Source organism: Streptomyces pacificus (assembly GCF_011766325.1).
GTDB lineage: Bacteria > Actinomycetota > Actinomycetes > Streptomycetales > Streptomycetaceae > Streptomyces > Streptomyces pacificus.
In genome coordinates this window covers 170,468-284,650 of the sequence record NZ_BLLG01000005.1, presented here as the reverse complement: position 1 = coordinate 284,650, position 114,183 = coordinate 170,468, and the positions used below count along the sequence as shown (strand labels likewise).

99 protein-coding genes and 2 pseudogenes (1 of these 101 running past the window's edge) are annotated in these 114,183 nt (G+C 72.7%); 51 read left to right on the top strand and 50 right to left on the bottom strand.

Annotated elements, in window-relative coordinates; genetic code table 11:
• Positions 1-41: 41 nt before the first annotated feature.
• Both SCWH03_RS11010 and SCWH03_RS11005 read right to left on the bottom strand, forming a co-directional pair.
• Positions 42-1,787, bottom strand: coding sequence for a M23 family metallopeptidase (locus SCWH03_RS11010; protein WP_173263990.1), 1,746 nt, complete (start codon positions 1,785-1,787; stop codon positions 42-44).
• 208 nt (positions 1,788-1,995) lie between these two features.
• Positions 1,996-2,874, bottom strand: coding sequence for an esterase/lipase family protein (locus SCWH03_RS11005; protein ID WP_173263989.1), 879 nt, complete (start codon positions 2,872-2,874; stop codon positions 1,996-1,998).
• Positions 2,875-3,314: 440 nt separating this feature from the next.
• On the opposite strand from SCWH03_RS11005, the gene icmB reads away from it, so the two are divergent.
• The 3 genes from icmB to sucD all read left to right on the top strand — a co-directional run bounded on the left by icmB (position 3,315) and on the right by sucD (position 6,215).
• Positions 3,315-3,722: a coenzyme B12-dependent isobutyryl CoA mutase small subunit gene (gene icmB, locus SCWH03_RS11000; RefSeq protein ID WP_173264184.1), complete on the top strand. Its 408-nt coding sequence runs from the start codon at positions 3,315-3,317 to the stop codon at positions 3,720-3,722.
• Positions 3,723-4,134: 412 nt separating this feature from the next.
• On the top strand, positions 4,135-5,310 hold the full coding sequence (sucC, locus tag SCWH03_RS10995; RefSeq protein ID WP_173263988.1) for an ADP-forming succinate--CoA ligase subunit beta: 1,176 nt from the start codon (positions 4,135-4,137) through the stop codon (positions 5,308-5,310).
• Positions 5,311-5,330: 20 nt separating this feature from the next.
• Positions 5,331-6,215: a succinate--CoA ligase subunit alpha gene (gene sucD / locus SCWH03_RS10990; RefSeq protein ID WP_173263987.1), complete on the top strand. Its 885-nt coding sequence runs from the start codon at positions 5,331-5,333 to the stop codon at positions 6,213-6,215.
• 143 nt (positions 6,216-6,358) lie between these two features.
• Here sucD and SCWH03_RS10985 read toward each other — a convergent pair whose 3' ends face one another.
• Positions 6,359-8,308: a sigma factor-like helix-turn-helix DNA-binding protein gene (locus SCWH03_RS10985; RefSeq protein WP_173263986.1), complete on the bottom strand. Its 1,950-nt coding sequence runs from the start codon at positions 8,306-8,308 to the stop codon at positions 6,359-6,361.
• Positions 8,309-8,424: 116 nt separating this feature from the next.
• Between SCWH03_RS10985 and SCWH03_RS10980 the strand changes: the two genes are divergently transcribed.
• Complete coding sequence (locus SCWH03_RS10980; protein WP_173263985.1) at positions 8,425-10,812, top strand: cell division protein PerM; 2,388 nt, start codon at positions 8,425-8,427, stop codon at positions 10,810-10,812.
• Positions 10,813-11,021: 209 nt separating this feature from the next.
• Here the strand turns inward: SCWH03_RS10980 and SCWH03_RS10975 are convergent, their stop codons facing one another.
• Entirely contained in the window at positions 11,022-11,858 is an 837-nt protein-coding gene (locus SCWH03_RS10975; protein ID WP_173263984.1) for a hypothetical protein, read from the bottom strand.
• 227 nt (positions 11,859-12,085) lie between these two features.
• On the opposite strand from SCWH03_RS10975, the gene purN reads away from it, so the two are divergent.
• Both purN and purH read left to right on the top strand, forming a co-directional pair.
• The gene (gene purN, locus SCWH03_RS10970) at positions 12,086-12,703 is read left to right on the top strand and encodes a phosphoribosylglycinamide formyltransferase (protein ID WP_173263983.1); all 618 of its coding nucleotides are present in this window, start codon (positions 12,086-12,088) and stop codon (positions 12,701-12,703) included.
• The gene (gene purH / locus SCWH03_RS10965) at positions 12,690-14,270 is read left to right on the top strand and encodes a bifunctional phosphoribosylaminoimidazolecarboxamide formyltransferase/IMP cyclohydrolase (protein WP_173263982.1); all 1,581 of its coding nucleotides are present in this window, start codon (positions 12,690-12,692) and stop codon (positions 14,268-14,270) included. Before purN ends, purH begins: the two co-directional genes overlap by 14 nt.
• 313 nt (positions 14,271-14,583) lie before the next feature.
• Here purH and SCWH03_RS10960 read toward each other — a convergent pair whose 3' ends face one another.
• Positions 14,584-15,156, bottom strand: coding sequence for a hypothetical protein (locus SCWH03_RS10960; RefSeq protein WP_173263981.1), 573 nt, complete (start codon positions 15,154-15,156; stop codon positions 14,584-14,586).
• 426 nt (positions 15,157-15,582) lie between these two features.
• On the opposite strand from SCWH03_RS10960, the gene SCWH03_RS10955 reads away from it, so the two are divergent.
• The 9 genes from SCWH03_RS10955 to SCWH03_RS10915 all read left to right on the top strand — a co-directional run bounded on the left by SCWH03_RS10955 (position 15,583) and on the right by SCWH03_RS10915 (position 28,614).
• Positions 15,583-16,440, top strand: coding sequence for a bifunctional methylenetetrahydrofolate dehydrogenase/methenyltetrahydrofolate cyclohydrolase (locus SCWH03_RS10955; RefSeq protein ID WP_173263980.1), 858 nt, complete (start codon positions 15,583-15,585; stop codon positions 16,438-16,440).
• A gap of 5 nt (positions 16,441-16,445) precedes the next feature.
• A complete protein-coding gene (locus tag SCWH03_RS10950) occupies positions 16,446-17,372 on the top strand; it encodes a DUF3017 domain-containing protein (RefSeq protein WP_173263979.1) in 927 nt (308 codons plus the stop codon).
• A gap of 771 nt (positions 17,373-18,143) precedes the next feature.
• Positions 18,144-19,178, top strand: coding sequence for an XRE family transcriptional regulator (locus tag SCWH03_RS10945; RefSeq protein WP_173263978.1), 1,035 nt, complete (start codon positions 18,144-18,146; stop codon positions 19,176-19,178).
• Positions 19,179-19,538: 360 nt separating this feature from the next.
• Positions 19,539-20,528, top strand: coding sequence for a malate dehydrogenase (locus SCWH03_RS10940; protein WP_173263977.1), 990 nt, complete (start codon positions 19,539-19,541; stop codon positions 20,526-20,528).
• A 603-nt stretch (positions 20,529-21,131) separates the two neighbouring features.
• A complete protein-coding gene (locus SCWH03_RS10935; protein WP_173263976.1) occupies positions 21,132-22,613 on the top strand; it encodes an aldehyde dehydrogenase family protein in 1,482 nt (493 codons plus the stop codon).
• 27 nt (positions 22,614-22,640) lie between these two features.
• Positions 22,641-24,200 carry a GMC family oxidoreductase gene (locus SCWH03_RS10930; protein WP_173263975.1) on the top strand — a complete coding sequence of 520 codons (1,560 nt, stop codon included), beginning with the start codon at positions 22,641-22,643 and terminating at the stop codon, positions 24,198-24,200.
• Positions 24,197-25,423 (top strand): quaternary amine ABC transporter ATP-binding protein, encoded by a 1,227-nt coding sequence (locus SCWH03_RS10925; RefSeq protein WP_254076683.1) that lies wholly within the window; start codon positions 24,197-24,199, stop codon positions 25,421-25,423. Before SCWH03_RS10930 ends, SCWH03_RS10925 begins: the two co-directional genes overlap by 4 nt.
• 67 nt (positions 25,424-25,490) lie before the next feature.
• Positions 25,491-27,485: an ABC transporter permease gene (locus SCWH03_RS10920; protein WP_173263974.1), complete on the top strand. Its 1,995-nt coding sequence runs from the start codon at positions 25,491-25,493 to the stop codon at positions 27,483-27,485.
• Positions 27,486-27,651: 166 nt separating this feature from the next.
• Positions 27,652-28,614 (top strand): ABC transporter substrate-binding protein, encoded by a 963-nt coding sequence (locus tag SCWH03_RS10915; protein WP_173263973.1) that lies wholly within the window; start codon positions 27,652-27,654, stop codon positions 28,612-28,614.
• Between the two features lie 547 nt (positions 28,615-29,161).
• Here the strand turns inward: SCWH03_RS10915 and SCWH03_RS10910 are convergent.
• A complete protein-coding gene (locus SCWH03_RS10910) occupies positions 29,162-29,662 on the bottom strand; it encodes a carboxymuconolactone decarboxylase family protein (protein WP_173263972.1) in 501 nt (166 codons plus the stop codon).
• Between the two features lie 47 nt (positions 29,663-29,709).
• Between SCWH03_RS10910 and SCWH03_RS29605 the strand changes: the two genes are divergently transcribed.
• The 4 genes from SCWH03_RS29605 to SCWH03_RS10895 all read left to right on the top strand — a co-directional run bounded on the left by SCWH03_RS29605 (position 29,710) and on the right by SCWH03_RS10895 (position 33,093).
• Complete coding sequence (locus SCWH03_RS29605) at positions 29,710-29,832, top strand: hypothetical protein (RefSeq protein WP_272491053.1); 123 nt, start codon at positions 29,710-29,712, stop codon at positions 29,830-29,832.
• A 177-nt stretch (positions 29,833-30,009) separates the two neighbouring features.
• Entirely contained in the window at positions 30,010-31,116 is a 1,107-nt protein-coding gene (locus tag SCWH03_RS10905; RefSeq protein WP_173263971.1) for a helix-turn-helix domain-containing protein, read from the top strand.
• Positions 31,117-31,572: 456 nt separating this feature from the next.
• Positions 31,573-31,872, top strand: coding sequence for a hypothetical protein (locus SCWH03_RS10900; protein ID WP_173263970.1), 300 nt, complete (start codon positions 31,573-31,575; stop codon positions 31,870-31,872).
• Positions 31,873-31,884: 12 nt separating this feature from the next.
• Positions 31,885-33,093: a glutathionylspermidine synthase family protein gene (locus SCWH03_RS10895; RefSeq protein ID WP_173263969.1), complete on the top strand. Its 1,209-nt coding sequence runs from the start codon at positions 31,885-31,887 to the stop codon at positions 33,091-33,093.
• Between the two features lie 389 nt (positions 33,094-33,482).
• On the opposite strand, the gene rocD is transcribed toward SCWH03_RS10895, so the two are convergent.
• Complete coding sequence (rocD, locus tag SCWH03_RS10890) at positions 33,483-34,691, bottom strand: ornithine--oxo-acid transaminase (RefSeq protein WP_173263968.1); 1,209 nt, start codon at positions 34,689-34,691, stop codon at positions 33,483-33,485.
• A gap of 590 nt (positions 34,692-35,281) precedes the next feature.
• Between rocD and trpS the strand changes: the two genes are divergently transcribed.
• Entirely contained in the window at positions 35,282-36,295 is a 1,014-nt protein-coding gene (gene trpS / locus SCWH03_RS10885; RefSeq protein ID WP_173263967.1) for a tryptophan--tRNA ligase, read from the top strand.
• A gap of 108 nt (positions 36,296-36,403) precedes the next feature.
• Positions 36,404-36,988, top strand: coding sequence for a 2'-5' RNA ligase family protein (locus SCWH03_RS10880; protein WP_173263966.1), 585 nt, complete (start codon positions 36,404-36,406; stop codon positions 36,986-36,988).
• Positions 36,989-37,189: 201 nt separating this feature from the next.
• Here the strand turns inward: SCWH03_RS10880 and dprE2 are convergent, their stop codons facing one another.
• Entirely contained in the window at positions 37,190-37,945 is a 756-nt protein-coding gene (gene dprE2, locus SCWH03_RS10875; protein WP_173263965.1) for a decaprenylphospho-beta-D-erythro-pentofuranosid-2-ulose 2-reductase, read from the bottom strand.
• Between the two features lie 146 nt (positions 37,946-38,091).
• Positions 38,092-39,516 (bottom strand): decaprenylphosphoryl-beta-D-ribose oxidase, encoded by a 1,425-nt coding sequence (gene dprE1 / locus SCWH03_RS10870; protein WP_254076682.1) that lies wholly within the window; start codon positions 39,514-39,516, stop codon positions 38,092-38,094.
• Positions 39,517-39,953: 437 nt separating this feature from the next.
• Between dprE1 and SCWH03_RS10865 the strand changes: the two genes are divergently transcribed.
• On the top strand, positions 39,954-40,874 hold the full coding sequence (locus tag SCWH03_RS10865; protein ID WP_173263964.1) for a YihY/virulence factor BrkB family protein: 921 nt from the start codon (positions 39,954-39,956) through the stop codon (positions 40,872-40,874).
• Here SCWH03_RS10865 and SCWH03_RS10860 read toward each other — a convergent pair.
• Positions 40,822-42,120, bottom strand: coding sequence for a D-alanyl-D-alanine carboxypeptidase family protein (locus SCWH03_RS10860; protein ID WP_371872651.1), 1,299 nt, complete (start codon positions 42,118-42,120; stop codon positions 40,822-40,824). The two genes, SCWH03_RS10865 and SCWH03_RS10860, sit on opposite strands and share 53 nt — an antisense overlap.
• A gap of 508 nt (positions 42,121-42,628) precedes the next feature.
• On the opposite strand from SCWH03_RS10860, the gene SCWH03_RS28580 reads away from it, so the two are divergent.
• Together SCWH03_RS28580 and SCWH03_RS10850 are read left to right on the top strand one after the other, a co-directional pair.
• On the top strand, positions 42,629-42,874 hold the full coding sequence (locus tag SCWH03_RS28580) for an SCO4848 family membrane protein (protein WP_311137368.1): 246 nt from the start codon (positions 42,629-42,631) through the stop codon (positions 42,872-42,874).
• A 13-nt stretch (positions 42,875-42,887) separates the two neighbouring features.
• Positions 42,888-44,450, top strand: coding sequence for a metallophosphoesterase (locus SCWH03_RS10850; protein WP_173263963.1), 1,563 nt, complete (start codon positions 42,888-42,890; stop codon positions 44,448-44,450).
• A gap of 254 nt (positions 44,451-44,704) precedes the next feature.
• On the opposite strand, the gene SCWH03_RS10845 is transcribed toward SCWH03_RS10850, so the two are convergent.
• The 9 genes from SCWH03_RS10845 to SCWH03_RS10805 all read right to left on the bottom strand — a co-directional run bounded on the left by SCWH03_RS10845 (position 44,705) and on the right by SCWH03_RS10805 (position 53,331).
• Entirely contained in the window at positions 44,705-45,571 is an 867-nt protein-coding gene (locus tag SCWH03_RS10845; protein ID WP_254076681.1) for a TetR family transcriptional regulator, read from the bottom strand.
• An 11-nt stretch (positions 45,572-45,582) separates the two neighbouring features.
• On the bottom strand, positions 45,583-45,981 hold the full coding sequence (locus tag SCWH03_RS10840) for a thiol-disulfide oxidoreductase DCC family protein (RefSeq protein WP_173263962.1): 399 nt from the start codon (positions 45,979-45,981) through the stop codon (positions 45,583-45,585).
• A gap of 5 nt (positions 45,982-45,986) precedes the next feature.
• Positions 45,987-46,421, bottom strand: a complete 435-nt coding sequence (locus SCWH03_RS10835) for a hypothetical protein (RefSeq protein ID WP_173263961.1) — start codon at positions 46,419-46,421, stop codon at positions 45,987-45,989.
• A 1,288-nt stretch (positions 46,422-47,709) separates the two neighbouring features.
• A complete protein-coding gene (locus tag SCWH03_RS10830) occupies positions 47,710-48,933 on the bottom strand; it encodes a cytochrome P450 family protein (RefSeq protein WP_173263960.1) in 1,224 nt (407 codons plus the stop codon).
• The gene (locus SCWH03_RS10825) at positions 48,930-50,165 is read right to left on the bottom strand and encodes a cytochrome P450 (RefSeq protein WP_173263959.1); all 1,236 of its coding nucleotides are present in this window, start codon (positions 50,163-50,165) and stop codon (positions 48,930-48,932) included. The genes SCWH03_RS10830 and SCWH03_RS10825 overlap by 4 nt, the downstream gene beginning before the upstream one ends.
• A complete protein-coding gene (locus SCWH03_RS10820; protein ID WP_173263958.1) occupies positions 50,162-50,788 on the bottom strand; it encodes a GTP-binding protein in 627 nt (208 codons plus the stop codon). Before SCWH03_RS10820 ends, SCWH03_RS10825 begins: the two co-directional genes overlap by 4 nt.
• Entirely contained in the window at positions 50,769-51,125 is a 357-nt protein-coding gene (locus tag SCWH03_RS10815; RefSeq protein ID WP_173263957.1) for a DUF742 domain-containing protein, read from the bottom strand. Before SCWH03_RS10815 ends, SCWH03_RS10820 begins: the two co-directional genes overlap by 20 nt.
• Positions 51,122-51,553, bottom strand: a complete 432-nt coding sequence (locus SCWH03_RS10810; protein WP_173263956.1) for a roadblock/LC7 domain-containing protein — start codon at positions 51,551-51,553, stop codon at positions 51,122-51,124. Before SCWH03_RS10810 ends, SCWH03_RS10815 begins: the two co-directional genes overlap by 4 nt.
• Entirely contained in the window at positions 51,550-53,331 is a 1,782-nt protein-coding gene (locus SCWH03_RS10805) for an ATP-binding protein (protein WP_173263955.1), read from the bottom strand. The genes SCWH03_RS10810 and SCWH03_RS10805 overlap by 4 nt, the downstream gene beginning before the upstream one ends.
• A gap of 369 nt (positions 53,332-53,700) precedes the next feature.
• Between SCWH03_RS10805 and SCWH03_RS10800 the strand changes: the two genes are divergently transcribed.
• Complete coding sequence (locus SCWH03_RS10800; protein WP_173263954.1) at positions 53,701-54,159, top strand: MarR family winged helix-turn-helix transcriptional regulator; 459 nt, start codon at positions 53,701-53,703, stop codon at positions 54,157-54,159.
• A gap of 148 nt (positions 54,160-54,307) precedes the next feature.
• On the opposite strand, the gene SCWH03_RS10795 is transcribed toward SCWH03_RS10800, so the two are convergent.
• Positions 54,308-55,714 (bottom strand): aldehyde dehydrogenase family protein, encoded by a 1,407-nt coding sequence (locus SCWH03_RS10795; RefSeq protein WP_173263953.1) that lies wholly within the window; start codon positions 55,712-55,714, stop codon positions 54,308-54,310.
• Between the two features lie 58 nt (positions 55,715-55,772).
• Here SCWH03_RS10795 and SCWH03_RS10790 point away from each other — a divergent pair, with 58 nt between their 5' ends.
• Positions 55,773-56,528 (top strand): TetR/AcrR family transcriptional regulator, encoded by a 756-nt coding sequence (locus SCWH03_RS10790; protein ID WP_173263952.1) that lies wholly within the window; start codon positions 55,773-55,775, stop codon positions 56,526-56,528.
• A 140-nt stretch (positions 56,529-56,668) separates the two neighbouring features.
• Here SCWH03_RS10790 and SCWH03_RS10785 read toward each other — a convergent pair whose 3' ends face one another.
• From SCWH03_RS10785 to SCWH03_RS28950, 6 genes are all read right to left on the bottom strand, one after another.
• The gene (locus SCWH03_RS10785; RefSeq protein WP_173264180.1) at positions 56,669-57,172 is read right to left on the bottom strand and encodes a hypothetical protein; all 504 of its coding nucleotides are present in this window, start codon (positions 57,170-57,172) and stop codon (positions 56,669-56,671) included.
• A 147-nt stretch (positions 57,173-57,319) separates the two neighbouring features.
• A complete protein-coding gene (locus tag SCWH03_RS10780; RefSeq protein WP_173263951.1) occupies positions 57,320-58,081 on the bottom strand; it encodes a succinate dehydrogenase iron-sulfur subunit in 762 nt (253 codons plus the stop codon).
• A complete protein-coding gene (gene sdhA / locus SCWH03_RS10775) occupies positions 58,081-59,835 on the bottom strand; it encodes a succinate dehydrogenase flavoprotein subunit (protein ID WP_173263950.1) in 1,755 nt (584 codons plus the stop codon). Before sdhA ends, SCWH03_RS10780 begins: the two co-directional genes overlap by 1 nt.
• Before the next feature lie 23 nt (positions 59,836-59,858).
• Positions 59,859-60,332: a succinate dehydrogenase hydrophobic membrane anchor subunit gene (locus SCWH03_RS10770; RefSeq protein ID WP_173263949.1), complete on the bottom strand. Its 474-nt coding sequence runs from the start codon at positions 60,330-60,332 to the stop codon at positions 59,859-59,861.
• A gap of 8 nt (positions 60,333-60,340) precedes the next feature.
• Complete coding sequence (gene sdhC / locus SCWH03_RS10765; RefSeq protein WP_173263948.1) at positions 60,341-60,721, bottom strand: succinate dehydrogenase, cytochrome b556 subunit; 381 nt, start codon at positions 60,719-60,721, stop codon at positions 60,341-60,343.
• Positions 60,722-60,894: 173 nt separating this feature from the next.
• Positions 60,895-61,671 carry a 2-oxo-4-hydroxy-4-carboxy-5-ureidoimidazoline decarboxylase gene (locus SCWH03_RS28950; RefSeq protein ID WP_371872650.1) on the bottom strand — a complete coding sequence of 259 codons (777 nt, stop codon included), beginning with the start codon at positions 61,669-61,671 and terminating at the stop codon, positions 60,895-60,897.
• 270 nt (positions 61,672-61,941) lie between these two features.
• Between SCWH03_RS28950 and SCWH03_RS10755 the strand changes: the two genes are divergently transcribed.
• On the top strand, positions 61,942-63,573 hold the full coding sequence (locus SCWH03_RS10755) for a beta-N-acetylhexosaminidase (RefSeq protein WP_173264178.1): 1,632 nt from the start codon (positions 61,942-61,944) through the stop codon (positions 63,571-63,573).
• Positions 63,574-63,960: 387 nt separating this feature from the next.
• Here SCWH03_RS10755 and SCWH03_RS10750 read toward each other — a convergent pair whose 3' ends face one another.
• Complete coding sequence (locus SCWH03_RS10750; protein WP_254076680.1) at positions 63,961-65,718, bottom strand: N-acetylmuramoyl-L-alanine amidase; 1,758 nt, start codon at positions 65,716-65,718, stop codon at positions 63,961-63,963.
• A 346-nt stretch (positions 65,719-66,064) separates the two neighbouring features.
• Between SCWH03_RS10750 and SCWH03_RS10745 the strand changes: the two genes are divergently transcribed.
• Both SCWH03_RS10745 and SCWH03_RS10740 read left to right on the top strand, forming a co-directional pair.
• Positions 66,065-66,544, top strand: a complete 480-nt coding sequence (locus SCWH03_RS10745) for a hypothetical protein (RefSeq protein WP_173263947.1) — start codon at positions 66,065-66,067, stop codon at positions 66,542-66,544.
• A complete protein-coding gene (locus SCWH03_RS10740; protein ID WP_173263946.1) occupies positions 66,544-69,633 on the top strand; it encodes an ATP-binding protein in 3,090 nt (1,029 codons plus the stop codon). The genes SCWH03_RS10745 and SCWH03_RS10740 overlap by 1 nt, the downstream gene beginning before the upstream one ends.
• 223 nt (positions 69,634-69,856) lie before the next feature.
• Here the strand turns inward: SCWH03_RS10740 and SCWH03_RS28945 are convergent, their stop codons facing one another.
• From SCWH03_RS28945 to SCWH03_RS10715, 7 genes and pseudogenes are all read right to left on the bottom strand, one after another.
• Entirely contained in the window at positions 69,857-70,111 is a 255-nt protein-coding gene (locus SCWH03_RS28945) for a hypothetical protein (RefSeq protein ID WP_254076679.1), read from the bottom strand.
• Positions 70,111-70,323 (bottom strand): hypothetical protein, encoded by a 213-nt coding sequence (locus SCWH03_RS28940; protein ID WP_254076678.1) that lies wholly within the window; start codon positions 70,321-70,323, stop codon positions 70,111-70,113. The genes SCWH03_RS28945 and SCWH03_RS28940 overlap by 1 nt, the downstream gene beginning before the upstream one ends.
• 143 nt (positions 70,324-70,466) lie before the next feature.
• Positions 70,467-70,919: pseudogene (locus SCWH03_RS29850) on the bottom strand (porphobilinogen synthase); the annotation flags it as partial.
• A gap of 257 nt (positions 70,920-71,176) precedes the next feature.
• The gene (locus tag SCWH03_RS10730; protein ID WP_308788863.1) at positions 71,177-72,211 is read right to left on the bottom strand and encodes a methyltransferase domain-containing protein; all 1,035 of its coding nucleotides are present in this window, start codon (positions 72,209-72,211) and stop codon (positions 71,177-71,179) included.
• Positions 72,212-72,364: 153 nt separating this feature from the next.
• Positions 72,365-72,511, bottom strand: coding sequence for a hypothetical protein (locus SCWH03_RS10725; RefSeq protein WP_173263944.1), 147 nt, complete (start codon positions 72,509-72,511; stop codon positions 72,365-72,367).
• A 424-nt stretch (positions 72,512-72,935) separates the two neighbouring features.
• Entirely contained in the window at positions 72,936-73,154 is a 219-nt protein-coding gene (locus SCWH03_RS10720; RefSeq protein WP_173263943.1) for a hypothetical protein, read from the bottom strand.
• A complete protein-coding gene (locus SCWH03_RS10715; protein WP_254076676.1) occupies positions 73,151-73,372 on the bottom strand; it encodes a hypothetical protein in 222 nt (73 codons plus the stop codon). Before SCWH03_RS10715 ends, SCWH03_RS10720 begins: the two co-directional genes overlap by 4 nt.
• A gap of 140 nt (positions 73,373-73,512) precedes the next feature.
• Between SCWH03_RS10715 and SCWH03_RS10710 the strand changes: the two genes are divergently transcribed.
• Positions 73,513-74,691, top strand: a complete 1,179-nt coding sequence (locus tag SCWH03_RS10710) for a helix-turn-helix domain-containing protein (protein ID WP_173263942.1) — start codon at positions 73,513-73,515, stop codon at positions 74,689-74,691.
• 53 nt (positions 74,692-74,744) lie between these two features.
• On the opposite strand, the gene SCWH03_RS10705 is transcribed toward SCWH03_RS10710, so the two are convergent.
• A complete protein-coding gene (locus SCWH03_RS10705) occupies positions 74,745-74,915 on the bottom strand; it encodes a hypothetical protein (protein WP_216854738.1) in 171 nt (56 codons plus the stop codon).
• Positions 74,916-75,718: 803 nt separating this feature from the next.
• Between SCWH03_RS10705 and SCWH03_RS10700 the strand changes: the two genes are divergently transcribed.
• Positions 75,719-76,402 carry an RNA polymerase sigma factor gene (locus SCWH03_RS10700; RefSeq protein ID WP_173264174.1) on the top strand — a complete coding sequence of 228 codons (684 nt, stop codon included), beginning with the start codon at positions 75,719-75,721 and terminating at the stop codon, positions 76,400-76,402.
• Entirely contained in the window at positions 76,402-77,442 is a 1,041-nt protein-coding gene (locus SCWH03_RS10695; protein WP_173263941.1) for a hypothetical protein, read from the top strand. The genes SCWH03_RS10700 and SCWH03_RS10695 overlap by 1 nt, the downstream gene beginning before the upstream one ends.
• 552 nt (positions 77,443-77,994) lie before the next feature.
• On the opposite strand, the gene SCWH03_RS10690 is transcribed toward SCWH03_RS10695, so the two are convergent.
• Positions 77,995-78,921, bottom strand: coding sequence for a L,D-transpeptidase family protein (locus SCWH03_RS10690; RefSeq protein WP_173263940.1), 927 nt, complete (start codon positions 78,919-78,921; stop codon positions 77,995-77,997).
• A 182-nt stretch (positions 78,922-79,103) separates the two neighbouring features.
• On the opposite strand from SCWH03_RS10690, the gene SCWH03_RS10685 reads away from it, so the two are divergent.
• Together SCWH03_RS10685 and leuE are read left to right on the top strand one after the other, a co-directional pair.
• Entirely contained in the window at positions 79,104-80,684 is a 1,581-nt protein-coding gene (locus SCWH03_RS10685; protein ID WP_173263939.1) for an acyl-CoA mutase large subunit family protein, read from the top strand.
• A gap of 82 nt (positions 80,685-80,766) precedes the next feature.
• Positions 80,767-81,426: a leucine efflux protein LeuE gene (gene leuE, locus SCWH03_RS10680; protein WP_173263938.1), complete on the top strand. Its 660-nt coding sequence runs from the start codon at positions 80,767-80,769 to the stop codon at positions 81,424-81,426.
• Positions 81,427-81,620: 194 nt separating this feature from the next.
• Here the strand turns inward: leuE and SCWH03_RS10675 are convergent, their stop codons facing one another.
• Positions 81,621-82,052 carry an ATP-binding protein gene (locus SCWH03_RS10675; RefSeq protein WP_173263937.1) on the bottom strand — a complete coding sequence of 144 codons (432 nt, stop codon included), beginning with the start codon at positions 82,050-82,052 and terminating at the stop codon, positions 81,621-81,623.
• On the bottom strand, positions 82,040-82,255 hold the full coding sequence (locus SCWH03_RS10670; RefSeq protein WP_173263936.1) for a hypothetical protein: 216 nt from the start codon (positions 82,253-82,255) through the stop codon (positions 82,040-82,042). The genes SCWH03_RS10675 and SCWH03_RS10670 overlap by 13 nt, the downstream gene beginning before the upstream one ends.
• 135 nt (positions 82,256-82,390) lie before the next feature.
• Here SCWH03_RS10670 and SCWH03_RS10665 point away from each other — a divergent pair, with 135 nt between their 5' ends.
• The 12 genes and pseudogenes from SCWH03_RS10665 to SCWH03_RS10610 all read left to right on the top strand — a co-directional run bounded on the left by SCWH03_RS10665 (position 82,391) and on the right by SCWH03_RS10610 (position 96,029).
• Positions 82,391-83,284, top strand: coding sequence for a helix-turn-helix domain-containing protein (locus SCWH03_RS10665; protein WP_173263935.1), 894 nt, complete (start codon positions 82,391-82,393; stop codon positions 83,282-83,284).
• Positions 83,247-83,513 carry a DUF397 domain-containing protein gene (locus tag SCWH03_RS10660; protein ID WP_173263934.1) on the top strand — a complete coding sequence of 89 codons (267 nt, stop codon included), beginning with the start codon at positions 83,247-83,249 and terminating at the stop codon, positions 83,511-83,513. Before SCWH03_RS10665 ends, SCWH03_RS10660 begins: the two co-directional genes overlap by 38 nt.
• 83 nt (positions 83,514-83,596) lie before the next feature.
• The gene (locus SCWH03_RS10655; RefSeq protein WP_173263933.1) at positions 83,597-83,866 is read left to right on the top strand and encodes a hypothetical protein; all 270 of its coding nucleotides are present in this window, start codon (positions 83,597-83,599) and stop codon (positions 83,864-83,866) included.
• Between the two features lie 553 nt (positions 83,867-84,419).
• Positions 84,420-86,075 carry a serine/threonine-protein kinase gene (locus SCWH03_RS10650; RefSeq protein ID WP_173263932.1) on the top strand — a complete coding sequence of 552 codons (1,656 nt, stop codon included), beginning with the start codon at positions 84,420-84,422 and terminating at the stop codon, positions 86,073-86,075.
• A gap of 597 nt (positions 86,076-86,672) precedes the next feature.
• Positions 86,673-87,911 (top strand): amidohydrolase, encoded by a 1,239-nt coding sequence (locus tag SCWH03_RS10645; protein ID WP_173264173.1) that lies wholly within the window; start codon positions 86,673-86,675, stop codon positions 87,909-87,911.
• Between the two features lie 147 nt (positions 87,912-88,058).
• On the top strand, positions 88,059-89,105 hold the full coding sequence (locus SCWH03_RS10640) for a BMP family lipoprotein (RefSeq protein WP_173263931.1): 1,047 nt from the start codon (positions 88,059-88,061) through the stop codon (positions 89,103-89,105).
• Positions 89,106-89,329: 224 nt separating this feature from the next.
• Positions 89,330-90,898 (top strand): ABC transporter ATP-binding protein, encoded by a 1,569-nt coding sequence (locus SCWH03_RS10635; RefSeq protein WP_173264172.1) that lies wholly within the window; start codon positions 89,330-89,332, stop codon positions 90,896-90,898.
• A complete protein-coding gene (locus tag SCWH03_RS10630; protein ID WP_173263930.1) occupies positions 90,895-92,004 on the top strand; it encodes an ABC transporter permease in 1,110 nt (369 codons plus the stop codon). The genes SCWH03_RS10635 and SCWH03_RS10630 overlap by 4 nt, the downstream gene beginning before the upstream one ends.
• Positions 92,005-92,125: 121 nt before the next feature.
• A complete protein-coding gene (locus SCWH03_RS10625; protein ID WP_173263929.1) occupies positions 92,126-93,397 on the top strand; it encodes an ABC transporter permease in 1,272 nt (423 codons plus the stop codon).
• A pseudogene (locus SCWH03_RS10620) lies at positions 93,394-93,843 on the top strand (cytidine deaminase); the annotation flags it as partial. The gene SCWH03_RS10625 and the pseudogene SCWH03_RS10620, both read left to right, overlap by 4 nt.
• A 279-nt stretch (positions 93,844-94,122) precedes the next feature.
• On the top strand, positions 94,123-95,400 hold the full coding sequence (locus SCWH03_RS10615) for a thymidine phosphorylase (protein ID WP_173263928.1): 1,278 nt from the start codon (positions 94,123-94,125) through the stop codon (positions 95,398-95,400).
• Positions 95,401-95,708: 308 nt separating this feature from the next.
• Positions 95,709-96,029: an STAS domain-containing protein gene (locus SCWH03_RS10610; protein WP_173263927.1), complete on the top strand. Its 321-nt coding sequence runs from the start codon at positions 95,709-95,711 to the stop codon at positions 96,027-96,029.
• A gap of 72 nt (positions 96,030-96,101) precedes the next feature.
• On the opposite strand, the gene SCWH03_RS10605 is transcribed toward SCWH03_RS10610, so the two are convergent.
• Together SCWH03_RS10605 and SCWH03_RS10600 are read right to left on the bottom strand one after the other, a co-directional pair.
• Positions 96,102-97,115 carry a sigma-70 family RNA polymerase sigma factor gene (locus SCWH03_RS10605; protein WP_173263926.1) on the bottom strand — a complete coding sequence of 338 codons (1,014 nt, stop codon included), beginning with the start codon at positions 97,113-97,115 and terminating at the stop codon, positions 96,102-96,104.
• Between the two features lie 372 nt (positions 97,116-97,487).
• Positions 97,488-98,858 (bottom strand): MFS transporter, encoded by a 1,371-nt coding sequence (locus SCWH03_RS10600; RefSeq protein WP_254076675.1) that lies wholly within the window; start codon positions 98,856-98,858, stop codon positions 97,488-97,490.
• 62 nt (positions 98,859-98,920) lie between these two features.
• Between SCWH03_RS10600 and SCWH03_RS10595 the strand changes: the two genes are divergently transcribed.
• Positions 98,921-99,874, top strand: a complete 954-nt coding sequence (locus SCWH03_RS10595) for a LysR family transcriptional regulator (RefSeq protein WP_173263925.1) — start codon at positions 98,921-98,923, stop codon at positions 99,872-99,874.
• Positions 99,875-100,134: 260 nt separating this feature from the next.
• Here the strand turns inward: SCWH03_RS10595 and SCWH03_RS10590 are convergent, their stop codons facing one another.
• Positions 100,135-100,815, bottom strand: a complete 681-nt coding sequence (locus SCWH03_RS10590) for an alpha/beta fold hydrolase (protein WP_173264169.1) — start codon at positions 100,813-100,815, stop codon at positions 100,135-100,137.
• A 295-nt stretch (positions 100,816-101,110) separates the two neighbouring features.
• On the opposite strand from SCWH03_RS10590, the gene SCWH03_RS10585 reads away from it, so the two are divergent.
• Entirely contained in the window at positions 101,111-102,298 is a 1,188-nt protein-coding gene (locus tag SCWH03_RS10585) for an adenosine deaminase (protein ID WP_173263924.1), read from the top strand.
• Between the two features lie 132 nt (positions 102,299-102,430).
• Positions 102,431-102,739 (top strand): hypothetical protein, encoded by a 309-nt coding sequence (locus SCWH03_RS10580; protein WP_173263923.1) that lies wholly within the window; start codon positions 102,431-102,433, stop codon positions 102,737-102,739.
• A gap of 365 nt (positions 102,740-103,104) precedes the next feature.
• Here SCWH03_RS10580 and SCWH03_RS10575 read toward each other — a convergent pair whose 3' ends face one another.
• The 5 genes from SCWH03_RS10575 to afsQ1 all read right to left on the bottom strand — a co-directional run bounded on the left by SCWH03_RS10575 (position 103,105) and on the right by afsQ1 (position 107,188).
• Positions 103,105-103,335, bottom strand: a complete 231-nt coding sequence (locus SCWH03_RS10575; protein WP_173263922.1) for a PspC domain-containing protein — start codon at positions 103,333-103,335, stop codon at positions 103,105-103,107.
• Between the two features lie 91 nt (positions 103,336-103,426).
• Positions 103,427-103,996 (bottom strand): VanZ family protein, encoded by a 570-nt coding sequence (locus SCWH03_RS10570; RefSeq protein WP_173263921.1) that lies wholly within the window; start codon positions 103,994-103,996, stop codon positions 103,427-103,429.
• A 236-nt stretch (positions 103,997-104,232) separates the two neighbouring features.
• Positions 104,233-104,946, bottom strand: a complete 714-nt coding sequence (locus SCWH03_RS10565; protein WP_173263920.1) for a hypothetical protein — start codon at positions 104,944-104,946, stop codon at positions 104,233-104,235.
• On the bottom strand, positions 104,943-106,514 hold the full coding sequence (locus SCWH03_RS10560) for an ATP-binding protein (RefSeq protein WP_254076673.1): 1,572 nt from the start codon (positions 106,512-106,514) through the stop codon (positions 104,943-104,945). The genes SCWH03_RS10565 and SCWH03_RS10560 overlap by 4 nt, the downstream gene beginning before the upstream one ends.
• On the bottom strand, positions 106,511-107,188 hold the full coding sequence (gene afsQ1, locus SCWH03_RS10555; protein WP_173263919.1) for a two-component system response regulator AfsQ1: 678 nt from the start codon (positions 107,186-107,188) through the stop codon (positions 106,511-106,513). Before afsQ1 ends, SCWH03_RS10560 begins: the two co-directional genes overlap by 4 nt.
• 180 nt (positions 107,189-107,368) lie before the next feature.
• Between afsQ1 and SCWH03_RS10550 the strand changes: the two genes are divergently transcribed.
• Positions 107,369-108,148 (top strand): SigE family RNA polymerase sigma factor, encoded by a 780-nt coding sequence (locus SCWH03_RS10550; RefSeq protein ID WP_173263918.1) that lies wholly within the window; start codon positions 107,369-107,371, stop codon positions 108,146-108,148.
• 524 nt (positions 108,149-108,672) lie between these two features.
• Here SCWH03_RS10550 and SCWH03_RS10545 read toward each other — a convergent pair.
• On the bottom strand, positions 108,673-110,478 hold the full coding sequence (locus SCWH03_RS10545) for an SDR family NAD(P)-dependent oxidoreductase (protein WP_173263917.1): 1,806 nt from the start codon (positions 110,476-110,478) through the stop codon (positions 108,673-108,675).
• A gap of 397 nt (positions 110,479-110,875) precedes the next feature.
• Entirely contained in the window at positions 110,876-111,583 is a 708-nt protein-coding gene (locus SCWH03_RS10540) for a uridine kinase (protein WP_173263916.1), read from the bottom strand.
• A gap of 51 nt (positions 111,584-111,634) precedes the next feature.
• On the opposite strand from SCWH03_RS10540, the gene SCWH03_RS10535 reads away from it, so the two are divergent.
• Positions 111,635-111,997, top strand: coding sequence for a hypothetical protein (locus tag SCWH03_RS10535; RefSeq protein ID WP_173263915.1), 363 nt, complete (start codon positions 111,635-111,637; stop codon positions 111,995-111,997).
• A gap of 239 nt (positions 111,998-112,236) precedes the next feature.
• On the opposite strand, the gene SCWH03_RS10530 is transcribed toward SCWH03_RS10535, so the two are convergent.
• Both SCWH03_RS10530 and SCWH03_RS10525 read right to left on the bottom strand, forming a co-directional pair.
• Complete coding sequence (locus SCWH03_RS10530) at positions 112,237-113,181, bottom strand: aldehyde dehydrogenase family protein (protein ID WP_173263914.1); 945 nt, start codon at positions 113,179-113,181, stop codon at positions 112,237-112,239.
• A protein-coding gene (locus tag SCWH03_RS10525; RefSeq protein WP_173263913.1) for an aldehyde dehydrogenase family protein crosses the window boundary here: on the bottom strand, positions 113,174-114,183 show its 3' portion. 439 nt of this gene lie beyond the right edge of the window; 1,010 of the gene's 1,449 nt are visible here — the last part of the coding sequence; its start codon lies off the right edge, out of view; it ends in the stop codon at positions 113,174-113,176. The genes SCWH03_RS10530 and SCWH03_RS10525 overlap by 8 nt, the downstream gene beginning before the upstream one ends.

Here is a 114,183-nt window from a genome sequence, read left to right as displayed (position 1 = left end):
CGGGCCGGGCAGGGAGGCGGGGCCGCGCCGCTGCCGGGGGGTCAGGTGGGGCTGAGGGCGTGGCTGCGCAGCCACGCCAGCGGGTCGATCGCCACCCCGCCGCCGGGTCGCACCTCGAAGTGAAGGTGCGGGCCGGTGGAGTTGCCCGAGTTGCCCGAATAGGCGATCACCTCGCCCGCCTTGACCTGGCCGGAACGGATCTTGGTGCTGCTCAGATGGCAGTACCAGGTCTCCGTGCCGTCGGCGGCGGTGACGATGGCCATGTTGCCGTAGGCGCTGTTCCACTGCGTCCGCACGGTGCCGTCGGTCGCGGCCATCACCGGTGTTCCGTACGACACCGGGAAGTCGATCCCGGTGTGCATGGACATCCAGTTGACTCCTGCCTGGCCGAAGTAGGCGCTGAGGCCGTGCTGGGCGACGGGGAGGGCGAACTTCGGCCGCAGTTTCTCGCGGAGGGCGGCTTCCTCCTCGCGCTTCTTGCGTTCCGCCTCCTGGCGCGCCTTGAGGTCGATGCGCTCCTGGGTCCGGCTCGCGCGGTCGCCGAAGTCGCGGGCGTCTGCGCTGAGTGCGGCGAGCTGGGTGTCGAGCGCGTTGTTGGCGACGACGGGCTGCACGGACGGCTGGTCGGCGGCCGTGACCGCGGTGTTGCCGTCCCCCGGCCGATCGCCTTCGGTGAGCCCGCCGACCGAGGCGGCCGCGACACCGGCCACGCCCATCACGCAGACGGACGGCACGGCGACGGTCAGGAGCGCCGAACGCTTGGCGGGGGTGCGGCGGCGGCCCCGGGCGCCACCCGTCCTGCGCGCGGGGCGGGCCGGGTCGGCGGAGGCGAGGGTGACGGCCGGTGCCGAGACGGTGGCGGCGTCGGCGATCAACTCGGCCCCGGAGCCATGGCGGGGGAACCGGTCCGCGCCCTCCGCGTCTGCCGCCGGCGGTTCCGGCTCGTGCTGCTGCCCGGGGTACTGCGGGTGTTCCCCGGCGGTTCCGGTCGTGCTTGCTGTTCCGGTCCCGGTCCAGCTCTCGGACCATGTCGTGGACCAGATCGCGGTTCCGGTCTCGGTCCGGGTCCCGTCTGCTGTTCCGGTCGTGCCTGCGGTCGTGCCTGCGGTCTCGGTCCAGGTCCCGGTGCCCGGCCCGGCTTCCGCTTCCCAGGCGGTCCCGCTGCCGGGCCGCGTCTCCTGCGACGCGTCGAACCCGGTCGCGGGGGAGAACTGTCCGGGGATGAACGCCCCGGCTCGATCGTGCGCATCCTCGTACGCCGCGTACCCGGGGAGTTCGGCCCCCGGTGGCTGCCCCGCGTGGCCGCCGTACGGGAGGTCGGTGGCGGTGGCGGTGGCATCGGCGGGGTTCCACGGGGCGGCGTCGTGGGCACCGGTCTCGTACGACGTCGCCGATGCCTGTCCGGTCGCCGTCCACCGGCCGCCCGTGTCGCAGGGCTGCGCCCCCGTCTCGAACGGCTCCGCCGTGAACTGCCCCGTGCCGCTCCCGGCGTTGGCGTCCCACTGGCCGCCGGCGCCGTCCAGGGCGCTGTCGTACTGCGCGGTGGTGCGGTATTGCGCGGTGTCGAAATGCGGTGCGCCGTACTGCCGGCCGTACGCATGCCGGGGGTCGCCGTAGGCGTCGTGGCCGGCGGGGGAACCGGCGGGCCACTGCCCCGCGTCGTACCGGTCGGCGTGGGCGGGGTGACCGCCCTCGTGGCCGCCGGGCGTGGTGCCGAAGAAAGGGTCGGTGCCGAAGCTGCCGGTGGCGTACGCGTCGTACCCGGCGTGGGGGTGCTGGTCGTTCACCAACTTCTCTCTCGCCTCGACAGCAGGACCAGACGTGAGGTCACCCTGCGCGGGTTCCCCCGAGGCAATGCAGTGGCGCGACTGTACCCGGCGGTATGCGACGCCGACAATCTTCGGCAGGTTTTGCGAGAGAGGGAAACGGGCATTCGGCGGTGTTTCGGCGGACTGCAGGACGAGCCTTGGCCTTACGTTCGACTGCCGTTCGACCTCATGCCGCCGGCAGGGAACCGACGCCGCCGTCCGACTCGGCCCCCGCGCCGGGGACATCGAGTGCCTCGCGGATGCCTGCCGCGACCGCCGGGTGGACCGGGAGCGCCAAGTGCCCGATGCCGCTGACCCGGACGTTCCGCACCATCAGGTCGGGATGCTCGAGCCGGGCGGTCTCCAGGGGCACCATGATCTGGTCCAGATCGCTCCAGAAGCTGACGAACCTGGTGCGGCAGCCGGGGGCGGGCAGTGCGAGTTCCTCGATCACGGCGGAGCCCGGGCGCATCTGGCGCACGAGGGGATGCGCGCCGGCGAGCGGGGCGACGCTGGTGCCCCTGTGGGGCGTGCCGAGCATGACCAGCGTCCGTACGCGCCCGTCACCCCCCAGCCGCTGGACGTAGTACCGCGCGACCAGTCCGCCGAGGCTGTGGCCCACGATGTCGACGCGCCCCCGGCCGGTGCGGGCGCATGTCTCCTCGACATGGCGGCCCAGCAGCTCGGCTGCGGCCCGGATGTCGCAGGTCAGCGGTGAGTAGTTGAGCGACTCCACAGGGCGGCCGTCCTGGTGGGCCAGGAACCGGCGGAGCAGGACGAACACGGACCGGTTGTCCGCGAAGCCGTGGAGCAGGACGGCCGGCGGGTGTCCCGGTGATCGCGTCCGGGGTGCCGAAGGCGCCGGGGCCCCGTGCCCGGCCGGCAGGTCGCGGTCCGCCGGGTCCGGGGGCGGCGGACCGGAGGGGGCGGGTCCGCAGGCCCGGCGCTCCGGGATCAGGCCCGACGGGTACACGATCATGTGTGCGGCGAGGGCGGCCAGCTCGAGGGCGGTGGCGCGCAGCAGGGCCACCGGCACATTCATCCGCAGCGGCGGCAGGAAACCCATGGTTGACCTCCCGACCGGCGCACGGGGGGCGGCTCCGTCCCCCGTGCGCCCTCATGGGGCTGCCCGCGGTCGGGACCGCAGGGCCGCGCGGCGGGCGGCACGGTGATCACGGCGACCGAACAGCGGATTCACCGCGCGGTCCCGGCCGCTGCCCGGGGCATCTCAGCGGGTACGGCGCGTGCGTATGCGTCCCTCAGGTGATGTCCCCCTCGCCCGGCCCCGCGAAACGGCTGCTTGCGGGATGCTGTAGATCTGTGGATAACGTTCGTTCACCTTCCGGGCCGGTGCCGGCCCGGGGCGCGGTACGGGATCCGGCGCACGGCGGCGCACCGCGCGTCGACCGGCACGCCCGGGCGCCCGTGAGGGCGCAGTGCCCATGGCGGCAACTGCGGTACGTCGGTACGTCGGTACGTATGTACGTCGGTATGTGGGAGGCAGTGATGGGTGTGACCGGTCCGATCCGCGTGGTGGTGGCCAAGCCGGGTCTCGACGGCCACGATCGCGGCGCGAAGGTGATCGCACGAGCCCTGCGGGACGCCGGTATGGAGGTCGTCTACACCGGGCTGCACCAGACCCCCGAGCAGATCGTCGACACCGCGATCCAGGAGGACGCCGATGCGATCGGCCTCTCCATCCTCTCCGGCGCGCACAACACCCTCTTCGCGAAGGTGATCGAGCTGCTGAAGGAGCGCGACGCGGAGGACATCAAGGTCTTCGGCGGCGGGATCATCCCCGAGGCGGACATCCCGCCGCTGAAGGAGAGGGGTGTGGCGGAGATCTTCACCCCGGGGGCGACGACGGCGTCGATCGTCGACTGGGTCAACGCGAACGTCCGCCGGCCCGCGTAGGGCCGCCGGCCGATGTGGGGCGGCGCAGGGGGCCGGACGGTGGGCCGGGGCGGGCGCGGCCGTACGGGTGCCGCATGCCGGACGGTCGCGGATCCCGGGCGCCGCAGCGTGCCCGGTGCGGGCCGGTCTGCGGGGGCCGGTCTGCGGGGGCCGTGCCGGCGCGTGGCCGTCCGCTGACCCTGCGTTCCGCGGTGCGCGCGATCTGTGACGGGTATCACCGCCCGGTTGTGATCCGCGATTTAGGGACGCACGGCCCACGGGGATAACCTGCGAGACGGACATGCCGCGTGCCCGGACACCGTGTACGCCTCCCCAGTGACCGCGCAGTCACGCTGCCCTCCGCGGCACGCCCATGCAGACAACGAACCGCGGATCACTACTGCGACGATGAGAAGCAAAGGGACGGACGCGCGTGGACCTGTTCGAGTACCAGGCGAGGGACCTCTTCGCCAAGCACGGTGTACCGGTGCTGGCCGGTGAAGTCATCGACACGCCTGAGGCGGCGCGCGAGGCGACCGAGCGACTGGGCGGCCGGTCGGTTGTCAAGGCGCAGGTGAAGGTCGGGGGCCGGGGCAAGGCCGGCGGTGTCAAGCTGGCCGCCACGCCGGACGAGGCCGTCGCCCGCGCGACGGACATCCTCGGCATGGACATCAAGGGCCACACGGTCCACAAGGTGATGATCGCCGAGACGGCTCCCGAGATCGCCGAGGAGTACTACGTCTCCTATCTGCTCGACCGCACCAACCGCACCTTCCTGGCCATGGCCTCGGTCGCGGGCGGCATGGACATCGAGGAGGTCGCCGCGACGACCCCCGAGAAGCTCGCCAGGATCCCCGTCGACGCCAACGACGGCGTCACCGCCGCGAAGGCCCGTGAGATCGTCGAGGCCGCGCGGTTCCCGGCCGAGGTGGCCGAGCAGGTCGCCGAGATCCTGGTGACCCTGTGGAAGACGTTCGTCGCCGAGGACGCCCTCCTCGTCGAGGTCAACCCGCTCGCCAAGGTCGCCGACGGCCGCGTCATCGCGCTGGACGGCAAGGTGTCGCTGGACGCCAACGCCGAGTTCCGCCAGCCGGAGCACGAGGCGCTCGAGGACAAGGCCTCGGCCAACCCGCTCGAGGCCGCGGCCAAGGCCAAGGGCCTCAACTACGTCAAGCTCGACGGCGAGGTCGGCATCATCGGCAACGGCGCGGGCCTGGTCATGTCGACTCTCGATGTCGTCGCCTACGCCGGCGAGAAGCACAGCGGCGTCAAGCCCGCCAACTTCCTCGACATCGGCGGCGGTGCCTCCGCCGAGGTCATGGCCAACGGCCTGGAGATCATCCTCGGCGACCCGGACGTCAGGTCCGTCTTCGTGAATGTCTTCGGCGGCATCACCGCGTGCGACGCGGTCGCCAACGGCATCGTGCAGGCCCTGGAACTCCTCGAGGGCAAGGGCGAGGCCGTGACGAAGCCGCTGGTCGTGCGCCTCGACGGCAACAACGCGGAGCTGGGTCGCCAGATCCTCGCGGACCGCAACCACCCGCTCGTCGAGCGGGTGGACACCATGGACGGCGCGGCCGACAAGGCCGCCGAGCTGGCTGCGAAGTAAGGGACGAGGGACACCACACCATGGCTATCTTCCTCACCAAGGAATCCAAGGTCATCGTCCAGGGCATGACGGGCTCCGAGGGCCAGAAGCACACCAGGCGCATGCTGGCCTCGGGCACGAACGTCGTCGGCGGCGTGAACCCGCGCAAGGCCGGTACCACCGTCGACTTCGACGGCGCCGAGATCCCCGTCTTCGGTTCGGTCAAGGAGGCCGTCGAGAAGACCGGCGCCGACGTCACCGTCATCTTCGTGCCGGAGAAGTTCACCAAGGACGCGGTCATCGAGGCGATCGACGCCGAGATCGGCCTCGCCGTCGTGATCACCGAGGGCGTCGCGGTCCACGACACCGCGAAGTTCTGGGCGTACGCGGGGGCCAAGGGCAACAAGACCCGCATCATCGGCCCGAACTGCCCCGGCCTCATCACGCCCGGGCAGTCCAACGCCGGCATCATCCCGGCCGACATCACCAAGCCCGGCCGCATCGGTCTCGTGTCCAAGTCCGGCACGCTGACCTACCAGATGATGTACGAGCTCCGCGACATCGGCTTCAGCTCCTGCGTGGGCATCGGCGGCGACCCGATCATCGGCACCACCCACATCGACGCCTTGGCGGCCTTCGAGGCCGACCCGGACACCGACCTGATCGTGATGATCGGCGAGATCGGCGGCGACGCCGAGGAGCGTGCGGCCGACTTCATCAAGGCCAACGTCACCAAGCCGGTCGTCGGCTACGTCGCGGGCTTCACCGCCCCCGAGGGCAAGACCATGGGCCATGCAGGCGCCATCGTCTCCGGCTCTTCCGGCACCGCTCAGGCCAAGAAGGAGGCCCTCGAGGCCGCGGGCGTGAAGGTCGGCAAGACCCCGACCGAGACCGCCGGGCTGGCGCGGGAGATCCTGCTCGGCTGACCCCCGGGCGCGGCCGCGACGGCCGCCCCTGCGGTAAGGCATGCCGCTGGGCCTGCACCCCGGAAGTCCGGGGTGCAGGCCCAGCGGCATGCCGCGGTCCCCGGGGTCCGGGGACCGGGGACCGGGCGTCCGGAAGCTCAGGTTCAGCGGGCCGACGGGACCAGGCGCGCCGGGCCGGCGGCGGGGTGGGAGCGGAGCTGGACGCGGAGGCGGTGGTCCTCCTTGGAGTACGGCTCCGGTCCGTACTTCGGCGGCACCCCGCCGACCTGCTCACCGGGCGCCTGCGGCGGCTCGTAGTGGCCCTCGGTGACGGCCATGGTCACGGCTGCGGCGGCGAGGATCAGCACGGTGAGCCCGATCGCGGCACGTGTCCACAGCTCGGCCCGGCGCTCGCTGCCGCCGCGCACGGAGGGTGCCGGGGAGAGTCCGGGCGCTGCCAGGTTCTCCACCAGATCGCTCAGCTCGTGCTGGAGTGCCCCGGGTTCGGCCAGCTCGGGGATCTGCTCGGCCACGGCGGCGCGGGCGTTCAGCAGCCGGTTCGCCGCGGCCGGTGTGCTCGCCTCCGTCTCTGCGGCCGTCTCGGGGAGGTCGAGGCCCAGACCGTCGTACAGCAGCAGGGTGCGGCGGTAGGCGGGCGGCAGCCCGAGCAGGGCCTCGCGGAGCGTGCGCCCGCCGGGGTAGGCGACCGTGGCCGGACGGGCCGACGCGACCGGGTCCGGGTGGCGGTGGGCGCGGCGCAGCCGGTGCCAGGGCGACATGGCGTACTCGTAGGCCGCCGCGCGCGCCCAGCCCCCGGGATCCCGGTCCACGGCCACCTCGGGCCAGCGCTCCCAGGCCAGCTGGAAGGCCTGCTCCACGGCCTCCCGCGCGAGGGCCTCCCGCCCGGTGAGCAGCAGGGTCTGGCGGGCGAGGCCGGGGGCGGTGCGGGCGTACAGCTCGTCGAACGCCTGCTCCGCGCTGAGCGCGGCCCCGTCCTCGTCCCGGGCGGGTGGCCGGGAGGACTCCGAGGGGCGGGTGGTGTGTGAGGGCCGGGTGGGGCACGGAGTGCCGGGGGGCTGCGCGGTACGGGCGGTTTCGGACGTCTGCGAGGGGCGACCGGCTGCCTCCCGTCTCTCCTGGTCCGCGCGCCGAGGGTGCGCCGACTCCTCGCGCCGGTCTCCGCGCATGTCTTCGCGCATGTCTTCGCGCAGGTCTCCGCCGTGGTTTCCGCGCTGGTCTTCTCGGGGGGCCTCCTGCCGCGGCTCGACGCGGTCTCCGCGCTCCGTCTGCGGCTCAGGGCGCCGGCTCGCGTGCTGCTCGTCGGCTGCCCGGGCGAGGGCCGTCCCGGGGTACGGACGCGGAGCTTCCCCAGGGCCCGCCGGCACGGGGTCCCCGGGTCGGTGGGCGACCGCCTTCCGGTAGCCGGCCGGGGCGACCTCGGCGCTGCGTTCGGCAGGTCCCCCCGCGGTCGCGGGGTCCGCTCCGGGGCCGTGGGCGGGGGGCTTCCCTGCCGGGCTCTCGGCGGGGGGAGCGGGGGTGGTGTCAGTCTCGGCGGTGGCAGTTTCGGCGGTGGCAGTTTCGACCGTGTCAGTTGTGGCGGTGGGAGTCCCGGTGGCGGCCTTCCCGGCCCGTCCGGCCCGTCCGGCCCGGTCGGCTCGCCCGGCGGGCCGAGCGGCGCCCGGCCCGCCCTCCGGTGGGGACGCAGGGGTTCCCGTCGGCTTCCCGGCCGCGCGTGCGGTCCGGCCGGTCCGTTCGTCTGCGCGTGCGGCCCGGTCGGCTCGTCCGGCTCCGTCCGCGGTCCGGTCGGCCGGTTCGCCCCCGTCCGTGTGCCCGGGCCGGTGGGCGGGGACCCCGCCGTGGTCCTCGGCCGTGGGCTCCCGGGACGACAACTCGGCCCGGTACGTGGCGAGCAGCTTCGCGTACGCCCTGCGCTTGCGGCCGCGAGGGCCGCCGCGGCCCGTCTCCCAGGCCCTGACCGTCGCCTCGGTGACGCCCAGAACCTCCGCCAGCTGGGCCTCGGACAGCGCCCTGGCCTCGCGCAGCCTGCGGCGTTCCCTCGGCGACGGCAACGGAGGAACGGCCGCTTCGGTGCTGTCCGCGGTGCTCTTCGTCATGAAGACCTCCCCGGGAGGGCATAAGGCGCCAAAAAGTACATAAGCGTATTTTTAGCGACACAGCGAGCAATCTGCTGTTCCCCGGATACAGCGCGTGTCGTTGGCAGCATGGCCGGGTGACCCAGACGACCGATCGCGGCCCCGTCTCCGTGGCCGTGCAGGGTGGCCGTCCCGCGGCCGCGTTGGTGACGGGCCTGATCCGCGGGGCGATCGCCGCGGGTCTGGGGCTCGGTGCGCTCGCCGCGCTCATGACGGTGATGTGGATCAGCTCCCCCTACCCGGACAGCGGCCCGGAGGGAGCCCTCCACGCGGCCGCCGCCATCTGGCTCCTCGCCCACGGGACGGAGCTGATCAGAGCCGAGACCCTGTCCGAGGTGCCCGCGCCCGTGGGGGTGGTGCCACTGCTGCTCGCGGCGGTGCCGGCCTTTCTGGTGTACCGGGCGGCGCGCGATTGCGTGGAGACGGCGGAAGGCTGGCGGCAGCCCTCGGCGGGCACCGCGCTCACCGGCGTGAGCTGCGGGTATCTGCTCGTGGCTGTCGGTGCGGTGCTCTACTCCAGGGGCGGTGAACTCGCCGCGGAACCCCTCAGCGCGCTGCTGCACGTACCCCCGCTGGTGGTGCTCATGGCCCTGGCTGGGGTGTGGACGGCGCGCGGGCGCCCCTTCGGGCCGCTGCCCGTCTGGATCCCCGGCGCCGTGCGGATCGCGGTGGCCCGCTCCCGGGTGATCGTGGCGTTCCGAGCCGGGGGGCTCGCGGTCGCGGTGCTGCTCGGCGGCGGAGCGCTGATCGCCGCCGTCTCGCTGGTGGGGCACGCCGACACGGCTCAGGAGGCGTTCGCGCGGCTTGCGCACGACTGGCAGGGCAGGTGCGCACTGCTGCTGCTTCTGCTGGCCCTGGTGCCGAACGCGGCGGTCTGGGCGGCCTCGTACGGACTGGGCCCGGGGTTCGTGCTCGGTGCCGGCGCGACGGCGACCCCGCTGGGGATCGCGGGGACTCCCGTGCTGCCCCCCTTCCCGCTGCTCGCCGCGGTACCGCTCGACCGTGCGGGAGCGCCGCTGGGCCTGGCCGCGGTGGTGCTGCCGGTCGCGGCGGGGCTGACGCTCGGCTGGTGCACCGCCCCGCGGGCGGGGTCCCCGGAGCGGTGTGCACGGATTGTGGGGGCCCGTGACGCGAGTGCCCCGGAGACCGGGGCGGCAGCGACCGCCGGGATGACGACGGGGATGCCTTCGGGGCAGGCTTCGGGGACGGCTGCCGGGAGGACTGCCGGTGCGGCGCCGGTGCGGCGCCGTGCCACCGTGCTCACCGCACTGCTGGCGGCGGTCGTGTGCGGTGTGCTCATGTCCGCTCTGGCCGCTGCGTCCGGCGGGGCGCTCGGCACCGGAGCCCTGGCCGCCTTCGGTCCCGTCTGGTGGCTCACGGGGCCGGCGGCGATCCTCTGGACGGGCGCGCTGGGGGTACCGGTGGCCCTGGCCCTCCATGCCTGGCGCCTCCGCGACGCCGACCGCCCGCTGAGGGTCCCCCGCTGGGAGGCCATCAAGCAGGCGTCGGGCGGTCTGATGGCGGCGATCCCGTTTCCGCCGCCTGGGCTGCCGCCCTCTGCGGTGCCGTCCCCCGGGGGGCCCGGCCCGGTCGTGTCCTCCCCGGTCGTGCCCGCCTCGTCGGCGGACCCGGCCCGTGCGGACCGCGTCGGTCCGTCCACTTCCGAGGCATCTGGGGGAGCAGGTTCCCCGTCCGGAGCGGAGCCGGGTCTGCCGGGGGCGGGCCTCCTCCCCGGAACCGACGCCCTGCGCGATATCTCCGGTTCGGCCGGTTCGGATGGTTCGGCCCGTTCGGCCGCTGCGACGGGACGCGTCCCCATCGGCTCCAGCGCCTCGGTGCTGCCCGCCCACCCGACCGGTGCGCTCCGCCCGACCGCCCCTGCGTCGTCCGCGGGCATGACCGCGGACGACGCAGGGGCGGGAACAGGCGCAGGCACGGGCACGGGCCCCGTTCCCCGGCTCGGGATGCCCGACGGAGGCTCCGGAACCACCGGAGGTGCCTGCGGTGAGGGTCCGCCCGTCCCCACGATGCCCGGCCGGGTTCCGGCGGCGCCGGGCCTGCTGCCCGCCGGGCCGGGAGCAGAGGCGGCGCCCTACCCCGGCCGCCCGGGAATCACGCCGGAGGTCCCGGACGAAACCGCGCGCGGTGTACCCGGACCGGTATCCCCATCGGATCCCGTACCGGACCCGGATCCCGCACCAGACCCCGCACGGGACCCGGTGCGGGATCGCGGGGCGGACCCCGGTGCGGGCGGGTTGGCCGGAGCGGCACCTGTCCCCGATGGGGTCCCGGTCGCCGTCTGGTCGCCTGCGTCAGGCCCGGTCGGCCCGGTCGGCCCGGTCGGTGGGAGCGGGCTCGGCAGCTGGCCGGGCGCCTCCGGCGGGCGGAGGGGGCCCGGCCGTCTCGCACCTCCCGCGCAGTCACCTCCCGAGGGCGCGTCCGCGGAGGGCGGCGCCGCCCCGTGACAGGGGCGGCGCCGGCCGGGCGGCCGCGACGTCCGCGGACGCCGTGCGGGCGTCCGTCCCGCGCGCCGGTGCGGCTGCCGGTCGTGCGGGCACTGCTGCCGTCCCTGCGGGGGTGGTGGCCGCCCGCGCCGACGGTGCCGTTCCGTTGCGCGTGATCACGCTCGCGCCGACGAGGCTGCCGTCTTCACCGGGGTGATCGCCGCCGGCGGCTATTCCTTGACGCCGATGACCCCGCGCAGCGGCTCGGGCAGCAGGTTGTTGCAGGACACCTGGCCGGCGTTGGTCAGAGAGTCGGACACGCAGGTGTAGAAGTCGCGGTACACCAGCTGCACGGTGAACGTCATCGCCACGATGGTGAGGGCGATCACGGCCATCACCAGTCCGCTGACCGCGGCGGTCACCTGCGGCCGTCCGGCCGGCTGCCCCGGGGCCCCCGGTGCCGGAGCGGCCTTGGGCGCCGAGGTCCCCTGTTCCGGGCGGCGGGACTTGCCGCGCAGGGAGCTACCGCCCCAGTAGATCGCCAGGGCCCCGAGGAGCAGGGCGATCTCGGGGAAGTCGAACAGGGCGAAGAAGAACGCCCACATGCCGCCGAGCAGTGCGTAACGGGCGCGGCGCTGGAGCGGGTCCGTAGGGTCCCAGCGCAGGCCGGTGCCCTGGCCGGGGCCCTTGTCGGGGCCTTTCTGCCCGCTGCCGCCGCTGCCGCCGCTGCCCCCCTCGTTGCCTCCCCGGCCGCCGAAGCCGCCCGGGGAGCGACCGGGCTGGCGGCTGCTCCATCGGCCGCCCCGGGAGGTGGGCCCCCGCCCCTCCTCGCGCTCGCCGCCGTCACCCGCACCGCGCCCGTCCCGGCCCGGCGAGGAGTCGTCCCCCGCCCCGTGCCGCGGCTGCCACGGCTGGTCCGGCGAGCCCTCCGGCGGCGGTGCGAACGGGTTGCTCTCGTCCTTGGGCGATTTCGTGGGCCCCGCGGACTGGCGTTCCCGCGGCAGCAGAAAGCCCCGCTCGGCGGAGAGCGGGGGGCGGAGTGCCGTGCGGCGGCGACGGTCCGGCATGGTGGTGAACGTCTTCCCCTCTGGTACCTCGGTACGCGGGTACTCCGTCTGGGGACGGGCCCTGCCCCCAGACGCTACCTCCCGGCCAGGCCCCCGTCCCGCGGGGGCCGTGCGGTGTGCCGGTATCGTTGCCGACGGTCGACGGCTTCGTAGAGTTCCCCCATCGCCGGACTCGTTTTATTCGTACGACCATACAAACAGGAACCGCAATGCGAAAAGAGTCCCCCGTGGCTGCCGCCCGCCTCGTCGTCCTGGTCTCCGGATCCGGCACCAACCTCCAGGCGCTGCTCGACGCCATCGGCGGCGATCCCGAAGGGTTCGGTGCCCGGATCGTCGCCGTGGGTGCGGACCGGGACGGTATCGCCGGTCTCGAGCGGGCCAGGGCCGCCGGGATCCCCACCTTCGTGTGCAGGGTCAAGGACCACCCGACCCGCGAGGAGTGGGACAGCGCGCTGACCGGGGCCACGGCGGAGTACGAGCCCGACCTCGTCGTCTCGGCCGGCTTTATGAAGATCGTCGGCAAGGACTTCCTCGCCCGCTTCGGCGGCCGGTTCGTGAACACCCACCCCGCCCTGCTGCCCAGCTTTCCCGGTGCCCACGGTGTGCGCGACGCGCTCGCCTACGGGGTGAAGGTCACCGGCTGCACCGTCCACTTCGTCGACGACGGCGTCGACACGGGCCCGATCATCGCCCAGGGCGTGGTCGAGGTGCGCGGTGAGGACGGCGAATCCGCTCTGCATGAGCGCATCAAGGAAGTCGAGCGCAGGTTGCTCGTCGAGGTCGTGGGGCGTCTGGCCCGCAACGGCTACCGCATTGAGGGACGAAAGGTTCATGTCGGTGAATAAGCCCATCCGTCGCGCGTTGATCAGTGTCTACGACAAGACGGGGCTGGAGGAGCTCGCCCGCGGACTCCACGAGGCGGGCGTCGCACTCGTCTCCACTGGTTCCACCGCGGGGAGGATCGCCGCGGCCGGCGTCCCGGTGACCGGGGTCGAGGAGCTGACCGGCTTCCCCGAGTGCCTGGACGGCCGGGTCAAGACGCTGCACCCGCGGGTGCACGCCGGGATCCTCGCCGACCTCCGCCTCGACGCGCACCGCCAGCAGCTCGCCGAGCTGGGCGTGGAGCCGTTCGACCTGGTGGTCGTGAACCTGTACCCGTTCCGGGAGACCGCGGCCTCGGGGGCGAGCCCCGACGAGTGCGTCGAGCAGATCGACATCGGCGGCCCGTCGATGGTCCGCGCCGCCGCCAAGAACCACCCCTCGGTGGCCGTGGTCACCAGCCCTGCGCGCTACGCCGACGTGCTCACCGCCGTCACCTCGGGCGGCTTCGACCTCGCCGCGCGCAAGCGCCTGGCCGCGGAGGCGTTCCAGCACACGGCAGCGTACGACGTGGCCGTCGCGTCCTGGTTCGCCTCCTCGTACGCCCCGGACGACGCGGCATCCGGCAGCGGCCCGGTCACGGGCGCGTTCCCCGACTTCCTGGGAGCGGTCCACCACCGCTCGAAGGTCCTGCGCTACGGCGAGAACCCGCACCAGGACGCCGCTCTCTACGTGACCGAGCGGGGGGGCGGACTCGCCCAGGCCGAACAGCTGCACGGCAAGGAGATGTCGTTCAACAACTACACGGACACGGAGGCCGCCCGGCGTGCCGCGTACGACCACGGCGAACCGTGCGTGGCCGTCGTCAAGCACGCCAACCCGTGCGGTATCGCGGTGGGCGCCGATGTCGCCGAGGCGCACCGCAAGGCCCACGCCTGCGATCCGCTGTCGGCGTTCGGCGGGGTGATCGCGGTCAACCGCCCGGTGTCGGTGGCGATGGCGGAGCAGGTCGCCGAGATCTTCACCGAGGTCATCGTGGCCCCGGACTACGAGGACGGTGCCGTCGAGGTGCTGGCCCGCAAGAAGAACATCCGGGTGCTGCGCTGCCCCGACGCCCCGGCACAGCGGTGGGAGGTCAAGCCGATCGACGGAGGAGCGCTGCTCCAGGCCGCCGACCGCCTCCAGGCCGACGGCGACGACCCGGCCCACTGGACCCTCGCCGCCGGTGAGCCGCTCCCGGCGGACGAACTCGGCGAACTCGCCTTCGCCTGGCGGGCCTGCCGGGCCGTCAAGTCCAACGCGATCCTCCTCGCCAAGGGCGGTGCGAGTGTGGGTGTCGGCATGGGCCAGGTCAACCGGGTCGACTCCGCGAGGCTCGCCGTCGAGCGTGCGGGCGAAGACCGGGCGGCCGGGGCCTACGCGGCGTCCGACGCGTTCTTCCCGTTCCCCGACGGTCTGGAGATCCTGACCGCCGCCGGTGTCAAGGCCGTGGTCCAGCCCGGTGGTTCGGTCCGCGACGAGCAGGTCGTGGAGGCGGCGCGCACGGCCGGTGTGACGATGTACTTCACGGGCACGCGCCACTTCTTCCACTGACCGCCGACTGAGCCCCCGCCGGGCTGCCACGGAGCCGCCACCGGGCTTTCGCCGAGCTGCCACTGCGGCTCGCCGCGGGAGCGCACTGCCCCGCGGGCTGCCGTGGGCACGTCATGTCCGGGGCTGCCATGGGCACGCAGTGCCTTCGTCTGCCACCGCGTCGGCCGCAAAGCCTGCCGCAGGCATGACAGGCCGAAGGCCGCAACCCCGCCGCCGAGCGGGTGTTGCGGCCTTCGTACGTGCGGCCCGGCGTCCTGACCGGTCCTGGCCGGTCCTGCCGGCTTTCCGGTGCGGCCCTGCCGGGCGGAGGAGGTCAGTAGCGCGGGCGGTTGAACCATGCGGAGGCGCTGCTGTTGACCATCGAGGCGAGGATGACGCCCCCGATGGCCAGGCCGATCACGCCGCCGACCGCGGAACTCGCCTCGCCGTCGGCGAAGTTGACGAGGCTGCCCAGAATGGACAGCGACGCGTACACGATCGTCGCCACCCGCACGGCGTTGCCGCCCTTGCTGAACCGGAGGCCCAGGACGATCGCCCAGACGGCGAAGGCCAGCAGGAAGAGGACGATGATGAACCCGAGACCGGCGAGCAGATCGCCCTCCGCGTCCGCTGCGCCCCGCATGTCCTGGGCCACGGCGATCCCTATGGCGAACAGGATGCCCATGAGCATCTGCAGGCCGCCGACGACGAAGAGCAGCACCCGGGCGGCCTTCATCAGACCGGGCATGGAGATCGGCCCGCCGGCGTAGCCGGGCCCGTAGGGCTGCACGGGCGGGGCCTGGGGGTAGCCGTAACCGGGCTGGGGCGGCTGCTGGCCCTGGGGGTAGCCGTAGCCCGGCTGCCCCTGCTGCTGGCCGTAGGGGTTGTTCGGTTCGCCGAAGCTCATGGCGGGTTTCCTCCGTCGGGGTTCTGCGGGGACGACGCGGGCCTGACCGGAGGAACGTCACAGCCAACCAAGCAGCCTGCCCCCCCGACGCTGCCGCGACACTGCGCGCTTCATCGTGGTATCGCCGTCGGCTTCTTGTCCAGTCGATATGCGCAGGCGTTGTGCGAGTGCAACCTGGTGAACCGCTGGGCGAGCCGTGCGGTGGCGTGCTCGGGAGGCCCCCGGGACGGCCGTTGCGCACGCCGGACGGAACGGCGCCCGTGCCGTGGACGCCGGCCCGCACCGTGCCGTCGCGCCCCGGGTCACGGCGCGGCCGAGGCCGGGCCACCGCACCGACGCGGGCCGCGACCGCAGGCGGTCGGCACCCGGCCGCGTCGAGCGAACCTGATTGGAACCGGGGCGGGGTCATCCGCGAGGATGGGGGGCATGACCGCCCAGATTCTCGATGGCAGGGCCACCGCGGCCGAGATCAAGTCCGAACTGGCCGCCCGCGTGGCGGCGCTCAAGGCCGGGGGGATCAGGCCCGGCCTCGGGACCGTCCTGGTCGGCGACGACGTCGGCAGCCGGAAGTACGTGGCCGGCAAGCACCGGGACTGCGCGGAGGTGGGCATCGGCTCGCTCCAGCGCGAGCTGCCGGAGACCGCCACGCAGGAGGAGATCGAGGCGGTCGTACGCGAACTGAACGAGAACCCGGAGTGCACCGGCTACATCGTGCAGCTGCCGCTGCCGAAGGGCATCGACGAGAACCGGGTGCTGGAGCTGATCGACCCGGCGAAGGACGCGGACGGCCTGCACCCGGTGAACCTGGGCCGCCTCGTGCTGAACGAGCCCGCGCCGCTGCCGTGCACACCGAACGGGGTGATCCGGTTGCTTCGCCGGTACGAGGTGGAGCTGAACGGCGCCCATGTGGTCGTGGTGGGACGGGGCACCACCATCGGGCGCTCCCTGCCGCTGATGCTGACGCGCCGTTCGGAGAACTCCACGGTCACCCAGTGCCACACCGGCACGCGTGACCTATCCTCTCATCTGCGCCAGGCCGACATCATCGTGGCCGCGGCCGGTTCCGGGCATCTGGTCCGGCCCGAGGACGTCAGGCCGGGCGCCGCCGTGCTGGACGTCGGTGTCAGCCGCGACGGCAACGGCAAGATCGTCGGCGATGTCCACCCGGATGTCGCGCAGGTCGCCGGCTGGCTCTCGCCGAACCCGGGCGGTGTCGGCCCGATGACCCGCGCCATGCTCCTCGTCAACGTCGTCGAGGCGGCCGAGCAGGCCGCCGCGGCCTGAGACCCATGGACACCCCCTCTTCCGACAAGCGGCCCGACGCCGCGGCCGACCGCCGGGCGGCCCGGGCGGACGGCTCGCCCCACGACCCGGTGGACGCGCCGGCGGGTGACCCGGACACGGTCGGCAGCGCCCGGCCGGCGAGTGGCGCCGGTGCCCCGGTCGGCCTGGTGGACGACCGCCCGGCCGGCCGTACGGCCGGCCGGCCGATACGGGCCGGCAGCGCCCGGTCCGGGGTGCCGGGCGAAGCCGCGGCCCGCAACGGCGGGGCCCGCAACGGCGGGGCCCGCAACGGCGAGGCCCGCAACGGCGAGGCCCGTAACGGCGGGGGGACCGTTCCGGGTGACGGGGGCGGACCCGGCCGCTCCGCGCGCGCCGGGGACCGTGCCGGAGCGGGTGCCCCGGCGGACGGCGGGGATCGGACGGCCACGGCCGGCGGCGCGGCGGACGCGGGCGCCGCCGGCGCGCCGGAGCCGCCCAACGGTTCCCCGCAGGGGCCCGAGGACGACCCGGCAGGGGCGCACGAGTGGGCCGCCGGCAGGTCGCGGCGCCCGCCCACCGTCACCCGGGACACCGCGCGCCCCGAGGGCGGCGGGCGCGCGGCGCCCGGTGACGCGCCGGCTCCCGCACGCCAGTGGCCGCTGCTGACGGTGCTCGGGCTCGCGGCGCTCGGTCTGCTGGTCGTCGGTGCGGACCCGTTCGACCAGGCGTTCAGGGTCGGCACGATACTCGTCGGCGCGGCCTTGCTCACCGGGGCGGCACTGCGCAGGACGCTGCCGTCCGTCGGCATGCTGGCGGTGCGTTCCTGCTTCACCGACATGATCACCTACGGTGTGCTCGGCACCGTCATCGTGCTGCTCGCCCTGATGGTCCAACCGCGGCCGTGGTGGGAGATCCCGTTCCTCGAGGAAGCGGTGCGTTTCACCGTGCGCTAGGGGCTGGCCGCACCCGGGCCCCTCGGTGGTGGAGGGTTCCCACGTCTTCCCGTGCCTGCGGGGACGTCCCCTGCCGTGACGGCATCCCGGCATCCGGGCATTCGGGTATCAGGGCGCCCGGGGGCACCGCGACCCACGCATGAGGGGAGGGCTCCGTGCGCCGTCCGCCCGCGCGGGGCCTCTGCGCACGGCGCCTGCTCCGGCCCCTGACCGGTTCTTCCGCACCGCCCGTTCCCGCGGGTCGCCCGTCCCTGCGGGTCGCCCGTTCCTGCGGGGCGTCCGTCCCCGCGTGCCGGGCCGCTTTTCCCGGCCGGGCCGTTCGCCCCCGCCGGGCCGTTCCTCCGCGTGGGCCGCCTGGGGGCCGGGAGTGCCGGGTGCCGCGCGTCTGGGATGCCGGTGGCCCGTTGTGCGCGCGGGTGACGGCGGCCGTCCCCTCCCCCGAGGAGGACGGACACCGCTGCCTGGTTCAGGGTCATGCACGTGCCAAACAGTCACAAGAGAATTTCGGGGGCTGTGCCACGGAAGTGACGGTTCCGCCATGGTGTGATCGCCGGGCGGCGGATGCGAGACTGAGGGCCGGCTTTCGGAACGGCGGCGCACACCGGGGTACGGCATCGTCCCGAACGCTCCCGTGCGCCCCGTTGCCAGGAACTGTCATCCTGGCTTCGCGCATCCCTCCGGGTAGTCCGCAGGACGCCGGCCCGTGGGCATGGCGGCGGCACCGCGGCGCGGGGCACATCAGGCACGTATTCGGGGGACAAGGGGGAGGCAATGCCTCGTTGGAAGACGCTACCGGAAGAACTCGATCCGCAGGTCAGGGAGTTCGCGAGCCAGCTGCGCAGGCTCGTCGACCGCAGCGGGCTGAGCATCGCCGCGCTCTCGGACCGCACCGGCTACAGCAAGACGTCGTGGGAGCGCTTTCTCAACGGACGGCTGCTCGCGCCCAAGGGCGCGATCGTCGCCCTCGCCGAGGTCACCGGGACCAACCCGATCCACCTCACCACCATGTGGGAACTGGCCGAGCGTGCGTGGAGCCGCGCGGAGATGCGCCACGACATGACGATGGAGGCCATACGGATATCCCAGGCGCGGGCTGCTCTGGGCGAGCCCGGACCGAGCGGGCCTGGTGCGCCGTCCGGTCGCGGTGCCGCCGGGCTGACCACCGCCGCACCCGGCGGTGGGGGCCACCGCGACCGGCTTCGGGTGCCTGCCCAGCCGAGCAGCGGGTCGGGACGGGCCGGGCACCGGTCGGGTTCCCCGCGTACCGATGCCCCCGCGTCGTCCGGCGGCCCTGGCCGGGGCCGGGGCCGGCGCGGGCCGACGGTGTTCCTGGCGGGGCTCGTCGGTGCGCTGCTGGTGATCGCGGCCGCGGTGCTGCTGACCGATCTCGGCGGGACCGGTGACGAACCGGGGGCCGATGTGGCCAAGTCCCCCTCCGCGTCGCCCACGACCAGCGCGCCGGTGCTACCCGTGGGGGTGAAGTGCTTCGGCGCCGACTGCACGGGGCAGGACCCGGAGAGCATGGGGTGCGGTGGGCAGTTCGCCACGACCGCCTCCCGGGCGACCGTCGGCACCGCCGTCGTCGAGGTGCGATACAGCAGTACCTGCGGGGCCGCATGGGCGCGGATCACCCAGGCGGCACCGGGCGACAAGGTGCGGATCAGCGCCGGGGACGAGAACGGGGACGGGCTCGTCAACGCGGACAAGGACGCCTACACCCCGATGGTCGCGGTGGCCGCCGAGTCCGAGGCGAAGGCGTGCGCCACGCTGGCGGCGGGGGACGAAGGGTGCACGAGGGAGCAGTAACGTGCTCCAGTGAGCCGCACCACAGGGATCGGAGGGTTCCGGGGGGCCCGGGTCGGATAGCCTGACCGCTGGATATCTCTTCACGTCGAGAGATCGATCACCCCGATCGCCGCGGTCACCCCGATCGCCGCGGTCACCGCGGTCACCGCGGTCACCGCGGTCACCGCGTTCTGTGCCGGCCAACGGCTGCCACAGGTGCCGACGCCGACCCGTGCCGGCCGGTGAGCACCGGTGCCGGCCGATGGGCGTGGGCGCCGATCGCGCGCATCGCGCCGATCGCGATGGTGCCGATCACTACGGTGGAGATGTCCAGCACCAGGGGCAGGGACCCCCACCGCCAGCTGTCTTACGGAGATCGCCATGACCCGCACTCCCGTGAATGTCACCGTCACCGGCGCCGCCGGCCAGATCGGTTACGCGCTGCTCTTCCGCATCGCCTCGGGCCAACTGCTCGGCGCTGACGTGCCGGTCAGGCTGCGCCTCCTCGAGATCCCGCAGGGACTGAAGGCCGCCGAGGGCACCGCGATGGAGCTCGACGACTGCGCCTTCCCGCTGCTCCGGGGCATCGACATCACCGACGACCCGGACACCGGCTTCGACGGCGCCAACGTGGCACTGCTGGTCGGCGCCCGCCCGCGCACCAAGGGCATGGAACGCGGTGATCTGCTGGAGGCCAACGGCGGTATCTTCAAGCCGCAGGGCAAGGCCATCAACGACCACGCGGCGGACGACATCAAGGTCCTCGTCGTGGGCAACCCCGCCAACACCAACGCGCTCATCGCGCAGGCCGCCGCCCCGGACGTACCGGGTGAGCGCTTCACCGCGATGACCCGCCTCGACCACAACCGGGCGCTGTCGCAGCTGGCCGCCAGGACCGGCGTCCCGGTCTCCGAGATCAGGCGCCTCACCATCTGGGGCAACCACTCCGCGACCCAGTACCCGGACGTCTTCCATGCGGAGATCGCGGGCAAGAACGCCGCGGAGGTCGTCGACGACCGGACCTGGCTCGCCGACACCTTCATCCCGACCGTCGCCAAGCGCGGTGCCGCGATCATCGAGGCCCGGGGCGCCTCCTCGGCCGCGTCCGCCGCGAACGCGGCCATCGACCACGTGCACACCTGGGTCAACGGCACCGCCGAGGGCGACTGGACCTCCATGGGCATCCCGTCGGACGGCTCCTACGGCGTCGCGGAGGGCCTGATCTCCTCCTTCCCGGTCACCTGCAAGGACGGCGTGTACAAGATCGTCCAGGGCCTGGACATCAACGAGTTCTCCCGCACCCGCATCGACGCGTCGGTGAAGGAGCTGGAGGAGGAGCGCGAGGCGGTCCGCGCTCTCGGCCTCATCTGACGTCCGGCACCCGGTAGGCGCCTGTGGGGCGCCGCGCGCACGCGCGGCGCCCCACAGGCGCTTCCGTACGCTCGCTCGGCGGCCGGGCGGGACGGGCACGGCCGGGCAGGGGGACCGCAGTGCGCGGACGTCCCCCTCCGGTCGGCGGGCTCGGCACCGGATGCCGGCACATGACAGTCCCCGGTGATCCGGACGGTTTCCTGCGCGCCGGTCGTCGCCGGTCGCGCTGGTCCTCGCCCGTCTCGCCGGGGGCCTAGCCAGAGCCGAGGGGGTCACGCCCTTCGGCAAGACGTCTCTTCCGATGGGGTGCGGCTCTCTGCGGTTTTCTGGTGTAAAAACCAGTTTCCTCCCGATAGGGCAGAAGTCAAGGGCGGCCGGCGGTGGCCCGCGGTCCGCCGTGCGCGGTCCCGGCCCGGCGCCCCTTCGGACGGGATGTGCTCACACTCCGTGACGGGGTGCCCCGCGATCCCCGCTCTCCCCGCGGAGTGACACGCGTTACTTCCGGCCACCCGTCGCGCATGCTTTCCGATCCCCGGGGCAGGCGACCCGCTCGCCAGTCCTTACTGGTGAGAGACATAACGGGAACGGAAGGCCAAACGCGACGTGTCGGCACAACTGACCATCCACGTGGCCGGGGAGTGGCGCAAAGCCGCCTCCGGCGCCACGCGCGAGATCCTCGACCCCGCTCACGCCGCGCCCTTCGCCGTCGTGGCGGAAGGCGGGGCCGAGGACACCGACGCCGCGGTCGCCGCGGCCCGCGAGGCGTTCGACGGCGGTGACTGGCCCCGCACGCCGGTGGCCGAGCGGGCGGCGCTGCTGCGCCGCGTCGCCGGGCTGCTGGAGCGGGACCGGGAGGAGCTCGGGCGCCTGGAGAGCCGCGACGCCGGCAAGACCGTGGAGGAGGGCCGTGTCGACGTCGACTGCGTCGCCGACGCCTTCCGCTACTTCGCCGACCTCGTCGTCAACGAGACCGGCCGCGTCGTGGACGCCGGCTCGCCGGACATCCACAGCGTGGTGGTGCACGAGCCGGTGGGCGTGTGCGGCCTGATCACCCCGTGGAACTACCCGCTGCTGCAGGCGAGCTGGAAGATCGCCCCGGCCCTGGCGGCCGGGAACACCTTCGTCGTCAAGCCGAGCGAGATCACCCCGCTCAGCACCGTCGCGCTGATCCGCCTCCTGTCGGAGGCCGGGCTCCCGGACGGCGTCGCCAACCTCGTCACCGGCCCCGGAGACCCGGTCGGGGCCCGCCTGGCGGACCACCCCGACGTCGACCTGGTCTCCTTCACCGGCGGGCTCGCCAGCGGCACCAAGGTCATGCGGGCCGCCGCCGACAGCGTCAAGAAGGTCGCCCTGGAACTCGGCGGCAAGAACCCCAACGTGGTGTTCGCCGACGCCTGCACCGACGACGGGAGCTTCGACACCGCCGTCGACCAGGCCCTGAACGCCGCGTTCATCCACAGCGGCCAGGTCTGCTCCGCCGGCTCCCGCCTCATCGTCGAGGAGTCCCTGGCGGAGCGCTTCGTCGCCGAACTCGCCCGCCGGGCCGAGCTGATCCGGCTCGGCCCCGGCACGGACGACGGCGTCGAGTGCGGACCGCTGGTCTCCGCGCAGCAGCTGGCGAAGACCGAGGAGTACGTGGCCTCGGCGCTCGCCGAGGGCGCGGTGCTGCGCGCCGGCGGCAAGCGGCCCGACGGGCCGGGCTACTTCTACCGGCCGACCGTCCTCGACCGGTGCGACCGCACCATGCGCGTGGTGCGCGAGGAGGTCTTCGGGCCGGTCCTCACCGTCGAGACCTTCCGCACCGAGGACGAGGCCGTCGCCCTCGCCAACGACACCGAGTACGGGCTCGCGGGCGGCGTCTGGAGCGGCGAGCCCGGGCGGGCCCGGCGGGTCGCGGCACGGCTGCGCCACGGCACCGTCTGGATCAACGACTTCCACCCGTACCTGCCTCAGGCGGAGTGGGGCGGCTTCGGCAAGTCCGGCATCGGCCGGGAGCTCGGCCCCGCCGGGCTCGCCGAGTACCGCGAGACCAAGCACATCTACCAGAACCTCGCCCCGCGCCCCGTGCGCTGGTTCGCGGGCTGACCACGGGGAGCAGGAGCAACCACCACCATGACCGAGCATGAGCACGAGCACGAGCACGAGTACGACTACGACTACGTCATCGTCGGCGGCGGCACCGCGGGATCGGTGATCGCCTCCCGGCTGACGGAGGACCCGGATGTCACCGTGGCCGTCATCGAGGGCGGCCCGAGCGACGTGGACCGCGAGGACGTCCTCACCCTGCGCCGCTGGATGGGCCTCCTCGGCGGGGAACTCGACTACGACTACCCCACCACCGAGCAGCCGCGCGGCAACTCCCACATCCGGCACAGCCGCGCCCGGGTACTGGGCGGCTGCTCCTCGCACAACACCCTGATCGCCTTCAAGCCGCTGCCGTCCGACTGGGACGAATGGGCCGAGGCGGGCGCCGACGGCTGGGACGCCGCCGCGATGGACCCGTACTTCGGCAAGCTGCTGAACAACGTTGTCCCGGTCGACGAGGCGGACCGCAACGCCATCGCCCGGGACTTCGTGGACGCCGCCCAGGCGGCCCTCGGCGTGCCGCGGGTCGAGGGCTTCAACAGGAAGCCCTTCCACGAGGGCGCCGGCTTCTTCGACCTCGCCTACCACCCCGAGGACAACAAGCGCTCCTCGGCGTCGGTGGCCTACCTCCACCCCGTGATGGACGCACGGGCCAACCTCACCCTGCTGCTGGAGACCTGGGCGTACCGGCTGGAACTGGACGGGACCCGGGCCCGCGGGGTGCACGTGCGCACCAAGGACGGGGCGGAGCGGCTGCTCAGGGCGCGCCGCGAGGTGGTCGTCTGCGCCGGGGCCGTGGACACCCCGCGGCTGCTGATGCACTCCGGCATCGGACCCAGGGGCGATCTGGAGGCCCTCGGTATCCCCGTGGTCCACGATCTCCCGGGCGTCGGCGAGAACCTGCTCGACCACCCCGAGTCGGTGATCGTCTGGGAGACCCACGGGCCGATCCCGGAGAACTCGGCGATGGACTCGGACGCCGGTCTGTTCGTGCGCCGCGACGACACCGAGCGCGGCCCCGACCTGATGTTCCACTTCTACCAGGTCCCGTTCACGGACAATCCGGAGCGGCTCGGCTACGAACGGCCCGCGCACGGCGTGTCGATGACGCCCAACATCCCCAAGCCGCGCAGCCGCGGCCGCCTCTACCTGACCAGCGCCGACCCCGAGGTCAAGCCCGCACTGGACTTCCGCTACTTCACCGACGAGGACGACTACGACGGCCGGACCCTCGTCGACGGCATCCGGATCGCCCGGGAGATCGCGCGGTCGGAACCGCTCGCCGGATGGCTGAAGCGGGAGGTCTGCCCGGGGCCGGAGGTCACGAGCGACGAGGAGCTGAGCGAGTACGCGCGCAAGGTCGCCCACACCGTGTACCACCCGGCCGGAACCTGCCGTATGGGTTCCCCGGCCGACGAACTGGCCGTGGTCGAACCCGACCTGAGGATCAGGGGACTCGAGGGGATCCGGATCGCCGACGCCTCCGTCTTCCCGACCATGACGGCCGTCAACCCGATGATCGGGGTGCTGATGGTCGGCGAGAAGTGCGCGGACCTGCTCAGGCCGACAGGAGACGAGGCGCGATGAACGGCGATACCAGACAGACGACCGGCGCCGGTACGGCCGGCGCCGGTACGGCCGGGGCCGCCACCGAGGCCGATGCCAAGGCGGGCACCGGGGCCGATGCCAAGGCGGGCACCGGGGCCGGCACCCGAGCCGGCACCGAGGCCGCCGCCCCGGTCGGCGACGACGGCACCGGGCATCCGGAGCCGCCCGTGTTCGCGGTGCGCGGCCTGTGGAAGGTGTTCGGCCCCAAGGCCGACCGCGTGCCCGCCTCGGCCGAACTCACCGCGCTGAGCCCCGCCGAGCTGCGCGAGCGCACCGGCTGCACGGCCGCCGTGCGGGACGTCGGCTTCGACGTCCGCAAGGGCGAGGTCTTCGTCGTCATGGGCCTCTCCGGTTCCGGCAAGTCCACCCTCGTGCGCACGCTGACCCGGCTGATCGAACCCACCTCCGGCTCCATCGCCATCGACGGCGAGGACGTCCTCTCGATGGACAAGGCCCGGCTGCGGGAGCTGCGCCGGCACCGCGCCGCCATGGTCTTCCAGCACTTCGGTCTGCTGCCGCACCGCACCGTCCTCGACAACGTCGCCTACGGCCTGGAGATCCAGGGCGTGGGCAGGGCCGAGCGGCGCGCCAGGGCCGCCGAGGTCGTCGCCAAGGTGGGCCTCGCCGGTCTGGAGGAGCGCCGCCCCGGCCAGCTCTCCGGCGGTCAGCAGCAGCGCGTCGGCCTCGCCCGGGCCCTCGCCGTCGACCCCGAGGTGCTGCTCTTCGACGAGCCGTTCAGCGCGCTCGACCCCCTGATCCGCCGCGATATGCAGGAGGAGGTGATCCGGCTGCACCGCGAGGAGGGCCGCACGATGGTCTTCATCACCCACGACCTGAACGAGGCGCTGCGCCTCGGCGACCGGATCGCCCTGATGCGGGACGGGCGCATCGTCCAGCTCGGCACCCCCGAGGAGATCGTCGGCTCGCCCGCTGACGACTACGTCCGGGACTTCGTCCGCGATGTGCCGCGCGAGCAGGTCATGACCGTCCGCACGGCGATGCGCCCGGCGAACGGCGCGACCGAGGCCGAGCAGGGCCCCGCGGTCGCCCCCGGCGCGACGGTCTCCGAGGCGATCGAGGCGGTGGCCCGCTCCGGAGGCCCGGTCCGCGTCGTCGAGGGCGGACGCTGCCTGGGCGTCGTGGACGACGCGGCGCTGCTCGCGGTCGTGGCGGGCGTCCCCGCCCAGGAGGTGGCGGCATGAGACGGACCCTCACCGCGGGGGCCCGCCCCGCGCGCGAACCTGCCGCCGGCACCGGCAGGTGGGGCCGATGAGCGCGACCGCCACCACCGTCCCCAAGCCCAAGCCCAAGCCCAAGCCCAAGCCCAAGACCGCGGCCGGCGAGGCCCGGATGCGGCACTCCGGCGGCGGCCCGCGCGAGGCCCTGCGCCGCCGCCGCGGGCTGCTCGCGGGCGGCGGGGCACTCGCCGCCCTCCTCGTGCTCGGTGCCGTACTGCTCGGCGGCGGCACCTGGCCCGCCGGGCTGACCGCCGACATATCGGCGCCGCTCGACGCGGCCAACGACTGGGTCGTCGACAACCGCGACTCCCACCCCCTGTTCCTGTACTTCCTGCTCCACCTCTCCAACACCGCCACGGACGCCGTCGACTCCGTCTACCAGGTACTCGACGCCCTCGGCTGGCTCGGTGTCGTGGCCGCCGCCGTGCTCGTCGCCTGGCGCGCCGCCGGCCTGGGACGGCGCGGGCTGCGCGTCGCGCTGACCGCACTCGGCGCGTTCGCCGTCTGCGGGCTGCTCGGGATGTGGGACGCCACGCTGCTCACCATCGCGCTGATGGTGGTGTCCGTGGCGGCCGCGGCCCTGCTCGGCACGCTGATCGGTCTCGCCGCCGGCCTCTCCGACCGGGTGGACCGGGCGCTGCGCCCGGTGCTCGACACCATGCAGGTGATGCCGGCCTTCGCCTATCTGCTGCCGTTCGTGCTGGTCTTCGGCACCGGTACCCCGGCCGCGCTGTTCTGCACCGTCATCTACGCCGCCCCGCCGATGGCCCGGCTCACCGCGCTCGGGCTGCGCGGCGCGGACCCGGCGGCGCTGGAGGCCGCGGTGTCGCTCGGCGCGAACGGCCGGCAGCGCCTGTGGACCGCGCGGCTCCCGCTCGCCCGCAGGCAGATGCTCCTCGGACTCAACCAGACGATCATGATGGCGCTGTCCATGGTGGTCATCGCCGCGCTCGTCGGCGCCGGCGGCCTCGGCGAGGAGGTGTACTCCGCGCTGGCCACCACGGACGTCGGCAAGGCGTTCGCCGCCGGCCTGCCGATCGTGCTCATCGCGGTCTGGCTGGACCGTACGACGGCGGCCGCCGGCGACGCCATCGGCACGTCCGCCCCCGCCCGGAGCTGGCTGCACGGCGGCCGCGCCTGGGCGCTGGTGGCGGCCGCGGTCGCCGCCGCCGCGGCCGTGCGCACCACCGGCTGGCCCGACGCCTGGACGTACGACATCTCCGCACCGGTCAACCGGGCACAGGAGTGGATCACCACCAACCTGACCTTCACCGAGGACTGGGCGCGCGAGTTCACCCTGTGGCTCCTCAACCCGCTGCGGGACGCGCTGCTCTGGCTGCCCTGGTGGTCCGTGCTGCTGCTGGTCGCCGCCGCGGCCCGGCTCGTCGGCAACTGGCTCTCCGCGGTCACCGCGACCGCGGCGATGGCCGCGATCGGTGTACTCGGCGTGTGGACCAAGTCCCTGAACACGCTCTCCCAGGTGCTCGCCGCGCTGGTGGTCACCCTGGTCCTCGGCTTCCTCGCGGGTGTGCTGTGCGCACGCGCCGGACGCCTCGAACGATGGGTGCGGCCGCTGCTGGACGCCATGCAGACGATGCCCCAGTTCGTGTACCTCATCCCGGTCGTCGCGCTCTTCGGCGCCACCCGGACCTCGGCGATCGTCGCGGCCGTCGTCTACGCGCTGCCCGCCGTGGTCCGCATCACCACCCAGGGCCTGCGCGACGTCGACCCGGCGGCCGTGGAGGCGTCCCGCTCGCTCGGCGCCTCCTCGCGCCAGCAGCTCTTCGGCGTCCAACTGCCGCTGGCCCGCCCGGCACTGCAACTCGCCGTCAACCAGGGCGTGGTGCTGGTGCTCGCCGTGGTGGTGGTCGGCGGGCTCGTCGGCGGTGGCGCGCTCGGCTACGACGTGATCAAGGGCCTGTCCCGGGGCGAGATGGGCCTCGGCATGACCGCCGGAATCGCGATCGTCTGCCTCGGGCTCGTCCTGGACCGCGTCACCCAGCGGACCTCCCGCGCGCCCCGCTGACGCCGGCCGTACCGTCCAGCCGTTCCCGATCCGTTCCCGATCCGTTCCCGCCCCCGACCCGTCTACCGCCCCGCCGTTCCCGATCCGTCCGTACGGCCCCGCCGTGTCCGGCCGGTTCCTACCGTCCCGCCTTCCCGATCCGCCCGCACCGCCCGACAGGAGCACCATGCGCACCTCCAGAACACTCCGTACCGCCGTCGCCGTTGCCGGGGCGCTCGGCGTCCTCTCCCTCAGCGCCTGCGGAGCCGCCGACACCGGCAAGAGCAGCGCGGCCGGCGGCGACAAGACCGTCAAGCTGACCGTGCCGTCCTGGGTCGGCGCCCAGGCGAACGTCGCCGTGGCCAAGCAGATCCTCGAGGAGGAGCTCGGCTACACGGTCAAGACCCAGCAGATGGGCGAGGTCCTCGCCTGGGACGCGCTGTCCAAGGGCGACATCGACGCGATCCTCGAGGACTGGGGCCACCCCAAGGAGGAGAAGCAGTACGTCGAGACCAAGAAGACCGTCGTCAAGGGCGGCGACCTCGGCGTCACCGGCCACATCGGCTGGTTCGTCCCGAAGTACTTCGCCGACGAGCACCCCGATGTGACGGACTGGAAGAACCTCAACAAGTACGCCGAGGAGTTCCGGACCGCGGAGAGCGGCGACAAGGGCGAACTGCTCGAAGGCTCGCCCGACTACGTCACCCACGACGACGCCATCATCAGCAACCTGAAGCTGGACCTGAAGACCAAGTACGCGGGCTCCGAGGCCGCGCAGATCACGGCCATCAAGAAGTACGCGAAGGCGGAGAAGCCCTTCCTGACGTACTGGTGGACCCCGCAGTGGCTGAACGCCGAGGTCGAAATGGTCGAGGTCGAGCTGCCGGAGCACGAGGAGGGCTGCGACGCCGACCCGGAGAAGGTCGCGTGCGCCTACCCGAACACACCGCTGCAGAAGTTCCTCAACGCCGACTTCGCCGAGGAGGGCGGCGAGGCCGCCGAGTTCCTGAAGAACTTCAACTGGACGACCGAGCAGCAGAACGAGGTCGCGCTGATGATCGCCGGCGAGAAGATGGCGCCGGAGGCAGCGGCGGAGAAGTGGGTGAAGGAGAACGAGGCGACCTGGAAGGCCTGGCTCCCTCAGAAGTGACGCGCGACGGCGGGGCAGTCACGCCCGGTGGGGGCGCCCGGTGCCCGGTGCCCGGTGCCCGGTGGCGGTTCCCGGCGCACGGCGCACGGCGGCCGGGCCCGCCGTCCGCGTCCGCCGTCCGCGCACGGCGGCCGGTCGGTCACCTGGCCCGGGTCCGGGTCCGGCTCGGGCCAGAGCCGTGTGCCGGCCGCGAGGGCTCGCTTCGCGCGGTGGCCGGGGGCGGGGCGCGGCGGACTCCTCCGCCGGTCGGGGCAGCGGTCCCGTCCCGCGGCGCGGCGCTGCCGTGACGCGGGCCCTGCGCTGCCGCGACGCGGACGGCCCCGGTCGGCGTTGATCCCCGGATGCGGTGCAGCGGCCGGGCCGGGCCGGGTGCCCGGCCGCCGTCCGTGCGGCCCGTCGCGTTCCACCCGCGCGCACCGCGCACCGCGCACCGCGTTCCAGCCGCGCGCACCGCACGCCGTGCGGCGCGACGGGCCTCCTGGGAGGGCGCCCCGCCCGCAGACGGCGCGTACCGCCGGGGCGCCCGGTACTCGAGCCGGCCCGGTCCTCAGCGCTTGAACTGGCCGGGCGTGTAGTGGCCCGGCACCATCCGTGTCGTCACGGCGAAGCGGTTCCAGGTGTTGATGACGGCGATCGCCGCGATGAGGTGCGCCAGCTCCGCCTCCGCGAAGTGCTTCGCGGCCTTCTCGTACACCTCGTCAGGGACAAAACCGTCCGTCAGGACCGTCACGGCTTCGGTCAGTTCGATCGCCGCGATCTCCCTGGCCGTGTAGAAGTGCCGCGACTCCTCCCAGGCGCTCAGCTGGATGATCCTGTCCACCGACTCGCCCGCCGCGAGGGCGTCCTTGGTGTGCATGTCGAGGCAGTAGGCGCAGTGGTTCAGCTGGGACGCCCGGATCTTCACCAGCTCCAGCAGCGTGGGGTCGATCCCCTTCTGGGCGGCCGCGTCCAGCCTGACCATGGCCTTGAACACCTCGGGAGCATGCTCGGCCCACCGCATGCGCGGGTTGTGCTCGTTGTTGTCGACGTCGTTCCTGGTCTCGGTCATGCCGTCCACCGTACGCGGTTCATGGTGCCTCGCCATGGTCCACTTCCATGACGAAAGAGCGGTCCGCTTTCCCGTCCGGTGCCGGCGCCGACTTCCGCGCCGAGTTGCGCGGAACCATGCACGCCGGGCACGTCTCGCCGGCGGGCGCGTACGTCACGTACTCCCACTGACGCGCGTCGGTGTCCGTCTCGGTCTGGGTCGCCATCATCCCGCCATCCCCTCGCGTATCGGTCCGCCGATCGTCCCGCCGAACAGCGCCCCCACGTAGGGGCATTCCTAGGGGCAAGTGCCGTTCGAGCACCCGTTCTTGCCCTGTCAAGGGGCAGCGGTGGGGGCAAGATGGACCCATGGCGATCGGAGAGCTGATCAAGGATCTGCGTACGGCTCGCGGGTGGAGCCAGGGGCGGCTGGCGTCAGCGATCAATGACGCCTTTGGAACGAACCTTGATCGGGAGTACGTCAGCCGCTGGGAGCGTTCCAAGGTGACGCCGGGGCCGTTCTACCTCCGGTGCCTGTCGGCCGTCCTGGACGTGCCCCTAGCCGTTCTGGAGGGTGAAGTGAAGCGCCGCACGTTCCTGACCGACGCAGCCGGGGCAGCGATAGCGCCCGTGGTCGCCTCCGACCTCCTCAGTGTGGGATTCGCCGCCCGGCTCCGAGGCGGCCCGTCCGTGGACACGTGGGAGGCCAAGCTCGCCACGTACGGCACGGAGTACGTGAGCCTTGGCGCGGCTGACATCCAGCGGCGCGTGAGCAGTGAACTCGTGCTAGTTCAACAACAGTTGGACAACCCCAGGCTTTGGTCGGTGGCCGCACGACTCATGACCCTGTACGCCAAGACGTTTCCCGGCTCGGACGGCTCCAAGGCGGTGCAGTGGTACCGCATAGCGGCACGGGCAGCGGACCAGTCCGGCGACGACGACGCACGGGTATGGGTCCGGGGCCGGGCTGCGATCGCGCTGGGCTACGAGGGGGCATCACTCGGCGTTGCCGATGTGCTGGCCGATCAGGCAATGGCGATCAGCGGCAAGCCATCGCTAGGGCTGCTGAACGCGATCTTCGGCAAGGCTCACGCGGCAGTGATCCGGGGCGACGCCGACACGGCGCGAAAGCTCATGGACGACGGGCGGCGCATCTTCGACAAGGCCGGATCGCATGAGCAGACCAGCGACTACGCCGTGCCATGGTGGCGCATGAACGTCTTCGCCTCACTCCTCGCCGCCCGCCTCGGAGACGAGAACGTAGCGGTAGCCGCGCAGGACGCGGCACGGCGAGAGCTGCCCGATGAACTGCCCCGGTTCGCCACCCACCTGGAGATGCACCGGGGCCTGATGCTCGCCCGGTCCGGCGACGTGTCCGGCGGGGCGGCGTACGCAAAGGCTGCCCTTGACGCACTGCCCCCGGAGAAGCACTCGCTGACCCTGCGGCTCCTCATGGCCGAGGTAGAGCAGTCCTGATGCCTGCCGTAGAGCGGGACGGCTTCCCGGAACCAGGGACCTTTGCTGCCACGCCATGCCGGACTGCTCGTGACCTGCGGGAACGGCCCGCTACCGCCGTCGGCGCGACCAGCTCGTCGAGACGCTGGCGGAGCGCGCCACTGAACCCCCGCGGACAGCGCGTGGCCGGGGGCACTGGACGCGCTGTGCCGGGTACTTCCCCGAGCCCCGGCCCCTGAGCCCCGGCCCCCCGGTCCCCGGTCCCCGACCGGCCCCGTGCCGGTCCCCGTCACGGAAGCCGTCGCCTTTGCAGGCGCCTCCGACCGGGGCGGACGCGAACTCAACCCGACCGCAGGGCGACCCCGGATCGGGACGGTTCGCGGACCGGGTTACGGGCGTCCGGTGGTGGCATCTAGTCTGTCCGGCGGCCGGTGCACCGGCTGGGAACGGTCCGAACGCCAAGGGGGAGGCCCGAGGATGGTACGTCGCAGGTTGAGGTCGAGCACCGTGGTGCTCGGCGGTATGGGGGTGCTCGCGGCGACGATCACCTCGTGCGGTTCGGAGCCCGACCGGCGGTGCGTCGATCCGATCACCCGTGAAGTGCTGCCGAGCTACGAGTGCGACAACGGCAAGGGCAGCGGAAGCGGCAGCGGTAGCGGTACCTACTACTACGGTGGCAGCAAGTCGGACGGCAGGGTCTCCGGCGGCAGCTTCGACAAGGCCGCAGTGGAACGGGGCGGTTTCGGCTGCTCCGGCTCCGGTTCCGGCGGCGGCTGAGCGGCCGGCGGCATGAAGCGGCACACCATCGAACCCCGCCCCGGCTGGCAGCGGATCGTCGAGGATCAGGGCCTCGTCTACCCCCTCACCCGCTATCCGGACGGCTCACTGCGGCCCTACTGGGACGAGAGCGCCTACTACGCGTTCTCCCTGCCGGAGGTCGAGGCGCTCGAGGAGGTCGTCGAGGAGCTGCACGCCATGTGTCTCGCCGCGGCGGCGCACATCGTGGAGCGCGACCGTTTCGCGGACCTCGGCATCACCGATCCCCGGCTCGCCCGCCTCGTCGCCCAGTCCTGGCACCGGCGCACCGAACTGCCCTCCGTGTATGGGCGTTTCGACCTGCGTTACGACGGCGCCGGACCGGCCAGGATGCTGGAGTACAACGCCGACACCCCCACGTCGCTGGTCGAGGCGGCCAGCCCCCAGTGGTTCTGGATGGAGGACCGCTTCCCTGGGGCCGACCAGTGGAACTCGCTGCACGAGCGCCTGGTCGACGCCTGGCGGCGGCAGGTCCCGCTCCTGCCGCCGGGCCCGGTGCACTTCGTGCACTCCGACGGCGACGAGGCCGGTGAGGACCTGATGACGGTCGCCTATCTCCGGGAGACCGCTCAGCAGGCGGGCCTGACCACCGAGGCCCTGTCCGTGGAGCAGATCGGCTGGGACCGGCTGTCGGGCCGTTTCGTGGACGAACGGCTCCGCTTCATCCGCAGCTGCTTCAAGCTGTATCCCTGGGAGTGGCTGACCACGGACCGCTTCGGCCCGCACGTCCTGGACACCCTGGACAACGGCGGCGGCACCGGGAGCACCTGCTGGATCGAACCCGCCTGGAAGATGCTGCTCTCCAACAAGGCGCTGCTCGCGGTGCTGTGGGAGCTCTATCCGGGTCACCCCAATCTGCTGCCCGCCTATCTCGACGGACCGCGTGAACTCGCCGACTCCACCGGCTGGGTCGCCAAACCGCTCCTCGGCCGCGAGGGCTCGGGCATCACGGTCCATCAGCCGGGTGCCTCCCCCGGGCCGCGTGACGAGCCGTGCTGCTACCAGCAGTTGGCGCCGCTGCCCGACCTGTCGGCGGACGGGGGCGACGGCCCCGGGGGAGGGAACCGGGTGGTGCTCGGCGCCTGGGTCGTCGAGAACGAGGCTGCCGGGCTCGGCATCCGCGAGTCCTCGGGGCTGGTCACGGACGAGTACGCCCGCTTCCTGCCGCATGTGATCCTCTGATCGCCGGGTGCTGATCGCCGGGTGCTGGCGGCCGGGTGCTGACAGCGGCTTGCCGACGGCCCCGTGGCGACGGCCCCGTGGCGACGGCCCCGTGGCGACGGTCGCGTTCGCCGGGGGCCGGGTGTGCCGACGGCCCTCTGCTGGAGGCCGCGGCTCCCGACGGTCACCTGCTCCGGCCGTCGCGATCCGCCCGGCGGTATGCGATCCGCCCGGCGGTGTGCGATCCGCCGGGCGGTGGCCGGGTCCCCGCAGGCGCCGGCCACCGGGCGGCCTGTCCTGAGGCGGATTCCGCGCGGCCGGTAGGGGATTCTTGGGGACGGCGGGAGGGGCTCCGGCGCGGATCGGCGGTGTCGGCGCCGCTCCCCCGGCCCCGGATCACCGCGGCCCGCTCACTCGCCCGCCAGCACCGCGCGCAACTGGTCGAGCCCCCAGTCCAGGTCCTCCTTGGCGATCACGAGCGGCGGCGCGATCCGGATCGTCGAGCCGTGGGTGTCCTTGACCAGGACACCGCGGCCCATGAGCTTCTCGGAGATCTCCCGGCCGGTGCCGTGCGAGGGCGCGATGTCGACACCGGCCCACAGTCCCCGGCCGCGCACCGCTTCCACCGCGCCGCCGCCCACCAGCAGTCCGAGTTCATGGTGCAGATGGTCACCCAGCTCACTCGCCCGCTGCTGGTACTCGCCGGTGCGCAGCATCGCGACGACCTCCAGTGCCACCGTGCAGGCCAGCGGGTTGCCGCCGAACGTCGAACCGTGCTCGCCCGGTTGGTAGACACCGAGAACCTCCCGGGAGGACACCACGGCGGACACCGGGACGACACCACCGCCGAGGGCCTTGCCGAGGACGTACATGTCGGGGACGACGCCCTCGTGCTCACAGGCGAAGGTGCGTCCCGTGCGGCCCAGGCCGGACTGGATCTCGTCGGCGACGAACAGCACGTTCCGTGCGCGGGTCAGCTCCCGCACGCCGGCGAGATAGCCGGCCGGCGGCACCAGCACTCCGGCCTCGCCCTGGATCGGCTCCAGCAGCACCGCCACCGTGTTTGCGCTGCACGCGGCGTCGAGGGCGGTGAGATCGCCGTACGGGACGATCTCGAAGCCCGGTGTGTACGGACCGAAGTCGGCGCGGGCCTCCGCATCCGTGGAGAAGCTCACGATCGTCGTCGTGCGGCCGTGGAAGTTGTTCGCCGCCACGACGATCTTCGCCTGGCCGGGCGGGACGCCCTTGACCTGGTAGCCCCACTTGCGGGCGGTCTTCACCGCGGTCTCCACCGCTTCCGCCCCGGTGTTCATGGGCAGCACCATCTCCATGCCGCACAGCTCGGCGAGCTGTGCGCAGAAGTCGGCGAACCGGTCGTGGTGGAACGCCCGTGAGGTCAGCGTCACCCGCTCCAGCTGGGCTTTCGCGGCGTCGATCAGGCGCGGGTTGCCATGGCCGAAGTTGAGCGCCGAGTACCCGGCGAGCATGTCGAGGAAGCGCCGCCCCTCGACGTCCGTCATCCACGCGCCGTCCGCCGTCGCCACGACGACGGGCAGCGGGTGGTAGTTGTGGGCGCTGTGCGCCTCCGCGGAGGCGATGGCTCTCTCCGTTGCAGACACGGGGTCTCCGTTCGTCCTGCGGCGTGGGTCCGGTGCGGGGCGGGGCCGCCCGGCCGGACCAGGGCCGGGGGGCGTGACCTCTTTCTATCGTCGCTCGCCCACGGGGCGGGGAAACATCCGGATTCCTGTGCGGTTCGCCGGAGACCTCACCCGCCCCCGGTCATTCGCGTATCCGGGGCGGGGCAGGGCGGGGCGGGCCGGGGCGGGGCGGGAGCACCACCAGTGGGGTGGGCGGTACGCACGGCGACCGGCGTGGTCGAGCGGCTAGCCGTGCCCGCGCCAGGTCCCTCTTCGGTGTCGGGCACGCCCTCGTCCCGCCGGGACCCTCGGGCCGGGTGGCGCCCCGCCTCGGGTCCGGGCCGCGGGCCCGTCGCCCGGGGACGGCGGGCGCGCTGTGTTCCTCGTCTCATCGGATCGCCGTCGGCGATCCGCGCCGGCGGCTGCCGCCGGGCCTCGCCGTCCCGGGGCCGGTAGCCGGCGGGCGGTACGCACCCGGAGCGGGCCGCCTCGGCGACCGCTCCCGCCGGCCGCGCACCGCGCGTCGCCGATCGGTTCCCGACCTGTCGGCGGCACCTGAGAGAATGCTGCACATGGCCTCTGAACGTCCTCGTGTGCTCTCCGGAATCCAGCCCACCTCCGGCTCGTTCCACCTCGGCAACTATCTCGGCGCCGTCCGCCAGTGGGTCGCGCTGCAGGAGACCCACGACGCCTTCTACATGGTGGTCGACCTGCACGCGATCACGATCCCGCAGGATCCGGCCGAGCTGCGCGCCAACACCCGCCTCGCCGCCGCCCAGTTGCTCGCCGCGGGTCTCGACCCGGAGCGCTGCACGCTGTTCGTCCAGAGCCATGTGCCCGAGCATGCCCAGCTGGCCTGGGTCATGAACTGCCTCACCGGTTTCGGCGAGGCCTCCCGGATGACCCAGTTCAAGGACAAGTCCGCCAGGCAGGGCGCGGACCGGGCCACCGTCGGCCTGTTCACGTACCCGGTCCTCCAGGTCGCCGACATCCTGCTGTACCACGCCGACCAGGTGCCGGTCGGTGAGGACCAGCGGCAGCACATCGAACTCACCCGGGATCTCGCCGAGCGCTTCAACAGCCGCTTCGGCCCCACCTTCACGCTCCCCGCGCCGTACATCCTGAAGGAGACGGGGAAGATCTACGACCTTCAGGACCCGCAGATCAAGATGAGCAAGTCGGCGTCCACCCCCAAGGGCCTGGTCAATCTGCTCGACGAACCGAAGGCGACGGCGAAGAAGGTGAAGAGCGCCGTCACCGACACGGACACGGTCATCCGCTTCGATCCGGCGGCGAAGCCCGGCGTCAGCAACCTGCTCACGATCCAGTCCACCCTCACCGGGACGAGCATCGCGGAACTGGAGCAGCGGTACGAGGGCAAGGGCTACGGCGCGCTCAAGTCCGACCTCGCCGAGGTCATGGTCGACTTCGTCACCCCGTTCAGGTCCCGTACCCAGGAGCTGCTGGACGATCCGGAGACGCTGGACTCGCTGCTGGCCAAGGGCGCGGAGAAGGCACGCGCGCTCGCCGCGGAGACCCTCGCCGAGACATACGACAGGGTCGGGCTGCTGCCCGCCAAGCACTGAGACCGGGGATCCCGCCGGGTACCGGGGCGAAAAGGCCCCTGGCGGGACCACGGCGCAGGCGCCACACTGGCGGCCTGCGCACACGAGGATCCGGAGGAGGAGAACGACGTGGGGACCGTCATGCTGGGCGTTTCGATCGCGGTCCCGGAGCCCTACGGCAGCCTGCTCCAGGAGCGGCGCGCGGGCTTCGGGGATGCCGCAGCGCACGGCATCCCCACGCATGTGACGCTGCTGCCGCCCACCGAGGCCGACGAGTCGGTACTGGCCGAGGTCGAGGCACATCTGGCGAGGGTCGCGGCCGCGGGCAGGCCGTTCTCCATGCGGCTGTCCGGCACCGGCACCTTCCGCCCGCTGTCGCCCGTGGTGTTCGTCAACGTGGTCGAGGGCGGGGAGGCCTGCGCCCGGCTCCAGCAGCAGGTGCGCGACGAGCCGGGGCCGCTCGCGCGTGAGCTGCAGTGGCCCTACCACCCGCATGTGACCGTCGCGCACGGTATAGCGGAGGACGCGATGGACCGGGCGTACGAGGAGCTGGCCGACTACGAGGCCGCGTGGACCTGCTCCTCCTTCGCCCTCTACGAGCAGGGCGCGGACGGGGTGTGGCGCAAGCTGCGCGAGTACGCCTTCGCCGGAGGCCCTCCGGGCGTCCCCCCGCAGAGCACACCGCTGGGCGAGCCGGCCCCCACGCACCACTGAGGCGACCGGGGGGTGAGGAAGCCTGGCGCCGCGGCAGGCGGGGACCGCCCTGTCGTGACGCCAGGCCGGTCCGGCCCACCCGGCCCGGCCCGGCGCAGCGCAGGGCACCGGTCCGCGGAAGACCGCGATGCCCGCAGGGCCGTCCGGACCGCCGGGAAACCACACCGGTCCGCTGCGCCCCGGGAGGCGTGCGCCGGCCGCTCAGACCGGGAGGCGGCGGAACAGCGGCCGGGGGACGTGCCGTAGCGCGGACATCACCACCCGTAGCGCCCCCGGAACCCACACGGTCTCGGAGCGCCGCCGAAGCCCCTTCTCGATCGCCCGCGCGACCTGGTCGGGGGTCGTGGCGAGCGGCGCCTCCACCATCCCCGCCGTCATCCGCGACCGTACGGAACCCGGTCTGACGACCATCACGTGCACCCCCGTACCGTGCAGGGCGTCACCGAGTCCCTGGGCGAAGGTGTCGAGCCCCGCCTTGCTCGAACCGTAGATGAAGTTGGCCCGCCGGGCCCGCTCGCCCGCCACCGACGACAGCACGACGAGTGAGCCGTGCCCCTGTGCCTGCAGCGCGCCGGCGCAGATCAGCCCGGAGGACACCGCACCCGTGTAGTTGGTCTGGGCGACGCGGACCGCGGCGAGCGGCCTGGCCTCGTCGTGCGCCTGGTCTCCCAGCACGCCGAAGGCGAGCAGCACCATGTCGACGTCCCCCTCCGCGAAGACCTTGCCGAGGAGTTCCTCGTGCCCGGACGGGTCCAGGGCGTCGAAGGGCACGGTGCGCACGTCGGCGCCGAGTCCGCGCAGTCCTGCGGCGGCGGAGTCCAGTGCGGGGGAGGGGCGGCCGGCGAGCCAGACCGTGCGGGCGCGGCGGGCCACCAGCCGGCGCGCCGTGGCCAGGCCGATCTCCGATGTGCCGCCGAGGACGAGCAGGGTCTGGGGAGTGCCGAATGCGTCTTTCACGGTGCGTGCTCCTTCACGGTGCGTGCTCCTTCACGGTGCGTGCTCGTTCACGGTGCGTGCTCGTTCACGGTGGTGCGTTGGGGGTGCGTCCTGCGTCGTCCTCTGCGTGCGACTCGGGTCCTACCGGCCGCGGGCCCGGCAGCCGGTCACAGGGACAGCCGCCGGGCCAGGTCGGACACGAACACCCCGCGCGGGTCGAGTCGTGCGCGCAGTGCCCGGAACCGGTCGAGGCCGGGGTACATCACGGTCAGCAACTCCGGCCGCAGCCGGGAGTCCTTGGCCAGGTAGACCCGCCCGCCGGCGTCGGCCACCACCTCGTCGAGCCCGTCCAGGAAGGTGCCGAGGCCCGGCAGCCCGGCGGGTACGTCCAGGGCGAGCGTCCAGCCGCGCAGGGGGAACGACAGCCAGCCGGGATCGCCCTCGCCGAACCTCTTCAGCACGGCGAGGAAGGACGGGCACCCCCGCCGGGCGACGCGCCGCACGACCTCGCGCAGCGCCTCCTCCTGCCCGTGGCCGACCACGAACTGGTACTGGACGAAGCCGTCCCGGCCGTACACGCGGTTCCAGTGGGGAACGCCGTCGAGGGGGTGGAAGAAGGCCGGGATGCTCTGCAGCCGCCCCCGGCGGGCGCGCGGGGCCCGCCGGTACCAGAGTTCGTTGAAGACGGACACCGAGGGGCGGCCGAGCAGGCCTCCGGGGATGAGGCCGGGCGCCGAGGGGAGCTGCCGGGGGCGGAACTCCAGCGGCCGGCGCCGTGCGCGGGCGGGGAGCGCGTCGAGCGGCGCGTGCTCTCCGCGGCTGAGTACCGCACGGCCCGTCGCCGCCCCCCGTGCGAGGAGGTCGATCCACGCGACCGAGTAGCGGTAGCGGTCGTCGCCGGTGGTCAGACGGGCCATCAGGTCGTCGAGGTCGGCGGCGCGTTCGGTGTCCACCGCCATCAGCGACGTCTGGACCGGGTGCAGCCGGAGCGCGGCGGAGAGGACGACGCCGGTCAGTCCCATGCCGCCGGTCGTCGCGTCGAAGAGTTCGGTGCCGGGGGTTACCGTGCGCACCTCGCCGTCGGCGGTCAGCAGCGTCAGCGACAGGACGTGGCGGGAGAAGGAGCCCGACACATGGTGGTTCTTGCCGTGGATGTCGGCACAGACGGCACCGCCCACCGTGACGTAGCGGGTCCCGGGTGTGACCGGCACGAACCAGCCGAGCGGCAGCAGCACCTCCATCAGCCGATGCAGACTGACCCCGGCGTCGCAGACCACCACTCCGTCTTCTGCGTCGATGGTGCGGATACGGTCCAGACTGGTCATGTCGAGGACGGCCCCGCCGGCGTTCTGTGCGGCGTCGCCGTAGGCCCGGCCCAGCCCGCGGGCGATGGTGCCCCGTCCGCCGCAGCGGCGTACGGCCGCTACTGCCTCTTCTGGGGTACGGGGGCGGACGAGCAGTGCGGCGGAGGGCGCGGTGCGCCCCCATCCCGTCACCGGCACCGGCAGATGGTCGTCCCGGCCGGCGGGCGTCGTGGGCGCGGTCGGCGTGGTGTGCTCGGCGGGGGTGGCGGGGGCGCACTCGACAGACATGCTGGCGACGTTATCGCCCTCTATGGGTGATATGCGCTTGATGTGCCTGACTCGCCGAAACGGGTGATTAAGTGAGTGTCACATAATATGATCGCCAATTTCGGGCCCGCGTTGAGAAGAGTCGCTCCTGGCCCATCGAAAGGGGCGGCAGATGCGCGATGCCGACAGGACACCCCGGTCGAACCGGTCGAACCGGTCGAACCGGGAGGGGCGGGGAGAACGGGGGAGTTCCACGCCCCGCCAGCCCCGCCAGCCCCGCCAGGCTCGAACCCCCGGCAAGCCCCAGGTCTGCCAGGTCTGCCCGGTCCACCGGGCCCCCTGACTCCCCTGACTCCCCTGACTCCCCGGCCGCCCGGGCCCGCCCCGTCTCCCCGGCGATCCGGGACTCGTCCGTCCGTCTCCGGATCAAGAGCGCCGACCGGGGGAAGGCGTACCCCATGGACTGGCTGACCCGGCTTCCCGTCATCGGACCGCATGTGCGGCGCCTGATGCGGACGCACGCATGGCGCTCGTACGAGACCCTCGAGGAGGCGCGCTGGACCCGGCTGGCCGCGGCGATCACGTTCATCAGCTTCCTCGCGCTGTTCCCGCTGATCACCGTCGCCGCCGCGATCGGCGCGACGCTGCTCAGCCAGGAGCAGCTGCGGTCGCTCCAGGACAAGCTCACCGAGCAGGTGCCGGGCATCTCCGACCAGCTCGACCTCGGAGCGCTGGTGGACAACGCGGGCACGGTCGGCCTGATCGCCGGTGCGCTGCTGCTGCTCGCCGGCATCGGCTGGGTCGGCTCACTCCGGGAGTGCCTCCGTGTCGTCTGGGGCCTCGACGACAAGGAGGAAGGCAACCCGGTCGCCCGCAAGGGCAAGGACGCGGTGATCCTGCTCGGCCTGGGAGGCGTGGGGCTGGCCTCGGCCGCCGCGTCGGCGCTCGGCTCCAGTGCCGTCGGCTGGACCGCCGACCGGGTCGGCATCGGCGGCGGCGGGGCCGGCGGTGTCCTGCTGCAGGCCGCCGCCGTCGCCGTCTCCGTGGTAGCCGGCTTCCTGATGCTGCTGTACGTCCTGACGCTGCTGCCCGGCGTCCATCCGCCGCGCCGCCGGCTTATCGTGGCCGCGCTGATAGGGGCTGTCGGTTTCGAGACGCTGAAGTTGCTGCTCAGCGGCTATATCTCCGGTGTGGCGGCGAACTCGATGTACGGCGCCTTCGGGGTGCCCGTCGCCCTGCTGCTGTGGATCAACTTCACGGCGAGGCTGCTGCTGTACTGCGCCGCGTGGACGGCGACGGGCAGCGGTTCCGGCGCGGAGGAGCCCGTCAGCGACGCGGCCGACGGTGGGCCGGATCGGGCAGCGGCCACCGCCGGTTGATCAGGAACCCGGCCACTGCGACCAGCACCAGCGCGACGATGGCCACCGAGACCGCCACACCCGCGCCGGTGGTTCCGCCCCGGCTCGCGGCGGACGCCTCCTCGGGGCCGTACGGCTTCCCGCCCGTCTCCCCGCCCGCCCCGCCCGGCTCGCCGCCCGACCCGGACTCGTCCACGTCGTCCTTCGCGGCACCGTCGGAGTCGCCCCGCGAGCCCGTGTCCGCCGACCTGGGGGGCACCAGCTCGCCGACCGGCTCCACCTTCCCCGCCGCCGCGAAGCCCCAGTCGAGCAGGCGCGCGGTCTCCTTGTAGACCGCGTGCCCCTCCTTCGACGACGGGTTCATCACGGTGACCAGCAGCACCTTGCCGTCGCGCTCCGCCACCCCGGTGAAGGTGGAGCCGGCGAGCGTGGTGGTGCCGTTCTTCACCCCGGCCATGCCCTGGTAGGGGGCGACACCGAAGTCACCGGTGAGCAGCCGGTTGGTGTTCTGGATCTGGAACGAATCGCGCTTCTTGCCGGGCTTCTGCTCGCCGGGGAACTGCGCGCGGGCGGTCGCGCAGTACTCCCGGAAGTCCTTCTTCTGCAGACCGCTCCGGGCGATCAGGGTCAGGTCGTACGCGCTCGACACCTGGCCTTCCTCGTCGTACCCGTCCGGAGTGACGACACGGGTGTCGAGGGCCTGCAGCTCCTCCGCGTGCTCCTGCATCTCCTGCACGGTCCGCGGGAGGCCGCCGTTCATCGCGGACAGCACATGGACCGCGTCGTTCCCCGACCGCAGGAACACCCCCATCCACAGGTCGTGGACGGAGTAGGTCTGGTTCTCCTTGATGCCGACGAGGCTGCTGCCCGCACCGACGCCGGCGAGTTCGCCGCGGGTGACCGTGTGCTGCTGCTCCTTGGACAACTTGGGCAGCACCGTGTCGGCGAAGAGCATCTTCAACGTGGAGGCGGGAGGCAGCCGCCAGTGCGCGTTGTGCGCGGCCAGCACCTCACCGCTCTCGGCGTCCGCGACGATCCAGGAACGGCCCGTCACGTCCTTGGGGAGGACGGGGGCGCCCCCCGCCAGTCTGACCTGGGTGCCAGGCCTGCCGAGCTGGGAGCCGCCGACGGTCGACATCACCGCCGGGGGCTTGGGGGCCTTCTCGTCCTTGGTGCCGGCCTTGACCGCGGCGGTCGCGGGTGCGGCGGTGAGCGCGGGCAGCAGCGCGACGGCGACCACCCATGTGGTTTTCCTCAAAGCAGACACGAACGAGAACGTACAGGGACCCGGCGGCGGGTCCGACACCGGCCGGGTGACCCGCCGCGAGCTCCGCCGGTACAGCCCAGCCAGGCCTGCGACGGGCCCGCCGGTCGCTGGCCCGGCCGCTTCGGGCCCGCCGGTCGCTGGCCCGGCCGCTTCGGGCCCGCCGGTCTTGGGCCTGCCCGCTTCGGGCCCGCCGGTCTTGGGCCTGCCCGCTTCGGGCCCGCCGGTCTTGGGCCTGCCCGCGACGGGCCCGCCGGTCTTGGGGCTGCCCGCGACGGGCCCGCCGGTCTTGGGGCTGCCCGTCGCCGGCCCGGCCGCTCCGGGTGCGGCCGGTGTGCAGCCGGCGGGCTCGGTGGTGCCTGCCGGGGGCCGCCCTGCCGTCTCGGGCACGGCGGGCCGGATGCACTCCGTCTCGGTGGTGCCGGCCCGGGGCCCGGCGGCCGCGGACGCCGACTGCGGCGCCACCGGACCCCGCCGCCCCGAGGAAGGGGACTGCGGCGATACTGAGTCCATGAAGCTCAGTCGCCCGGTCTCCTGGTTCCTGCTCGCGTTCGGGGTGTGGAGCTGGGTCATCTGGGTCACTTTCGTGAGGAACCTGTGGCAGGACGCCAGCGGGCTCGCCTTCGACGACGCCGGTGACCCGACCGCGTACTTCTGGGTCCATCTGCTGCTCGCCGTCACGTCCTTGCTCCTGGGGACGGTGATCGGCGCGATCGGGTTCCGCGGCGTACGCGCACTGCGCCGCGACCACGAATAAGGGGAACGCTGCCGTGCTGGTAGTCCTGCTTGTGATCGCCGTCGTCCTCACTCTGCTGGTGGCGGTGCACTGGTACGTATGGCGGCGCCTGGTCCGCGACACCACGACCGGGCCCGGCGCGGCACGACGTGCGGGCACCGCAGCCGTGATCGTGCTGCCGCTGCTCACCGTCGGCGCCTTCACCACCGGCCGGGCCGACGTGCCCTTCTGGCTCAAGCAGACCTTCGCATGGCCGGGCTATCTCTGGCTGGCGGTGCTGCTGTACCTGACGCTCGCGCTGGCCGTGGGCGAAGCGGTCCGTCCCCTGCTGCGCCGCGCACTGGACCGCAGGGCTGCGCGCCGCCCGGCGGCTTCCGGGGGGCCTCCCGCCGCCGGGGCCGTGGCGGACGCGCCCCCGGCTGACGGGCCTTCGGCAGCCGAAGCAGCCGCCGAGGCGGCTCCGCCCGGGGACACCGCGGCGTCCTGGGACGGGCAGCCGCCCGTGAGCGCCGACTCGTCGGGGGGTGCGCTGCGGTCCGGGGGCGCGGTGCCGCCCGGGGACGCCGGCCTGGTCCCCTCCGCCGGTTCCCCGAGAGCCGCACAGCCGTCACCGTCCGGCTCCGACCAGGCGACCGCGGTCGGCACGGTCGCCGGGGAGACGCCCGGCCGTACCGTCGGCCTTACCGGCGGGAGGGCCTCCGAAGCGGCCGACGTCTCCGGCACCCCGGTGGCGGCGGACGTCTCGCCGGAGGGCGGGCGCCCCGCGGGCGCCATGTCGCGCAGGCTGTTCGTCGCGCGGGTCGTCGGCGGGGCGGCCGCAGCCGCGGCCGCGGGGACCGTGGGCTACGGGACGTACGGCGTCCTGCGCGGACCGAGCGTCAAGCGGGTCACCGTGCCGCTCGCGAGGCTCGCGCGCGCCGCGCACGGCTACCGGATCGCGGTCGTCAGCGACATCCACATCGGGCCTGTCCTCGGCCGCGCCCACACGCAGCGGATCGTCGACGCGATCAACGCCACGCAGCCCGACCTCGTCGCCGTCGTCGGCGACCTCGTCGACGGCAGCGTCGCCGACCTCGGCAGCGCCGCCGAACCCCTGGCCGGGCTCCGCGCGCGGGACGGCTCGTTCTTCGTCACCGGCAACCACGAGTACTTCTCCGGGGCCGACGCCTGGGTCGGCCATGTGCGCGAACTCGGCCTGACCCCGCTGCGCAACGACCGCGTGGAGATCGGCGGCTTCGACCTCGCCGGGGTCGACGACGTGGCGGGCGAGCGAGAGGGGCAGGGACCGGACTTCACACGGGCGCTCGGCGACCGCGACCGCGCCCGCGCCGCCGTGCTCCTCGCCCACCAGCCGGTCGTCATCCACGAGGCGGTGCGCCACGGAGTGGACCTCCAGCTGTCCGGCCACACCCACGGCGGTCAGCTCTGGCCCGCCAACTACCTCGCGGACATGGCCAATCCGACTCTCGCCGGCCTGGAGCGGTACGGCGACACCCAGCTCTATGTCTCCCGTGGCGCCGGGGCCTGGGGGCCGCCGGTGCGGGTCGGCGCCCCGTCCGACATCACCGTGGTGGAACTCGCCTCGCGCGACGCCTGAGGGCTGCCGGGAGCCGGGGGATATCGCTCCGGTCGTCCACCTCGGGCGGCGGTCCGACCGCCTTCCCTCGCGGGGTCGGGCGGGAGGGGGAATCGGTTGATGCCCCCCGCTCCGGGGCCGTGCGTCCTTGGGCCCCGGCCGGGTGCGACGCGTTCAGTCTGCCCGAGCGGTCTGTCCGAGCGATCTGTCCGAGCGGTCTGCCCGAGCGGTCTGTCCGAGCGGTCTGCCCGGGTGGTCCGGCCTGCCGGCCGGGTTCAAGCCGTGGAGCCCCGTTCCCGGCGGTCGCGGTCGCCGGCACCCGGGCCGCCGCCCCGGTCGCCGCCGCCCCGGTCGCCGTCGTCGCCGGGCCCGGCGCCCCCCGCGGCCGAGGACCCGCGGCCCGCCGCCCGCCCGGGTCTGCCCGAGGCGGCCATCCCCGCGGCCGTCGGCATGAAGTCCCTGAGCAGCTCGTGGGTCTCCTGCACGAGGGGGCGCAGGACACGGAACCGGGAGAGCGAGATCGCCCGGGCGGTGACCGGCGCGAGCCGCTCCACGAGGCGGCGGCTGTTGGCGCAGCCCTCGGAGCGGTCGTACACCCAGAACAGCACGAGTCCCATCTGCTGGAGCCAGAGCAGCCGCGGCAGCGCGTCGGAGAGTTCGGGGTCGACCTTGACGGCGGCCCCGGACAGCACCCGCCGGTGGACGTCGACGGCCGCCTCCCGCGGGCCCTGCGACTCGGGCGAGAAGGGGCTGAGCGGACTGTCCGGGTCGGCCGCGTTCTTGAAGAACTGGGACGCGAACTCGTGGTACGGCTCGGCGATGTCCAGCCAGCCGAGCAGGACCCCCCGGATGCGCTTCGCGAGGTCCTTCTCGCCGCCGTCCAGGACCTCCGAGACGGCCGCCTGGTGCTGCTCGGCGATCCGGTCGTAGAAGCCCTGGACGAGGTGTTCCTTGGAGGAGAAGTAGTAGTAGGCGTTGCCCACGGAGACCGCGGCCTCCTGGGCGATGGCCCGCATCGTCGTCCTGTCGTAGCCGCGCTCCTGGAAGAGACGGAGTGCGGTCTCGAGGATGAGGGTGCGGGTCTGCTCGCTCTTCGCGGGCTTCGCGTCGCGGCCCTGCTTCCCGTCCGTCACGTCGTTCACGGTGAGCGAGCCTAGCCGGGCGGCGCCGGCACCTCGCACCGGCCTTCGCACGGGGCGGCCGTGAGCTCGCGGTACTTGGCCGCGGCGAGGACCGTGACCCTGGCGAACGGCTGCCCGGCGGGGGTGCTCAGCCAGTGCGCCTTGGGCCGGTGCTCGGCCAGCGCCCAGAGGCAGACGATCCAGGCGGCGGTGGACCGGTACACCTGGCCGCGGTCGCCGATCACGGTGATCTCCCGCAGGGTGCTCCCGTGGTCGAGGTCCGGGAAGCGGCGCCTGGCCTCCGCAGACGCCGCCGGGACGAGGTCCAGCGGGACGAGTTGCCGCTGCCGCAGCAGCCAGCGGCGCAGATGGACGCAGAGCGGGCACTGGGCGTCGTAGAGCACCGTCAGTCCCGCTACGGGTATCCCCACGGCGGTCACGCGCCTGTGGCGGGGGCTTCCCAGGGACGCTGGCCGGCCGGCCCCGTCCAGCCCTGCGGTGGGACCGGCGGGGTCTGCTCGCGCTCCATCACACCGCGCCGGCGGATCCGGTTGAGCACATAGACGTTGGCGAGGTGCAGCACACCGAGGACGAGCAGGACGACCCCGAGTTTCACCGAGAGGGCCTCGAACAGCCTTCGGGCGTCGGCCACGGCATGGTCCTGGCCGAGGTGGAGGGTGACGAAACCGAGGTTGACGAGGTAGAAGCCCACCACCAGCAGGTGGTTGACGGCGTCCGCGAGTTTCTCGTTCCCGTGCAGGACGTCGGCGAGGAAGATCCGTCCGTTCCCGCTGAGCGTACGGGCCACCCAGACGGTGAGGCCGACGCTGATGAGCAGATAGACGATGTACGCGACAACAGTGAGGTCCATGCCCCACCCTCCCTTGAACGTGTTCAAAAGACCGTGTCCATGACTGTAGCGGCCCTCTTGAACGCGTTCAAGTCCGCAATGCCGGTGGGATATCGACGGGCGGACAGCCCCGGGGCACGGGCTCGGCCGGAGGGCAATCGCGTCCGGTTCGGCGGGGGACGGCCCGGTGGTGGTGCTCCCGCATTCCTCGGTCACCGACCGCCGGATGATGCGGGACGGACCGTGGGGCGCGCCGGATGGAGCCGGACACCGCGTCGTACGCCCCGACTTCAGGGGCTTCGGCGACATCCCGGCCGATGCGCGGGCGCCGTCACCGCGCACCCCTACCGCGACGCGGACGACGTCCTCGCCTTCCGGACGCTCCCGGGATCGGTCGGGCAGCCCTCGCCGGGGCTTCGTTCGGGGGCGGCGTCGCCGTCGGGATCGCCGCGCGGTGCCCGGAACGGGTGCCGGCGCTCACGGTGCGCTGTGCCGGCTGCCGGGCCGGGAACCGGGCCCGGATCTGCCGGTCTTCGACGGCGGGGAGCCTTCGACGGCGGGGAGGACGAACTCGTCGGCGCGGGCGACCTCGACGCGGCCGTCGAGCTGAACGCGGGAACCCGGCCGGGCCCGGGAGCCGGCGAGACCGTACACGTACACCGGCGGGTACGGGCCATGCCGCGGCAGGCCTTCGAGGGTCCGGCTCGACCTGGACGCCGGGGCGGAGCAGGCCGGTGCGGCGCCCTGGGACGGGACGGCCCCGGCGGTCGCCCCGGCCGCGATCGGCGCACCCGCCCTCGGGGGTGCCGGACGGTCAGGGCCTCGGGGACGAAGGCCTTCCGGGCCATGTCCTGGCGTCTCGCCGAGCTGGTCCCCGCGGCCCGTGCCGTGGTGCTGCCGTGGGCCGGGCACCTGCCCTCACGGGAGCGGCCGGCCGAACCGGCGGACCTGCGCTCCGGCTACTGCGAGATCCGGCCCCGCCCCGGGAGCGCACCCGGGAAGCCGCGAGCCCCGCGCGGGCCGGGCCTTCCCCTCCCCGGGGCACGGGCCGGACGCGCCCCCGGGGCGGCGGGTTCGCGCGCAGGAAGCCGTGTGCCCCGCGCGGCCGGCTCGCTGCGGACGGACCGGCCGACGAGAGGGGGTGGACCGGCGCCCCGACCGGTCTGCATGTCGTGTGAACCGGGGCCCCGGACCGGCCGGTGGGGCCGGCCGGCCGTTGGGACGAACCCGCGGCACGCCGGCCCGGACCGGCGGTGGCCCGGACGAGGCGGACCGGACGGTGGCCGGGACGAGATGGACCGGCGGTGGCTCAGACGAGGTGGACCGGCAGCTCGTACAGGTCGTTCTGGGTGACCACGGGCTTGTTGCGCAGCTCCTTGGGGTCCACGGCCAGCCTCAGCCCGGGGAACCGTGCGTAGAGCGCGGGCAGTGCCACTCCCGCCTCCAGCCGGGACAGCGCGGCGCCGGGGCAGACGTGCGGGCCGTGGCCGAAGGCGATGTGCCGGTTGGGCGAGCGGGTGATGTCGAAGACCCCGGCCGTGGGGCCGTGGGCCTGCTCGTCGCGGCCGATCGCCGCGTAGGAGACGATCAGGGCGTCCCCCGCGGGGATCATCCGGTCGCCGACGGGCACGTCCTCGGTGGCGAACCGGATGAGGACGTGCGAGGTCGGGGTGGACCAGCGGAGCGTCTCCTCGACCACCGCGTCCCAGCCCACCTCGCCGGAGCGGACGAGCGCGAGCTGCTCGGGGTGGGTGGAGAGGTTGACCACGGCGTTGACGATCAGCGAGATGGTGGTCTCGTGGCCGGCGGCGATCATCAGCTGCAGGGTGTTGACGATCTCCTCGTCGGTCAGCCGGTCGCCGTCCTCTGAGGCCTGGATCAGGGCGCTGGTGAGGTCGTCGCCGGGTTCGGTGCGGCGGGCTTCGACGATCCGGCTCATCATCCCGCCCAGCTCGCTGAGGGTGGCGACCACCTCCTCCGGGGGCGTCTGGGTGGAGAAGAAGCGGTCGAAGAGCACCTTGAGCCTGGGGTGGTCCTCCCGGGCGATGCCCATCAGCTCGCTGACGACGTTCATCGGCAGCGGGTAGGCGAACTCGGCCTTCAGGTCGACCACGTCACCGGGGGCACGGGAGGCCAGCTTGTCGAGCAGCTCTCCCGTCAGCTCGCCGACGCGGCCGCGCAGCAGCTCCACCCGGCGGGGTGTGAGGGCCTGGGCCACCAGGGTCCGCAGCCGCCGGTGGTCCGCTCCGTCCACCGTGAGCATGGAGCGGCCCGGGTTGGCGAGGCCGATCAGCGGCCAGTCCGCGGGTATCTCGCCGCGCCGCCACGCACCCCAGACCCCGATGTCCTTGACCAGCCGGGAGTCCGTGAGGAGGCGGCGCGCCTCGGCGTGGTGCGTGACCGCCCAGACGGGGACTCCGCCGGGGAGTTCCACCTCGGCGAGCGGCCCGGCGGCACGCAGCAGGGCGCTCTCCGCGTCCAGGTCGGTGACGAAGGGGTCGAGGGCGATGCGTTCGGCGCTGCTCTGGGTCATCTTCCGGCGTCTCCAAGAACGGGGGTGGGGGTGAATCGCACGGGCAGTGAGGTCAGGCCGCGCAGCCATGGGGACGGCCGGCGGGTGAGGGAGTCGGCGGGGACCGCGAGATCGATGTCGGGCAGCCGGTCGAGCACCACCTCGATCCCGGTCCTGGCGATCACCTCAGCGATCTCCTGGGCGGCGAACGGGCAGCGGTGCTCACCGTGGCCGAAGGAGAAGAAGGCGTTGTTGCCGCCGGTGAACGCCGCGCCGTCGACGCGTACCTGGGGGTCGGAGTTGGCCGCGGCGAGGCCGAGCAGCAGCAGGTCCCCGGACCTGATGTGCCGCCCGCCGAGTACGGTGTCGCGGGAGGCCCAGCGGCCGGCCACGTTCTGGGTGGGAGTGTCCTCCCACAGGACCTCGTTCATCGCCTCGGCGACGCTGTGCCGGCCGCCGAACAGCGACGCGGCGAAACGGGCGTCGGTGAGCATCAGCCGCAGCGAGTTGCCGATCCAGTCGGCGGTCGGCTGGTGGCCGGCGGCGATCATCACCATCAGGTCCTGCATGATCTCCTCGTCGGTGAAGCCGGATTCGTCCTCCAGCATCCGGGAGATCACGTCGTCGCCGGGTTCGGCGTGCTTCTCGGCCAGCAGGCGCTGCATCGACCCCGCCAGATGGCTCTGCCCCGCCAGCGCGCCCTCCCTGCCGTTGATCATGTCGTTGAGGGCGGTGACCAGGCCCGGCCCCTCCTCGTCGGGGAAGCCGTAGAGCCGCGCCAGCACCCGCAGCGGCAGCAGCGTCGCGTAGTCGCCGATGACCTCGGCCGATCCCTTGTCGCAGAAGGAGTCGACCAGCTCGTCCGCGAACCGCTCGGCGTGCCGGATGAGTTCGGTCGCCTCGACGCCTTCCAGCGCGTTGCCGACCATGGCCGCGCGCTGCCGATGACGCTCGCCGACCGTGTAGAGGATGGACGGCTGCTTGCGGCCGATCATGGGCAGCAGGGGCCAGTCGCCGGGGATGGCGTCCCACTGGCTCCACAGGTCGGAGTCGCGGCTGAAGAGCGCCGGGTCGCCGGTCACCTGGTGCAGCTCCCGGTAGCCCAGCACCAGCCACGCGGGTATGTCGCCGTCGAGCAGCACGGGGACCACCGAACCGTGGTCGCGTCGCATCTCCCGGTACAGCTGGGCGGGTTCGGACTGGAAACGGGGACCCGACAGGGGGACGGCCGTATGTCCGTCGGGGCTGGTCAAGAGGCGCTCTCCTGGGTGGCGTACAGGGACTGGACATGCTGGACGAGTGAGATGAGGACGTTCTTGCTGGAGCCCCGGGAGCGCGCGTCGCAGCTGACCAGCGGTACCGCCGGGTCGAGGTCGAGCGCCTCGCGTACCTGCTCGTAGCTGTACGCGGTGCCTCCGAAGTCGTTGCAGGCCACGATGAACGGGGTGCCGTGCGCCTCCAGCCGGTCGATGGCGTACCAGGAGTCCGCGATCCGGCGGATGTCCACCAGGACCACCGCGCCGAGCGTGCCCGAGAAGAGCCGGTCCCACAGGAACCAGAACCGCTCCTGCCCGGGTGCGCCGAAGAGGTAGAGGACGTTGTGCTGGTCCAGGGAGATGCGGCCGAAGTCGAAGGCGACGGTCGTGGAGGTCTTGGCGCTGACCTCGGTCGTGTCGTCCACGGACTCGCCGGCGAGGGTCATCGTCTCCTCGGTGTTGAGGGGACGGATCTCGCTCACGGAGCGCACCATCGTGGTCTTGCCGACGCCGAAGCCTCCGACGATCACGATCTTGACGCCGTTGTCGGATGTGGCGTGCAGTGCGGGGCGTGCTGACGGCTGGTCGAAGGCCGGCCGGTCAGAGGTTGCGGAGGCCAACGAGCACCTGCTCCAGGAGGTCGGGGGCGGGAAGGCGGTGGGTCGGGTCGGCCGGACGGGGATGGCGGGCGCTGACGTGGCCCGCGTCCAGCAGGTCCGACAGCAGCACCCGGACGATGCTCACCGGGAGGCGGAGCTCCGCGGCGATCTCGACCACGGCCGTGGGGCGTTCGCACATCCGCAGGATCGCGGCGTGCTCTGACTGCATCCCGGGAGCCGGCGCGCGGTCCGCGACCATCAGCGTCACCAGATCGAGGGCATCCGACCCGGCGCTGCTGCGGCCCCCGGTGAGCGTGTACAGCCGCTCAGGCGAATCGTCCCTGCCAGGGCGGCTCATGACCCGCCGGCCGCACGCGGGGCGGCGCGCAGATGGACGCCGATCTGCTCCACCAGTTCGCTGACGTTGTGCCCGATGAGTCCGGCGTCGGCGTCCTCGGCGGCCACCACCGCCAGATGCGCGCCCTCGCCGGCCTCCACGATGAACAGGATCCCCCCGTAGAACTCCGTCATGGCCGAGCGCACACCGCCCGATCCGTCACCGAACTCGATCGAAGCGCCGTGGGAAAGCGACTGGATCCCGGCGGCGATCGCGGCGAGCTGGTCGGCCTGGTCCACCGAAAGCTCCGGGGTGCGGCAGAGCTTCAGGCCGTCCCGGGAGAGGACGAGTGCGTGCCGGGTGCCGGGTGTGCGCTCGAGCAGGCTGCCCAGCAGCCAGTCCAGGCTCTCGTCGGTGGTGGCGGTGGGGTTGTGGGCGGTGGTGGTCATCGGGGGGTGTCGCCTTCCGGGTGCGAGGACGCGGCCGGGGCCCGGCCGGGAAGCGTGGTGGGCTCGTTGACGCCGGGGTCCGGGGGCGCGGTGGCGTCGCCTGCGGGAGTAGGCCGCACGGCCTGCCGGAAACTGCTGAACCTGGCGATTCCGGACTTCACGTCGCGGGGTGGGGAGGTCTCGGGGTCCGCGGGTGCGGGCCGGGTGCTCTCCGCCGCGGCCAGGGTCTGCCCCCGGCGGCGGCGGGGGAGCCGCCCCGGCTCCGCGGCCGGCGGCTCCGCGGGGGCCGGCGTCTGCGGCGTGGCCGGGGTCTGCGGCGTGGCCGGGGTCTGCGGTACGGCCGGGGGCGTGGACCGCCGGTCGTCCGCTGCGGGTGCCCGGGTGGGCGCTGCGGGTGCGGGCAGGGCGCGGCGCTGTGCGGGGATCGCGGCCGGGAGGGCGCCGGAGGCGGCGCGGGGCGCGCGGGCGGCGCCGGAGGGGGTGGCGGCCATGGCGGAGGAGGCGGACCTCGTGGAAGGGGCGGATGCGAGGGAGGGGGCGGACGTCACGGAGGGTGCGGCGGCCTGGCCGTCGCGCCCGGCCGCCCGGCTGAGCAACTCGTGGGGGATGAGCACCAGCACACCCGTCCCGCCGCGTGCGGAGGGCCGGAAGGAGACCGTCAGCCCGTGCTTGCGGGCGAGGCGCCCCACCACCGCGAGGCCGAGCCGGGTGCCGGAAAGCCCGCCGAGGTCGGACACGTCCCCGCTCACGGCGTGCTTCGCGCGGCGCAGTTGGACCTCTCCCATCACCAGGCCGCTGTCCTCCACGGAGACGATGGCTCCGGCCGGAACCTCCTCCACATACACATGGACCTCGGCGGTCGGGGGCGAGAAGTTCGCCGCGTTGTCCAGGAGTTCGGCGATCGCGTGCATCACTCCCTCGGCCGCGTGGCCGGCCACGGAGATCTCGCTCACCGAGTGCACCCGCACCCGCTGGTAGCCGGCGATACGGCTCATCGCGCCCCGCAGGACGGACTCCATGCTGATCGGCCTGGCCCAGCGGCGGCCCGATCGGGAGCCGGTCAGCACCGCGATGGAGTCGGCCAGTCGGCCTGCCTGCGCGGACCGGTGGTCGAGGTGGAGGAGGTCGCCGAGGACCCGCTCGTCGGTGTGGCGCTCCTCCATCTCGCGCAGATCGGCGAGCATGCTGGTGATCAGCGCCTGCATCCGGCCGGCGGACTTGGCGCAGGCGGAGAGAGCGGACGCGCGGTCGGCCACGGCGCGGCGGGACTGGGCGGCGAGCCGTTCGTTCTCCTCCGCCAGCGTCCGGCGTTCGCGGGTATGCTCCTCCAGCATCCGCTCGCGCTCGCGGGTGTGATCGTCCGTCAGCTGCTGCCGCTCGCGGGTGTGATCCTGCAGCAACCGGCCGCGCTCCAGCATGTGTTCGGCCGTGATGCGGTCTCGTTCGCGGATGTGCTCCGCGGTCAGCCGCTCGCGCTCCGACCTCAGCTCCTCGGCGAGGCGTGCGTGCTCCCGGGTCAGTTCCTCGGTACGCCAGGACAACTCGCCGGTCAGCCGCGACCGTTCCTTGGCCATCTCCGCGGCCAGGGCTTCCCGGTCACGCCGCAGCCCCTCGGAGCCCTGGGCTGCCGCCGCGAGGCTGCGCTGGAGGGTGCGGGAGGACCGGACCGCATGGACGGCCACGGCGACCGCGCAGCACAGCAGCAGCGCCCCACCGCCGGCGGCCCAACCGATCGCGGAACGCGACTCTTCCGGGGCGGCGGCAGTGACTAAGGCCACTGCCGTCAGGCTGACCAGAGCTGTTGCCAGAAAGGCCGACAGGGACGCCCTCAGGGGGCCTCGTCCGTCGTCCATGGCGGGAGGGGGAGGCGACGCCGGCATCAGTGTCCTTGGAGTGGCTCGCGGCCCCAGGCTCACTGGGGCATCGTCGAGGACGGCCGTCACAGCACGGCCATTAGGCCGCAACTATAGGTGATCTGCTGTCCGTTACGGAAAGGCCCGTGAACGTCTGAATCTGATCTCTGACCGAACCTGTGAGAGGGGCGGGCGGCCGGAGGGTCCGATCGGCGCCTCTTGACCTCACGTCAGGTTGAACTTCTACGGTCGATCTCGTCCTCGGCAACGCAGACGACGACAGGGGTTCCGGCCATGGAGTACACACACAGCGACACCGATCTGATCAAGCAGCCCATCGGTTACTGGAGTTGGGCGGCTTCCAAGGCGGTCGTCGACCGCATCCGCGCCGCCCTCGCCGGGATCGGCACCACGCAACCCCAGTGGTGGGTCCTCGCGCAGGTGGCAGGCGCCGACACCGCCAAGCCCCGCGATGAGGTGTCCCGGCTCCTGCTGAACTACCTCGACGCCGGCCGCGAGGCCATGGAGTCGGAGATCGACACGGTCATCGCCCGGGGCTGGGCCGTCGAGGACGCCGCCGGGCGCCTGAGCCTCACCGCCGACGGCAGGGAGTTCCACGGCAGGGCCGCGGCCCTCCAGGAGGAGCTCTGGGCGGAACGGCACGCCGGCATCTCCGACGAGGAGTATCTGACCACCATCAAGGTGCTGCAGCGGTTCATCCGCAACACGGGTGGGCAGGCGTGGCACCACTGACGGCCGTTCCGTCCCCCCGTCGGCCCCCGTCGGCCCCCGCCGGGGGTCTCCGAGGCTCCGCCGGGGGGGCGGTGGGCGGGGGCCCGGCGCCCGGTCGGGCAACGCCGCCGCCGGCATGGCGCCTGCGGCGGCGCCCCGGGGCGCCCCCTCAGAAGAGGCGGCGCAGGAGGCGGGACTTCAGGTCGGTGAAGGGCGGGTAGGCGAGGCGGAGGGGGTCGGCGAGCAGGGGCTTGTCGAAGACGGCCTTGGTGTGGCTGAAGGTGTCGACGGAGTACTCGCCGTGGTAGGCGCCTATGCCGCTTTCGCCGACGCCGCCGAAGGGAAGGCCGGGTACGGCGAGGTGGACGAGGGGAGCACCGAACGTCAGGGCGCCCGAGGAGGTCTCCGAGGCGAGGCGGCGCTTGGTCGCCGCGGAGGCGGTGAAGGCGTACAGGGCGAGGGGCTTGTCCCGGGCGGTGATGAAGTCGATCGCGGCGTCGAGGTCGGGGACGCGGATGATCGGCAGGATGGGGCCGAAGATCTCCTCGCTCATCACGGGCCCGTCGGCGTCGACGTCGGTGAGGACGGTCGGGGCGAGGTAGCGGGTGGCGCGGTCATGGTCTCCGCCGGTGACGATCCGGCCGTCGCCGAGCAGGGCCGTCAGCCGGTCGAAGTGGCGCTCGTTGACGATCCGGCCGTAGTCGGCGCTCCGGGCCGGATCGGTGCCGTACATCTCGCGGATCGCGGCGGTCAGGTGCCGCTCCAGCGCGGTCGAGGTGTCGCCGACGGCGAGGATGTAGTCGGGGGCGACGCAGGTCTGACCGGCGTTCATGAACTTGCCCCAGGCGATGCGGCGGGCGGCGGTCGCGAGGTCGGCGCCCGGCTCCACGACCGCGGGGCTCTTTCCGCCCAGTTCCAGGGTGACCGGGGTGAGATGACGGGCCGCTGCGGTCATGACGATCCGGCCTACCTTGCCGTTGCCGGTGTAGAAGACGTGGTCGAATCGCTGCTCCAGCAGGGCCGTCGTCTCCGGTACGGCTCCCTCGACCACGGTCACGGCCTGCGGGTCCAGCGTGCGGGGCAGCCAGTGGGCGAGCGCTGCGGATGTGGCCGGGGCGAGTTCACTGGGCTTGACCACCGCGGTGTTGCCCGCGGCGATCGCGCCGACCAGCGGAGCGAGGGCGAGCTGCAGTGGGTAGTTCCACGGGGCGATGATCAGGACGGTGCCGAGCGGCTCGCGCACGGTACGGGCGCGGGCCGGCCGCAGCCCGAGGGGAACCGAAGCGCGCCGCGGGCGCAGCCAGCGGTCGAGATGGCGCAGGGCGTGGTCGATCTCGGTGATCGTCGACCCGATCTCGGTGGTGTATGCCTCGGTGGTGCTCTTGCCCAGGTCGGCGTGGAGTGCGGCGGTGAGGGCGTCCGCCTGCTCGACGAGCAGCCGGCGCAGGGCGCGCAGCTGGGCTTTGCGCCAGGCGGGGGACTTGGTCCGGCCGGTGGCGAAGGTGGCGTTCAGACGGGCGACGGTGTCCGCCGCGTCGTTCGGGGCGATGGGCTCGACGGGTGCGGGAGTGCTCATGCCGCCGAGCATAAGCGAAACGAAATATTTTCGTTTCGCTTTCCGATATCATCGCGGCATGGCCCGCACCGCACCGCCCGTCCCCCAGCCCGAAGAAGCCCCGGCCGCGCGCAGGCGAGGACGTCCCCGCGACGCGGCGCGGGACCGGGCTCTGCTGGACGCGACCCTGGCCGTGCTGGTGGAGAGCGGCTTCGGCGGGCTGACCACGGCGGCCGTCGCCACCCGCGCGGGGGTCTCCACCGCCACCCTCTACCGGCGCTGGTCGTCCAAGGAGGATCTGGTCGTCGCGGCCGCCGCCACCTGCACCGAGCCCCACGAGCCACCGGCCACCGGCACCCTCGAAGGCGACCTGCGCACGGTGCTCCGGGACAAGGCCGCCGCCATGACCGGCGAGGGCGGACGGCTGATGCGGGCCCTGGTCGGCGAGGCGGCGCACAACACGGTCCTCGCTCAGGCGCTGACGGCCGCCTTCCTGGAACCGGCGTACCGGAGGGTCGCCGAGGTCGTGCGGAGCGCGGCCGACCGGGGCGAGATCCCCCCGGTCGAGGACTACAGCCTGCTCGGAGACGTGGTGCTCGGTCCCGTCATGAGCAGCTTCTTCTTCACCTCGCGGCTGCCGGAGCACATCGACCCGGCCACCGCGCGGGACAGGGCGGACCGCCTTCTGCCGTTCGCCCTGCGCGCCGTCGGCGGCGGGCGGCCCTCGTCCGGCGAAGCATCCACCGGGCCGGCTGCGGGCAGTACTGACGCCGCCGGGCCGGTTGCGGGGGAGAGCGCGGGGCCGGTCGCAGGGGAGAGCGCGGGGCGGCGATGAACGGTGGGAGTCCGCGGGGGAGCCGCTGCCACCGGGGGCACGGCCCGGGTGCACAGACCGCGCAGCGGGGCTCGCCTCGGCCCGGGGAGGGGGCGCACGCCTGAGGGCCGTGACCGCCCCCGACGGAGCAGGAGGGAGAGCTACGCGCTCAGCAGGCGTGCATGGGCGACCTGCCCCATCACCCAGTACAGGGTGTCCGGGCCGGTCGCCGGGATCATGGTGGTGTGGTGGCGTCCGCCGCCGGCGACGCCGACCTGGACGAAGCCGGTCGTCCGCCGCTCCTTCATCAGCAGGAAGAGCAGCCCGAGGAGGCAGAAGACGGAGAAGACCACCGCCAGCACGACGGCGTGCGTGGGGGTCTTCTCCTCGGTGCGGGACAGGTCCGTCACATTCCACACCGCCCCTTTGAGGGGCAGCGTCCCGTTCGGGGTCATGACGGAGTCCTGGACGACGGTGATGTCGCCGATCATCAGCAGCGGTGCGCCCGGAAGACCCGGCGCGCCCTGGCCGCCCAGCGGCGCGAGCGGTGCCTGGGCGAAGCCGCGGCCGTACTCGGCCGCGTCCTGCGGGTACGTCGGGCCCCACTGGTAGTCGCGGCCGTCCTGGTGGCCGCGGCCGTCCTGACAGGGGTTCGGCTGGTTCATCGGTCCCCGCTCTCGCATCACATCACCATCACACACACAGAAGCCGGCATGGCAGAAGCACGCGTGCCGGAAACAGCGGGCAAGGGCCCGCTTTCCGTACTGCGAGCGTACAGAAACGGGCCCTTGACGGAGGGTCTTACTGCGCGGTCAGAAGCGGCGGGTGATCAGCGCGCGCTTGACCTCCTGGATCGCCTTGGTGACCTCGATGCCGCGAGGGCAGGCGTCCGTGCAGTTGAACGTCGTGCGGCAGCGCCACACGCCGTCCTTGTCGTTGAGGATCTCCAGGCGCTGCTCGCCCGCCTCGTCACGCGAGTCGAAGATGAAGCGGTGCGCGTTGACGATGGCCGCGGGGCCGAAGTACTGCCCGTCGTTCCAGAACACCGGGCAGGACGACGTGCACGCGGCGCACAGGATGCACTTGGTGGTGTCGTCGAACCGCTCGCGGTCCTCGGCCGACTGCAACCGCTCGCGCGTCGGCTCGTTGCCGGTGGTGACCAGGAACGGCATGACGTCCCGGTACGCCTGGAAGAACGGCTCCATGTCCACGATCAGGTCCTTGAGGACCGTCAGGCCCTTTATGGCCTCGATCGTGATGGGCTTGTCCGGGTTGATGTCCTTGATCAGCGTCTTGCAGGCGAGCCTGTTCTTGCCGTTGATCCGCATCGCGTCGGAGCCGCAGATGCCGTGGGCGCAGGAGCGCCGGAACGTCAGCGTGCCGTCGACATCCCACTTGATCTTGTGGAGGCCGTCGAGGACGCGCTCCTTGGGGTCGATCTCGATCCGGAAGTCCTCCCACACGGCCTCGGCGGAGACCTCGGGGTCGAAGCGGCGGATCCGGAAGGTGACCGTGATGTACGGGGAGGCGGGCTGCGCCTCGGCCTCGGCCTTGTCCAGTACGGGGGTAGCCATCAGTACTTACGCTCCATCGGCTGGTAGCGGGTCTGGACGACGGGCTTGTAGTCGAGACGCACGGTCTCGGTGCCGTCGGCGCCGACCTCGCGGTACGCCATGGTGTGGCGCATGAAGTTGACGTCGTCGCGGTTCGGGAAGTCCTCGCGGTAGTGGCCGCCGCGCGACTCCTTGCGGGCCAGCGCGGAGACGGCCATGACCTCCGCCAGGTCGAGCAGGTTGCCCAGCTCGACGGCCTCCAGCAGGTCTGTGTTGAACCGCTTGCCCTTGTCCTGGACGGACACGTTCCTGTAGCGCTCGCGCAGCTCGGTGATCTTCTCGACCGCCGTCTTGATGGTCTGCTCCGTACGGAACACCATCACGTTGGCGTCCATCGTCTCCTGCAGCTCGCGGCGGAGTTCGGCGACCCGCTCGCCGCCGGTGGAGTTCCGCAGGCGCTCGATCTGCTCCTCGACGAGCGCGGCCGGGTCCTCCGGCAGGTCGACCCATTCGGCGTCCGCCGCGTAGTCGGCGGCGGCGATACCGGCGCGCTTGCCGAAGACGTTGATGTCGAGGAGGGAGTTGGTGCCGAGCCGGTTGGCGCCGTGCACGGACACGCAGGCGACCTCGCCCGCGGCGTACAGGCCCGGCACGACGGTGGTGTTGTCCGCCAGGACCTCGCCCTCGACGTTGGTCGGGATGCCGCCCATCGCGTAGTGCGCGGTCGGCTGGATCGGGATCGGGTCCGTGTAGGGCTCGATGCCGAGGTAGGTGCGCGCGAACTCGGTGATGTCGGGGAGCTTGGCGTCCAGCTGCTCCGGCGGGAGGTGCGTCAGGTCCAGGAAGACATGGTCGCCCTCGGGGCCGCAGCCGCGGCCCTCGCGGATCTCGGTGTAGATCGAGCGGGAGACGACGTCGCGGGAGGCGAGGTCCTTCATGACGGGCGCGTACTTCTCCATGAAGCGCTCGCCGTCCTTGTTGCGGAGGATGCCGCCCTCGCCGCGGGCGCCCTCGGTGAGGAGGATGCCCATGCGCCAGATGCCCGTCGGGTGGAACTGGAAGAACTCCATGTCCTCCAGCGGCAGGCCGCGCCGGTAGCAGGCCGCCTGGCCGTCGCCGGTGAGGGTGTGCGCGTTGGAGGTGACCTTGAAGAACTTGCCGGTGCCGCCGGAGGCGTAGATCACGGACTTCGCCTGGAAGACGTGGATCTCGCCGGTGGCCAGCTCGTACGCGACCACTCCGGCCGACTGCCTCACCCCGTCGACCTCGGTGATCAGCTGGTCGAGGACGTAGAACTCGTTGAAGAACTCCACGCCCTCCTTGACGCAGTTCTGGTACAGGGTCTGGAGGATCATGTGCCCGGTGCGGTCCGCCGCGTAGCAGGACCGGCGGACCGGGGCCTCGCCGTGGTTGCGGGAGTGGCCGCCGAAGCGCCGCTGGTCGATGGTGCCCTGCGGCGTCCGGTTGAACGGCAGGCCCATCTTCTCCAGGTCCAGGACGGCGTCGATGGCCTCCTTCGCCAGGATCTCGGCGGCGTCCTGGTCGACCAGGTAGTCGCCGCCCTTGACCGTGTCGAAGGTGTGCCACTCCCAGTTGTCCTCCTCCACGTTCGCCAGCGCGGCGGCCATACCGCCCTGCGCGGCGCCCGTGTGGGACCGGGTCGGGTAGAGCTTGGTGAGGACGGCGGTGCGGCTGCGCTTCGTCGCCTCGATGGCGGCGCGCATGCCGGCGCCGCCGGCGCCGACGATGACGGTGTCGTACTTGTGAATCTTCATGGTGTGGAACCTCAGCCCCGTGCCTAGCGGATGTTCGGGTCGAAGGTGAAGATCACCAGCGTGCCCAGAAGGATGGTGAACACCGTGGCGGTGTACAGCAGGCCCTTGAGCCACAGGCGCGTGTTCGGCCGCTCGGCGTAGTCGTTGATGACGGTACGCAGGCCGTTGGCGCCGTGCAGCGTCGCCAGCCACAGCATCAGCAGGTCCCAGGTCTGCCAGAACGGGGACGCCCAGCGGCCCGCGACGAACGCGAAGCCGATCTTGGAGACGCCGCCGTCCAGCACGAGCTGGATCACCAGGTGGCCGATGACCAGCACGACGAGGACCACGCCCGACAGGCGCATGAAGAGCCACGCGGCCATCTCGAAGTTGCCCCGGGTCGACCGGGGCGTCCGGCCGGTCCGCTTGCGCGGCGGCTCGATGTACGGCGCGGGGTTGTCGGGGCCGTAGGCGGCGCCATCGGCGGCGACGGGCGCGGAAGGGGTCTCAGCGGACATGTCTGGCGTCAGCTCCCGAACAGTTCACGTGCGGCGTGGCCGAGCACCGGGTAGACGGCGCCCGCCATCAGGACGACCCAGATGCCCACGACGGACCAGAGCATCTGCTTCTGGTAGCGGGGGCCCTTGGACCAGAAGTCCACGGCGATGACGCGAAGGCCGTTCAGCGCGTGGAAGAGGATGGCGGCCACGAGGCCGTACTCCAGCAGCGCGACGATCGGCGTCTTGTACGTCGCGACGACCTCGTCGTACGCCTCGGGGGAGACGCGGACGAGGGCGGTGTCCAGCACGTGTACGAACAGGAAGAAGAAGATGAGGACGCCGGTGACTCGGTGAGCCACCCAGGACCACATACCTTCCCGGCCGCGGTACAGCGTTCCAGCCGGCACGGAAAAACCCTCCGGGAGCGGGGATTGGAGCCGGCCGCCAGCGTCCTTTCAAGGTGACAGCTCTGTCGGTCTGGCCCGGCCGGGTACGGTCCACCGGCCCTCGCCATCGTAGCGACGACTTGTCGGTTCCCTCGCCCGGGGTCCGCCGGTGTGATCAAACAGGCACGGACGGGCTATCGGGCCGGCCCCCGCGGGTGGTCGCGAGGCGGGTGCGGCGCCGGGTCCCGCGGCGGGCGCGGTGGTCTCTGCCTGGGTGCCTGCCGGGGTGCCTGCCTGGGTGCCTGCCGAGGTGTCTCTCGGGGTGTCTCTCGGGGTGCCTGCCAGGGGTGGCCGGAACCGGGCTCTCCGGGCAGGCCGGCCACCATGTCCGCCAGCCTGGCCCGGGCCAGCCGGCGCAGCTCCTCGGCCGCGACGGCCCGCTCCTCGTCCGGGTCGTTGCCGAGCCGCGCGCGGATCCCGGCCAGCAGCTGGTCGGGCTGCTCGTCGGGGCGGAAGCCGTCCAGGCTGATCACGAAGGCATGGCCGAACCTCGCCGCGTAGGCGGCGTGGGCGGCCCGCAGGGCGGTGTGCGCGGCCGCCGGGGCGGTCGGGTGCAGCGCGGAGGACGACTCGGCGGCGAGCGCCTGGTGCAGATCCGTGCAGGACAGGTCGTACCCTGCCTCGTCCGCGGCGGCGAGGAGGGCGCCGAGGTCGGGATAGGGGCGGTGGGCGGCTATCCGCAGGGCCCAGCGGCGGCTTCCGCAGCAGGACAGGAGTGCGGCGGTCGCGGCGGTGGGGACCGCGGCGTTGAACCGCTCCAGTCCGGGCAGGGGCGCACCGGTGGCCGGACGCGGACGCGGAGCGGCCGCCGGGTGGGCCGGCTCGGCGGGGCTGGGTGTCGGGTGGGCCGGGCGCGGGCGCGGAGCGGATGCGGGGAAGGCCGGCTCGGCGGGGGCCGGGATCCGCACCACCGGAGGGAGCACCGGCGGTCGCTTCGGGAGGCCGGTGTGCGATTCGCGGGACAGCGTGGACTCCGGTGCGACTGGGGAGTATGGGCTCTTTGAGTCGCAACGCTATCGAGACGCGCCAGAAACTGGCCGAGGAGTGCGTGAATTTCACCCGAACGGGAGAGTTTGAGTGCGGGTGATGGACGGACTGGGGTGAAATGAACGGATGGGCCATCGTTTGTCATACTTCTCCATGAAGAGGAGGTTGATTCTGTGATGTGGCTGTCCTGGCGCATGCGGCGAGCGGCCCCCGCCGTCGCTGCCGCCGTGGCCCTGTCGGCGGCCGTCTCCTGCTCGGCCGGCGGGTCCGGCGGCGCGGAGGCCCCGGGGGCCGGCCGGGACCGGGCAGCCCCGGTCTCCTCCCCGACGGCTCCTTCGACGGCTCCTTCCCCGGCGGCTTCCTCCCCGGAGTCGTCCCCTTCCCCGGAGCCCTCCTCCCCGCTGTCCGGCGAGCCCCGGACCATTCCCTCCGTCCGCGACCACGAGTCCGCCCGCGGACCGGGCTGGCGTCCGGCCGCGGGCAGCGCCGTCGTCGTCGCCAAGGGCAGCGAGGCACTCGCCGACGAGGGGCGGCTGCTGGCGGGGGAGCTGAAGACCGGCTTCCGCAGCGACGGGCCGGTGAACGCCGGCGACGTGGAGCTGTCGCTCGACCCCGCGGGCGGCGGCGCGCCCGAGTCGTACACCCTCACCACGCGCGACGACCGCGTCCGGATCACCGGGCCGGACGAGGCGGGGGTCTTCTACGGCACCCGCACCCTGAAGCAGGCCGTGCGCGCCGGCGGCGCGATGCCCGAGGGCGTCGTCCGCGACCGGCCCGACCGGCCGCAGCGCGGCCTCAACGTCGACATCGCGCGCAAGCACTTCACCGCCGGCTGGCTCGAGGCGCGGCTGCGCGAGATGGCCGACCTCAAGCTCAACATGCTCGGACTGCACTTCTCCGACGACCAGGGATTCCGGATCGCCTCCGACACCCACCCCGAGGTCGTCTCCCAGGACCATCTGAGCAAGGCCGAGGTGCGCCGGATCCTCGCCCTCGCCCGCAGCCTGCACATCACCGTCGTCCCCGAGATCGACTCCCCCGGGCACCTCGGCGCGGTCCTGCGGGCGCACCCCGAACTCCAGCTGCGCAACGTCCAGGGCGTGCCCCGGCAGGGCGCCATCGACATCTCCAAGCCGGGGTCCGCGCGGATCGTCGACGACCTGCTGCGGGAGTACGCGCAGCTCTTCCCCGGCCGCTGGTTCCACGTCGGCGCCGACGAGTACCAGGCGCTGACCGTGCGCGACCCGCAGGCCTCCTACCCCGGGCTGGCCCGGGCGGCCGTGGCGAAGTACGGGCCCAACGCCACCGTGCGGGACCTGGCGACCGGCTGGCTCAACGACCGGGCCTCGGTGGTGCGCGCCGCGCAGAAGCAGCCGAAGGCGTGGAACGACGGCTTCTTCCGCGGCGGCGTGGTCGCCCCGGACAAGGACATCGAGGTCGAGTATTGGACGGGCAAGGAGATCGGCGCCCGGCAGCCGGGGGAGTACCTGGCGGAAGGCCGCAAGGTCGTCAACCTCAACGACGAGTACCTCTACTACGTGCTCGGCGAGCCGAACGAGTTCGCCTACCCGACGGGCCGGCGCATCTACGAGGAGTGGACACCACTGGTGCTGCGGGGCACGACCCCCGTCCCCGCGCGCTACTCGGACCAGATCCTCGGCGGCCGCCTCGCCGTCTGGGGCGACCGCGCCGAGGCGCAGACCCAGGACCAGGTGGCGGCGGGCATCCGCATGCCGCTGCGGGCGGTGGCCCAGAAGCTGTGGACCCCGGGGCCGCCGCCGCTCTCCTGGACGGACTTCAACACGCTGGCGGACAGGCTCGGCTGAGGCCGACGGGCGGGGCCGCCGGTCGGGCATCCGGGCGGGCCGCCGGTCCGGCATCCGGTCGGGCATCCGGGCGGGCCGGAACGAACCGGGACGTCGCCCCGGCCGAAACCGGGCAGCGCGGCGGCCCGCGGTCGCCGGCCGGGCGGCCGGGGCCGGCTGTTCCGCTCTTGGCGGCGGGGCTCCGGCGGGCCCGGCGGCCACTGGGCGGGTGGGGCTGTCCTCTTCCCCGGGGCGGACCGGGGGACCGGGGGCGACCGGGGATCAAGGGCGACCGCGGCTGCTCGGCGGGTCCGGGCCGAGGGGGCGACCGGGCCGAGAGGAGGGACCGGGCCGAGAGGAGCGACCGGGCCGAGAGGAGCACGGGGACGACGCGTGGGGCGACCGCGGCTACTCGGCGGGACCGGGCGTCCTCTTCCCGGAGGCGCTGAGCCCCAGCGGCCCGCCGTTCGCGATCACCTCGGGTCCGGTGAGGAGATCCGCGTAGCCGTCGCCGTCCCGGTCGGGCGCGCTGAGGGCCGGGGCGTTCGCGCCCACCGCGAGCGTGGGCGCCCCCGCTGTGCCCAGGCCGGTGGGTGAACCGTGGTAGGTGACGATCCCCCTCCCGGTGGACACGGCCAGGTCGTCGAACCCGTCGCCGTTCATGTCGCCCGAGGCGAGGGCGGATCCGCCGGCGCCCATCAGGACGGTCGGCGAGGCGGTCCCGCGTCCGCGCTCAGGACCGCTCAGTACGACGAGCGCGGTGGCGCCCTCCGGTGTGCCGAACGCGACCGCCAGATCACGGTCCCCGTCCCCGTCGAAGTCACCGCCGACGGAGTCCCGCTCCGCGGCGCCTTCCGGTACGGCCGCCGCCTCCACCCCGGGGTCCGCGGGCCAGGGCACCTCCGAGAGCGCGGGCCCACCGTCGCCCGGTCCGTCGCCCGGTCCGTTGCCGGGTGCGTCGCCCGGTCTGCCGCCGGGCTCGTCGGCGGATGCTGTCGCGGACCTGCGGATGGCGGGCAGGTCGGCGTAGAGACGGGCGCCGGGGCACTCGGTCGGGTACGCGTCGCGGTGCCCAGGGAGCCGCGGGAGGGTGACGCGCTCCCCTCGCCGGAACCGTCCGTTGTCCGTGGACGCCGTGAGCGTCGTCGTCCCGTCTACGGCCAGGCCGTAGAGGCCGAGCTTCCAGGAGGCGAGCCTCGCCACGGCGTCGCGGGCCGCGGGCGTGGCGTCCGCAGTGCTGTAGTCGCCGATCACCGACACGCTGCTGGTGTCGACGTTGAAGCCGTAGGTGTGGGCTCCCTGGACCGGCCGGTCGATGCCGCCGGCCCTGCCCTCGAAGATCCTTCCGCACTTGTCGACCAGGAAGTGGTAGCCGATGTCGTTCCAGCCCTGGCCCGCCACGTGGTACGTGAAGACGGCCCGTACGATCGCGGGCGAGTCGGCGCACTGGTAGGTGTTCGACCCGGCGGTGTGGTGGACGAACATCGCCTTGGTGGTGGAGTTGTAGGTGGGCGGCCCACCGACCTTGGACTCGTCCGCGCCCCAGCCGGCCCGCATGGTCATCGGCGGGGCGCCCGCCGGCGCCTGCGCGCGGGCGGACGGCGTTGCCGGGACGCCGTCCTGAGGGTCCACCAGCTCGACGCGCAGCCCCCCGGGCAGCGCCGTCCCCTGCGCGCGCAGCTGCACCCCGTCCGACGGTCCGGTCCACAGCGGCAGGCTGCCCGCCCGCAGTCCGGCGGAGGCGGGCCCGGGGCGGACCTCCGACGTCCGTACGTCCACCTCGAGCGCGTGCCAGGGCGACCACAGGCCGGTACGGCTGTCCCGGGTGCGGACTTCGGCGGTGCCGGCGAGCTCCGCATCCGGATCGTCCCAGGTGATGCCGACCAGGCTGAACGGCTCGGTGTTGCGCGCCGGGAGTGTTCGCCGTGTCGGGTCGCTGCCGGGGACCGGCACGCTGTGGATCTCTCCGGCACCCGGCGACGGGAACGCGCGCCCGGTCAGGGCCTCGGACCGGAAGGGAAAAAGGGGGAGCGGTGAGTGGAGCGGTGAGTGGAGCGGGGAGGGGAGCGGGGAGTCGGAAGCCGGGAGGGGCGCGGCGGCCGTGAGGCCGGTGAGACAGACGGCGGCGGTGCACACGGCGGCGAAGGCCACGGGGCGGCATCTCATGGGGCCGGAGCATAGGGAAGCGGCGGGCGCAGGGTGTGCAATGACGTTACGGCCGGGGCGGTGACGTCCCTCCCCGTGTGGCCCGAGGCCCGGCAGAGGAGCGCGGCAGGCGCAGTGGCCGGTGGCCCAAGACCGGCGACACGCCCCGCGCCTGCTCTCGCACGGGCACGGAGGATCCCCGCGGACCGGGACCCGGGCCCCGACCCTGAGCCGCGTCAGGCCGCGGCGGTGCTTCCATCGAATCCCTGATATCCGCGTGTCCCCTTGACTACTCTCGGAACACGCCTTGTCACGTCAACGGACGTGGCGCTGGCGGTCTGTCACACGTCCAGGGGGAGCAGTTCTGATGGTCGATCATGTGGATACGCAGGGCGAAGAGAACGGCACCACGTACAAGGTGACGGTGCGCAACGTCGCAGGGCACACGACCGTCGGCAACCGCAACAGGGTCTCCGGCGGCATCGGGGCGCCGACCGGACCCGACAGCGCGGTGACGAGCGAGCAGGTGCAGGAGCTCAGAGACGAGTTCGCCCGGGTAAGGGGACTCATCGAGGAGGCCGACGGCGCCGGGGAACGGGAGAAGGGCGCTGCGGCGGACCGCCTGGAAGAGCTGGAGGAGTCGATCACGGGGGACCAACCCGACGTCCGCACTATGACGAAGGTGCACGCCTGGTTCGCACAGCGGCTCCCGGCAGTGCTCGGTGCCGTCTCTTCCCTGCTGCTGCACCCCACGGCGGCGCTCCTGGCACAGGCCGCCGGGGAGGATGTGGCTGCCCGCTTCGGCGAGTTGCTGCAGAGCCTCGGCTCCGCCGCAGGTGAGAGCTGATGCCGGGGCCGAAGACGTCGATCGAGGTCAGCGGTGTACGGGGGCACGTCACGATCGGCGACAACAACGTGGTCGTCTCGGCGGAGCGGTCGTTCGTGCAAATCGTCCAGCCGGGGCAGCGCCCGGCCCCCGTCGCCCGCCAGGACATGACGCTGCTGCCACGGCGCCCGCAGGCCGCCGTCGGCCGGGAGCGGGAACTCGCGGAGCTGCGGAGCGGCCTGGACGACCACGGCGCGTGGCAGATTCACGGGCCGGCCGGCATCGGAAAGAGCACCCTGCTGCGCCAGGCCGCCCACCGGCTCGCGGACGAGCGCGGCGGCGCGGTGGTGTTCGTGGACGCGGCGGGCCGCGAGCCCGGCGACGTGCTCCAGGACGTCTTCGAAGCCTGCTACGACGCCCCCGGATACCGTCCGGCCCACACGGAGCTGCGGCGCCTCATGGCCGACGTCACGGCCGACATCGTCCTCGACGATCTGGAGGTCGAGGCGGAGGACCTGGACACGGTGCTGGACGCACTCCCGTCCTCCGCGCTGCTGTACGCGAGCGGGCAGCGCACCCTGCTCGGCAAGGGCGGGACCCTCGCCCTGGGCGGTCTCGGGCACAAGGCTGCCATGACACTGCTGTCGCAGACGCTGGGCCGACGGCTCGAGGCCGCCGAGGAGCCGGTGGCCGAGGAGCTGTGGCGGCGCACTTCGGGTGCCCCCCTGCCGCTGCTGCGCGCGGCAGCCGCGGACCGCCTCGTACCCGCGGCCAGGCTCGACGGTCTGCTCCCGGAGCTGCTGGCCGCGCTGACGGGCGTCGAGCGCGATGTCGCGGGGATCCTCGCCGTCGCCCGTGACGGCGGGGTGAGCATGCGGCTGCTGGCCTTCCTGCTCGACGGGACCACGGGGCTCTCCGCGGTATGCGATCGTCTGGAGGCCCGGGGTGTGGTCGTGGCCACGGCGCGGGGGCATCGGCTCGCGCCGGAGATCGGCGGGGTCCACCTTGCCGGACTCAGACCCGGCTCCGCGGAGTTGGCGGCGCTCGCGCGGCAGCTGACGCACTGGGTCTCCATGGCGGGCACGGAGGCCGCGGCCGTGGTTGAGGACACGGCGCTGCTCACCGCCGTCATCGACGCGGCCACCGAGGCCGGACGGTCGGCGGAGGGCGCTCGGCTGGCGCGCGCAGCCTCGCCCGTATTCGCCTGTTCCCTGCGTACGGGAGCCTGGGGCCGGGTCCTGGAACGCGGCATCGCGGCTGCCGAGAGCGCGGGTCTGCGGGACATCCTGGCCTATCTGATGCACGAGGACGGCGTTCGCAAGCTGGTCTCCGGCAAACGCCTCCTCGCGGCGGCCGCTTTCGCCTCGGCCGCCGCCTACTGGCGGGAGCTCGGCAGCGACGGCCATGCGTCGGCCGCCGACGCCGCCGCGCAGTCGTGCGGTGGAGACCCCGCCTCCGGGGCAGACCCGGCAGCACAACCCGGCATCGAGGGCTCCGGTGGTTCCGGGAGTGACATCCCGGACCTCGGCGACCACGGCTCGGTCGGTGACATCAACCAGGAGGTGGGCAACCAACTGGTGTCCTCGCTGCCGCCCGCCGACCCCGGCTCGGTGGCGATGGCCACCAAAGCCGGTGTGGCGACCAAGGCAGGCATGAGTGTGTCGGCCAAGGCGGTCATCGGCGGAGGTCTGGCGGCGTCCGTGACGGCGGGTGGGGTCGTCCTCAGCCAGCAGGCCGACGCGGAGAGTGTGCCGGTCAAGGTGACCGTGGCGACCCGTGTCCTGGAGGCGAACATGCCGGGTGACCCCGAGGGCACCTGCTTGGTAGGGGAGGGAGCGACGGACTGCACGAAGGTCGTGAAGTCCAAGAAGGGTGAGGCCGGCCCGGTGTCCGTGGATCCTGCGCAACCCCTCCCCGCGGGGGTCAGTCTCGTCTACTGGGGATGCGACGAGGGTGCACAGTCGGACTCCTGTTCGGTTACCTCCGACAAGGCCCGCCACGTATGTGTCACCACAACCAGCTTCACGGACGAGGCCGCTCGCCGCCGGTGTGCAGAACTCACGGGGTCCCCGATGCCGACCGCCATGTTCCGGCCGCTGGCGTGGACCACGAAGACGGAGGTCAAAGCGCTCCTCAAACCGGGCGGTCGCCCACAGGTCCTGGCGACCACGGGTGACGCGGCGGCACCGGGCATGGTGGTCTGGTCGGAGGATGCGGCCAAGGTGGCGTGGCTGGAGACGGGCACTGGCCCGCTGGGGCCGGACGGGGCCGGCGGCGATGTGATCAAGTTGCGTGACCTGAAGAGCGGGGTCGAGCACTCCTGGCCGTGCTTCGGCTGCACCATCGCTTTCCTGGACGGCGAGCTCATCTCCGGTGGAGGGGACATCGTCCGGTATCCCGCCAACGGTGGGGAGCCGGTGCGAGAGGACCTCGACGAGATCCCCAACCGCCTCGGCCATGACGGCCCGCCCGACACCATGCTGCTGAACGTCTGGAACGGTGACCGGCTCCAGGCGTACGCGGTGTCACGCGTCGGGGACCTCGGCCAGCAGAGCGTCTTGTTCCGGCTCGAATCCCCCACGAAGGCCCGGAAGATCAGGGACCTGCCCCGGTTCGGCTACTCGGGCCTTGTCCGGACTGTCAGCCCGGATGGCGCGCGGGCCGTCGTCGAACCGCCCAACGGACAGCCCCCCTACAACTCGTGCGGTGAGGGCAGCTACCCTGCGGCGCTCCTCGACCTGGCGACCGGCGCGCAGACTCGTCTGGACGGTCCTGGTGTCGGCTACCGGGTCGACGATACGTGGTTCGACGCCGACGGCGTGGCGCACGTGGTCTACCGGGCGGAGAAGGGCGTCGACGCCACGTCGTGCTTCGCGGACGCGGACCGCGCAGCCGTCCACTACACGCTCGCGTCCGGCGCAGGTTCCTGGGAGCGGTCGGGGAAAGCCCCCGGACGTCTGCTCGCCGTCGCCGACGGCAGGCAGATCACACACGTGGCCGACGGGGGTGCGCTCACCCTGGTGATCGGTGAGGGAGCGAAGAAGAGTGTCCTGGACACCGATGTCCAGTGGACCTATCCGTCCGCAGCACACGCCGGCGACGGTTCCTGAGCCAGCACCACAGCCACCACATCTTGACGGTGCGGGTCGTGCCACGTGGTGCGACGCGTCGTGCCGCTGGTCACGGAGGCCCGTGCGGCCTGGCATCGCCCCAGGCCCGAGGGCTTCTTGTCGAAGCAACGACCGGGGCCGCCACCCCCGGGTTGAGTAGTTTAAGGAATGGCCCCTGACCATGTACTTTGCGTCCTCTCACGGCTTGTGCCGAGTACGGCCCTCATCCCGGTGTTTCTGGCTGCTTCTGGCCGCTGTTGGTCACGCGTTGGTCACGTGTCCAACCGGCATCCGGGCGGCGCTCCGGGTCGAGACCGAGGGCGTTGAGGAGCTCTTTGCGGTCGTCCGGCGACCGCGCGTACCGCGCGACCAGGGCCGCTGCTCGATCTCGCTCTCCCCGGGACGCGCCCCGGGCTGTCGGCAGGCTGCTCTCGATGGGGCGAAGCCGGTCGTTGTGGTAGTTGCTGGTGCGAGCCACTACGCCGCCTTGGCCAGGTCCAGGGCGCCATGCCGAGTGAGGGCCTGGCAGACGGCCAGCGCTGTCCTCGTAGCGTCCTCCCCGGTCTGCCGGACATCGATAACCGTGCCGCTCGGCGAGAATGCGCGGGCCCGCACGGTGTAGGTGACGCTGTTGCCGTCGTCGTTCGTGGTGCAGTATCCGGCGAGCGGGGCGTTGCAGAACCCTCCCATCTGTCGCAGGACGAGGCGCTCGGCCTCGGCCTCGGCCTTCGTCTCCGGATGGTGGAGCTTCGAGATCCGCTTGCGGGTCTCCGCAGCGCGGTGTGGAGGGCATGCTCCGGCTGTCGCGGGTTGATCTGGAAGGCTCGCGCCCCCGAGCGGGGAGCCGCCTCCATGGTGGCCCTGTAACCCTCGTAGAGCGAGGACTCGAAGATCAGGTGCGGCATGATCGCCACGTCGCGGTGGCCTGCCGCGTCGAGGGCCTCGCGGACCGCGCGCACGGAGCCGGGAATCATCGCGGCCGGGCCGACGATGTCGGCGCCCGCATCGGCCTGCATCACCGCCTGGGCCGCAATGACCTCGGTCGTCTCCTCCAGGTCCATGGCGCCGCGCTCGTCCGCGAGCCAGCACTCGCCCGAGTCGTTGTGCGAGCACACGCAGGTCTCGGTCATCACGGCGACGCCGGGCCCGGCCTTCTTCGCAGCCTTGATGGCCCGCGCCATCAGGCTGGTGGGGGATGCGCCCTGGGAGGCGCGGGCGTCCCTCATGCGGGAGCCGGCGAAGATCTTCACCGACTTCACGCCGAAGGACTCCAGCGCCACGATCATGCCCGGCACCTCGCGAACGGTGAGCGTGGGCATCGGGCGCGGGGTGGTGTCGTCGTCCTCACGCATGAGGAACACCATGGTCAAGTCGGCGGGCGCGAGCGCGGGTCCGCCGAGATAGTTCCGCACGGCTAAGCGGTGAATGGGCACGTGCTCCTCCTGCAAGGTCAACGATTGACTGCGTGGGGGGCTGCCGACCCCGGGCGCCCGCCAGCCTGGGGAGTTGGGGGCTGAGGGTGCGGGCGCCCGGGGTGGGGCTACTACCAACTGCTCCGCCCGACGGGGACAGGGTTGGCGGGGTCGTCGAGCCACACCTTGTACGTCGGGCCGCCGCGTGTGGTCAGGCCGAACCGCTCGAAGCCCGGCCGCCCCTGCTGATGCCACCACCAGTAGGCGCCTTCGAGCTCCTGCCACAGCCTCCGCGGGCCGGCCTCGGCGATCTCGAATTCCTCGCCGCCCACTACGTAGTCCGCGCTGGCCCAGCTCGTGACTCCCGTGTCGAAGAGCCACAGGCGGTACGAACCCTCCTCACCCCAGGTGACGCGACAGAAGAGGTCCGGCACCTGCACACCGATGGCGAACATGCAGATCCAGTCCCCTACGTCGTCGGGCGACAGGGGGGTCTTCGTTCTGTTGGCACCCAGGGGCCACTTCGACTGATCGAGGAACCGACCCGAGGGCGGCAGGCTCTTCCGGCGCTGCCGGAGGCGCATGAAGGCAGACGAGCCGACGAAGTGCCCGCGCGCCACGCCGACCTCGTCGATAGCGAGGCGGGCGACCGCTTCCCCTCCGTACACCGGTCCCCAAGGGGTGACGATGATCGCCCCCGGATGCGCCTGTCCGATCCACTGGGAGGGGACGTGGCCCACGGACGCCGTCGCGATGATCCGGTCATACGGGCTGCGCTTGCCGTAGCCAACGGCGCCGTCCCCAACCACGATCTCAGGGGCGAAGTCGGCGGCGAAGAGCCGACTGCGAGCCTCGGCAGCCAGCGTCGCGTCGAGCTCCACGCTCACGACGTTCTGGTCCCCGAGCCGATGACACATGAGGGCCGCGCTCCAGCCGGTACCCGTTCCGATCTCCAGAACGCGATTCCCCGGCTCGACACTCAGCGCGTCCAGCATGGAGAACACCATGGTCGGCATCGAGGAAGAGGAACTGGGCGTCCTGCCTCTCCCCGGTCCGCCGTAGGCGCCATCGTCCCACTGCGTGGTGATAGGCGCGTCCGTGTAGACGGCCTTCCACCACAACTCGGGATGCTCCGAGCGGAGCACGCGGTCGTCTTGGCGGTTCATTCCGGCACGTCCCGGCCAGATCGCGTCCGGAACGAAGCGGTCTCGGGGCACTGTCCTGAAGGCCGGCAGCCAATCGGTCGTCAGAGCCCCCTTTGCGACCAGCTCGGCGGCCAGCGTCTCGGGGCCGACCTCCGCCATCGTTTCGGAAGCCATCTACTTACCGTCCGCGGGGCCCTGGCCGTCGCTGGTGTTGCCACCCTCGTCCGAGCCACCACCGCCGTGCTTGTTGCCGGAGCTGCTGTCGTCCTGCTGGCTGCCGCCCTGGCCGCTGCCCTGGCCTCCGCTGTGTCGTCCGCTCATTGCGTTCCCCTCTCTAACGGGAGTTGCACTGTGTCTTGTTCGTTTGCCAACCCGTCCCAGCCGCCGACCTGTCATTCTTCGGGGCTGGCGAAGCGGCTGGGGCGAGGGCTCGACCCGCCTCCACGAGGCCGCATACCTGGGCGGGGGAGCCCCGATGGTCAGAGCCATCTCGTGGAGGCGGGGGTCTGGGGGGCGTCCTTGCGGACGAAGTGTTGCCCGATCATGTGCTCCAGCTCGGCGATGCAGTTCGCGCACCCAAACATGGGAGCACTCATCCCCTCGAACTGGGCGGGGCCGATCCAGATGACGGGGATGCCGCTGCGGCGGCAATAGAGCCGGCACATTCCGTCCAGCCACTCCCCGCCGTCACCGGGGCGGGACGTAGCAGGGCGACTTGTCTCCGGATAGACCGTGGCTCCACTCACTAGGCGGGCCGCCGATGGAGCCGACACTGGCAGGGCGGGTACGACACCGGACTCGTTACCGCGCTGGTGTCCAGCGCGTCGGCCACCTCCTTACGCGGCAGGATCTCCTGGCAGTCGCCGCTCGGGCCCCTCCGGTAGACCCGCAGCCACATGCGCGGCGGCGCTGCCTCCTTGGGGGCCACCGCCTGCGCGGGCCGCATGCCAGCCGCCCACGTCACGCCCGCTCCTCGATCCATTCGGCCAGCCTGGAGATCACGTCCGCCCGAGCGCGACCGAGTTCCACCATCGGCGTACCTTGCACGGGGTACGTTCCGCCGAGGCTGGGAAGCGTGAAACCCGCGTCCCTCAGTGCCTTTGCCAGGCGGTCGGCCGCATCCTGGCCTGCGTCGAGCTCCGACTTAAACTTCGACGTTCTCTCCGAGATGGCCTGTCCCACGGAGACCTCCCTCATCGGCTCGCTGTCTGTGACTAGCCAACTACCGGAGACCAGGATCAGTTCATACCAATCTTGCACAACGGCACCCCTTCAAGGTGCACTTGACACTGTGCGTCCCTTTGACGTGGAAGAGTGAGTCCATGGAGAGCACGCCCGCCGCCGGTGAGAACATCGCGGTTTTGCGCAAGGCGCGCGGTATTGGCCAAGCCAAGCTCGCGCGCGAAATGAGGATCACGGTCTCCTACCTGAGCAAGATCGAGACCGGCCTTCGCCCGGCCACGCCGCCCGTTGTTGCGGCTGCGGCCAAGGCGCTTCGCGTCACCACCGCGCGCATCAATGGACAGCCCTTCACCGACCCGTCAGAGCAGGCAGATCTACTCAACGACTTGCGAGGGGCCGTTCGGCGGCACACGTTGCCGAAGGAGGACACTCCGCCGCGCGACGAGCTGGCGAGGGGACTCGAAAGGGCAGCCACGCTGCGGGCGGAGACGCAGTATCTGGAACTCCTCCGGAAACTGCCGAAGCTCCTAGGTCAGGCCACCGCGACAGCCTTCGACGCTGGCGGCGATTCTGTGGCGTGGAGTCAGGTCTCCGACCTGTACGGCTGTGCCTACGCGGTGGCGCATCGCCTCGCGCAGCCAGACCTCGCCGACATGATCGTGTCTCGCCAGCAGTGGGCGGCACAGCGAACTTGGAATCCGGCCGCTGAGGCTGCGGCTGCCTGGAACGAGGCGGGTACGTATCAGTCGGCCGGCGCGTACGACGATGGCCTGGCGATCGTCGAGCGTGCGATCAGCCAGTTCGAGGGCTCTCGCTCCAACGGCCCAGAGGCCGTCATCGTGCTCGGATCTCTTCACCTGCGAGGGGTAGTCCTGGCGTCGCGCCACGAGGACAAGAACGCCACCGAGGCACATCTTCGCCACGCGAAGCGACTGGCCTCTCAGCTCCCCCAAGACGGGCTCGTGCACAACCTGACGTTCGGTGAGGGCAACACAGCTCTCTACGAGCTGGCTGCGCGAATCGAACTGAGTCAGCCGGACAAGGCTGTGGAAATGGCCGACCCGATGGTAGGGCAGCCACCCGCTGGCCTGAAGCCAAACCGGGTCGGTCGCTTCTACATCGACCTGGCCCGCGCACGGCTCGCGACGAAGGACTTGCAGGGGGCGGAGGACGCGCTGAAGCTCGCATTCCAGGTTGCGCCGCAGATGGCGGAGATTCACCCGATGAGCCGCGAGGTTCTCCGAGTGCTGTTCATCATGCACCAGCGCAGTCGCCCGGAACTGCTGGCCATGGCCAAGCGCACCGGGTTAACCGCCTAGCGCACTCTTACGCTGAGAGGCCCTGCTCCGATGCCCTCGGAGCAGGGCCATGCTCATGCTGCGTGGTCGATGTCGTCGTACCCATCCACATAGGTCCGGCCGTTCAGCCAGGCAGCAAGCTTGCCAACACCGCGTTCGAGCCGGTAACGCACCGCCCGGTCGGTCACGGAGTCGCGGGCCGCGATCACGGCATCCGGCCAGTCGAGGGCGAACCGGAGGAACAAGGCCCGGCGCTCTATCAGGTCGAGCGGGCAGGCGGCCCACGCCCGACGGATGTCCGCAAGGTGGGCGAACAGTGTGTCCGCGGCCCGTGGACCCGGCCCGCGCCGCCGCGTTGACGGGGCCGGCCGAGCTGACGTTCACCCAGGCCCGCCCGCTGGGCGGTACCCACGCCCTGGACGGCCTGCCCTCTCTGTCAGCCTTGGGTGAGACGCCCCCACGGCGTGAAATCAGGCAACCCCGCAGGTCAACCCACCTATTGCCGGTCTCGACCACGATGCGCACGGCGCGCTCACGGAACTCGGCGTCGTACGGCGGCTTCTTCTTGGACCCCATGAATCCCAACTTCCCCTGCAATCACGGGCTCCACGCTACGAGGGGATGGTCACAATGGCTCAGTACGGGAAGCGTCGAGTCGAGGGGGCGCGGAAGCTCGCCTCCGCGACGGCGCAGCGCATTGGCCTGGGGAGGAGCGGGTGAACCGCTGGACGTGTTGGTCACGCCGTTGGTCACGCAGGCGCCCCACCCTCTGGAAAATGCCTGGTCAGAGGGCCAGGAGAAGGAAAGACGACCGAGGCCGCCACCCCCCACAGGAGAGGCCCCGGTCGTCGTCCGCGAGGGCCGCGGCGCGGCCCTGTACTCCACTCAGCGCCGTGGGTGCGTTTTCTGTCACACCCCGCCCTCCACCGCACAATGTTGCAAGTTGTACTAAGGCGTGGACGCGGCCCCGGGGGAGGACGTAGCGTGGCGCTGCGCGCTGGGCCGTGCGGCGGTGACGACCAGCCGCGACGACGAACGGGTAGTGGGAGTGCTGGGGGACGACGCGGAGCTGACCGCCGCGGTGCGCGCGGCGCAGGACGGGGACGAGGACGCCTTCCGGACCGTCTACCGCGCCGTTCACCCGCGGCTGCTCGGATACATCAGGACGCTGGTCGGCGAGGCGGAGGCCGAGGACGTGGCGTCCGAGACCTGGCTGCAGATCGCCCGGGACCTGGACCGGTTCAGCGGCGACGCCGACCGCTTCCGCGGCTGGGCCGCACGCATCGCGCGCAACCGGGCCCTCGACCACATCCGGATGCGCGGCAGGCGCCCGGCGGTCGGCGGGGACGAGACCGCACTGAGCGGGAGGGCCGCCGAGTCCGACACCGCGGGAGAGGCCATGGAGGCCCTGGCGACCGGCCGTGCCATGGCCCTGATCGCCCAGCTCCCCCAGGACCAGGCGGAGGCGGTGGTACTGCGCGTGGTCGTCGGCCTGGACGCGAAGAGCGCGGCGAAGACCCTGGGCAAGCGGCCCGGCGCGGTGCGCACCGCGGCCCACCGCGGTCTGAAGCGCCTCGCGGAGCTCCTGGGGGCGGAGCAGGAGGGGGCACCTGGAGCCCCCGGGGGCGGGAAGGAACTCGGTGCGATGCCGGCGCCGCACGCGGTGCGGCCCGGCGCGGCCCGCTCCACCGGTGTGACGCATCCGCGTCTGCGGACGCAGAAGGACATGTGATGGCCGACGAGCGTGACACGTGGCTCGACCAGGAGTCCGCGGAGCGGTTGCTCCGCGGGGAGCCCCTCGAACCCGTCGGCGTTGACGCGCGTCACCAGGCCCTTCTGCTGGCGGGGCTGCTCGACGAGGCAGCCGCCCGAGGTCCGGTGACCGAGCCGCTGGGAGGCGAGGAGGCCGCGCTCGCCGCGTTCCGCCAGGCGCGTGACGGCGGTGCGGCGGAACTGCTGCCGACGGTGCGGCTGACACCGCAGGCCGGGCCGGTCTCCTGGGCCCGTTCGGTGCACTGGGGACTGGCGGCCTCGCTGGCCGGACTGGCGGCGGGAGGCGTGGCCGTCGCCGCGGGGACCGGGTTGCTGCCGATCCCGTTCGGCGAAACTCAGCCGGCGCCCGCCTCGTCCGTCTCGGGTGCCGTCACCCCCGGGCCGGTCGCCACCGAGCCCCCGGTCGGTCGACTGCGCAGTCCCGAGGCGCCGTCGCCGCCCGCGGGCACTCCCTCCTCGCCGAGCGCCCCGGCGGCACCGGACGGTACCCGGACCCCGGACGGGGACGGCGCGGGCGCCCGCCAGGGCGAGCCGTCCACCACGCCGCACGACGGCCGCACGGAGGACACCGGCGACGGGGACTGGTACGGCAGGACGGTCCAGGCCTGCCGCGACCACCACAACGGCACGCTGGGCGAGGAGCGCAAGCGCACACTGGAGGCCGCGGCGCAGGGCGTGGACAGGGTGCAGCAGTTCTGCGACCGGATACTGACCGCTGCCGGCGGGGACGCCGACGGCAGCCAGGGCGGTGAGGACGGTGACGGCGACGACGGCGGCCAGGGTGGTGAGGACGGTGAGGACGGCGACGACGGCGGCCAGGGTGACGGCGACGGTGACGACGGCGACGACGGCTCCGGTTCGGGTGGCCTCCCGCGCTCCTCGTTCCTGCCCCCCGCCTCCGTACGGCCCGCTCCCGCGGAGCAGCCCTTCGCGCCGCCGACGGAGGTGTGGCGCGTCTCCAGGCCCGCGGCTCCGGGAGCGCCCCTGGCGGCCCTGTAGTTCCCGGGAGCTCCCGGTGTTCCCGGTGGCCGGTGGCCCGTGGCCGGTGGCCGGTGGTCGGCTGGTGAGCCCGGTGGCGGATCCGGCGGTCGTCGGTCGTCCCCGGTGGCCGGTGGCTGCTCTGCCGGTCGGCAGGCGGAGCGTCTGCTGTCGTCAATGTCTCGATCGCAGCGCCTTGACCTGCGGTTTTGCTCACCCGGGAGAACTTTCCGGCCAGGTGTGACGTTTTTTGGCTGGGCGGCGCAGTAGTAAGTGAGCCGACTGGTCATCGGCGGCGCCTGAGCCGGGGTTCCCCCCGTACCCGCGGCTCAGCGCACAGGCGCGGGCGGGACACGTTCCCCCGATCCCGCCCGCGCCTTCTCACCCGCCGTCTCCCACGTCATCCCGCTGAGCCGGCCGCGGCCACCCTGAGTCGTCTGCTCCCTCCGCGGTCCTCCGCTGCCGCCCGGGGGCCCGAGCCGTCCGCCCGCCCGTCCGAGCCGTCCACCGCGCCGCGCCGTGCCGCGCCGTGCGCCCCCCGGCCCTCCGCCGGGGGGCGTGCCGTCCCGTCACTCACCAGTGGACGACGACCTTGTCGCCGACCTTCACCTGGCCGAACACGGACGCGAGCTTCTTCTTGTCCCGGACGTTGACGCAGCCGTGCGAGGCCCCGTCGTAGCCGCGTGCGGCGAAGTCCGAGGAGTAGTGCACCGCCTGGCCGCCGCTGAAGAACATGGAGTACGGCATGGGCGTGTCGTACAGCGTCGACACCCAGGCCTCGGCCTTCCGGTCCACACTGAACGTTCCCTCACGGGTGGGCGTGTTCTCCGAGCCGAAGCGCACGTCCATCGCCGCCACCACCCTGCCGTCGATCATCCAGGCGAGGGTCCTGCTCTCCTTGCTGATGCAGAGCACCCGCCCCTCCAGACACCGGGGATCGGGTGCGTCGAGCTCGTTGGTCGTGGCGGGCCGCAGCTCGTCGGCGGTCGGCGTCCGGGTGAGCCCGAGCAGCCGCCGCCAGGTGGTCTCGTCCACCGAACCGGTCTCGGTGAGCCCCCGCTTGCGCTGGAACCCGCTGACCGCCCCGGCCGTCATCGAGCCGTAGAACGCGGTGGGGCTGCGGTGGAAGTGGCCGATCTGGCGCAGCCGGGCCTGCAGTTCGCGGACCTGCTCGCTCTCACTGCCCTCCGCCATCAGCACCTCGGGCTCCGGCGTCCTGGCCTCCGGTGTCCCCGGGGAGGGGTCGGGCGGCTCGGCGTCGCCGGCCGCGGGAGTGGAAGGCCGCGCGCCGTCGGTCGAGGGGGCGGGAGGCTTGGCGTCGTCGGCCGCCGGGGCGGCGGTGGCGAGGGGAGCCGCCGACGGTCCGCCGGGAGCGGCGGGGACGGCCGGGGGCTCCTCGCTCCCCCCGTCGGCCGGCCGGCCGGTGCACCCGGCGGTCAGGGTCAGGGCCAGGGTCAGAAGGACCGGGAGCGGTCCCCTGAGAACGGACGTACGGTGCATAGGTGTGCCCCCCAAGGATCGTGTCGTGAAGAGGGATGCTTCACAGCCGTGCCGGGTTGCGCCTGAAGGAGCATGCTGTGAGCAAGGTCTCAGTCGAGGGCACGCCGCTGCGCGCAGACCCGCCGCCGCGGGCCGCCGCTAGGTCGTGTACCAGCGAGTAGTCGTACCGGGAGGCACACCGCATGGCACGCCAGTCCGAGTCGGGTCTGCCCGTCGAGCCGGTCTACGGGCCGGACGCCCTCGCAGGATGGGATCCGGGCGAGAAGCTGGGTGCCCCCGGCTCGTACCCCTTCACCCGGGGCGTCCATCCGACCATGTACACGGGCCGTCTGTGGACCATGCGCCAGTACGCGGGCTTCGGCACGGCCGCCGAGTCCAACGCCCACTACAAGCAGCTCATCGCACACGGCACGACCGGCCTGTCCGTCGCCTTCGACCTGCCGACGCAGATGGGGCACGACTCCGACGCCCCGCTCGCGCACGGCGAGGTCGGCAAGGTGGGCGTGGCCGTCGACTCGATCGACGACATGCGGACGCTGCTGGACGGCATCCCGCTGGACCGGGTCTCCACGTCCATGACGATCAACGCGCCCGCCGCTCTGCTGCTCCTCCTCTACCAACTGGTCGGCGAGGAGCAGGGTGTGCCGGCGGACAGGCTGACCGGCACCGTCCAGAACGACGTGCTCAAGGAGTACATCGCCCGGGGCACCTACATCTTCCCGCCCAAGCCCTCGCTGCGGCTGGTCGCCGACCTCTTCGGCTACTGCCGGGCCGAGATCCCCCGGTGGAACACCATCTCGATCTCCGGCTACCACATGGCCGAGGCCGGGGCGACGCCCGTGCAGGAGGTGGCCTTCACCCTCGCCGACGGCATCGAGTACGTCCGTACGGCCCTGGCGGCCGGACTGGACGTGGACGACTTCGCGCCCCGGCTGTCGTTCTTCTTCGTCGCCCGGACGACCCTCCTGGAGGAGGTCGCGAAGTTCCGCGCCGCCCGCCGCATCTGGGCCCGGGTGATGCGCGACGAATTCGGCGCGCGGAACCCGAAGTCGCTGATGCTGCGCTTCCACACCCAGACCGCCGGGGTGCAGCTCACCGCCCAGCAGCCCGAGGTGAACCTGGTGCGGGTCGCCGTGCAGGGCCTGGCGGCCGTCCTCGGCGGCACCCAGTCGCTGCACACCAACTCCTTCGACGAGGCGATCGCGCTGCCGACCGCCACGTCGGCCCGGCTGGCCCTGCGCACCCAGCAGGTCCTCGCGTACGAGACCGATGTCGCCGCCACCGCCGACCCGTTCGCCGGGTCGTACGCGGTCGAGAGCATGACGGACGCCATGGAGGCGGCGGTACTGGAGCTGATGGGCAAGGTGGCGGATCTCGGCGGCGCGGTGAGCGCCATCGAACGCGGCTTCCAGAAGGGCGAGATCGAGCGCAGTGCCTACCGCATCGCCCGGGAGACGGACAGCGGCGAACGCGTCGTCGTCGGCGTCAACCGTTTCACCCTCGACGAGGAGGAGCCGTACGAGCCGCTGCGCGTCGACCCGGCGATCGAGGCACGGCAGGCCGAACGGCTGGCGCAGCTGCGGGCCGGACGCGACCGGGCCGCCGTCGACGCGGCCCTCGGCGGTCTGCGGGAGGCCGCGTCCGGGACGGGCAACGTGCTGTACCCGATGAAGGAGGCGCTGCGGGCGCGCGCCACGGTCGGCGAGGTGTGCGGCGCCCTGCGCGAGGTGTGGGGCAGCCACGTCCCGAGCGAGGTGTTCTGATCACCTTTCGGCGTTCTGGCCGGCTTTCCACCATCCGGAACGCAGAGGTGGGGAGTCGTACCCGTGTGCGACACTCCGCCTCATGCTGGGTGTCACCGATCTGCCGACGTATCTCGCGGGACTTGTCCTGATCATCCTCCTCCCGGGGCCGAACTCGCTCTATGTGCTCTCGGTCGCCGCCCGCCGGGGTGTGCGGACCGGATACCGGGCCGCCGCGGGTGTGTGGTGCGGCGACACCGTGCTGATGGTGCTGTCCGCCGCGGGAGTCGCCTCGCTGCTCCAGGCCAACGCCGTGCTGTTCTCGGCGGTGAAGTTCGCGGGCGCGGGCTATCTGACCTGGCTCGCCATCGGCATGCTGCGCGCCGCCCTGTCGATGTGGCGCTCGCGCCGGGAGCTGGCGGAACCCCTGGACGGGCAGGCGGCGGGCACGCAGGCGGCGGGTGAGCGGCCGTTTCGCAGGGCCCTGGGGATCAGCCTGGTCAACCCGAAGGCGATCCTCTTCTTCATCGCCTTCTTCGTGCAGTTCGTGGACCCCGGCTACGCCTATCCGGCGGTGTCCTTCGCCGTGCTCGGCGCTCTCGCCCAGCTGGCGAGCGTCCTCTACCTCACCCTGCTGATCTTCACCGGCACCCATCTGTCCGCCGCCTTCCGGCGCCGCCGGAGGCTGTCGGCCGGTGCGACGTCGGCGGCGGGCGTGCTGTTCCTCGGCTTCGCCGTGAAGCTGTCGCTCAGCAGCGCCTGACCCGGCGGACGGACGCGCCCACCGGGGGTGGTCCGCCGCCTGCGGGCGGGTCCATCCGCCGTGAGGTGAAGGCGGCTGCCGTGAGGCGAAGGCCGCCGACGCCCACCCGTTGGGTATCCAGCCGTGCCGTCGGCCACCCGCTCGGCGTCCGACCCGTGCCGCCGTCCACCTGCCGGGCGGCCTCCCCTCGGCCTTCAGCGGACCGTCGACGCCTCGTGAGCCGAACCGGGCGGTCGCATACCCGCAGCGCCCTCTCCGGGCAGTTCGCACCAGACGGTCTTGGTACCGGGCCCCTCGGCAACGCCCCAGCGCACGGCCACCGCATCGAGCAGGGCGAGGCCGCGGCCGGACTCGTCGTCGGCCGCAGCGGCCCGGCACCGGACGGGCGAGGCGCGCGGGGCCGGGTCGGTGACCTCCAGCCGTGTACGACCGCCCACGGCGGCGCGGGTGACGCGGATCGTGACCGGCACCCCGTCCCCGAGATGCTGGATGACGTTCGTGAGCAGCTCGCTCACACACAGCTGGAGGTCGGCGCAGGGGACGCCGCCGAGGTACTCGCGCACGGTGCGGCGCACGCCGGGTACGGCCTCTGGCGTCGCGAGGAGTTCCAGGGTCAGCCGTCGCATCGGGCAGCCCCCTTGCGGAGGGCTGCGACCAGCGCTCGGGCGGTTGCCAGGTTGCAGTTGCCCAGCGCGATGAGGGGCCGGCCGGGGCCACGGGCCTCGAAGCTCGGCAGGTCGATGCCGAGAGACGGCAGTGTGATGCCGTGGGCGGCGAGGGCGGCGCGGAGCTGTTCGGTGCACTCGTCCGCGTCCGTCGTGTCGTACATGGGGGCATGCCTTCCTGTGCGTTCTGTGATGAATCACTCACACACTGGCGTGGCGGGTCCTACCGTGAAAGAGGTTCGGGTTCCCGGCCGTGAACGGCGTGCATACCACCGGCAGGTGGGAAAGAACGGTGAACGATGGCGCGACGCAAGGACATCGACGGCTCGGAGGGGGTCCCGACCTTCTACGGCAAGGAGCTGCGCTGGCAGCGGGAGCAGGCCGGGCTCACCCTCCAGCAGCTGGTCGAGGGCAGCTTCTACGGCCCCAGCCACCTGAGCGAGATCGAGCGCGGCGAGCGGCGGATGCCGGCGGAGCTGGCGGAACACGCGGACCGGGTGCTCAAGACGGACGGCTTCTTCAAGCGGCGGTGCGAGGACGTGAGGAAGGCCAGACGGCGGGGGCACGCGCAGTACTTCGAGCGCGTGCTGGAGGCGGAGAAGCACGCGGAGACGATCGAGGAGTGGAGCCCGACGCTGATTCCGGGCCTGCTGCAGACGGAGGCGTACGCGCGGGCGGTGGTGCGCGCGACGCACCCGCTGGCGCCAGACGAGGAAGTGGAGGAGAGGGTCAACGCCCGCATGCCGAGGGCTCATCTCTTCGAGACCGACCACAAGACCCCGATGTACTGGATGGTTGTGTCCGAGGCACTGCTCCGTCAGCCGATCCTCTCGCCCGAGGAGATGGCCGAACAGCTGGATCGTGTCGCGGCGTTGGCGCGCCGTCGCCGGATCGTTCCACAGGTCCTTCCGTGGAACCGCGGCCCGCATCCCTTCATGCTCGGCACCGCCAAGATCATGACCTTTCCGGACGCACCGCCCTTGGTTTACACCGAGGCGCTGCACACCGGCGACACCATCGACGATCCGGCCCTCGTGAAGGAGTACCGCCGGTCGTACGATCTGCTCAGGGCCGCCGCACTACCGCCCGAGGCGTCCCTCGCCCTGATCGAGGAAGCGGCTGATGACTACCGAAATGGCAAGCATCCGAATCGACTTGAGCACTGTCGCGTGGCGCAAGAGCAGCTTCAGTAACGGCAGCGGAGGCAACTGCGTCGAGGTCGCGGAAGGCTTCCTCTGCGCCGCCCGCTGGCGCAAGAGCAGCTACAGCAACGGCAGCGGAGGGGACTGCGTCGAGGTCGCCGACGGCCTCGCCGGCGTCGTCCCCGTCCGTGACTCCAAGCTGCCCGACGGCCCCGTCCTCGTGGTCCCGGCCCGCGCCTGGGCGTCCTTCGTCAGGACCCTCAAGGAGGCGGTCGAGTAGGCCATGTGGAGAGCGCGGTGTGCTGTCGCATGATGTGACACCCGGGTCGAGCCGGCTGCTCGCTGTGCCGCCTGGATGATGAGGTGAGTGACCCGAGGGTGGGGCTTCTGCGCGCGGACCTCGGACGGCTCTGCGGGCCACCCGGAACCCGACTCCCCGAACACACCCGCACCCGCACCGGAACCCGCACCCGCACCGGAACCCGCACCGGCTCCGGGATCGTCTCAGCCCCGGCCGGAGCCGGGGGCCGGCCGGGTTCGGTGGCGGCGTCCGGGGAGCGGTCGATCGCCGTCGACGGCAACCCGCGGGGCGGCATCTCCACCGGCGACCACCTCGGGCAGGACCCCGCGTGAAGTGGCCCTTCAGGAAGCGGACCGCGAAACCACGAGCGCACCAGCCCGATGCGGCGGGCGTGCTGTTCCTCGGCTTCGCCGTGAAGCTGTCGCTCAGCAGCGCCTGACCCGGCGGACGGACGCGCCCACCGGGGGTGGTCTGCCGCCTGCGGGCGGGTCCATCCGCCGTGAGGGGTGGACGGTTGCCGTGGGGCGGAGACCGCCGCCGTGCACCCGCGCCGCCGTGCACCCGCGCCGCCGTGCACCCGCGCCGCCGTGCACGTCCGCCGTCGTCCACCTGCCGGGCGCCCTCCCCTCGGCCTTCAGCGGACCGTCGACGCCTCGTGAGCCGAACCGGGCGGTCGCATACCCGCAGCGCCCTCTCCGGGCAGTTCGCACCAGACGGTCTTGGTACCCGGCCCCTCGGCAACACCCGCCTGGCCGCACAGGGCCATCCGCTCCAAGCGGTCGGGCAACGACGCCGCCTGGTCCGTCGCCGTCCCGCATGGCCGGCCGGATCCCGTACCCGGGACCCGAGCGGTGCCCGCTCTCGGCGGACCGTCATGATGAGCGCATGACGAACGAGGGAGGATGGGCGCACGAGCCCACCAGCTACCGGCTCGAACCGCCCGTGACGCTTGGTCAGCAGGACACGGGAGGTAAATCGGGCCCGGAGCCCGCGGTGTCGCCGGCCCTTGGGAGGAGGACGCCGACCCAGGTGGTTCACCCGGAGTCCGACCCGCAGGACCAGGGCCGGTCGGTCGGCGGGCGCTACCGGCTCGTCTCCCGCCTGGGGCACGGCGGCATGGGCACGGTGTGGAAGGCCCACGACCGGATCGTCGGGCGGGATGTCGCGGTCAAGGAGCCCCGGCTTCCGGACCACATACCCGAGCGGGAGAAGGCGAACGTCTACACCCGCATGGAGCGTGAGGCCCGCGCCGCCGCCACGATCGACCATCCCTGCGTCGTCACCGTGCACGACGTGGTCATCGAGGACGGACGCCCCTGGCTCGTCATGGAGTTGGTGAACGGGAGTTCACTGGGTGACCGGCTCGCCGAGGGCACCCTGGACACCCGCGAGGCGGCCAGGATCGGCCTGGCCGTCCACGGCGCGCTGGCCGCCGCCCACGAGGCCGGTGTGCTGCACCGGGACGTCAAACCGGACAACGTGCTTCTCGGGCGGTACGACCGCGTGGTGCTCACGGACTTCGGCATCGCCCAGATCGAGGGCGAACAGCGCCTCACCGAAGCGGGGGGATTCGTCGGCTCCCCGGAGTTCATCGCTCCCGAACGGGTGCTCGGCCAGTTGCCGGGCCCGGAGTCGGACTGGTGGTCCCTGGGCGTGATGCTGTATCTCGCGGTGGAGGGAGTCTCGCCGTTCCGCCGGGCCAACACCCCCGCGACCCTGCAAGCAGTCCTCAGCGCGGACCCCGCCCCGCCCTCCCGGGGAGCGGGAGCTCTGGGGCATCTGATCATGCAGCTGCTCCGCAAGGACCCCGCCGCTCGCCCCGGCCCCCACGAGATCCGCCAGATCCTGGAGAACGCGGCGCGTCCGCCCCAGCCCGCCCCCACGCTCGTCGGCGCCTCGGCGGGCGGGAGCGGTGGGGGTGTCCTGCGCACCTTGCGTACCAGCCGCACGGCGCAGTGGGGCGCCGGGGGCGGTGGCCTGCTGGCAGCGGCGCTCGTTCTCGGGCTGGTCCTCGTCGACCCGTTCGCCTCCGACGGCCCGCCGGAGGGGTGGGTCGTCCGGCAGGAGGGGGAGGTGGTCAACGCCTCGCTGGCCGTGCCCAAGGACTACCGTCGCACGGTGGACGACGACAACTCCTACGTCACCTTCGCCGATCCGAGTGGCGTCTTCAAGGTGACCCTGCGGAAGTACACCGAGGACGACCAGAAGGGTGCCCCGTTCGAGGAGCTTCCCAAGCTGGCCGAAGACCGCGCCGAGTTCTACCGGAAGGGTGCCGAGTCCTCGATGGAGGAGGTGTCCAGCAAGGTGCGTGAGACCACTCACCAAGGCCGGCCCGCCGCAGAGATCGTCACCACCTATCGTGCCTACGGAAGTGACGACGACGACATCACCTTCCACCAGATCGAGCGGCTCTACGCCAACGAGGAAGAGGGCGCCTTCTGGCGGCTGAAAGTGGTGATGCCGGCCGAGGGCGACGCCCGCCCGAACGGCGAGCGCCTGTACCGGGACATCGCCCGGAGCCTCCAGATCCAGGACCTCTGACCAGCTCCGCGGCACCGGCCGGACCGGGCGGACGCTTTCGGCGGCGCGTCGTCTGCGCGGGTCCCGGTTCACGAGGTCCAGCGCGTCAATCGCGGGAGCGGGACCAACTGCCCGACCGCCGCCGGATCGCCCGGTGCCGGCTCGGAACCGGGGACGGACACTTCGCCGACCCCAGCTGCGCCCCGCCGCGCCTGACCGGCTTCGGTCCTGCGCGGGCGCCCATGAGGTGCGAGCGCGGCCTGTGATGCGCCCGGACCGGCGGCCCGCGCGGGATCCCCTGCCCCCCCATGGCGGCCCCCGTCCCTCCGCGGAAGCCCCCGCCCCTCCGCGGAAGCCCCCGTCCCTCCGCGGAAGCCCCCGCCCCTCCGGGGAGGCCCCGCGAGGGGCCGCCGTGCCGGTGGCCCCCGTACGGGTGAAGCGGACGCGACAGGAGGCCGGAGAGTCCATATTGTGGTCAGAAGCGGGTGAGCTTACCCACACCGAACGGCGGCCAAGCGTCGTCAGAGGCATTTTCTTCCCCCTATAGGGCTGAACTTTTGTTGATCTCGAGCTAGTTGGGCCTTGAAGGGGCCTACTCTTCAACGGGTGAACCAGTTGATGTCCCGCGAGCCCGACGCCGGTCCCCCCGGCGAAGCCGAGTCGCCCGGCGACCACGTTCTGCCCGGCACGCTGCCCGACGCCCTCCGTGACGAACTCGTCGCCTTCCGCCGGGACGTGCACATGCACCCGGAGCTGGGGAACCAGGAGTTCCGCACGACCGCCGCGATCAAGACGCGGCTGGAGGCCGCCGGCCTGCGCCCGAGGGTGCTTCCGACCGGCACGGGACTCGTGTGCGACGTGGGTACGGACCGGGTGCGGCCCATGCTCGCGCTGCGCGCCGACATCGACGGCCTGCCGATCCCGGACACCAAGGTGGGAGTGCCGTACCGCTCGACCGTGCCGGACCGGGCCCACGCCTGCGGCCACGACGTCCACACCACGGCGGTCCTCGGCGCCGGGCTGGTCCTCGCCGACCTCGACCGGCGGGGGCTGCTGCCCCACCCGGTGCGGCTGATCTTCCAGCCCGCGGAGGAGGTGCTGCCGGGCGGCGCGGCCGACGTCATCGAGTCCGGTGTGCTGGACGGAGTGGGCCGGATCATCGCCGTGCACTGCGATCCCCGGGTCGACGCCGGACGGATCGGACTGCGCGTCGGTCCCATCACCTCGGCGTGCGACCGGCTGGAGATCACCCTCGACGGCCCCGGCGGCCACACCGCCCGCCCGCATCTGACCACGGACCTGGTCACGGCCGCCGCCAAGATCGTCACCGAGGTCCCCGCGCTGCTGGCCCGCCGGGTCGACACCCGTTCCGGACTCGCCCTGACCTGGGGCCGTATCGAGTCCGGGCACGCCTGCAACGTGATCCCGCAGCAGGCGGAGCTCGCGGGCACCGTCCGCTGCCTGGACCTGCCCGCCTGGCGGGAGGCCCCGGACCTGGTCCATGCGGCGGTCGACGAGATCGCGACCCTGCACCGGGCGAAGTCCCAGATCAACTACATCCGCGGGGTGCCGCCCGTGGTCAACGACCCCGTGGTGGCCGAGCTGCTGCACGACGCCCACGCCGCGCGGCGCGGATCGCAGGCGATCGAGGACACCGAGCAGAGCCTCGGTGGCGAGGACTTCTCCTGGTACCTGGAACACGTCCCGGGCGCCATGGCCCGCCTGGGCGTCCGTGCCCCGGGGTCTGGCACCCGGCTCGACCTGCACCGGGGCGACTTCGATGTGGACGAGGAGGCCATCCGTGTCGGCGTCGAACTCTTCACCGCGGCGGCGCTGCTCGATCACCACCGATCGTAACCGGACAGTTCACCTGGTGTTCGCCGTACGCGACGATCCGATAACGGCTGTCGAACACGTCTTTACCTGACATCTACGCGCGTTACGATCGCCGCAAAACCAGCGCCGGAAGTGGCGCTTTCGGTCGGGTTTATAAGGAGCCTCTCAGTGCGCCGGATCACCAGGATCGCCACCGTGGGCATAGCGTCCGCGGCTCTCGCGCTGTCCGCCACCGCGTGTGGCAGCAAGACCTCGTCCGAGGTCGGCTCGGAGGACGGTGCCAAGGCGGCCATCGCCTACGACATCGGCGGCCGCGGGGACCAGTCGTTCAACGACGCCGCCTACGCGGGCCTCGCGAAGGCCGAGAAGGAGCTCGGGGTCAAGGGCACCGAGGCCGAGCCCAGCGAGGGCGAGGCGGACCCGGACAAGGTGCAGCGCCTCACGTCGCTGGCCCGCGCCGGCAACAACCCGGTGATCGGTGTCGGCTTCGCCTACGCCCCGGCCATCGCGGAGGTCGCTCCGAAGTTCCCGGACACCACGTTCGGTCTCATCGACGACACCTCCAAGACCGGCGAGAACATCGCCAACCTGGTCTTCAACGAGGAGCAGGGCTCCTATCTGGCCGGTGTCGCCGCCGCCAAGGTGACGAAGTCCGACACCGTCGGCTTCATCGGCGGCGTGGAGACCCCGCTGATCAAGAAGTTCGAGGCGGGTTACGTCCAGGGCGTCACGGACACCAACCCCGATGTCAAGGTCAAGGTCCAGTACCTGACGCAGCCGCCGGACTTCGGCGGCTTCTCGAAGCCCGACCTCGGCAAGGCCGCGGCGCAGGGCCAGCTCGACGCCGGCGCCGACGTGATCTACGCCGCCGCCGGTCTCGCGGGCTCCGGCTCGATCGAGGCGGCCGCCAAGGCCGGGAAGTGGGCCATCGGCGTCGACTCGGACCAGTACAACCAGCAGGGCCTGGCCGCCTACAAGGACCACATCCTCACCTCGGTGACCAAGGACGTCTCGGACGCCGTCTTCAACCTCATCAAGTCGGTCGAGGACGGCGAGCCGCAGTCCGGTGAGATCCGCTACGGCCTGGACAAGGACGGCGTGGGCCTGGCCACGTCCAACCCGGCCTTCACCGAGATGACGGACGTCACCGCCGCGGTCGACAAGGCCAAGGCCGACATCATCGCCGGCAAGATCGAGGTCAAGTCCGCCCCGTAGCCGGGCAGCCGGAACCCGTCGTCCCCGGGTCCGGAAGGGCAGCGCGAGCCGCCCTTCCGGACCCGGGAGCGGGTTCGGGCCACCGGTTTTCGCTCCTCGCCGCCGCTACGCGCGTAGAGCCCCTGTGGGCGCGGTAACTTCGCCCCACTCCCGCCCCCGACACCCCTCGTGGCGTCCGCCCTGCCCACTGCTTCTCGCTCCTTCCCCGCCAAGGAGAGTGCGTCATCAACGCGTCCAGTCCGTCAACGCCGCCGGCTGTAGAACTGCACGGCATCACCAAGCGCTTCCCCGGCGTCGTCGCCAACCACGACATCGACATCACCATCCACAAGGGCACGGTGCACGCCCTCGTCGGTGAGAACGGTGCCGGCAAGTCGACCCTGATGAAGATCCTCTACGGCATGCAGAAGCCGGACGAGGGCACGATCACGATCGACGGCACGCAGGTCGGCTTCCACAGCCCGGCCGATGCCATCGCGGCCGGTATCGGCATGGTCCACCAGCACTTCATGCTGGCCGACAACCTCACCGTGCTCGAGAACGTCGTGCTCGGCGGCGAGAAGCTGTACGGGATCGGGGCGAGGGCCCGCGACAAGATCAGGGAGATCTCCGACGCGTACGGGCTGAACATCCGCCCGGACGTCCTCCTCGAGCAGCTCGGCGTCGCCGACCGCCAGCGCGTCGAGATCCTCAAGGTGCTCTACCGCGGCGCCCGCACCCTCATCCTCGACGAGCCGACCGCGGTGCTGGTGCCCCAGGAGGTCGACGCGCTCTTCGACAACCTCCGCGAGCTCAAGGCCGAGGGCCTGACCGTCATCTTCATCTCCCACAAGCTGGGCGAGGTGCTCTCGGTGGCCGACGAGATCACCGTCATCCGCCGCGGCACCACCGTCGGCACCGCCGACCCGCGCACCACCACCCCGAAGCAGCTCGCCGAGCTGATGGTGGGCAGCGAGCTGCCCTCGCCGGAGACCCGCGAGTCGACCGTGACCGATGTGCCGATGCTGGACGTCGACGGGCTGCGGCTGACCGCGACCGACCCCGACGGCGTCGTCCGCGAGGTCCTCGACGGCATCACCCTCACCATCCACAAGGGCGAGGTCATGGGCATCGCCGGGGTCGAGGGCAACGGCCAGACCGAGCTGATCGAGGCGCTGATGGGCATGCGCGACCCCGACGGCGGCGTCATCACCCTCGACGGGACGGACATCTCGCACACGCCGACCCGCAAGCGCCGAGAGGACGGCATCGGGTACATCCCCGAGGACCGCCACCGCCACGGACTGCTGCTCGAGTCGCCGCTCTGGGAGAACCGCATCCTCGGCCACGTCACCGAGCGGCCCAACAGCCGCAAGGGCCTGCTCGACCTCAAGGCGGCCCGCAAGGACACCGAGCGCATCGTCCGCGAGTACGACGTCCGCACCCCCGGCATCGAGGTCACGGCCGCGTCCCTGTCCGGCGGCAACCAGCAGAAGCTGATCGTCGGCCGCGAGATGAGCCACGCCCCCAAGCTGCTGATCGCCGCCCACCCCACCCGGGGCGTGGACGTCGGCGCGCAGGCCCAGATCTGGGACCAGATCCGCGAGGCGCGGCGGGAGGGCCTGGCGGTGCTGCTGATCTCCGCCGACCTGGACGAGCTCATCGGGCTCTCCGACACCCTGCGGGTGATGTACCGCGGCCGGCTGGTCGCGGACGCCGACCCCGCCACGATCACTCCCGAGGAGCTGGGGTCGGCCATGACGGGCGCTGCGACCGGGCACCTCGAGCACAACCAGAACGGTGAGGGCCGATGAAGAAGTTCGACAAGGACCGGCTGCTCCTCGGCGTCGCCGGCCCGGGCCTCGCCCTGGTGGTGGCGTTCCTGCTCACCTCGGTGGTGCTGCTCGTCTCGGACCGGGACCCGATCGAGCCGTACCGGCTGATGCTCGAGACGGCCGAGTTCACGGACGTCCAGGTCAACATCCTCAACCAGGCCGGCACGTACTACCTCGCCGCGCTCGCCGTGGCCGTCGGCTTCCGGATGAACCTGTTCAACATCGGTGTGGACGGCCAGTACCGCCTCGCCGTGATGCTGGCCGCCGTCGTCGGCGCGAGCGTCGAACTGCCGGGCCCCCTGCACATCCTGCTGATCGTGATCGTCGCCATGCTGGTCGGGGCGCTCTGGGCCGGTGTCGCCGGAATCCTGAAGACCACCCGCGGGGTCAGCGAGGTCGTCTCCACGATCATGCTCAACGCGATCGCCACCAGCCTGATCGCCTGGATGATCCTCCCCGCCAACCTCGGCGAGCAGCTGCCCGGGTCGAACGACCTGACCACCGGCGAGATCGCCGAGTCCGGCTGGTTCCCCGGCCTGGCGATGGAGGGCGGCACCATCTACGGCTTCACCTTCGTGGCCTTCGCCCTCGGCGTCGTCTACTGGTTCGCGCTCAACCGCACCCGCTTCGGCTTCGACCTGCGCGCCACCGGAGCCAGCGAGTCCGCGGCCCAGGCGAGCGGTGTCGACTCCAAGAAGATGATCCTCACCGCCATGCTGATCTCGGGCGCGGTGGCCGGCCTCGTCGGCATGCCGCTGCTGCTGGGCCAGACCCACACCTACAGCCTGAGCTTCCCGGCCGGCGTCGGCTTCACCGGCATCACCATCGCCCTGCTGGGCCGCAACAACCCGATCGGCATCTTCTTCGCCGCGCTCCTCATCTCCTTCATCGAGAAGACCTCGGCCGACCTGGACCAGTTCGGCTACGAGAAGGAGATCGCGACGATCATGCAGGGACTCATCGTGATCTCGGTCGTCGTGTCCTACGAACTCGTCCGCCAGTACGGGCTCCGCCGTCAGCAGCAGAAGGTCGGCGAGGAACTCGCCGCCCAGGCCCGCAGGAACAAGGAAGAGGTCGCGCTGTGAGCGACGCGCGCGCGGCCGGCGGGCCGCAGACGACGACGAAGGCCGCGGCCCCGGGCCGCGGGAGCGGAGAACGGGTCACCGCCCAGGCGCCGGCGCCGGGGGAGAACGAAATGAGGACGGCATGAGCGAGTCCACGAGCACGGTCTCGATGACGAGCACCGCGCCCCGGAAGGGCGGTGGACGCCCCACGCTGTCGCTGCCCGTCATCCTGCTGGTCATCGCGGCCGGTCTCGCGCTGTTCTCGCTGGTCCGCGTGATCAGCGGAGCCAACGACCTGACCTCGGTCGGCCAGGTCTCCGGAGCCCTCCAGCTGGCCGTGCCGATCGGCCTCGCCGGACTCGGCGGCCTGTGGGCCGAACGGGCCGGCGTGGTCAACATCGGCCTCGAGGGCATGATGATCATGGGCACCTGGTTCGGTGCCTGGGCCGGGTTCCAGTGGGGCCCCTGGAGCGGTGTCCTGATGGGCGTCGTCGGCGGCGCGCTCGGCGGGCTCCTCCACGCGCTCATGACGGTGACGTTCAACGTGAACCACATCGTCTCGGGCGTGGCCATCAACATCCTGGCCGTCGGCGTCACCCGCTACCTGTCGAACTTCACCTTCGCCGAGGAGCCCGGCGGCTCCTCGAAGCAGTCCCCGCGCATCGACCAGATCCCCGAGATCACCATCCCCTGGCTCTCCGAGGCCCTGGCGGACCTCCAGGCCAGGCACTGGTTCTTCGTCTCCGACCTGGCGGGCGTGCTCGGCGGCCTGGTCACCGACCTGTCCCTGCTGACGGTGATCGCGCTGCTGCTGGTGCCCGCCACCTGGTGGATCCTGTGGCGCACCGGCTTCGGCCTGCGGCTGCGGTCCTGCGGTGAGAACCCGGTCGCCGCCGAGACCCTCGGCGTCAACGTCTACAAGTACAAGTACATCGCGGTGATCGCCTCCGGCGCGCTGGCCGGACTCGGCGGAGCCTTCCTGGTGATCGTCTCCACCGGCATCTACCAGGAGGGCCAGACCGGCGGACGCGGCTACATCGGTCTCGCCGCGATGATCTTCGGTAACTGGATGCCGGGAGGACTGGCACTCGGCGCCGGGCTCTTCGGCTTCACCGACAGCCTCAAGCTGCGCGGTGGCGCCGAGAACGTCCACGCCATGCTCCTGCTGCTGGCGATCCTGCTGGTGCTGGCCTGCGCCTGGCAGCTGTACAAGAAGAAGTACTGGCAGGGCGCGGTCTCCCTGGCCGCCTCCGGCGTGCTCTTCGTCTGGTACGGCTTCACCGACGCGCTGCCCAGCCAGTTCGTGGACGCCGCTCCCTATGTCACCACCCTTCTGGTGCTCGCGCTGTCGGCGCAGCGTCTGAGGCCGCCGAAAGCCAACGGCCTGCCGTACAAGAAGGGGCAGGGCAAGTGACGCCCCGCCCCGCCCCGGCCGGCGACGCGGGTGCCGCCGGCTCCGGTGGCTCCGGGGGTGCCGCCCGTGCCGTCGACTGGGCGGCTCTGCGCGAGGCGGCGCGCGAGGCGATGTCCCACGCGTACGTCCCGTACTCGGGCTATCCGGTCGGTGCCGCCGCCCTCGTCGACGACGGCCGCACCGTCAGCGGCTGCAACGTCGAGAACGCGTCGTACGGCCTGTCGCTGTGCGCCGAATGCGGACTCGTGTCGCAGCTGCACGCCTCGGGCGGTGGCCGGCTCACGCACTTCACCTGTGTGGACGGCGACGGCGATGTGCTGATGCCCTGCGGCCGCTGCCGCCAGCTCCTGTACGAGTTCGGCGGGCCCGCACTGCTGCTGGACACCGAGGCGGGCATCCTGCCCCTGTCCGAGATGCTGCCCCTGGCCTTCGGCCCGCAGAAGCTGGGCCCGCAGGCGCCGGGCCCGCAGGCGCCGGGCCCGGACGGCACGCCCGGCCGGCACGGGCCCGGACCGGAGACGTCCGGCTAGTGCCGCACCGGGCGATGTCCGCCCCGTCGCGCCGCCGCTGACGGGCACACCCCGCCCCGGAGCCCCTGGGCCCTCGCGCCCGTCAGGGCCCCGGGCCCCGCGGGGCCCTGACAAGGCGGCCCCTCCGCCGCTCCGGCGGAGGGGCCGCGACACTCTTCGCACCACCTCGTTCGTACCCGGAAGGACCCCCAGTACATGGACGCCATCTCCGTCATCCGCACCAAGCGCGACCGAGGCGCACTCTCTCCGGAGCAGATCGACTGGGTCATCGACGCGTACACCCGCGGCGAGGTCGCCGACGAGCAGATGTCGGCGCTGGCGATGGCGATCCTGCTCAACGGCATGGACCGCACCGAGATCGCCCGCTGGACCGCCGCGATGATCGCGTCCGGCGAGCGCATGGACTTCTCCTCGCTCTCCCGCCCGACCGCCGACAAGCACTCCACCGGCGGCGTGGGCGACAAGATCACGCTGCCGCTCGCGCCGCTGGTCGCCGCCTGCGGCGCCGCCGTGCCGCAGCTGTCCGGCCGCGGCCTCGGCCACACCGGCGGCACCCTCGACAAGCTGGAGTCCATCCCCGGCTGGCGGGCGCTGCTGTCCAACGAGGAGATGCTGCGGGTCCTCGACACCACCGGCGCGGTCATCTGCGCCGCGGGTGACGGTCTCGCTCCCGCCGACAAGAAGCTGTACGCGCTGCGCGATGTCACCGGCACGGTCGAGGCGATCCCGCTGATCGCCTCCTCGATCATGTCCAAGAAGATCGCCGAGGGCACCGGCTCGCTCGTGCTGGACGTCAAGGTGGGCTCCGGCGCCTTCATGAAGAACATCGAGGACGCCCGGGAGCTGGCGTCCACGATGGTCGGCCTCGGCACGGACCACGGCGTCAGGACCGTGGCGCTGCTCACCGACATGTCCACGCCGCTCGGTCTCACCGCCGGCAATGCCCTGGAGGTCCGCGAGTCCGTCGAGGTGCTGGCGGGCGGCGGCCCGGCCGACGTCGTGGAGCTGACCCTCGCGCTGGCCCGGGAGATGCTCGACGCGGCCGGCGTCAGGGATGCCGACCCGGCGAAGGCCCTGGCCGACGGGTCCGCGATGGATGTCTGGCGGCGCATGATCGCCGCACAGGGCGGCGACCCGGACGCCGCGCTGCCGGTCGCCCGCGAGCGGCATGTGATCACGGCACCGGCCTCGGGCGTGCTGACCCGCCTCGACGCCTACCAGGTCGGCGTCGCGGCCTGGCGCCTGGGCGCCGGCCGGGCCCGCAAGGAGGACCCGGTGCAGGCGGGCGCGGGCGTCGAACTGCATGCCAAGCCCGGCGACGAGGTCACCGCGGGCGCCCCGCTGATGACCCTGCACACGGACACCCCCGAGAAGTTCGACTACGCCCTGCGGTCCCTGGAGGGCTCCTTCGGTATCGCCGCACCGGGCGCCGCCCACGAGGCGACCCCGGTGGTGCTGGAGCGCATCGCCTGATCCGGCGGGTTCGTCATCCGTCCCCGAGATCCTCCGGGGCGCTGACGTCTCCCCGGCCGCCGACGCGTTCCCGGTCGGCGACTTCCCTCGGGTGAACGGGACCGGTGGTGGGCCGCCGGTCCCGTTCGGCGTGCTGGACCCGGTGACGCACCGGCAGAGGAAACCGCCATGGGCGCACTCGGCGTCGAGCCCGAATCCGGTCAGGGCTGGGACGAGCTGGTCCGCCTCCGGGAGGAGCCGGACGCACCCGAGGGCTGCAAGGCGGACATCATCGATGAGTCCCCGCGGCGGGCGCGGTCTCCCCTCCTATGGACAGCATCGAGCAACCCGTCGTTCTGGAACTCCCCGGCCGGATCGCCCCGGCCGATGTGCCGCTGCTGTGCGCCCGGCTGCGGAGACTCACCGCCGACGGAGGCACCGGCAGGGAGATCGTGTGCGATGCGGGCCGGCTGGCCGTCGCCGATCTGACGGCCGTGCACGCCGTCGCCCGGCTACGGCTGACCGCGCGGAGACTGGGCCGGGAGCTGCGGCTGGTGAACGCCGGTCCCGAACTGCTCGCCCTGCTCGACCTCACCGGACTGGGCGGCGACGACCAGGGCCGGGCGGCTCCGCTCATCCCCCGATGCTGAGCCGCTCCGGCACCCCCCCCCAGGCACCGGGCCGCCCCGGCACCCCCCAGGCACCGGGCCGCCCCGGCACGCTCAGCAACCGGCGGTGAGCCGCTCCGGCACTCCCTCGGCGCTGAGCCGCTCCGGCAGCCCGAACAGCGGGAACCACCGCCTGGTGTCGAGGAAGAAGTCCATCGCGCCTATCCGGCCGTCGGCGACCTCCAGGACGATCAGCGCCCACGGCGTGTAGCCCTTGCCGTCCCGGCCGCGGCGGTACTGCGCGAAGGCCGGCGAACCGTTGGCCACCGTGGGGACCAGCTTCGAGCCGCGGCACGCCTCGCCGGCACCGAGCATCCACCCCACGATGTCGTCATGGCCGCGTAGCCACAGGTCGTACGGGGGCATGGACATCGTGGCGTCCTCGCGGAGCAGCGCCGTCAGGGCCCGCATGTCGTATCCCTCGAAGGCGGCGACATAGCGCTCCAGCAGCTTCCGCTGCTCCTCGTCGAGCGGGTCCGCCGCATCGGAGCCGGAGGCTTGGTACTCGGCGAGGGAGGCGCGGGCCCGCTGGAGCGCGCTGTTGACCGAGGCGACGGACGTGCCCAGGAGTTCGGCCACCTCGGCGGCCTTCCACGCCAGCACCTCCCGCAGGATCAGCACCGCGCGCTGCTTCGCGGGCAGGCGCTGGAGCGCCGCGACGAACGCCAGCCTGATCGACTCGCGCTCCACCGCCGTGTCGGCCGGGTCGGCCACCGACGGCAGCACCCGCCCGTCCGGCACCGGCTCCAGCCAGGTGATCTCCGGACGGGCGGTGAGCCGGGCCTGCGCCACCGTGGTGGCCCCGGTCAGGTCCATCGGACGGGCCCGGCGGTTGCCCGCCTGCAGCATGTCCAGGCACACATGAGTGGCGATGCGGTACAGCCAGGATCGCAGCGAGGACCTCCCCTCGAACTTCCCGAGGTTCTTCCAGGCCCGCACCATGGTGTCCTGGACCGCGTCCTCCGCCTCGAAGGCGGAGCCGAGCATGCGGTAGCAGTATCCGGTGAGTTCCTTCCGGTGGCTCTCGAGCCTGGATTCGAGATCCCGTGCCGTCGCCTGGTCATCCATGGGTCCTGTTCCCGTCGCCGTCCGCTCCAGCCCTTCGGACGCTACAGGGCGGCACTGACAACGGGCCTCAGGTGCCCGGCTGGCTGGTACGGCCCGGTCGACGCCGTGCACGACGCCGCCCGGGCCGGTGCGGCGCCGAGCGCGAGGCCCAGCGGCACCACCAGCGCCACGGTGCCGAGGGCGACACCGCCCCGTCTCACTGCGGTCCCCCACTGCCCTGTGCGGCCCGCGGTCACCAACTCCCCTGTACGTCCGGTGTGGTTGCCCTGAGTCTTGGACGCGTACGGGCGGGCCCTGGTTGTCGGGGGAAGGGCACGGATTCGGCGGGACCGGCGGAAGTGCGCCCCTGCCGCCCCTGCCGTCACGGCTGCCTCAGTGGCGCGCCGCCGCCGCGGAGAGCAGGTGACGGTTCTCCCGCACCGGCACCGGCACCGGTACCCGAGCCCGCGCCGCGTACGACCCGTACAGCGTGATCGACACGACCCCGAGCACCGCGAGCAGGCCCAGCAGGACCGTGCCCGCCCAGCCGCCGGAGTGGAAGGCCACGGCACCGAGCGTGCCGCCCGCGCTGCTGCCCAGGTAGTAGGCGGACTGGTACAGGGCCGAGGCCTGCGCGCGGCCCGTCGTCGCGGTACGGCTGACCGCGGCGGAGGCCACCGCGTGCCCCGCGAAGAAGCCCGCCGTGATCAGCACCAGGCCCGCCAGCACCGCGGCCAGCGAGTCGGCGAGCGACAGCAGCAGACCCGCCGCCGTCGTGCCGACCGCCAGGTACAGCGCACCGCGCCGGCCGAGCTTCCCCACCAGGCGGCCCGCCGCGGCCGAGGAGGCGGTACCGACCAGATAGACCAGGAAGACGGAGCCGACGACGCCCTGGGGCAGGCCGAACGGGTCGCCGACGAGGCGGTAGCCGATCACGGTGTACACCGCGCCGAAGACCGTCATGAACAGCGCGCCGATCCCGTAAAGCCGCATCAGAAGCGGGTCCGACAGATGACCGCGGACGGTGCGCGCCAGCGCTCCCGGGTCCAGCGAACCGGGCGTGAAGTGCCGCGCCTTCGGCAGCAGCAGCCGGAACGCCACGGTGCAGACCACCGCCATCAGCCCAACCGCGGCGAGTGCCGCCCGCCAGCCCCACAGCTGGGCGACCCAGCCGGTCACGATCCGGCCGCTCATCCCGCCGACGCTGTTTCCCGCGACGAACAGCCCGATCGTCGCGATCAGCGCCTTCGGGCGCACCTCCTCCGCCAGATACGCCATCGCCGACGCGGGGATGCCCGCGAGCGCCGCACCCTGCACCGCACGCAGCGCCACCAGCCACTCGGGGCCGGGCGCGAACGGCACCAGCAGCCCGAGGGCCGTGGCCGCCACCAGGGACACCGTCATCAGCCGCACCCGGCCGAACCGCTCGGACAGCGCGCTGAGCGGCAGTACGCACAGGGCGAGCGCCCCGGTGGCCGCGGAGACGGTCCAGCTGGCCGTGCCCGCGGTCACGCCGAACTCGTGGGAGACCGCAGGCAGCAGGGCCTGCGTGGAGTAGAGGAGGGCGAAGGCGGCGATGCCCGCGGCGAAGAGCGCGAGGCTCATCCTCCGGTAGCCGGGCACCCCGGGCGCGAGCCTCGGCGGGGTGGTGGCGTCGGTGCCGGGTTCGGTGCCGGGCTCGGTGGCGGGTTCGGTGGCGGGCTCGGGGCACGGCGAGGAGTGGGCACCCACGGTGGTGGGCGCCCCGGTACTGGCGGAAGGCATGCCTCGAAAGTAGGCGCGCACTTTTGATGCGTCCAATGCATAGAACGGCTTTAATCGTTCCCATGGTGCATGACCGCAGTTCACAGACTCGACTGTCACCGAGTAGTTACGAAGAAGCCATCCGGCTGCTGCTCGCGCCGCGCCTCGCGTACTTCGCCGGGGTCGCCCGCCACGAGCACGTCACCCGGGCCGCACAGGAGCTCGGTGTGCCCCAGTCGACGCTCTCGCGCTCCATGGTCCGTCTCGAACAGGACCTGGGCGTGATGCTGTTCACGCGCAGGGGCCGCACCGTGTCGCTGACGGCCGCGGGCCGCGACTTCCTCGCCTCGGTGGAGCGCGCGCTCGGCGAGGTCGAGCGGGCGGCCGAGTCGGTACGCGCGGACGCCGACCCGTCCGGGGGCAAGGTCGCCTTCGGCTTCCTGCACACCATGGGCTCCGAGACCGTGCCGGAACTGATCCGGGCCTTCCGCGTCGACCATCCCCGGGTCCGCTTCACACTGGTCCAGAACTACGGCGAGGCCATGCTCGAACGGCTACGGGCCGGCGAGCTCGACCTCTGCCTCACCTCGCCCGTCCCCGACGCGCCCGACCTGGTCGCCCGGCGCCTCGACGACCAGCGGCTGAGGCTCGTCGTGCCCGACGACCACCGGCTCGCCACCCGCAAGCGCATCAGGCTCGCCGAGGCCGCGGACGAGACCTTCGTGACCCTCGAACCCGGCTACGGGCTGCGCCGGATCACCGACGCGCTCTGCACCGAGGCGGGCTTCTCGCCGCGCGTCGCCTTCGAGGGTGAGGAGGCGGAGACGCTCCGCGGCCTGGTCGCCGCCGGCCTCGGCGTGGCCCTGCTGCCCCCGCCGGCGGTGCCGCGCCCCGGAGTGGCCGAGCTGACGGTGACGGCGCCGCGGGCGATCCGGGAGGTGGGGGTGGCGTGGCTGGACGGGCACCCGGACACTCCGCCGGTGGCGGCGTTCAAGAAGTTCCTGCTGTCCCGCCGGGGGAACCTGCTCCCGGACTGAGGCACGGACCCGTCCGGCGGGGCGGGTCCGGCGCGGTGGGTCCGGCGACGTGGATGCCGGTGCTCGCCTCAGCGCGTTCGGCGCCCGCGCATCCCCGCGCATCCACGCGCGCCCCCGTGCGCCCTGGTGTACCCGCGCACCCGTGCGCGCAGGCCGGCCCCGGCCCCCGATGCCGCGCGTCCCCACGCCCGGCGCGGCGCCCCCGTGCCGCCGCCGCAAGCGCCCGGCGCGTCCGGCCCGTCCGCCGCCACCCGGGGCCGTCAGTGCCGCACCGCCCGCCCGAAGCCGGCGGCCAGGGGCATCCGGAGCCCCAGCGGCGGGGGAGCGGCGAGCGCGTCGGCGACGGGACGGGCATAGGCGCGCGCGAACAGCGAGCCGAGGACGAAGTCCGCCGCCAGCGACTGGACTTCGTCCTGGTAGTGCCGCAGTGCGTGCCCGTCGGTGTGGACCTCGAACCGGCAGGTGTCGCGGTTCGTCTTCTTCGCCCGTTCCGCGAGCCGGTACGACAGCTCCGGAGCGCTCCTCGCGTCGTTGGTGCCGTGCACGATCAGCACCCGTCGTCCCACGAGCTGCCGCACCGGTTCGGGGTCCGCGGCCAGGTCGTCCTCCGGCAGCCAGGGGGCGATCGCCAGGACCGAGTTGACGGCGGCGTGGCCGGCCGCGTGCAGGGCGGCGCGGCCTCCCATGCCGTGGCCGGCCAGGCACAGGGGGACGTCGCCGTAGCGCCGTACCGCCTCGTCCGCCGCCCGGGACGTGTCCGCCGCCAGCCGGGCTTCCGTGCCGTTCCAGCCGCGGCCGCGGTAGCGCACCACGTGTACGGCGAGACCGTCCGCGCGGCCGGCCCTGGCGAGCGCGCGGGCCAGCGGCAGCGCGGAGGCGTGGGAGAGCGCCGACCGGCCGCGCGCCGACTCGGGGTCGCCGTCCGGTAGTACCAGCACCACTCCGGTGACGACCCCGTGCGCCGGTTCTCCGAACGGCCGGACCGCCCGGCCCAGCCCGTCCCGGGACCCGCCACCGCCTCCCCGCTCCTCCCGCGCCGCGTTCCCCTGGAACCGTGCACGGGCCGACCCCGCCACGCCCGCCATACGCCCCCACCACCGGGGCAGTGCCTGGTGTGCCATGCCAGAACAGTCTCAGAAGGACAGGTGTACGCGACCCGTCCGCACGGTCACCGTTGTGTATCGGCAGGTGGTTCGCGCGGCTGCCCGCTACGCGCGTAGGGAATAGAGTGCGGAGATGACGAGCCAGACACCGCACGCGCCCTCGGGGGAAAGCGCCCCCGGGCCCCAGGGGCCCACCGCGGACCAGGTCCGCCGCGCTCCGAAGGTCCTTCTGCACGACCACCTCGACGGTGGGCTGCGCCCCGGGACGGTCATCGACCTCGCCCGCGACGTCGGCTACGACGCCCTGCCCGAGACCGAGCCGGACAAGCTCGGCATGTGGTTCCACGAGGCCGCGGACTCCGGATCACTGGAGCGCTATCTGGAGACGTTCGCGCACACCTGTGCCGTCATGCAGACCCGGGAGGCCCTCGCACGGGTCGCCGCCGAGTGCGCCGAGGACCTGGCAGCGGACGGCGTCGTCTACGCGGAGGTGCGTTACGCGCCGGAGCAGCACCTCGAAGCGGGGCTGACCCTGGAAGAGGTCGTCGAGGCCGTCAACGAGGGGTTCCGGGAGGGGGAGCGCCGGGCCAGGGCCGACGGCCACCGCATCCGGGTGGGCGCCCTGCTGACCGCCATGCGGCACGCCGCCCGGGCCCTGGAGATCGCCGAGGTCGCCAACCGCTACCGCGACGCGGGGGTCGTGGGCTTCGACATCGCGGGTGCCGAGGCCGGCTACCCGCCCACCCGCCATCTCGACGCCTTCGAGTACCTCAAGCGGGAGAACAACCACTTCACGATCCACGCCGGGGAGGGGTTCGGACTGCCGTCCATCTGGCAGGCCCTCCAGTGGTGCGGCGCCGACCGGCTCGGGCACGGGGTCCGCATCATCGACGACATCGACGTCGCAGCGGACGGCGGTGTGCAGCTGGGACGGCTCGCGGCGTACGTCCGGGACAAGCGCATCCCGCTGGAGCTGTGCCCGACGTCCAATCTGCAGACCGGCGCGGCGTCCTCGTACGCGCAGCACCCCATCGGGCTGCTGCGCCGGCTGCATTTCCGGGCCACCGTCAACACGGACAACCGGCTGATGAGCAACACCAGCATGAGCCGTGAATTCGAGCTGTTGATCGAGACGTTCGGCTACACGCTCGACGACATGCAGTGGTTCACCGTCAATGCGATGAAATCGGCGTTCATTCCTTTTGATGAGCGACTCGCGATGATCAATGAGGTCATCAAGCCGGGATATGCCGAACTGAAGTCCGAGTGGCTCTTCCGGCAGACGGTCACGACCAGCGGTTTCGACTCTGAACAGGGCTGAGTGAGGGTGATGTGAAAGTGGCCGGGAGTGTCAACTCCCGGTCCTTTTCGTTTCCCGGGTGTTTGCGGGGCCCGGGGCATGCTGGCTAGCTTGCAATGCCGTGCAATTCCCCTCCGCAAGGAAACCCACCTGATGAAGCACACTGCTGCCAAGACCCTCGGCGCCGCCGCTCTCGGTGCCGCCTTCGCTGCTGCCGCCGCCGGTTCCGCCTCGGCCGCGACGGCCCTCCCCGACGTCGGCACACCGGTCGACGCCCTCTCCGCCGTCCAGCCGGTCGCACTGCCCGCCGTCGACGACCTCACCGGGCAGTCCGGCGCCCGGACTCTCCCCGCGGCCGCCCCGGCCGGCGGCCTCCTGGGCGGTCTGCCGGTCGGTGCGACGCCGCTGAGCGGGCTTCCGCTGAGCGGTCTCCCGCTCAACGGCCTTCCGCTGCCCCTCTGATCCGGACGGACGGCCTCATGTGACCCCGTGCGGACCCCGAACGGAGAGCGTGCGGGCCATCCGCACGGAGCACGAGCGGACTTCGTGCGGACCGGGTGCGGACTTCGTGCGGCGCCCGGCCGGGGTCACGGGGGACGCCGTCCGCATCCAGGTGCTGCCGGCCGCTGCCCCAGCCGTCGGTATCGGCTGCCGGCATCGGCCGTCCGTATCCGTGCGCCGTCCGTGCGCTGTCCGTGCGCTGTCCGTGCGCCGTCCGTGCGCTGCCCGTCCGCCAGGGTGCGCAGGACGGCGCCCCGGCGCCGATGGGCCGGGGCGCGCGCCGGGCCGGCCGCGGGACCGCAGCCGCCGCGCGGCCGCGGCCGCCGTCACCAGGCGGTGGCGGCGGGCTTCTCCGCCGGCAGCAGCACCCACAGCGCCAGATAGACCAGGAACTGCGGTCCGGGCAGCAGACAGGACACCAGGAAGATCACGCGCATGGTGTTCGCCGAGGTGCCGAAACGCCCTGCCAGCGCCGCGCACACTCCGCCGATCATCCTCCCGCCACTCCTCCGGAGCGGGCGGTGCCCCCAGCTGCGGGGGCGGGTGAGTGCGGCCATGGTGGGCTCCTTCACAAGTCCTTCGGGGGAGCCGCTCCGCCGGGCTCCCGATGACTCCATCGTTCCCCGGACAAGCGGAACAAGCATCGCTCTAGGGGGCGATCCCGACCCTGGGAATCGTCGGGGTAGGACCCCGGGGGACGTCGTCCCGGAGCACGGTCCCCCGCCCCCTCCCGCGGTCCGCCGGAGGGCGTCCGGAGCTCCCGCGCCGCAGCCGGGCCCGCCCGGCCGGGACGACGAGGAGATGGGCCAGCGCCACGCCCACGGTGTTGAGCAGCAGCGAGTCCACGTCGACGACCCGGCCCGGCACCGCGGTCTGGAGCAGTTCGATGCCCAGGGACAGCAGTGCTCCCGCAGCGACCGTGCGCGACAGTGAGGCCCACGGGGAGACGGCGATCCTGCCGCCCGCCATCGGGAGCAGTATCCCGAGGGGGGCCAGGAGCAGCAGTCCCTCGCCTATCCTGCGGGCCCCCTGGACGGGCCCCGCCGCGAGGTCGGCCTTGATGCCCGCCAGCGGCTCCAGGTTCGCCGCCGTCACCCACGGCACGTCCAGCGGGCGGAGCGTCAGCCACGCGACGACGGCGAGGTGTGCGAGGAGGAGGACGCCTCCCGCCACGCGGAAGCGGATGGCGGCACTGCCGCCCGAACCTTGACGCTGCACGCACCCCAAGACGCGATGGCCGGTGGGATCGGTTCCGCACGGACACGCCCGCGTCGCGAGCCCGGCCGCAGCCGCCGCGCGGAGCCGCCCCGGGCCCGCAGCCGCCGCGCGGAGCCGCCCCGGGCCCGCAGCCGCCGCGCGGAGCCGCCCCGGGCCCGCTCCGGCGGTCGCGCGTCGCATCCCGGCTTGGGCGTGGCCGGGTTCCGGGAGCCCTGCCCGGTGCCCCGCAGCCCGGCTCAGGAGGTCGGTGCCGGCGTCGGGGGGCCCGCGGTCGGCGGGGCGGCGTCGGGCCGTTGCTTGACCGAGTCCGTACAGCGGTAGCCGCGGGGCGCGTGGTCGCCGGGTCCGGCCAGGACCACCGTGCCACTCCCGGCCGCCGCCGGGCTCTCCGCCAGTGTGCACACGACCTGCGCCAGCGCCGCCGCCGGCAGGTCCTCGGGACGGCGGCTCAGCCGCAGCGTGCCCGCGGGATCGCCGTCGCGGGGCGGGGATACGGCCAGCGGCCCCCGTACCAGGCTGGAGAACCCGGCTTCCCGCTCGGTCGCCGAGGGCTGCTCCATCAGCTCGCCGAGGAGCGTCCGGGCGGTGCGCAGCCGGACGCCGGTCCGTACCTCGGAGACCGTGAGGGTACGGTCCACCGCCTCGAGCGCCGATGCGCACACCAGGTACACGCGCACATGCATCTGCGGCTGCGCCGGGGTGGGGGTCGGCTTGCCGGAGAGCGTGCACGGTACCCGGGAGGGCGCCGGGCCCGCGTCGACCGGAACCGCGGTCGTCCTGATGCCGCACCCGGCGGCGGTCACGAGGGCGGCGACGGCCGCCAGGGCCGCGGCCGCCTTGCGCACCCCGGTCCGGGGGGCGCCTCGCCCAGGGGCGGAGGGTCCGCCGGCCGCCGGTGCGTCCGGTGCGTCCGGTGCGGAGGCCCGGTGCTGCCTGCGTACTCGGCTCACCGCGCGTCGCCCGCCTCTCCCCGTCGTGCGTCGCGTTCGGTGCCGTGTCCGGTGCCGTGTCCGGTGCCGCGTTCGCCGCCGTGCCCGCCGTCGGCCCGTCCGTTGCCCTCCGGGGGCAGGACGGAGGCGTCGCGGGGCAGCCGCAGGACGAAGACCGCACCGCCGTCGCCGTCCGCCGAGTTGGCCGCCGTGATGCCTCCGCCGTGGACCAGGGCGTTCTCCATCGCGATGGACAGCCCCAGTCCACTGCCCTCGGACCGCGGCCGCGAGGCGCTGGCCTTGTAGAACCGGTCGAAGACGTGCGGCAGGACCTCCTCCGGGATGCCCGGCCCGTGGTCCCGCACCTCGATGAGCAGCTCCTCGCCCTCCGTGCGCACCGCCACCCGCACCGGCGATCCGCCGTGCTTCAGGGCGTTGCCGATCAGATTGGCGAGTATGACGTCGAGGCGGCGCGGGTCGAGGCGGGCCATGATGCCGCGCTCCGCGTCCAGTTCGACGGCGTCCAGCCAGGCCCGGGCGTCGATGCAGGCGGTGACCTGGTCGGCGACGTCGACGTCGTCGAGGACCAGCCGGGCCGTGCCCGCGTCGAAGCGGGTCACCTCCATCAGATTCTCCACCAGGTCGTTCAGCCGCCGTGTCTCGCTCACCACCAGCTCAACCGCCGGGGCGATCATCGGGTCGAGGGTGTCCTGCTCGCCCTCCAGGATCTCCGTCACCGCGGTCAGCGCGGTGAGCGGGGTACGCAGCTCGTGGGACATATCGGCGACGAAGCGACGGCTGGACTCCTCCCGCGCGCTCATGTCCGCCATCTTCTTCTCCAGCGACTCCGCCGCGTTGTTGAAGGTCCGCGAAAGATCTGCCAGTTCGTCCGTGCCGGACACCTGCAGCCGGGTGTCCAGTTTGCCCTCCCCGAGCTGCCTGGCCGCCTGCCCGAGCCGCTGGACCGGCTTGAGCACGGTCGTCGCCGCGGCCTGCGCCAGCAGCGCCGAGCCGGCCAGGGCCAGGGCCGTGGCGATGCCCAGCGACCAGGCCAGCGAGTTGAGGTCCTGGCGCTCCTGGTCGAGGGACGTGAGCAGATAGCCGGTGGGGCCTCCGCCGACGACCCGGGTGCCGGCCACCAGATAGGGAGTGTCGCCCCGCTGGGTGCGCACCCAGAATAGGTTCGGCTGCTCGGCGACCGCCTTCCGGAGTTCCGCCGGCACGTCGCCGAGGGTGAAGACGTCCGGGTCGGAGGCGCCGACGAGCGCCTTGCCGGCCGTCTGATCCCCGAGTAGCAGCACGCTGTAGCCGGCGTCACCGCCCGCCATCTGCTCGGCGGTCGTGCGGAGTTCCGCCTCGGTGGGACGCGCGGGCAGCGACGCGGCACGGTTCTGCATCTGCTGCCGGAAGTCGCCGAGCGCCGCGTCCTGCGTACGGGTCAGCACGGCCTCGCGGTTCAGCCAGTACGCGATGCCGGACGCGGACACGGCGGCGGTCAGGGCGACCAGGCCGAAGACGACGACCAGGCGCAGCCGGAGACTGGTCCAGCCGAGCCCCGCGAGTATGGCCCTCTTCGCCGCACCGCTCACTGCGGTGTGTCCAGCCGGTAGCCCACGCCTCTGACCGTGCGGATCAGGGTCGGCGAGGACGGTACGTCCTCCACCTTCGCCCGCAGCCGCTGGACGCAGGCGTCCACCAGGCGGGAGTCGCCCAGGTAGTCGTGCTCCCACACGAGGCGCAGCAGCTGCTGGCGCGACAGGGCCTGGCCGGGGCGGCGGCTCAGCTCCAGCAGCAGCCGCAGTTCGGTCGGTGTGAGCTGCAGATCCGCACCGTTCTTGGTGACCGTCATCGCGGAGCGGTCGATCACCAGTGAGCCGAAGGTCGCCGAGTCCGTGGACTCGCGCTCACCGCGCCGCAGCACGGCGCGGATCCGTGCGTCGAGGACCCGTCCCTGCACCGGTTTGACGACGTAGTCGTCGGCGCCCGACTCCAGGCCGACGACGACGTCGATGTCGTCGCTGCGCGCGGTCAGCAGGATGATCGGCAACTGGTCCGTGCGCCTGATCCGCCGGCACACCTCGAAACCGTCGATGCCGGGCAGCATCACGTCCAGCACGATCAGGTCCGGCCGCTGCTCGCGCAGCAGCTTCAGGCCGTCCTCGCCCGTCGCCGCGGTGGCCACACGGTGGCCCTGGCGTGACAGCGAGAGTTCGAGGGCCGTGCGGATGGCGTCGTCGTCCTCGATCAGCAACAGGAAAGGCACGCCGGTCATTCTGGCGCATGCGGCCGCGGCAGGACGACCTCCGGACGGCCGTGACCCGTCCCACCGGGGGCGAGGGGCCTGTGACAGGTCTGTGACAGTCGGCGGACAACGGTGTGAAGTCCCCCCGGCAGAGTCGTCACCACGAGAGGGAAACGGACTCCTGCCGACGGGGGGCGCGAGATGAAGGCACTGCACAGCACCGCTTCGAGCGCGGTTGTCACACGTCTCCACGACGTCGTGCGGAACACCGAGAAGTCCGGCGCCGTGAACGTGCGGGGGTGCGCTCGCGGCGCCGGGCGTCAGCACAAGCCGTCGTCCGCTGAGCAGGTGCGGACACCGTGGATGGCGGTCGTTGACGCGAAGGCCGAGGGGGGCCACGGGGGAAGCGGGTACGGGGAGGGCACGGGGGAGCGGAGCGGCCCGGAGGAGCGGGCGGACGCCGAAGCGGCGTTCACCGCCTACGTCCGGGAGCGCCGCGCCTCCCTGTACGCGGCGGCGTACCACCTGACCGGTGACCGCTACGAGGCGGAGGACCTGCTGCAGAGCGCGCTGTTCTCCACCTACCGGGCGTGGGACCGGATCAGCGACAAGGCGGCGCTCGGCGGCTACCTGCGCAGGACGATGACGAACCTGCACATCAGCGCCTGGCGCCGGCGCAAGATCGACGAATACCCGACCGAGGAGCTTCCGGAGACGGCGGGCGACACGGACGCGATGCGCGGCACGGAGCTGCGCGCGGTCCTGTGGCAGGCCCTGGCCCGGCTTCCCGAGCTGCAGCGCACGATGCTGGTGCTGCGCTACTACGAGGGACGCACGGACCCGGAGATCGCGGACATCCTCGGCATCAGCGTCGGCACGGTGAAGTCGAGCATCTGGCGCTCCCTGCGCCGGATGCGCGAGGACGGGGCGCTGAGCTTCGGCCGTGACGAGGAGGAGTCCTTCGGCGAGCTGGTGGCCTGAAGGCGGTACGGGGGAGCAACGGGGGCCACGGGGGCTCCGCGGTCCGCTGGGGAAGCGACGGGGGACGAGGCGGGGAACCGCGGGGGAGGGTGAAGCGGGGCCGCGCGGCCTGAGGTGCCGCACGGCCCCGCTTCGCGTGCCCGTGCGGGGGCCCCGCACGGGCACGCTTCGTGCGTGTGCGTGTGCGTGTGCGTGTGCGTGTGCGTGGCGGCCGCGCCGGCCTGCGTGACGGCCCGCGTCACGCCCGTGTGCCCGCGTGTGCTGCCGGGCGGGTCTGCCGGGACGGGCGCCGCGCCGGATGCCGCGGGCCCGGCAGGGCGATGGGGGCGGCGGCGATCGCGGGCCGCACGTGACGGCTTCCCGTGCCGGGAGTGCTGCCGGGCGTCCACCGGCGCTGCCTCGGGGGCTGCGGCGGCGCCGGCGACCGTTCCCCACCGCCCGATGCACCGACCGCTTCGCGTGAGGGGCCGGCGACGGCCGGGAGTTCCCGGGAACCACGCGGCACCGGCGCGGACGGGGCCGGTTCAGTCGGGCAGGAGGAGGTTGACGTCTCCGAACTCGCCCCACCGGTAGTGTTCGACCCGTGCCTCCGCGTAACAGGCGGTGAGCAGCTCCGTTCCCGCCAGGGCCTCCAGGAGCCTCAGATGGGATGCCTCGGCCTCGTGCAGCCCGGTGAGGAGACCGGAGACCGTCTGGATCGTGCGCTGCGGGCCGATGACGAGATCGGTCCAGCCGCGGGCTGCTCGGACCGTACCGCCCTGGTCGGCGGCGGACTCGAGCGCGCGGACCGCGGTCGTGCCGACGGCGACGACCCTCCCGCCGCAGGCACGCGCGTTGTTGATCAACTGTGCCGTCGCCGGGGGGACCGCGAACAGTTCCGGGCCGGGCGGTTGACTCGGCGCACCGGGGGAGGGCCGGGTGTGGAGTTCGATCGGCGCGATCACCACGCCCCGCGTCACCACGGCGGTCACCAGGTGGTCGGTGAAGGGCCGTGCCGCGCTGGGCAGCTCCGCGGACTGGTGGGCGGGTGCTCCCGACGCCACTTCCGTCGCGTCGGCGAACACCGTCTGCTGCGCCGTCAGCGGATGGCAGGTCCCGACATCCCCGTGGAACGGCCGTCCCCGGTGTCGGAGTCGGTCCGTCGAGGGGCCCGACGCCAGGAAGTGGGCCAGCCACAGCCGGTTCGATCCGGGCTCCAGTCTGTGGTCGAGCACCAGCCGGACCCGTGTGTCGTCGTCCACGGCGACCACGGTCCCGGGCGCACAGGTGTCCACCGGTGTGCCGCCGTCCGCGGAGGACAGTTCCACCACCCAGCGGCCGTCGTCCAACCGGGTGGAGAACCGGATCGTCACCGCCTCTGATCCGGCCCGGCCGTCGACCTTCGGAGGCGCGGTCGCGGAGGTGTTCACCACCAGGACGTCCAGCGGGCGCAGCAGGCGCGGCAGTTCGGAGAAATGATGGTGAGTCACCTCGCCCGACGCCTTTCTCCCCACCAGCAGCCGCACGTCGCCGCGGTCGACACCGTGCTCCTCCGGCGGCACGTTCGCCTTCAGGGCCCCGGGGAGTGAGAACTTCGCGCGGGAGAGACCGGCACTGCCGCGGGCTCGTGCCTTCCGCGCGCCGCGGTCCGCACCCGGGACGGAGGCGGAGGTGCCGTCGGTCAGGCCTGCGGGCGAGGCGGTGTCGGCCCTGCCGGCTTGGGCGCTCCGGAGGACCTCGGCCGTGTCGTAGTGGCCGGACGGGGCTCCGTGCTCCAGCAGTTCCAGCAGGGCGGGTGCCTGTGCGCGGCCGTCGGAGTCGACGGTCCAGACGCGCACGAGCGGTTCCTCGATCGCGATCTCGGCCGCCAGCCGGTCCAGTGCCGCCTTGACCGCGCTGTATCCGTCGAGGGGGCCGCCGGGCTCCGCCGCGCTGTGGGGGCTGACGGCGGCCACGGCGCCTCGCGACTCCCGGAGGAGCGGCAGAGCCGTACGGAGCAGACCGAGTGGCGCGAGTACGGTCACGTCCAGCATGCGGCGGAACGCGTCGGGTGGCGGGTCGCACAGTGCGACCGGCGGCCGAATGCCGGCGCTGCTCACCAGGAGGTCCAGTCCTCCCAGGTCGCGGGCCGCCTCGACCAGCGCCATCTGGTGGCTACCGTCGCGGATGTCTCCGGCGAGCGCGGTCACCGGAGCCCCGACCGGGGTTCCGAGGACGCCGGCGGTGTCGGTGTCGGCGGCAGCGTCGGCATCGGCGGTGTCCAGCACCAGTGACCAGCCCCGGCCGTGCAGTCGACGGGCCAGCTCGAGGGCGTGCTCGTCGAGGGAGCCCGCGATGACCGCAGTGCGCATGTCTCTCTCCAGACTTCGCGCCCCGCTTCCCATCGTATGCCGCTCGGGGGCGCCTGGGCCCGGCGCGCTCCGCCCCTGCGGCGCCCGGTCGGCCCCTCCACGGCCCCGTTCCCGGCGGCCCCGTTCCCGATGGTGGTCCCCTCGGCAAGGCGTTTCCTCGGCTGTCGGACGAGCCGTCGTTCACCTTGATCCGTCGCGCAACCCCGGGCGTTCAGTCTCAGGCCCGCGAGGAAGAGCTTCCCTGGGCACTCCCCTGGTGTGCGGCATCCATGCCCGCCGGGGTGCGCTGCGAGCCGCCGGGTCCTTCTGCTCGCGGCAGGCGGCGCCCCCGGGCCCCCTGCCGTCCGCCGTCCGCTCTGATCCTGCGGACCGGCAGGGGGCCGCCGGTCCGGCCTCGCTACGCCGTCTCCCCGGCGAGGACGGCGCGGCAGTCGTCCGCCGTGGCGGCGGCGAGGCGGACGAGGGCCTCGTCCGCGGCGCAGGGGTGGGCGCCGAGTGCCGCCTGGCGGGCGACGATGCCGCGCTCCGCGCGCATCAGCCGCCAGCCGCGCCGGAGCAGGAAGGGCACGGACTTGCGGCCTTCTCGGAGATCCCGCACCAGCCGGCGGCGGAAGGTCGTCGAGGGCCGTCCGCGCAGGCACAGGGCGTCCGCGAGGAGGCCGAGCTCCCGGCAGCGGTCCACGATGTCCGCGGCGAAGATGCCCTCCGCGACGAAGAGCGGGGTGCGGGAGATGTCGACGTTCTCACGGCCGGTGCGGGAGCTGGTGGCGATGTCGTACACCGGGACCGTCGTCCGCCCCGTGCGGCACAGCTCGGCGACCGCGCGGACCGCGGCGTCGGCGTCCCAGGAGGCGGGGGAGTCCCAGTCGACGGCCGTGGTGCCCGCCATCAGCGGGAGGCTCGGGTCGTCCCCCTCCTTGTAGAAGTCGTCGAGGCGCAGCACCGGGAGGCCGGAGCGGGCGGCGAGGGACGATTTTCCGGAACCGGAGGGCCCGGACAGCAGGACGACACGCGTCGGCGGGGGTTGGGAACTCACGGGACACCAGTGTGAGGCATTGACCCGTGCGTGGGACCCCCCGGAGGTCCGGTTGGTATCGAGCGTCACATCGCAACTACGCTGCGTCGTCGACCGGTTACTTCTGGAGGCAGGATTCCCATGGCAGGCACGAAGTTGCTCAGGGCGGCCGGGCTGACCGTGACCGCGCTGGGCGCGGCGCTCGGCGCCGGGGCCGCACCGGCTCAGGCGGCGCCCGCGGACGGCCACGGCCCGGCGGCCGTGAACGCCCTCGCGGACACCGTCGGGTACATCGGCGCACCCGTCGAGAGCGTTCCGCTGAACCCGCTCGCACACACCGGTGTGGACCCGCTCGACAACGGGATCGGTACGCAGATCGCCGACTTCCCGGCGCTCGACACCCGGTATGTGACCGGCTCGCTGGGCAGCCCGCGGGAGATCCCGCTCGTCGGTCCGCTGCTCGGCGGGCTGATCCCCGGCGGCGCCGGGCCGGTCTCGGGCTGATCCCCGGCGCCCCCGGGCCGGTCCCGTGTCGGCCCCGGCGGGTCTCCGGCCGGCCAGGGGCGGGCCGGAGCAGGGCCCGGACCGGCGTGCGGACGCGCGGTCGCTGCTCCCCCGGGTCCGCCCCACGGGGCTGGCGGGGGAGCAGCGCGGCGGACCCGTGGGGGATCGCCCCCACGGGTCCGCCGGCGTGCGGCGGGACGTGCGGCAGGTGCGCCGCGCGTCCCGCCGACGGGCACGTGTCAGTACGCCGAGCCGGAGGCCCCCAGTGAACCCGTCGGGTGCCAGACCGTCTTGGTCTCCAGAAAGGCCGTCAGCCGGTCCGTGCCGGGATCGGCCGTCCAGTCCTCGGCGCGAGGGCGCAGCACCCGCTTGAGGTTGTCCGCCGCGGCGACCTCCAGTTCCGCGGCGAGCTGCGCCGCGGCCCCGGTGAGGTCGATCGCGTTGACGTCCTGGTGCGCGGCCAGCGGGGCGGCGATCTCCGCCGTGCGGCCGGACAGGATGTTGACCACTCCGCCGGGAACGTCGGACGTGGCCAGCACCTCGCCGAGCGACAGCGCCGGCAGCGGCGCCCGCTCCGATGCGACGGCCACGACCGTGTTGCCCGTCGCGATCGCGGGGGCGATCACCGAGACCAGGCCGAGGAAGGACGACTCCTGCGGGGCGAGCACGGTGACGACACCGGTCGGTTCGGGTGTCGACAGGTTGAGGTACGGGCCCGCGACCGGGTTCGCCCCGCCGGCGATCTGGCCGATCTTGTCCGTCCAGCCCGCGTACCACACCCAGCGGTCGATCGCGGCGTCCACGACCGCGCCCGCCCCGGACCTCGACAGGCCCTCGGCGTCGGCCACCTCGCGCACGAACTGCTCCCTGCGGCCCTGAAGCATCTCGGCGACGCGGTAGAGGACCTGGCCCCGGTTGTAGGCCGTCGCACCCGACCAGCCGCCGAACGCCTTGCGCGCGGCGACGACCGCGTCCCGGGCGTCCTTGCGGGAGGAGAGGGGCGCGTTGGCCAGCCACTCGCCCCCGCCTTCGCCCTTGCTCCTGCTCTTGCCCTTGGCCGCCGCGCCGGCGGCTGATGTCGCCCTGGTCACCTCGTACACCCGGCCGCTCTCGCTGCGGGGGAACCTGCCCCCGACGTACAGCTTGTAGGTCTTGAAGACGGACAGACGCGTCGGCTCAGACATCGAGGTAGGCCTCCAGACCGTGGCGGCCGCCCTCGCGGCCGAAGCCCGACTCCTTGTATCCGCCGAAGGGCGAGGCCGGGTCGAACTTGTTGAAGGTGTTGGCCCACACGACTCCGGCCCGGAGCTTGCCCGCCACCGCGAGGATGCGGGAGCCCTTCTCCGTCCAGATGCCTGCGGACAGGCCGTACTGGCTGTTGTTGGCCTTGGCGACGGCCTCGTCCGGGGTCCGGAACGTCAGCACCGAGAGCACCGGGCCGAAGATCTCTTCCCGGGCGATGGTGTGGGCCTGGGTGACATGGGTGAACAGCGTCGGGGCGAACCAGTAGCCGGCCGACGGCAGTGCGCACGGCGCCGTCCAGCGCTCGGCGCCCTCCGCCTCGCCGGTCTCGGCGAGGGCCGTGATCCTGGCCAGCTGCTCGGCCGAGTTGATGGCGCCGATGTCGGTGTTCTTGTCCAGCGGGTCGCCGAGGCGCAGGGTCGACAGCCGCCGCTTGAGGGCGTCCAGCAGCTCGTCGTGGACCGACTCCTGGACGAGGAGGCGGGAGCCCGCGCAGCAGACCTGGCCCTGGTTGAAGAAGATGCCGCCGACGATGCCCTCGACGGCCTGGTCGAGGGGGGCGTCGTCGAAGACGATGTTGGCGCCCTTGCCGCCCAGCTCCAGCGTGAGTTTCTTGTCCGTGCCGGCGACCTCGCGGGCGATGGCCTTGCCGACCGCGGTGGAACCGGTGAAGGCCACCTTGTTCACATCCGGGTGGGCGACGAGCGCCGCGCCCGCGTCGCCGTAGCCGGGGACGATGTTGACGACGCCCTTGGGCAGTCCGGCCCGGCGGCAGACGTCGGCGAAGAAGAGCGCGGACAGCGGGGTGGTCTCGGCGGGCTTGAGCACCACCGTGTTGCCGGTGGCGAGCGCCGGGGCGATCTTCCACGCCAGCATCAGCAGCGGGAAGTTCCAGGGGATGACCTGGCCCGCGACGCCGAGCGGCCGCGGGTCGGGCCCGTATC

Bases quoted from the DNA above. Each gene is read 5' to 3' on its own strand.
- SCWH03_RS10910 (WP_173263972.1), bottom strand. From the start codon at position 29,662: ATGACCGAGACCAGGAACGACGTCGACAACAACGAGCACAACCCGCGC.
- leuE (WP_173263938.1), top strand. From the start codon at position 80,767: ATGCTGGGTGTCACCGATCTGCCGACGTATCTCGCGGGACTTGTCCTG.
- SCWH03_RS10530 (WP_173263914.1), bottom strand. From the start codon at position 113,181: ATGTCTGAGCCGACGCGTCTGTCCGTCTTCAAGACCTACAAGCTGTAC.
- SCWH03_RS10755 (WP_173264178.1), top strand. From the start codon at position 61,942: ATGCGGCGAGCGGCCCCCGCCGTCGCTGCCGCCGTGGCCCTGTCGGCG.
- SCWH03_RS10830 (WP_173263960.1), bottom strand. From the start codon at position 48,933: ATGACCCAGAGCAGCGCCGAACGCATCGCCCTCGACCCCTTCGTCACC.
- SCWH03_RS29605 (WP_272491053.1), top strand. From the start codon at position 29,710: ATGACGAAAGAGCGGTCCGCTTTCCCGTCCGGTGCCGGCGCCGACTTC.
- SCWH03_RS10800 (WP_173263954.1), top strand. From the start codon at position 53,701: ATGGAGTACACACACAGCGACACCGATCTGATCAAGCAGCCCATCGGT.
- SCWH03_RS10730 (WP_308788863.1), bottom strand. From the start codon at position 72,211: ATGAACCGCCAAGACGACCGCGTGCTCCGCTCGGAGCATCCCGAGTTG.
- SCWH03_RS10545 (WP_173263917.1), bottom strand. From the start codon at position 110,478: ATGCGCACTGCGGTCATCGCGGGCTCCCTCGACGAGCACGCCCTCGAG.
- SCWH03_RS10740 (WP_173263946.1), top strand. From the start codon at position 66,544: ATGCCGGGGCCGAAGACGTCGATCGAGGTCAGCGGTGTACGGGGGCAC.
- SCWH03_RS10750 (WP_254076680.1), bottom strand. From the start codon at position 65,718: ATGAGATGCCGCCCCGTGGCCTTCGCCGCCGTGTGCACCGCCGCCGTC.
- SCWH03_RS10780 (WP_173263951.1), bottom strand. From the start codon at position 58,081: ATGGCTACCCCCGTACTGGACAAGGCCGAGGCCGAGGCGCAGCCCGCC.
- SCWH03_RS10695 (WP_173263941.1), top strand. From the start codon at position 76,402: ATGGCCGACGAGCGTGACACGTGGCTCGACCAGGAGTCCGCGGAGCGG.
- SCWH03_RS10930 (WP_173263975.1), top strand. From the start codon at position 22,641: ATGACCGAGCATGAGCACGAGCACGAGCACGAGTACGACTACGACTAC.
- SCWH03_RS10675 (WP_173263937.1), bottom strand. From the start codon at position 82,052: ATGCGACGGCTGACCCTGGAACTCCTCGCGACGCCAGAGGCCGTACCC.
- SCWH03_RS10835 (WP_173263961.1), bottom strand. From the start codon at position 46,421: ATGGACCTCACTGTTGTCGCGTACATCGTCTATCTGCTCATCAGCGTC.
- SCWH03_RS10950 (WP_173263979.1), top strand. From the start codon at position 16,446: ATGGACACCCCCTCTTCCGACAAGCGGCCCGACGCCGCGGCCGACCGC.
- SCWH03_RS10790 (WP_173263952.1), top strand. From the start codon at position 55,773: ATGGCCCGCACCGCACCGCCCGTCCCCCAGCCCGAAGAAGCCCCGGCC.
- SCWH03_RS10580 (WP_173263923.1), top strand. From the start codon at position 102,431: ATGAAGCACACTGCTGCCAAGACCCTCGGCGCCGCCGCTCTCGGTGCC.
- SCWH03_RS10770 (WP_173263949.1), bottom strand. From the start codon at position 60,332: ATGTCCGCTGAGACCCCTTCCGCGCCCGTCGCCGCCGATGGCGCCGCC.
- SCWH03_RS10625 (WP_173263929.1), top strand. From the start codon at position 92,126: ATGAGCGAGTCCACGAGCACGGTCTCGATGACGAGCACCGCGCCCCGG.
- SCWH03_RS10795 (WP_173263953.1), bottom strand. From the start codon at position 55,714: ATGAGCACTCCCGCACCCGTCGAGCCCATCGCCCCGAACGACGCGGCG.
- SCWH03_RS10785 (WP_173264180.1), bottom strand. From the start codon at position 57,172: ATGAACCAGCCGAACCCCTGTCAGGACGGCCGCGGCCACCAGGACGGC.
- SCWH03_RS10940 (WP_173263977.1), top strand. From the start codon at position 19,539: ATGACCCGCACTCCCGTGAATGTCACCGTCACCGGCGCCGCCGGCCAG.
- SCWH03_RS10920 (WP_173263974.1), top strand. From the start codon at position 25,491: ATGAGCGCGACCGCCACCACCGTCCCCAAGCCCAAGCCCAAGCCCAAG.
- SCWH03_RS10615 (WP_173263928.1), top strand. From the start codon at position 94,123: ATGGACGCCATCTCCGTCATCCGCACCAAGCGCGACCGAGGCGCACTC.
- SCWH03_RS10810 (WP_173263956.1), bottom strand. From the start codon at position 51,553: ATGACCACCACCGCCCACAACCCCACCGCCACCACCGACGAGAGCCTG.
- SCWH03_RS10815 (WP_173263957.1), bottom strand. From the start codon at position 51,125: ATGAGCCGCCCTGGCAGGGACGATTCGCCTGAGCGGCTGTACACGCTC.
- SCWH03_RS28580 (WP_311137368.1), top strand. From the start codon at position 42,629: ATGAAGCTCAGTCGCCCGGTCTCCTGGTTCCTGCTCGCGTTCGGGGTG.
- SCWH03_RS28940 (WP_254076678.1), bottom strand. From the start codon at position 70,323: ATGGGAGGGTTCTGCAACGCCCCGCTCGCCGGATACTGCACCACGAAC.
- SCWH03_RS10955 (WP_173263980.1), top strand. From the start codon at position 15,583: ATGACCGCCCAGATTCTCGATGGCAGGGCCACCGCGGCCGAGATCAAG.
- SCWH03_RS10605 (WP_173263926.1), bottom strand. From the start codon at position 97,115: ATGGATGACCAGGCGACGGCACGGGATCTCGAATCCAGGCTCGAGAGC.
- SCWH03_RS10960 (WP_173263981.1), bottom strand. From the start codon at position 15,156: ATGAGCTTCGGCGAACCGAACAACCCCTACGGCCAGCAGCAGGGGCAG.
- trpS (WP_173263967.1), top strand. From the start codon at position 35,282: ATGGCCTCTGAACGTCCTCGTGTGCTCTCCGGAATCCAGCCCACCTCC.
- SCWH03_RS11005 (WP_173263989.1), bottom strand. From the start codon at position 2,874: ATGGGTTTCCTGCCGCCGCTGCGGATGAATGTGCCGGTGGCCCTGCTG.
- SCWH03_RS10925 (WP_254076683.1), top strand. From the start codon at position 24,197: ATGAACGGCGATACCAGACAGACGACCGGCGCCGGTACGGCCGGCGCC.
- SCWH03_RS10670 (WP_173263936.1), bottom strand. From the start codon at position 82,255: ATGTACGACACGACGGACGCGGACGAGTGCACCGAACAGCTCCGCGCC.
- SCWH03_RS10745 (WP_173263947.1), top strand. From the start codon at position 66,065: ATGGTCGATCATGTGGATACGCAGGGCGAAGAGAACGGCACCACGTAC.
- SCWH03_RS10650 (WP_173263932.1), top strand. From the start codon at position 84,420: ATGACGAACGAGGGAGGATGGGCGCACGAGCCCACCAGCTACCGGCTC.
- SCWH03_RS10905 (WP_173263971.1), top strand. From the start codon at position 30,010: ATGGCGATCGGAGAGCTGATCAAGGATCTGCGTACGGCTCGCGGGTGG.
- SCWH03_RS10645 (WP_173264173.1), top strand. From the start codon at position 86,673: ATGTCCCGCGAGCCCGACGCCGGTCCCCCCGGCGAAGCCGAGTCGCCC.
- SCWH03_RS10865 (WP_173263964.1), top strand. From the start codon at position 39,954: ATGGACTGGCTGACCCGGCTTCCCGTCATCGGACCGCATGTGCGGCGC.
- purH (WP_173263982.1), top strand. From the start codon at position 12,690: ATGTCGGTGAATAAGCCCATCCGTCGCGCGTTGATCAGTGTCTACGAC.
- icmB (WP_173264184.1), top strand. From the start codon at position 3,315: ATGGGTGTGACCGGTCCGATCCGCGTGGTGGTGGCCAAGCCGGGTCTC.
- SCWH03_RS10690 (WP_173263940.1), bottom strand. From the start codon at position 78,921: ATGCACCGTACGTCCGTTCTCAGGGGACCGCTCCCGGTCCTTCTGACC.
- SCWH03_RS10535 (WP_173263915.1), top strand. From the start codon at position 111,635: ATGGCAGGCACGAAGTTGCTCAGGGCGGCCGGGCTGACCGTGACCGCG.
- SCWH03_RS10665 (WP_173263935.1), top strand. From the start codon at position 82,391: ATGGCGCGACGCAAGGACATCGACGGCTCGGAGGGGGTCCCGACCTTC.
- SCWH03_RS10895 (WP_173263969.1), top strand. From the start codon at position 31,885: ATGAAGCGGCACACCATCGAACCCCGCCCCGGCTGGCAGCGGATCGTC.
- SCWH03_RS10975 (WP_173263984.1), bottom strand. From the start codon at position 11,858: ATGCCGGACCGTCGCCGCCGCACGGCACTCCGCCCCCCGCTCTCCGCC.
- SCWH03_RS10685 (WP_173263939.1), top strand. From the start codon at position 79,104: ATGGCACGCCAGTCCGAGTCGGGTCTGCCCGTCGAGCCGGTCTACGGG.
- sdhA (WP_173263950.1), bottom strand. From the start codon at position 59,835: ATGAAGATTCACAAGTACGACACCGTCATCGTCGGCGCCGGCGGCGCC.
- sucD (WP_173263987.1), top strand. From the start codon at position 5,331: ATGGCTATCTTCCTCACCAAGGAATCCAAGGTCATCGTCCAGGGCATG.
- dprE1 (WP_254076682.1), bottom strand. From the start codon at position 39,516: ATGTCTGTCGAGTGCGCCCCCGCCACCCCCGCCGAGCACACCACGCCG.
- SCWH03_RS10945 (WP_173263978.1), top strand. From the start codon at position 18,144: ATGCCTCGTTGGAAGACGCTACCGGAAGAACTCGATCCGCAGGTCAGG.
- SCWH03_RS10595 (WP_173263925.1), top strand. From the start codon at position 98,921: ATGGTGCATGACCGCAGTTCACAGACTCGACTGTCACCGAGTAGTTAC.
- SCWH03_RS10575 (WP_173263922.1), bottom strand. From the start codon at position 103,335: ATGGCCGCACTCACCCGCCCCCGCAGCTGGGGGCACCGCCCGCTCCGG.
- SCWH03_RS10900 (WP_173263970.1), top strand. From the start codon at position 31,573: ATGGTACGTCGCAGGTTGAGGTCGAGCACCGTGGTGCTCGGCGGTATG.
- SCWH03_RS10610 (WP_173263927.1), top strand. From the start codon at position 95,709: ATGGACAGCATCGAGCAACCCGTCGTTCTGGAACTCCCCGGCCGGATC.
- SCWH03_RS10550 (WP_173263918.1), top strand. From the start codon at position 107,369: ATGAAGGCACTGCACAGCACCGCTTCGAGCGCGGTTGTCACACGTCTC.
- SCWH03_RS10725 (WP_173263944.1), bottom strand. From the start codon at position 72,511: ATGAGCGGACGACACAGCGGAGGCCAGGGCAGCGGCCAGGGCGGCAGC.
- SCWH03_RS10585 (WP_173263924.1), top strand. From the start codon at position 101,111: ATGACGAGCCAGACACCGCACGCGCCCTCGGGGGAAAGCGCCCCCGGG.
- SCWH03_RS10985 (WP_173263986.1), bottom strand. From the start codon at position 8,308: ATGACGAAGAGCACCGCGGACAGCACCGAAGCGGCCGTTCCTCCGTTG.
- SCWH03_RS10915 (WP_173263973.1), top strand. From the start codon at position 27,652: ATGCGCACCTCCAGAACACTCCGTACCGCCGTCGCCGTTGCCGGGGCG.
- SCWH03_RS10630 (WP_173263930.1), top strand. From the start codon at position 90,895: ATGAAGAAGTTCGACAAGGACCGGCTGCTCCTCGGCGTCGCCGGCCCG.
- SCWH03_RS10600 (WP_254076675.1), bottom strand. From the start codon at position 98,858: ATGCCTTCCGCCAGTACCGGGGCGCCCACCACCGTGGGTGCCCACTCC.
- SCWH03_RS10710 (WP_173263942.1), top strand. From the start codon at position 73,513: ATGGAGAGCACGCCCGCCGCCGGTGAGAACATCGCGGTTTTGCGCAAG.